The following is a 115,343-nucleotide window of genomic DNA, read 5'->3' on the forward strand; positions in this document are numbered from 1 at the left end:
CGTCCGCAAAGAGATATTGATTCCAGGCGCCGCCTTTGTTCGGGTCCATAATGCAATTGTACATTTCCTCCACGAAGCCCTGGAAGCTGATGAAGTTCCCAAACACTTCCCTTTCGCTGATATCCGCCTCCGGTGCCTTATCCAGGTACTTTTCGCAGGAGCCGGCAAACAGCATGACGGTGAAAAAAACGATGTAAAATTTTATTCGTTTCATGATCTTTTTTTTAGAAGGAGAGTTCAATACCCAGGTTGATCCTTTTCACGGTTGGATAGGCGCCTTCGGTAGCGCTGCCGCCGGAGTAGCTGCCCTGCCGGTCGTCAGGTAACTTGGACCAGAAGAACAGGTTGTTCGCGTTAAGGTAAAGCCGCAGGGAATTGACGCCCGCGCGCTTGATCCAGGAATACCGGTTGTTGAAATCATATGCCAGCTCCACCGTTCTCAGGCGGATATAAGAGGCGTCGTAGAGGTAATAGTCGCCGATGTTCTCGCCCTGTGTCCTCCACCGGGGCAGGAATACGCCCGAGTTGGGATTGTCTTTGGACCAGTAATTGCCGTCGCCGTACAGGATGTTGGTGTAGTTCTGGAAATTCGGGAAGTTGATCACCCTGCTGGCATTGTTCACGCCGTAAAGCGATACCATAAAACTGAGGTCGTTCCAGTTGACGCCAACGGTGAGCGTGGCGGTGTTCTGCGGTATTTCGGAATATCCTACCGGCACCACGTCGTCGCTGCTTTTAATGATGCCGTCCGCGTTCATGTCCACCAGGTCGTAATAACCGGGCAGCTTGTCCATGTCGTTGTTCTCCGTGGGCACGCTGGCATACACATCATCCCAGTTCTGGTAAATGCCGGACCCTACGAGGCTGCGCTGTTGGCCGATGGGATAGCCGGCGGCTTTCAGGTAGTCGTATTGCAGCGGGGGATCGTCTTTGAAGATAACCGTGTTCTTGTTGTGCGTCACGGCTACGTTCGACCATAAGGTCACGTTCTTGTTCAGTTCTTTATTCACGCGCACTTCCACTTCAAAACCGTTCGACTTCACCCGGCCGAGATTGGCGCTGGGCGGCGTCATGCCGAAGAAGGGAGGCACTGCGCGGGAGGTACCGCCAAGGAGGATGTCCGTCCTGTCCTGCGTGTAATAATCAAGGTTGATGGAGATCAGCTGTCGGAACATATCCAGTTCGAGGCCGTAATTGGTTTTCTGCGCGGTTTCCCAATGAATGTCAGGATTGCCGACTACCGCCTGCCTGTAAAAATTATAAGGGCTCTGACCGGCGGTGTTCTCCGTGAGACGCGCCCTTCCGCCGGTTGCGAATGCGGTATTATATAACCACCTGCCGCCGCTCACGTCGTCGTTGCCGATGGTACCCGTGTTAGCGCGCAGTTTTAATTTATCGATCCATTTTACCTTGAAGAATTTTTCATTGGAGATATACCAGCCTACCGCCACGGAAGGGAAGAAATGAAAGCGGTAACCGGGACCGAATTGCTCGGAGCCGTTGTAAGCGCCGTTGCCTTCCAGGAAATACCGGAGCTTGTAATTATACGTGGCGCGGAAAGCCCAGTCTTCGCGGTAATTCTTGAACATGCTGCCCCGTGCATATTCCTCGCGCTTGAAAAGGGCCATCGCCATTACGTCATGCGCATTCCCGAATTTGCGGGTGTAGTTCAGCTGCGCCTGGTAGGTGAGCCGGCGTTCAACGGGGATGTAACCTGCCCAGTTGGCGGAGATGATATCTTCCTGCCGGATGGTCCAGGGGCGCAGTACCCAGTCGTATTCCTCGTCGTTAACGGGGAGTAATACGGTATATTCCGAAGGGTCCTGGTCCGGGCCTTCGTAAAGCAGGGGGTATATCTGCTGGTAAGCCACGTTGGTGCCGGCTTCTGCCGGGCGGATGGCGTTGTTGATATCGTAAATGCCGCCTTCGGAACGCACGCTGTTGTCTGACGAGAGCAGCGCCCTGGCGGTAAGGCCTTTGGTGATGAAGTCCAGGTTCTGGTCGATGGTGAAGTCTGACAGGAGCTGCGTGGTGCGGGTTTCGCGGATGCCGATGTTGTGCACCACGGCAACGGGATTCACCGTATTGTTGCCGCCTTCCTGGTTGGCGCCCCAGCGGCCGTTGGCATACATGGGCAGGAAGAGGTCCGGTGCAAGGCCGTAAGTGGCGCGCCACATCCAGGCGTCTGCGCGGCCGGTGCTGCCTTCGTTGTTGAAGTTGGTGTTCTTCTGGCTGAAGAATCCGGAGAGGCCCAGGCGGAACACCGTTGTTTTAGTAAGGTTAATGTCTATGTTGCTGCGGAAGTTAAAACGGTCGAAGTTATAGTTAGGTTTATAGCCCTTGCCGTTGTCGTATTGCTTGAACATGTCTCCCTCGTGCAGGTAGGTAAGGGAGCCGAAGTATTGGATGGTCTTGCTGCCGCCGCTGGCGCTGAGAGTGGCTTTGTGAGAGAAGCCCACATCATCGTAGAGCGCGTCTTCCCAGTCTACGTTGGCGTAGATCTGTTCATATTCCGGCGTCTGCGGTCTTTTGTAGCGTTTTACGATGTCGAACGGCATGTAATCATTCCAGGATGATTCATTCAGCACGCCTTCCCGCTCGATGATCTCGTTCCGGGCCATGAGCGCCGCGTAGGAATCGAGGGTGGCCGGCTGTTTGGACAGCATCTTGGCAGTGCCGACGTAATTGAAGTTGAGCGTGGTCTTGCCGGCTTTGCCGCGTTTGGTGGTAATGAGGATCACGCCGTTGGCGCCTTCCACGCCAAACACGGCCGTGGCGGAAGCGTCTTTCAGTACGGAGATGCTGGCCACGTCGTTCACGTCGATATCATTCATGTTGCGTTTGATACCGTCTACCAGCACCAGCGGCTGCGCGCCGTTCCAGGTAGTTTGACCGCGGATGAAGAGATTGGTGGCGCTTTCGCCGGTGAGGATGCCTCCCGGTTCGCCGGATGTGGTGAGGCCTACCAGGCCAGGCACCTGCCCTATCAATGCTTCGCGGAGGTCGGGCACGTTGCCGGTGCGTTTCAGCTCTTTATTGGAAACCTGTGAAATGGCGCCTACCACGCTTTCCTTTTTCTGGGAGCCGTAGCCTACTGCCACTACTTCGCTGAGTTGTGTGCTGCTCTGAACGAGCACCACCTTCAGCGCAATTTGTTTACCAACGGCGATCTCTTTTGAAATAAAACCGATGAATGAAAAGACCAGTATGGCATTATCGTTTGGCACGGCGATGCTGAACCTGCCGTCCGGGCCGGATTGCACGCCTTTACTGGTGCCTTTGATCTGTATGCTCACCCCGGGGATGGGCGACCCGGTATCGTCTGTGACGACGCCGGTTATTTTCCGTTCCGCCTGGAATGGCGCTAAAGGAAGCATCGCGGCGCTGGGGGCCGGAAGGGTCGTCCACCCATCAGGGCTGAACGTTGCGCCAACGTCCGCCGGTATGACGGCGGCAGATGACTGCATGGCTAGGAATAGCAGGGCTGTGCCTGCAAGGCGAGTAGAATATAACATGGAATGGGAATTTTCTCAACTTATCTGGTGGTTGGTACCATGTGAAGCAGCCGGTATGGGGGCCGTATTGCTGCCGGTATGCTGCCGGTCTCAGGGAATCTTCTTTTGGTATCAGTGCTGGCGCTGCGGTGCAGCAGGATCGTGGAATTTTTCATAACTAAAGGTTAAACAGTATTACATAATACTCAACCAGGCGACGGGGCTACCGGAACCTGTGTTTGCAAACGTTTGCATTCAACATGCCGTCAACAGCGGCATATACATGATTGGACAACTGGGGAATTCTTTTTGCCAGGATACTACATCATACACAGAGAGTTATCGAACGTGGACCATGGTTTACTCTTTCAATTTACACGGCATTCCCTGGTGGTGGGGGAATCCAGTCAGATCTTGGTTTATCTAATCCCTTTTAAATAATGCAAACGATTGAAATTCGTTATAAATTTCCAAAATAATCTAGTTTATTGTGATAGTATTTTATTATATCATGGTATTATATTGATATTTTTTCTGCCTGGCATTATGAGCACATGGATGCCGGATGTTTCCCTTTACCGCTATTTTAGTTGGTACTTTAACGTTATTACCGCGGGATTTGCAAAGCGCAGGCAGGCTGCTGCCGGCGGCCTGTTTCAAACTGAACAATCGCCTGTCCGCTAACGAACACATTATGAATTTGCAGATCATATAAGAAAGGCATTATGATAATAATCGAAATATGGCAATAAAATTGCGCCGGCAGGACTGTTAATTCCGCAATTCTAATCAAGTTATCCTGTATGATCCGTAACTACCTGAAGATCGCATTCCGGAATGTTTGGAAGAACAAAACATATGCGCTGATCAATGTAGCCGGGCTTGCCATCGGTATGGCGGCCTGCTTTTTTATTTTCCAGTATACCTGGTTTGAAAAAAGCTACGACCAGTTCCACCAACGGCACGACCGCCTTTACCGCGTACCGATATCCTACACGGGAAGCTTTGGCGGCGGCAAAACGGTGGCTTCCAACCACCCTGCCGTAGGCCCGGCCATGAAGGCCGATTTCCCGGAAGTGGAAAACGCAGCGCGGTTAGTGCCTTCCCGCGTTTTTGTGAAAACCAGCACTTTGTCGTACGACAACGGGAAGGGCAACGTAAAGCGGTTCATAGAACCCAAAAGTTATTTCGCTGATCCTGCTTTCCTGGAAATGTTCTCTTTTCCCTTTAAAGCGGGCAACGCGGCTACTGCCCTGCAGGACCCCAACAGTATTGTGATCACGGCTTCCATCGCCCGGAAATATTTCGGCGATGAAGACGCCCTTTTCAAAATGTTGCAGGTAAATGGTTACCCGCTCAAAGTCACCGCGGTGCTGGAAGATCTGCCGGAAAATTCCCACCTGCAATTCAACATACTGATCCCGCTGAGCATCATCGAAAAAGATTTTGGTTTGAAGGAATGGGGCTGGCCGGAATTCTATAACTACGTGCTGCTTAAACCCGGCGCTGATCCGGCGAAAGTGTCCGCCCGTTTTCCCGCCTTCGTTCAGAAATACCTCAGCGCAAAAATGAAGGAGCTGAACTTCGTTTCACACTTCCACCTGCAGCCGGTAACGGATATTCATTTACGTTCCGATTTTTCCAATGAGCCGGAGGTGAACGGCAACGAAAAAACAGTCAATTTTATGGCCATCCTGGGCGCATTCCTGCTCATCATCGCCTGGATCAATTACATCAACCTGAGCACCGCCAAATCGATGGAACGGGCCAGGGAAGTAGGTCTCAGAAAGGTGATCGGCGCCACGCGCACGCAGCTCACCATGCAGTTTATCCTGGAAGCCTTTATCATCAACCTGTTTGCCCTCGTGCTCGCCGTTGCCATGATCCTCGCCGCCATACCCGTATTCGACTCATTTACCGGCAAACAGATCAGCGATACGTTCGCGAATGCCGGCATGTGGGGCCACTGGTCGCTATGGGCGGGATCCCTGGCGGTATTCGGGCTGGGTGCTTTACAGGTAGGCGCATTCCCGGCACTGGTCCTTTCTGCCTACAAACCCGTTACCGTGCTGAAAGGGAAGATACAGGCCGCCAAAGGCAGCATCCCGCTCCGTAAGGTGCTGGTGGCCTTCCAGTTCACGATGTCTATCATCCTCATTGCCGGTACGGTAACTGTATACAAGCAATTATCGTATATGCGGAACCGTGACCTGGGCTACAACCAGGAACAACTACTGGTCGTAAAAGCCCCCGCCATTACAGATTCCACCTTCCAGGCCAAAACGGCGCTGTTGAAAACGCAGCTGGTGCAAAACCCTTCCATCAAGGCCATGGCTCCGTCTTCCGAAGTGCCGGGCAAACGTATTTTTGCCGGTAATGCCATCCGCAAGGCCGGCACCGACCCGACGCAGAGCTTTATCACCAATCTTCAGGAAATAGACCATGACTTTCTTCCCGCATATGAAATCCCCCTGGCGGCCGGCCACAACCTGCCGGAAGAAAGGGCGGCGAACATATTCGAATCCAGGCAGGGCAAGGTGCTGGTGAATGAAACGCTGGCAAGGGCGCTCGGCTACCGGGACAATGCAAGCGCGCTGGGCAACAGGATCGTATTTGTTTCCTGGTTCGGGGATATTACCGGGGAAATCGTAGGGGTAGTGAAAGATTACCACCAACGTTCCCTGAAAGATAAATACAGCCCTATCCTCTATTATCACAACAGCAAGAGCCCCTGGGACTATTATTCCATCCGGCTGAAAACGGCGGACGCAGCGAAAGTAGTGCCTTTTATTGAAGACCGTTTTAAAACGCTGTTTCCCGGCAATGCGTTTGAAAGCTTTTTCCTGGACGATTATTTTAACCAGCAATACCAGTCGGACCAACGTTTCGGCAGGATATTCAGTTTCTTTACCGGCCTGGCTATTTTTATCGCCTGCCTCGGCCTGATCGGGTTGAGCACTTACAACATCAAGCTGCGTACAAAAGAGATCGGCATCCGCAAAGTACTCGGCGCCACCACGCAGGGCATCGTGTATCTTTTCTCGAAAGATTTCATCAAGCTCACCCTGATCGCGGCCCTGGTGGCCTGCCCGGTGGTCTATTTCTTCGCGGGGCAATGGCTGGGGAATTTCGCGTTCCACATCCCGCTCAGCTGGTACATTTTCGTGGTACCGCCGCTGGCGCTGATGTGCGTGGCCGTGCTGGCCACCGGCCTGCAAAGCCTGAAAGCCTCGCTGATGAACCCGGTTAAAAGTCTGCGTAACGAATGACGATTTACATTATCTTCGGCCCGGGAGAAACCTGAATATGAATTACGAAGAATTTGTAAAGAACCACGCCGGGGAAATGCTGGAGAAATTGCTGGCGGAAACGCTCAGCAAAGATGCTTTTGATATCCGGCACGACTACAACGATACCGAGCAATGGTCGGTGATCAGCATCCACACCCTTGAAGACGACAACGAGATCTCGCTGAGGGTTTACGGCAGCGATAAATATTTCCTCTACTTCGGGTATTACGACGAAGAAGATGATTTCCATGAGCTGCTGCAGCCATTGACAGCGGAAGAGAAAAACGCTGTCCCCAAAGGTTTGCAGAAAGCCATGGAAAAGGTGCTCGCCGATGAACGCGGATTGCGCCTGCCGGGCAATTTCCTTTCAAGATCATAACTTATGCGCCTGCCCGCCGTCCTGTTCCTTGTTTGCCTGTATGGCCCTTTATCGGCAGCAGTGCTGCATACGGGCCAGGGGCAGCGTTATGCCGATCTTACCGCCGCCGCGAAAGCCGCCGTTCCGGGAGACACCATCCTGCTGCACAACGGCGTGTATCCCGGCGATCAATCGCTACAGGGCCTGCAGGGCGCGCCGGGCAAATGGATCTTTATCATCGCGGAAAAAAGCGGCGCCGTGCTGTTTGAAGGAGGCGCCACCGCCTGGAAAGGCAGCGATATTGCATACCTGCATATCGAAGGAGTGGTGTTTTCACGGCAAACAGGCAATGGCCTCAATGTGGACGATGGCGCTTCCTACGCGTCTCCCGCGCATCATATCGTATTCCGGCACTGCGTTTTCCGCGATATGGCCGCCACCGGCAACAACGACCTGCTGAAACTGTCCGGCGCGGATAACCTCACCATCGAGCAATGCACTTTCCTGAACGGATCGCCCGGCGGCAGCGGCATCGACATGGTGGGCTGCCACAACAGCATCATCCGCCAGTGCCGTTTCGAGAACATGGGCGCCAACGCCCTGCAAATGAAAGGCGGCAGCAGCCACATCCGCGTGGAAGCCTGCGTATTTAAAAACGCCGGCAGCAGGGCCATCAATCTTGGCGGCAGCACGGGACAGGCGTTTTTCAGGCCGGCCAATGCCACCTGGGAAGCGGCAGACCTGGAAGTGTACAGCAATGTGTTCATCGGCTCGGAAGTGCCCGTTGCCTTCGTAGGTTGCATACGCTCGGAAGTGGCCAACAATACCATCTACAAACCCCAACGGTGGGCCATCCGCATCCTGCAGGAAAATAAAGACACTGCCCGTTTTGTAAAATGCGGCAACAATACCTTCCGCAACAATATCATCTGCGTGGATGACCAGATGCGCACCGCCTGCAGCACCGGGGCGGGCACAGCGCCTGAAAGTTTTATTTTCTCCAACAACCTGTGGTTCCATACCGGCAATAACGCCTGGCCCGGTCCGCAACTGCCGGCGCCTGAAAAGAACAGGGTGGCCGGCCAAGACCCCTTGTTCAAAAATGCGGATCAGGAAGATTTTAATATCAAAGCCGGCAGCCCCGCCGCTTTTGCAGGATTTCCCTTGCAACACCCGGAAAAAGACCATGCCGGCAAGCCGTTCCAGCCGAAAAGGGCTATCGGGGCTTTCGAAGCAGCATTATAAGCGTGATATCCATTTAAAGCACTTCCCATTGCCAGTCTTTGATCTCCGGCATGTCATCAAGATGCTCCCTGATATACCGGTGGTGCTCGTTCAATTTTTGCTCAAAAAGGCTGATAACGGCCTGCTCTCCTGCATACCTGCTCCTGCGGATGGCTTCCATGGCCAGTTGATAACGGCTGATATTATTCAACACTGCCATGTCAAAAGGCGTTGTTGTTGTACCTTCTTCCATAAAGCCTCTCACATGGAACCGTTCAGGCTCGGGGCGTCCATGCACCAGGTCGTGTATAATGCGTACGTAGCCGTGAAAAGCAAAGATCACATGGGTGGAGGCTGTAAAAAGCTCATCGAATTTTTTTTCGTCCATCCCGTGGGGATGTTGCGCCGGGGGCGGTAAAGCCATCAGGTCCACTACGTTGATCACCCGTACTTTCAATGCTGGCAGGTGCTTCCGCAGCAGCCAGGCAGCTGCTACAGTTTCCAGCGTGGGCACATCGCCGCAGCAGGCCAGCACAATGTCCGGCGCGTCATCTTCATTCCCCGCCCATTGCCACAGGGAAGCTCCCGCGGCGCAATGCGCTTTTGCCTCTTCCATATCCAGCCATTGCAGCTGGGGTTGTTTACCGGCCACAACCAGGTTGATATTATCCCTGCCAGCCAGGCAATGGTCCATGATACAAAGCAGGCAATTGGCATCCGGGGGAAAATAGATACGGATCACTTCGCTTTTTTTGTTGACGACCGTATCAATAAATCCCGGTCCCTGGTGACTGTACCCATTGTGGTCCTGCCGCCAGGTATGCGAGGTAAGCAGGTAATTAAAAGAAGCAAGCGGCCTGCGCCACTGCGTTTCCCTGCTGTTCTTCAGCCATTTTGCATATTGGTTGAACATAGAGTCGATAATGACGACAAAGGCCTCGTAGCAGGTAAACAGTCCATGCCTGCCGGTTAACAGGTATCCTTCCATCCAGCCCTGGCAGAGATGTTCGCTCAATACTTCCATGACCCTGCCTTCGTGGGACAAATGTTCGTCTTCCGCCTGTATATCCCCGGCATAAAAACGGCCGGTGGCTTCGAAGACGGGTTGCAGCTTATTGGATTCGGCTTCGTCGGGACAGAACATCCTGAAATTATTATCCTTGTTCAGCCTGAAAACATCTCTTATATATTTTCCAAGTTCCCTGGTATTTCCCGCGGTAACAACGCCGGGTGAAGATACTTTCACCGCATACTTTTCCGGCTCCGGAAGCGGAAGCGCTTTTAATAAAACGCCGCCATTGGCATTGGGGTTTGCTCCCATCCGCTGGTGCGGTGCGGGGATAAGCGCGGACAGCTCGGGCAGCAGTGTCCCGTTATCATCGAATAACATTTCAAGCTGGTAGCCGAGCAGCCAGCGTTCCAGCAGCCGCAGCTGTTCCTTGTCTTCCTTCACACGGGTCAACGGCACCTGGTGTGCATGAAAGGTCCCTTCTATCTTTTCGCCTTTCCACTCTTCCGGGCCCGTCCAGCCTTTGAGCGTTCTGAGCACGATCAGCGGCCAGCGCAGGTGAAGATACTCCTGCCCGTGCCGCGCGGCATGCTGTATCGCCATTATGGCGGCATAAGCTTTATCCAGCGCTTCCGCCATCTGTGAATGAACGTCCGCAGGGTTTTCGCCTTCAACAAAATAAACGGTATAACCATAACCTTCCAGGAATGCGGTGAGATCTTCTTTCTTCAGCCTGGCCATAACCGTAGCGCTCGAAATTTTATACCCGTTGAGATGAAGAACAGGCAATATCGCTCCATCTCTTGCCGGGTTCAAAAAACGGATGGATTTCCAGCTGCCTTCCAGCGGGGCCGTTTCCGCTTCACCATCTCCTATCACGCAAACGGCCAGCAGGCCGGGATTGTCAAACACCGCACCGGCAGCATGCATCAGGCAATAGCCCAGCTCCCCGCCTTCATGAATAGCGCCAGGCACAGCAGCATTTACATGCGTGGGGATGCCCCCGGGGGCGGCAAACCGGCGGCACAACAGGGCCATGCCTTTTTCATCCGCTGTAATGTCGGGGTATACCTTGCCGTAGGTCCCTTCCAGGTAAAGGTTCGCCAAAACAGCCGGCGCCCCGTGCCCCGGCCCTGCAATAAACAGGACGTTTGCCCCGGATTTTTTTATCAGCCGGTTCAGGTGTACATACACGAGGTTCAAACCCGGACAGGTGCCCCAATGCCCCATCAGGCGCGGCTTGATGTGCTCAGGCCGCAAAGGCTCCTTCAGCAGGGGATTGGCGCCGAGATAGATCTGGGCGGCGGAAAGATAATTGGCAGCCTGCCAGTAACGGTGGATCAACGCCAGCTCTTCATTTGTATAATCAGCCATACACTGGATGATGGTGTGTTATTTTCCCGCAAAATCCAGACCCGCCATAAGATGACGGCATGATTATTTCACCCTCTTTTTTAATACAACCGATCAAGATCATGAAATCACTGCTGATACTGACGGACTTCTCAGAAGCCGCCTTCCGTGCCGCGGAATATGCCTGCGGGATAGCGCCGTTGCTGCAAATAGAGCGGATCATTCTTTACCACGCTTATCAATCTTATGTAGGCGGAACAGAAATACCCGTTATGGAGGACAGCCATCAGCTGTACCTTGAAAACATGGAATCACTGGGCCTGCTGCACGACCGGGTAAAGACCCTGGCCGGTTCTGCCATAGAGGTAGACATGGTAGCTAAAGAAGCTTTTTTATCAGATGCCCTCAATGAATACTCCAGGCAGGAAAAGGTCGCTGCCATCGTAATGGGCGTTTCCGGCAAATCGGGTTTCGAAGAACTGCTGCTGGGCAGCACTACTTCGCAGATACTGGAAACAAGCGAGGCGCCGGTGCTGGTAGTGCCGCAGGACGCGCTGGTAGGCAGACCTGTAGAAACCATCATTTTTGCGACAGACCTTAAAGATGTCGACCGGCTTTCAGGCGATAAGCTGGATGAGTTTTTATCTGCTTTTAAAGCTAAACTGTATATCGTAAATGTGTTCCCCGAAACAGAGGAAAAATATTCGCCGGAAACTTTCGAGGCCATTACAGGCCTCCACCGGCTGCTGGAAAAATATGATCCCACCTTTGGATACATCAGCCGGGACGATATCGTAGAAGGTATATTGACCTATGCAGCGGAACGGCAGGCTTCTATGATCATGGCCGTTCCTAAAAAACATGGCGCCTTTTCTTCCCTGTTCCATAAAAGCATCTCCAAAAACCTGGCGTATAATTCCAATGTGCCGCTGTTGTTCTTCCCGGGCTTTCACTGATCAGCCGTCCGGCTTCCGGGAAATATTCTACAGATTGTAGACAATATGTCCCGGAAAGAATATATCATCATCCAAATAACATAATTCATACTTTTGTATCACAAAAGTAATAGAATATGACCATCGACCTGGAATGGCTGCGGACCTTCAAAGCTATTTACGAATGCGGCACTCTCACCAGCGCAGCGGAGAATTTGTTTATTTCCCAGCCCGGCGTAAGCCTGCACCTGAATTCGCTGGAAGGATTTACGGGATATAAATTGTTTGACAGGTCTGCCAAACGAATGGTACCTACAGAACGCGGGAAAGCGTTGTATAATTTCATACTGGAGCCATTGGACAAGCTGCAGACGGTAGAGCAGTTGTTCGGGAAAAGCTCGCAGGCCGAACAGCCTACCATCAGCCTCGGGATGTGTTTCGAGACCTTTCAATATACATTGGAGGAACATATTTCCAAACTCCCTTTTAACCTTATCATCAAATTCGGGGAATACCCGCAAATGCTGCACGACCTGGACAAAGGCGTGCTGGACCTGATCGTAACGCCGCACAGGGGAGAACAAAAGAACCTGGAATACCAGGCCTTCTCCAAAGAAAGGATTGTGATGGTCTGCGGCTCGAAGCTGGACAGCCGGCCATTTCAAAAAGCCATCAAAGAGAATAAGCTGAAAGAAGCCGCCGGTTGGCTGAAAAAGCAGACCTGGTACAGCACCGCGGCAGACATGGAGCATTTGAAGCGATTCTGGCAGACGAACTTCAAATACCACATAGATTTCAAGCCCAACTATATTGTGCCCAACATCAGCTCCATTGTGCGCTGCCTGCGGAACGAAAAGGGCGTCACTGTTATCCCGGACTTCCTGTGCCGGGAGGAAATGCGTTCGGGAGAGCTGAAGCTGTTGTGGGAAGGAAGCAATGTCATTGAAAACACGCTCTACTTCGGCACGAGAAAAAAAACGATCTACACGAATGAAGTGAACCAGATCAAAAAAATATTTACGCAGCGGATGGCCTGACCAAACAGTACACCGTAAAAAGCAGAAGGCTTCATGACCACATGAAGCCTTCTGTATGATGAACCTGCTACTTAAAAACCCAATGGCGGCTTATTGGCTTCAACAGGCCAGCCGGGATTCTGGTAAATGGGCGAAGTGTTCACGTCGTTGTTTTCCGAAGTGATCAGGAAGTGCTGCATCGCAATGGGACTGAAATAATGCGCCATGGCCCATCTGTAACCCGTAAACGCAAGAACCGTCGGCGTTTTCTGGTAAATGCGCAAATACGGGCTCAACGCGGGGTCCGATACAGTGCTTTTGTCGCCGATGCTATAGGTGAGCGATGATGCCTTATACCAGTTTTTGATGGGTCCCCATAATTTGAACCCTTCAACGTGATAAGGCGTGCCGATCATCTGGTCCAGCGCGCGCCAGCGGCGAAGATCCATATACCGCAGGCCCTCTCCCATCAGCTCGCAGCTCCGTTCGCGGCGGATGTTGTACAGCGTTTTATCCACCATCGCGCCGGCTGAATACACCGCCCAGTCGCCCGCCGCTTCTTTGGAGAGATCAGTTGCCGCTATCGTCTTCTGAAAATCAGGATCTACGCCGGCGCGCTTCCTGATGGCTTCCCAATAAGCTTTGGCGGTACCGTCTACCGTGCCTGTTTTTTCATAAGATGCTTCCATGTAATTAAAATAAGCTTCTGTTCCCCTCAATGAAATACTGCCTACATCGCCGCGGCCATTACCGAGCTGGGCGCCGTCGTATACGTTTCCTTTCCGGCTCATATAGCCGGTAACGTTATCATGGTTGCCTATCAGGTTCAGGATATCAGGATAAGTAACCACGGGCGTGGCGTGTGTACCGAGCGGCGAAGGTTTCAGGATATTGATCTGCCCGGGCTGCGCCAGGAACAGCCAGAGCCTGCCATCACGGTTCTCGCGGACCAGTTGTATAGAATCGTCTCCCGCATAACCGGAGCCGGGCGCATAGACGGGCAGGCCGTTCGCCATCAGGAAACGGTCTACATACCCGCGCGTAAAGCCCCATCCATGCGCGGCCTGTATGGTATTGGGAATGCCGTTGCTCACGCCCAGCCCGAGATCATAATCGCGCCACAACAGTACTTCGCTGAAGCCGGACAGGTCCGTGGAGCTGAACATCCTGCAATAGGGATTGGCTTCGCTTGCCACGGCAAAATCCTGGTTGGAGGTTTCCGCGCGCAGCGCCATGGTATTGGTTACCAGCGGCACCACGTCTGCCACTGCCTTAGCGGCTTCCATGGCCTGCGTTAAAAAAAAATCTATTTCACCTTCTATGCTGCCGGAAGGGAATTTGTAAGAGGCGTTATAATCCTTTGTTTTACCCGGCCAGTCTGGCCCGTTCGGCACATAGGCGGTGCCTTTAAAGTACTTCAGGAAAGTGCCTTCATACAGGGCCACCCTCGATTTCAGCAGCTGGGCGCAGCTTTTGGACAAACGGTTCTTCCCTCCTGTGGGAGCAGTGGCGCCCATCAGCAGGATGGCCGAATCCAGGTCGGATAAAATAAAACGGGCGACCTCGCTCTGCGGGGCGCGTTTGCTGGCAGCGGTCAACATCTGCTTATCGTCTTTCAGCGTGTTTTTGATGATGGGGAAGTCGCCCAGCGCCTGCAGCTTGTCGAAATACGCCCAGGCCCTGAGATAATACATTTCGCCTATATAGTGCCTGATGTTGGCATCGGCGCCTGTGATGGTACCGGCGGCAAGGCGCGGCAGCACCGTTTCCAGGAAATAATTGCACTGGAAGATGCCGGTAAAGGACCAGGCTCCGCCAGACTGCGCCACCCGCCATTGCCCCGGCGTGTATTTCGCGTCGTGCACCCTCCTGGCGGCCACATCGGTATGCGCGTCGCCTTCGAAATAGTTGAATATGGGCAGGCCTTCATATTGTTTGATAGCGTAGGCCGCCAGCTGTGATTCTTCCACGAGGTAGTTATCCGGCGTTACTTTCGATAAGGGTGGAATTTCGAGCAGGTCTTTGTTACAGGCGTTCAGCAGCGTTGCCAGTACTGCTGCCATGAGTATTTTATGCGCTTTCATCTTTTAGTGTTTGAAAGGATGTTCAAAAAGTTACATTCAGTCCGGCGGCGTATACTTTAAACAGCGGGTATACATTCCCACCATAACCGCCGTCTACCGTTTCCGGGTCGAACATGGAAGACATTTTTGTGATCGTGAATAAATTCTCCCCGGAAACATAGGCCCGCACTTTTTGAATGCCTGCCCTGCGGGTAAAAGCGGCGGGCAGCGTGTAACCTACCTGGAGGTTCTTTAACCGCAGGTAGGCCGCATTTTGCAGGTACCTGGTTTGCACTACCTGGTTTTTGGCGCTTATCAGCGGGCGCGGGTAGTAAGCGTCCAGGTTCTGGCCCAGCGGGTGATCGGGATCGTCGCGGAAATAATCGGCATGTTCTTTCAGGCCCACGGAGCCGTAAATGCTGGAAGAAACGCCCCAGAAATAATAACTGTTCTGGAAATAATCCCGCTTCAGCACACCCTGGAAAAATGCCCTGAAATCAACACCTTTCCAGTCTGCCCCCACTTCAGCCCCAAAGAGGTAACGCGGGGAGTTGTTGCCGATCAGCGCCAGGTCGCCATGATCGGTGATCGTATTGGCGCCGTTGGAGATCCTGCCGTCGCCGTTCAGATCGGCAAACATCAGGTCGCCGGCTTTCCAGTTGCTGCCCAGCGCATTCTGGCCGCCGTTGGGCAGCGACTTCAGGTGGTCTTCCATCTCCTGCTGCGTTTTGGCGATCCCGACCGTCTGGTATCCCCAGATCTCCCCCGTCATATGACCCGCGATGTAAGTGCCCAGGCTGCCAGTGGGATTGGGGTAACGGGTGATCTTTGTCCTGGAATCATACAGGGAGAGGCGTACGTTGTATCCAAGGCCGTTCCTGAGCTGGTCTTTCCAGTTCACTTCCAGCTCCCAGCCGTTTGTTTTGAGGTCGGTGTTGTTTGCACGCGGAACGTCGGTGCCTAAAATAACCGGCAATTCAGGCGCAGGTCCGATCATGTTCAGCGTCAGTCGCGTATAATATTCAAACGTAACGGCCAGCCTGTTTCCCAGGAAAGCCGCGTCGGCGCCCAGGTTCCAGGTGCGTATCCTTTCCCAGGAAAGATTGGAGCTGATGAGCGCCGGGGCGGATGCGGTATTGGGCCTGGCGCCGTTCACCAGCCATACGCCGTTGGAATTACCCGTCGGCATCGTTACATAAGTCGGGTACCAGTCCGTCGTATTCTGGTTGCCCAGTTCCCCAACGGAACCTCTTATCTTGAACTGCGTCACATATTTTTCCAGCGGCTGCCAGAAGGGTTCTTTATCAAGGTTCCAGCCGGCGGATACAGAGGGTGAATAAAACCAGCGCATATCCGGGCGGAAACGGGAAGAGCCGTCGTACCGCAGGTTCGCTTCCAGCAGGTATTTCCCTTTATAATCGTAGTTCAACCGCCCGAAATACCCCTGGGTAGCCCATTTCTGGTTGTTGCCTCCAACGCTGGGCGGAACGGGTTTGCCGGTGGCGTCGTTGCCAGAGGTGAGGTCCAGCACGGGCAGCGTGGGCACAATGAGGCCGTCGCGTTGCGCGGTGAACCATCTTGTTTTGGTAACTTCCGTTTGCATGCCGGCCAGCACTTTAAAGTTATGCGGACCCAGCTGGCGGGCGTATTCGGTATACACGTTCGTGTTCAGGTAATTGGTGCGGCCCGCTTCTTCATGCACATGCGAGCCGGATTTATAAACGTAGGGATTGCCCGCCACGTCGTGGTTATAAAGCTGCTGGATGTCCCAGTGGTAAAACTGGTTATTGACATTGTAATTCAGGTCGGCAAAAATTTTCCACCCGGCCAGCGGTTCTATCGTGAGCTTCAGCTGCTGCGAGTTGGCATCGTATTGTTTAGCGCCGCGCCCGCCTTCCTGGAGGCCCAGCGCGGGCGAGGGCGAGTCGTACAGGAACCCGTTGTTGTCGTACAGCGGCAGCATCGGCCAGCCCTGCGTGCCGATCAGCTGGTTCAGGGCGTTGGTCATGGTGCTCGGCCGTTCAAATTCTTCGCGGCTGAAACGCTGGATGAAAGAGAGCGACGCCCATTCGGAAAGTTTCGCGTTCACCCTGGCTGTTATATTGTAGCGTTTGAATTCGTCGCCGCCGAAACGCATAAACCCGGTTTGATCCAGGTAATTGCCGGACAGGAAATAGGTGATATTTTCTTTTCCGCCGCTGGCGCTCAGCGAATATTCCCGGGCAGGCGAGTGCGGTTTATAGATCGCGCGGTACCAATCGATATTATCGTTCCCTTCATAATAGCCGTCGGCCCAAAGATTGGGCTGGCCGGGCCTCGGGATGATAGTGGTCTTGATCTTCCCGTCTATGTAATCGCGGATGCGCTGCATGCGGGCGGGCGTAAAATAAACGCCCTGCCCGGAGTTGACGCTGGCGTCGTTGAAGTAGGTGGCGAAAGTGTAGGAATCGAGCATTTCCGGGAGCAGCACCGGTCGGCTGGAGCGGTAGCTGGCGCTCGCATTGATGATGGTCTTGCCCGCCTTGCCCTGTTTGGTCGTGATAAGGATCACGCCGAAGGGTGCGCGGGAACCATAGATGGAGGAAGCCGCCGCATCTTTCAATACAGAGATGTTATCGATATCCTGCGGGCTGATGGCATTGATATCGCCTTCCATCCCGTCTATCAGCACCAGCGGCGCCGCGCTGGATCCCTGCCCGATGGTGCCCACTCCACGGATATTGATCGATGGACGGTTCTCCATACTGCCCGCCAGCGCACCGCTTTGCGTGATATTCAACCCGGGCGACAAGCCTTGCAGCGCCTGCGCGACATTAGATACCGGCCTTGCTTCCAGTGCCTTAGAGCCGATGGTAGATACAGCGCCGGTCAGGTTGGCCTTCTTTTGGGTACCATAGCCTACCACGATGGCTGCTTCCAGGTTCTGCGCGGAAGAAGACATCATCACATCGATCACTGTTCTTTTGTTGATGCTGACCTCCTGCTCCTGCATGCCGATGAACTTAAAGAGCAGCACATTCGCGCCATCCGGCACTTTCAGCTGGTACACGCCTTCGGCATTGGTAACGGCGCCGAGGGCAGTGCCTTTTACCACAATGGTAACGCCCGGCAACGGCTGCCCTTTTTCATCGGTGACTTTACCCTTAACAGTTACGGGATCCGCGGCTGCGGCGCCGGCGGAAACGGCGAAGAGGAATAACAGCAACCCGGCAGCGCGCTTAAAGAAACGGCGTGTGGGAATGCTGCCATGCAAAAGAAAGACCATTGTTTTTCAGTTTAACGGTGAGGTATATGCGTGGATTGAAGAAACGGTGGAACATAGTTATGGTGATTCCCTTCAGGGATGGTGGAATGTAAAACCGGATAAATAATACAAATGAGAATACAGCTTATCCATACAGCACACGAAACAGTACATGTGCGCTCAGCCTGCGATTACTGCCTGCGTTCAATGGGTATAAATTTATAATGGGGAGTTGTTTAATAAAATGGATAAAAAAGCTATAAAAATGGACAATCTTATGGTGTGAAGGTTGCCGTTTTTTGAAGACGGATGATTTCCCGGTCAAAAATGGCCGCTTCAGGGGTTACCTGGTCCACTCCGCCCGGTTCGTTGTTTTAGATGGCTGTTGCATGGGGTACTTTTACATAGTGATTTGAAAAACTTTTAACTTTTTGATAATGAAAAGCACCGATTACAACCGCCGCCGTTTTTTAGGCGCCGCAGCAATCTCGCTGGGCGCTGTTGCCGAGCTTGCACTGACGGGATTTACAAACGCAGTATCTCGTCACACAGATCCTTCGAAACATGCCAGGGCTGCATATAACGGGTATACGACATTAGGGCCGGTAAAACAGGTCAATGCCGGTTTGCTGAATGTCGGCTATGCCGAAGCCGGGCCATCAGACGGGCCTGTAGTGATCCTGCTGCATGGCTGGCCTTACGACATCTACACTTATGCCGATGTGGCCCCTTTGCTTGCTGCGGCAGGGCACCGCGTGATCATACCTTTCGTACGCGGTTACGGCACCACGCAGTTCCTTTCTGATAGCACCTTCCGGAATGGCCAGCAGTCAGCGCTTGCGCTCGATATCATTCACCTGATGGATGCGCTCAAAATAGAAAAAGCAACGATCGGCGGATGCGATTGGGGAGCGCGCACGGCCAACATCATTGCGGCGCTCTGGCCCGAACGCCTGAAAGGCCTGGTATCTGTAAGCGGATACCTGGTCGCCAACAGGAATACCGGCAACGTTCCATTGATGCCCGAAGCGGAACTGCAATGGTGGTATCAATATTATTTTGCTACGGAACGCGGTAAGGCAGGTTATGAAAAATACCGTTCGGAGTTTGCCCGGCTTATCTGGCAGACCGCTTCGCCAAAATGGGATTTCGGTGATACGGTATTCAATCGCAGTGCGGCTTCCCTGAACAACCCGGATCATGTAAGTGTTGTGATACACAACTACCGCTGGCGGCTTGGCTTGGCCCCGGGCGAGGCGGAATACGACAAGTTTGAAGACCGGCTTGCCGGAGGCCCGGTGATCACTGTTCCAACAATTACCCTGGAAGGCGATGCGAATGGTGCGCCGCATCCTGATGCCAGCGCCTATGCAAAGAAATACACAGGCAAATACAAACACAAGGTTATCACCGGGGGCATCGGGCACAACCTGCCGCAGGAGGCGCCGAAGGATTTTGCAGCTGCCATACTTGAAGTGGATAGCTGGGCACGGTAAGGCATTTACTTTGTCATCCGTATCACCATCCCGCCTGTTGCCGGGATGGTAAATTTCATCGTATCCGAACGTTTTATATTCTTTTCCTGCAGCTCAAAACCTTCACCATCGCGGACTATAAGGGCTTGATATTTTCCCTTCCCGAGGAAAGCGGGGCGTAAAATGAACTCCTGCGGCTGCTCCGTTCCGTTGATGACGGCCACATACCACTCATTGCCTTTTCTTTTTGCCAGCGCCGCCAGCTGCCCAATCTCACTGCCTTCCAGCACGCGCGTTTCATCCCAGGTGACCGGCAGGGTTTGCAATAAAGGGATGACCGGCGCATACAGCGGGTCATTCACGATCGTAACGGGGTTTTCAGCCATGCATTGGAACGGGGAATTGAACAGGTACATCAAAGCCAGCTGGTGCGTATAAGTGGTGGGACCTTTGTTGGAAAAGAAGCCGGGAGTATAATCTCCATGCCCGCAAAGAAAACGGGTGAACGGAAGCGCGGCATTGTGCCAGGCCGGTATCGGCTCGTTCATGTTATTCAGCTCCAGTCCCCGTATGCCTTCTCTTGTCATTTCATTGGGGTAGGTGACGCTTTCACCTGTCGGGGCGTGGCATCCATGGAAATTCACCATCAGCCTGCGGGCGGCGGTGGCTTTGAGAAAACCGATCTCGAAATCCACCAGGGCTTTCGCTTCGCTGTTCATGAAATCCGTTTTAACGCCGGCAACGCCGCAAAGCGCCAGGCTGTCCAGGAAAGCATCGCGTTGGTTTGGTTCGCGCAGCCATTTGGAATCCCGCCACACCCAAACCTTTACCTGCCTTTCCGCGGCGTATTCGCAGATCTCTTTCAGCTGCTTCCATTTGTCCGGCCAAACGGTTTCCCAGCCTTCATCCAGCAGGGTATAGTTGAATTTCAGCGCAGCGGCGGCATCGATGAAACGTTTTTCCTCCTCCGGCTGCATGTAGTTCTCTTTTCTTGTGATCCAGCTCCAGACGGCCTTTCCCGGTTGGATGTAAGAAACATCGTTGTAAAGGGATCTATCAGGGCGCGGGTTCAATGCTGTTATCATACGATTGTTCACCAGGCTGTTCAGGTCGCCGGCGTACATCACTACACGCCAGGGTGTGAACTGGCCACCCTGCACTTCGAAGCCCTCATCCCCTTCTGTGAAATTGACCTGAACCGTTCGGTTGCCGGTTGCTTCCAGCCGCATGCCGCTGTAGTTGTATAATGCAGCCTCTGTGATAACGACATAACTTTTGTCCGGCAGCTGCATTACCAGCGGCTTACCCTGCACCGGGCCGGATGAGGAAATGACGGGCAGGCTGTCTATGGAAGTATGGGTCCACCATCCTGCGTATGACTTTAATTTCCAGGCGCTGTTGCGCTCAAAGAACCAAACGCGGGAGGATGCAGGGATGGCAAATGAAGTGAATTCTTTCCTGATCTTTTTTGTGCCTTCACCGGGCAGCCTGTACCGGAAGGCGCAGCCCTCGCTGAAGAGGCGGAACTCCATGCCGAACGTATACTGCGCGCCCTTCACGGTCACCTCACAGAGGCGGCTGTTGCCGGCAGCAGATTGCCGGGAAATGGAAATACTCCTGACGTCGCGCCCCAGCTCAATGTCCTGCAAAGCGATTCCCGCGGCAGACGGGCTGATGAGCATTTTGCTGCCGGCTGCTACAGACCAGGTTAACCGGCCTTTATCTACAGCCAGTTGCACGGATATTTTGCGGGAGGGGTCCTGTAAGCGGAGCGTATGCTGAGAAAAAACTTTCAGTACGGAGATCTGCAGCACCAGCAGGTGCGCAATAAGGTGGAATTTATAGCCCATGCTCAAATTTATCGCGCGGGCTTGCAGATGGTCCTTACCCGTGTCAATAAATATTTTGGGAACCTTCCCTTTTTACGGGAATGTTCCCAAAACACCATTACTTATTCAACAGGCAGCGACGCTTCTTTCCAGGCTTTGATACCGCCGTCGAGGTGCGCTACATTGTCATAGCCCATTTGTTTCAGCGTTTGCGCGGCCAGCGCGGAACGGCCGCCGGAAGCGCAATGCAGGATGATCCGCTTTTCTTTGTCGAACTCAGGTTTGTGATAAGGCAGGGAAGCGTCCGCATAAAATTCTAGCATTCCCCGCGGGGCATGCACAGCGCCGGGGATCATGCCGTTTTCCTTCAGCTCTTCACTTTCACGGATGTCGATCAGCGTGGCATTGCCTTTGGACAATTCGTCCTTTACCTGTTCAGGCGTAAGATTTTCGATCTGCTGTTTGGCTTCTTTCACCAGCTCAGCTGCTGATTTTGGAGTCATAAGAGGTGTGTTTTTGAGGTTTATTGATTGGAGTGTTATGTAATTTAGTGAAATACCCTCAAAATCACCCTTAAAAAAGTGCAGGTAAGCAGTCTTCTAAAAAAACGCACTAACGCCATTCTCCAAATATTGGGAACGGAATTCTTTCGGGGTATAACCTTTCTTCTTCCTGAAGATCCTGTTGAAATTGGAAATATTGTTGAAGCCGCAACCGTAGGCTATTTCCGTGATGGAATGCGTGGTATCGATCAGCATCCTGCATGCATGGCCTATCCGGATGTCTGTAAGGCTGTCAATAAAATTAGAACCGGTCTTTTGTTTGAAGAACCGGCTGAAGGCCACTTCAGACATGCTGGCTGCTTTCGACACATCCGAGAGCCTTATCGGGTTGCGGAAATTCTCCTTCATAAAATTGATCGCCTTTTCGATCCGCCGGCTGTGAAAGGTATAAGGCTGCAGGGTATTGCTGAAGGCCGTGGCGGAAAGCACGCGCATATTGCGGGAAAGCGACAGGTCGTTCAGGATAGACAAAAGCTCCAGCATCGAATCAAATCCCGTCAGCGATATCAGGCTTTCGATTCTTTTGTATAAATTCATAGCGGTATCCTGTGAAAACAAAATGCCCCGTGCCGACCTGTCCAGCAGGTTCTTGATCATCGAAAACTGGTTGCGCCGCATGAAGTTGTCATCAAACAGGTCTTTATGGAACTGAACCGTGATCTCCTGGATACGTTTGCCAGTACAATTGTGCGTGAACCATGCATGCTGAAGGTTGGGGCCCACCAGCACCAGTTCCCACTGCCCGATCTCTTCCATATGATCACCTATCACTCTTTGCGCGCCGGCCGCGTTGTAAATGAAATTCAGTTCATATTCCTCATGAAAATGAAGGGGAAAATCAAAATCCGATTTCACTCTTCTGAACACGGTGTAACAATCATAAGGCGTAAGCGGGACGATTTCCTTAGTTATTTGTTTCTTCATCGTGGAAAGTATTATAGGGAGAGGCTACATACAAGTTAAAAAAATTCCACTGCACGGTCTGTAACACAATATAAAAAATATTGGGTGTAGCTAAAAAAGTATTAGAAAGCCGGGACCCATAAAATTATTTTTGTCAATACCCATTCATCGCTAACCTTATGAAATTAAGCATCTTAGATGTTTCCATTGTTGTATGCTACTTGATAAGTATCATATTAATTGGCTGGTTTTTGCGAAAAAAAGCGCGCCAAAGTAAGGAAAACTACCTGTTAGGCGGCAAAACCATACCATGGTATATGCTGGGGTTAAGCAATGCTTCCGATATGTTCGATATCAGCGGCACTATGTGGCTGGTGGCCTTATGCATGGTATACGGCCTGAAAAGTATCTGGATACCCTGGCTCTGGCCTGTTTTCAACCAGGTTTTTAACGCTGTCTATCTCTCAAAATGGCTGCGCCGCTCCAATGCCACTACCGGCGCGGAATGGTTGGCATCAAGGTTTGGGAGCACCGGTCCCGGCACAAAAAGTTCGCATGCCATTATCGTGGTATTCGCCATTATCGGCTGCCTGGGATTTATGGCTTACGGTTTTATCGGGCTCGGGAAGTTCATTGAAATATTTGTTCCCTGGCAACTGGTGCAGCCTTATGTTCCTGTTACCGTGCCGCCGCAATTCGTTGGCCACGTTTACGGCATCATTTTCACGCTGTTCGCCGTATTCTACACCGTGATCGGCGGTATGCACAGCATCGTGCTGGGCGATGTGATCAAATATGTGGTGATGGTGATCGGCTGCATCGGCATCGGCATCATTGCCATGCAGCACCTGGAACATAATCCCCTGCCGGTTCCCGGGGGATGGAAGGACCCGTTCTTCGGCTGGAACCTGGAGCTTGACTGGCAGGCGATCTTACCTGCCGCCGATAAAAAAATAGCAGAAGACGGGTTCTCGGTTTTCGGCCTCTTTTTTATGATGATGTTATTCAAAGGCGTGTTGAATTCCATGGCCGGGTTTGCGCCGAACTACGATATGCAGAAAACACTTTCCGCCAAAAACCCGGTGGAAGCCGCTAAGATGGCGGGATTCGTGTCGGTGGTGTTATTTCCCGTAAGATACCTGATGGTGATGGGCATCGCCGTGTTGGGCCTCATATACTTCAAGAGCCTGCCTTTAAGCGACGGGGCCGGGAACGTGGATTTTGAGCGGGTGCTGCCCGGCGTTATCAACCATTTTGTGCCGGCAGGATTGCTGGGCATTGTGCTGACCGCGCTGCTGGGTGCTTTTATGGGAACGTTCTCAGGCACGCTGAATGCAGCGCAGGCCTACATCGTCAACGATATTTACCTGAAATACATCAATCCCGCGCCTGCCACCAAAAAACTGGCGCACGTCAATTACCTGGCCGGCTTGCTGGTAGTAGCCACCGGCATCCTGATCGGGTTCTTTGCCAGGGATGTGAACAGCATGCTGCAATGGATCGTATCCGGCCTGTGGGGCGGCTATACGGCCGCCAACATCCTGAAGTGGTACTGGTGGCGGTTCAATGCAAAGGGTTTTTATTATGGAATGGCAGCAGGCATATGCGGCGCGCTGATCATGTCCAGGTTATTCACCGGCGTTGAATACCTCTACTGGTTCCCGGTGCTTTTCCTGATCTCGCTCGCCGGCTGCCTGATCGGCACTTATTCGGCGCCGCCCACGGAGATGCCTGTACTGGTAAAATTTTACTGCAGCGTAAGGCCATGGGGATGGTGGGGACCGGTAAAAGAACAGGCCCGGAAAGAAGACCCATCCTTCAGGCCCAACGGGGAATTTAAAAGGGATATGTTCAACGTAGGCATCGGCACCATCGCGCAGACATGCCTTACCATCCTCCCGATGTACCTGGTGCTGGGCATGAATATGGAACTGCTCGCCACGCTGGTGTTATTGCTGGTGCTGGGTTTCATTCTCAAAAAAACCTGGTGGGACAAACTGGAAAATTAAACTGATACAAAAAACCGAACTCTCAAATGCAAGGCCACTTTACGGAAAGAAAAGAACTGCTGGAACGTCAATACAAGGCGCTGATCCAAAAAACCAACGAAGCGGTTGAAATCTCGAACGGCGTTATCCAGCGGTATAAGAACCCGGTGCTGACACCGGGACATACGCCTGTTTTCTGGCGGTACGACCTGGATATAAACGAAAACCCATTATTGCTGGAACGCTTCGGCATCAACAGCGTATTCAATGCCGGCGCCATCAGGCACCAGGATAAATATCTCGTTGCGGTAAGAGTAGAAGGCACGGACCGGAAATCGTTCTTTGCCATTGCTGAAAGCAGGAACGGCATCGATAATTTCACATTCTGGGATTACCCCATGGATATTCCGGATATAGATCCCGCGGAAACGAACGTCTACGACATGCGGCTCACCCGCCACGAAGACGGATGGATCTATGGCACATTCTGTTCCGAACGGAGGGATGAGACTGCCTGCGAAGCCGATCAAAGCTCGGCGATCGCTTCCTGCGGCATTGTGCGCACAAAAGACCTTCACACCTGGGAGAGGCTGCCCAACCTGGTAACAACTTCATCCCAGCAGCGGAACGTAGTGATCCATTCCGAGTTCGTGAACGGCAAATATGCGTTCTACACGCGGCCGCAGGATAGTTTTATTGAAGCCGGGGAAGGCGGCGGCATTGCCTTTGCCTGCTGCGACGATATCACGAACGCCCGCATCGATAAAGAAGAGCTGATCGACAAACGCGTTTACCACACTATCAGCGAAGCAAAGAACGGCCTGGGCCCTGCCCCGATCAAAACCGCTTATGGCTGGCTGCACCTGGCGCACGGTGTGCGTAATACCGCCGCAGGCCTGCGTTATGTGCTGTATTGTTTTATGACGGACCTGCACGAACCGCAAAAGATGATCTGCAAACCGGCGGGATATGTAATGGCCCCGGAAGGCGATGAAAGGACGGGCGATGTATCGAATGTGCTTTTCTCGAATGGCTGGATCAAAGATGACGACGGGAAAATATTCATCTACTACGGATCATCGGATACCCTACTGAGGGTAGCTACTACTACGGTGGAACGTTTGCTGGACTATTGCATGCACACGCCTGCGGATAAGTATCGTTCCGTTGCATCAGTGGAAAGGCTGAAACGCATCATCAAGAAAAACAAAGCAGTGATGCAGCCTGCGCCCCAGGACAAATGACCCGGGACAAAAATTACGCGATTTAGCTAAAAAAATACTGTCATATCACTATACATGGGGATATTTTTGGTTATCACCTAATTGCAACCAAATATTCCACCCATGAAAAAGATTAGCTACTCCGCGTTACTCCTAATCCTATTCCTGACGGTTTCCTGGAGCGTATATGCGCAAACGTACACCTGGAACCAGGTCAGGATAGGCGGATCCGGCGCCCTTCCTTCGTTTGTGGCGCACCCCAAGGTACCCGACCTCTATTTCATCACCACCGATGTAGGCACTCCTTACCGATGGAACAAGGACCTGCAAAAATGGGAGCATTTAATGCTGTTTGAAAAAATACCTGTGAACTACTGGAACTGGGAATTTAACCAGCGTTGCGGCAGCATTGGTGTAGACCCTAATGATGCCACCGGCAACATTCTTTATGCCACCGTGCAAAACGGCCCCGGGAGCGGGCCCGGCAAGGGCAACGGCCAGATGGGCACCATCCTGAAAAGTACCAACCGGGGCGATACCTGGACGGACCTGCAAGTTCCCATCAACGTACAACCCAACAGCACACAGGTATTTGGCGACCGCATACAGGTAGATCCCTCCAACAGCAACCATGTATGGGTCGTAACAGACTCACAGGGCGCTCTGAAATCGGAAAATGCCGGTACCAGCTGGACGCAGGTAAGCAATATCACCACGCCGGGTTATTGCTCTTTTATTCTTTTCGACCAAAGTTCCGGCACCGTTTCCATCAACGGGCAGAATGTTACCAAACGGATCTATATCGGCCGGAGCACAGGCGTATTTGCATCTGAAGACGGCGGGCTTACTTTCGCACTGATGAGCAATAGTCCTGCGCATCCCTACCGTGCTACTATCCACACGGATGGAACGATGTACGTATCTGCCGGGGCCGAGAATTTGCCAAAAGGCGTTTACAAGTATAAGAACGGCGGCTGGCAGAACATTTCTCCCGTAACTTTAGAGCCGGACCCCGATCCGAATAAACCCGACAGGTTCTTCTCCAAAGTTGCCGTGAGCCCTTTCAATTCAAATTACATCGTTGTAGGCACGCGTGGCACCTGGCAAAAGGACCCTTATTTTGTTTCAAAGCAGGGCGGCGCGCCAGGTTCATACTCGCCGGGACAGATCAGCCGTGATAATACGGAAGCGCCCCATTCGAAGAACGACGGCCTGCCGTTTAACGCTCCCGGGCATAATCCTATCGCATATACCTGGGATCCCTTTTACCCGAATAAAGTGTGGATCAACGATCTGCTGGACATACTTTCCACGGATGACGTCTTTGCGGCCCCCACCACCAACTGGAAGATCCGCGTGGTAGGTCTGGAAGAGATCATGGTTACAGGCCCACTGGTGGCTCCTCCCAGCGGCAAGAACCAACTGTTCTCTGCTACCGCGGATGTTGGCGGAGCCCACCACCGTTCGCTTACGGAGCCGTTGAACTACGGCGCTGTTAACAATACTGCACTGTTCACCGGCATCTTCTCTGCCTTTAACATGACGGGCGTAGCTTTCCAGTATACCGACCCGGAGTTTGTTGTGCGTGTCGGCTGCGACGGTCCGGCGACTACCGATCTCAGTGCGTCGCGTGCGGGTTATTCCACCAATGGCGGCGACAGCTACACCCTTTTCCCAAAATCACCCGGCGTACGCGGGCGTATAGCCGTGTCCGCTAACCGGAGGAATATTCTCTGGCTGACGCAGATGGACGGCAACAGTCCCGGCAACCTGTACTGGTCTGAAGACCTGGGTGCCAACTGGACAAAATCCACCGGCGTTTCCCCCGGCATCTTACCCGCCGGCCCGCAGTGGATGCTCTACCCCGGGCAAAACCACCTGGCAGCGGATAAAGTGAACGGCGACTATTTCTATATCTGGGACCGCGGCTCGTTCTATGTAAGTTCCGATGGCGGGAAGTCTTTCGTTAAAAGAGACGCCGAAGGCCTTCAGGCCAACGCGGGCAACAATCCGTCTACCGGCTCGGCTTATGCCACCACCTCCAACATCGAGGTAACGCCCGGGAAAACGGGCGATGTGTGGATCGCTTATCACAATGAAGCATATCCTCAATTCAGCGCCCTCTACCATACCACGGATACCGGCAGAACATTCGTCAAGGTGGGCGGGGAAAGCTTTAAGCCGAAATGGGTAGCCGCCGCGATGTCTGACACCACGGCCAATGCGCACCTGGTACTGTATGTGACCAGCCAGGCCATTCCTATCAATGGCATTCACTATGGCGCATTCCGCTCAGACGATACCGGCCGCACCTGGACAACCATTTTAGACAGGCTGCCGGGCGTGGCGCCGAATATAACGGCAGACAACAAAGGGAGGATGTTTATTTCCGCTCACGGCAATGGCATCTTTTTCGGCTCACCGGTAGCAGGGCCTGTGCAATCCGTCGAGATCATCAACCCTGCATCAGACACGCTGGTGAAAGGATATACCAACAAACTGAACGTTAAGCTGACACCCACCTATCCCACTAACCCCGCCGTTACCTGGAGCTCTTCCGATACCACGGTCGCCAAGGTGGACCAGTTCGGGAAAGTGAGCGGCATCAATGCGGGCAATGTTACTATTACCGTTACATCGGTCGATGGAGGGAAAACGGATACGCATCCTATTGTCGTCATTCCCCCGACCATTTCCACCGGCATAATGATAGACAGCGTCGTCTACGGCACGATGAATACACCCAGGCAACTCAGCTTCTCCGTTCTGCCCGCCAACACCACCAACAAAACCCTCACCTGGACCGTAGCAGACGGCACTGTTGCGAACGTGGACGCCAACGGCGTGATCACGGGCCTGAAGCTGGATACCACGACCCTCACTATTACCGCAGCAGACGGCGGATTCAGCAAAACCGTGCAGCTGATCGTCAACAACATCGTAACAGCTATCAATGCAGGCACTACGGGAAACCCTGCAACACCGTATCAGAGTATCAACATTGGCCAGTATGTACCCGAAGGGGTAGGCGGCACCGGCGGGCTCTGGCACGCGGGGTATACCGGCAGCTCCCGCATCACTGCAACGGTGGACCTGAGCCAGGTAACGGAGCCTGCGCCCCGCCAGGTATATGAATACATGCGCATTTCCAGGAATAACGTTACGCCGATGCGTTACTATCTGCGCAACCTGATCCCCAGCGCCAACTACTCCGTACGCCTGCATTTCATAGAGCCCAGCGATGCAGACAAGAACAACCGCATTTTTAGTGTGAAGGCCAGCAACGGCGACAGCCTGATCAACTTCAACGTTTACCAGGCGGCGGGCAATAAGCTGAACACCGTTGTAACACGCACCCTCCAGGCGAAATCGAACAGCGCCGGCGTTATCGAGATATGGTTCTATCCCAAAACCGGCGATCTCTACAGCGCTTCCATATCTGCCCTCGAGGCGCGTATCATTTCGCTGCAGGGGATCAACATCCAGTCGGACAGCAGCAACCTCTATGTAAGCTATACAGACACCCTGAAGCTTACCACCACGCCGCTGAACGCCACCAACCGCAACGTGTCGTACCTTTCCTCCAACCCGGCCATCGCCACCGTGGACCTGAACGGCGTGGTAACGGGGAGATCCGCCGGAACGGTTACCATCACCGCAACCTCCGCCGAGAGCGGCTTTACGGCTACCAAGACCTACAACGTGATATATGTGCCCGTTCAGTCCTTAACGCTGAGCGCTTCATCGGCCACTGTATTTGTAGGATTGACCCAGCAGCTGACCACCACCATCACGCCCGCGAACGCCAGCAATAAACTGGTGGTATGGACGTCTTCAGACACCCTGCTGGCCAAAGTAAGCGGCAACGGCACCATCACCGGCATCAAAGAAGGCGATGTGATCATAAAAGCTGCTTCCGCCGAAAACCCGGCCATTTTTGCACAGGCCAACGTGCATGTGACCAATGTACTGGCTACCGGGCTCACACTGAATCCATCTACCGCCATCATCGGGGCGGGAGACACGCTGTTGATGGGATACACCTTCTCGCCGGCAAACACTACCATCAAAAAAGTTACCTGGAGCAGCTCCGACGCTACGATCGCCACCGTAGACACCGCGGGGATCATCACTGCTATCAAGCAGGGCACAGCAACCATCACTGCCAACAGCCAGGACGGATCGGGCGTTTCAGCTACATTACCCGTAACGGTCGTGCCGTTTGACTCCTGTGGCGGTATACCCAATTACGGCTTCGAAAGCGACCTGATCAACTGGGTCACTTTTAAAAGTGACCAGCCGTTCGTCGGCGCTGTATATACAGTCGTGGGCAAAGGCCACTCCGGCGATAAAGCGGTAACCATGGGCTTTACCACTGTGAAGACCGGTATGAACATCCAGGGTTCCATACCCGTAAGAGGGGGCAGCATCATTGTATTCACCAAATGGGTGAAGGTGGAAAAAGACGCCAATGGCTATCCCTGGTGGTCAGGGTATGGCGTTGGGTTTATAGACAGCCTGGGCGCCCCTGCAGGCAACGCCAACTATCAAAAGGTGCTGTCTACCGTGGCCGCTTACCGCGACAACTGGGCACAGGTAAGAGATACCATCACCGTGCCGGACAATGCAACGGGGCTCACTTACTGGGTGGCTAAAGAAGGATTTGGCACTGTATGGCTGGATGATTATTGCATAGAAGTACTGAAAACGAACAAATCAGCGCTGTACGGCATCAACGCAGGCACCACGTTGAATCCTCCCGGCCCGTACGCCAACACCACCTTCGCGCAATATGTTCCCGAAGGGCCTACCGGTACCGATAAGCTCTGGCATGCAGGCTACACCTGGGTCATGAAAGTGAATGCGCCTGTGGACCTTTCTTACGTGGAAGATCCGGCTCCCCCGCAGGTGTATGAATATGTACGTGTATTCAAAAGCAATATCACCCAGATGCGTTATTACCTGCGCGGGCTCACTCCCGACAGTGTGTATGCCATCCGCATGCACTTCGTTGAGCACCAGGATACGGAAAAAAACAAGCGGATATTCACCATCAAGGCCACCAACGGCCTGGACAGTCTTACAGACTTCAACATCTACCAGGCCGCGGGCAACAAGCTGAATACCGCCGTTGTACGCATCATCAGGGCAAGGGCCAACAGCGCAGGTTTGATTACCGTAACCTTCTATCCGAAAACAGGAATGTATGATCCCTACAGCGGTTCTATCGCGGGAATAGAAGTGCGGAGCATTCCGCCGGCTGAATCGCAGCAAAACCTCGTTGGGGGACAAAGCAGGATTGCACAGCCCGGCATCGTCAAAGCAAACGATAGCGATGCATTAGACTTTGCAACAGAAGTATATCCCAATCCTTCCGCCACCGGCTTCAATGTAAGAATGCTTTCGCCTTCAAAAGCGCCTGCGATCCTTATCATTGTTGACAATGCCGGCACTGTCATCCATTCTGAAAAAATAAACAGTGGTGCAAGATACCAGGTTGGGCAAAACCTGAAAGCAGGGGTTTATTACATCAATATCAGGCAGGGCCATCAAAACAAAACGATGAAAGTTGTGAAACAATAACACCTTTTTTCAACGAAGAGAACGCCCGATGTAAAGGGCGTTCTCTTTACTTTTTCTTGTTACCGGACCGGAAACTATACCACAGCACATCAACCAAATTTCACCAGATACCGCACATACATTCTAACAACTAAACATCAAGTCATGAAGAATTCAAGAATTACCAGGTGGATGTTTTTCCTTTTTCTAACCAGCCTGCCATTACACCTTCTTGCACAAACAAAAACGGTGACCGGGAAGGTCACCACCACAGACGGCGAGCCGCTGGTGAACGCCAGCATCGGCATTAAAGGCCAGAACGGCGGCACGACCACCGATGCGTCGGGGAGTTATTCCATTACCACCGGCAATAACCAGGTGCTGGTATTTTCCTATACCGGTTTCGCTACGCGTGAAATAAACGTGGGAAACCAGTCTGTGATCAACGTGCAGCTTTCATCAGCATCTACCAATCTTAATGACGTGGTGATCATCGGCTATGGAACTGCCAGAAGAAAAGAGCTGGCCGGCTCGGTGGCCACCATCAACCCCAAGAGCGCCGGCGCCAATACTGCCACCAATGCGGCTTCCCTTGTTATCGGGAAAGCAGCCGGCGTGCAGGTATTACAGGGCAGCGGCTCTCCCGGGGCAGCTCCGCAGATCATCATCCGCGGTACAGGCTCATTCACACGGGTAGACCCATTATATGTGATCGACGGCATACAATCCACGAGAGATGTGTTTGCCACCATACCGCCCCAGGATATTGAAGACATCACCATTCTGAAAGACGCCGGCAGCACCGCCATTTATGGCTCTAACGGCGCCAACGGCGTAGTGATCATTACCACCAAAAAAGGACGCGCGGGGCAGCCCCATGTTACAGTCAACGCACAATACGGCATATCCAATGCCTGGAAAAATATGGATATGATGAACGCCTCCCAGTATTTCGACCTGTTGAAGGATTGGGCGGCCGTACAGAAAAATGGCGTACTGCCCGGGAAATTCACCGGCCCGGATGCGGACAAATACAAAGTAGACAACACCGTGTGGAACGACCTGATATTCCACAATGCGAACAGTTATGACGTGAATATCACGATCAGCGGCGGTTCCGAGAGATCGACCTATCATTTCTTCTCCGGCCTGGCAGACCAGGAAGCGATCACCGGCAGCGTGGAACTGAAAAGATGGACCAACCGCCTCTCGCTCACCCAAACGGCAGGGCGGTTTTCCTTCGGCGAAAGTTTCCTGGTAAAGAACGACTGGTCTTCAGGCTACACCGTTCCCATGCGCGATTACCTGTACATGCCCAATTACCAGGATATTTATGACCCCGGCATTTTCGGCGGCTATTCAGCCATGAGCAACGGCGCCGATTATACCGGCATCGGCAACCCCAGGGCAGCCTGGGAGACGCGCTCTGCGAAATCGAAGAACATCCTTTTTATCCCGCAGCTGTATGCTGAAATACGATTGATCCCCGGCTTGAAATTCCGCTCACAGTTCAATGCCCAGTTGGGCAACAGCCGGAGTGAATATTACCAGAAAGCGTATAAGTCGGCCAACAACATAGACATCAGCCGGGAAGGCTATGCGTCCGTGTCTGAAGGCGGGAAATATACGATAGAGAACTATTTCAGCTACAACAAGATCTTCAACACCGTGCACAGCCTGTCCGTTACCGCGGGCAACAGTTATATCAACGAAGGCCGCGGAACTTCTGAAACCGTTAAGGGTTCAGGTTACCTGCATGATTCTATTCCAAATGTGTATGTAGCACCCAATAAAACCATTGACGCTTCTACCTACCCCATCGGCTCTGCATTGCTTTCTTATTTCGGGAGGATCAGCTATGTGTACGACGAACGGTACATTATAACAGGAAGCCTGAGAAGGGACGGCGCTTCCAACCTCGACCCTGAAAGGAACTGGGCCACATTCCCCGCAGCGCAGCTCGGGTGGCGCTTTTCGGAAGAATCATTCCTGAAGATGTTGCCCGCACTGTCTAACGGTATGCTGAAAGCCAGCTGGGGCCGCACCGGCAACAACGCCGTGCCGCAAACCGCCTCGATCGTTACTGTATGGAACGGCGCGAACCCCACGGGAAGCCTGAGCTATCCTTTCGGCATCACTGAAGACCATGCCAACGGCGCTGCGGCCACCATCCGGAACTCTGTGCTGCCCGTGGTTTGGGAAACCACAGACCAGACAGACATCGGCCTCGAGCTCGGCTTCCTGGACAACAAGCTGACCATGAGTTTCGACTGGTACAAAAAGCACAGCAAAAACCTGCTCACACAGGTAATGTTCCCCAACAGCGGCTGGACGGAAAATAATGCGCAGGCCAAAATGTATTACAACGCAGGGGATGTGACCAATACAGGCTTTGAAGCCCTGATCAGCTACAGCGGCACGATCGCCAAAGGCTTTGAATTCAACATCAGCGCCAACGGCAGCTACAACAAGAACAGGGTTGAGAAGATCCGCCTCGGCGAAGGTTTGCCGGACCAGATCATCAAAGCCGGCGGATACTGGCCTACTGAGTATGCGGCTTTGGGCACCACTACCCTAACCCGAGTGGGAGACCCGATCGCATCATTCTACGGCTACCAGGTAGAAGGCGTAATTTCTACCACCGCGGAACTCACAGCCCTCAACGCCAAAGCGCCCGGCGGCGTGTATTACGACAAGAACACCAAACCCGGTGATTTTAAATTCAGGGATGTTAATGGCGACGGCTTCATATCCGAACAGGATAAAGTGATGCTCGGGTCTTCCATTCCCAAATTCATCTACGGTCTTAACATGGGAATGAACTATGCGGGCTTTGACATGAACATGGTATGGAGCGGCACCGGCGGCGTGAAACTGTTCCGGTCCTCCAAGATCTTCCTTTCTGCGTTACAATCTTCCATGCACAATGCTTCCACAGAGCTGCTGGACAGGTGGAAACAGGAAGGCGACGTGAGCGTGAACCCCAGGGCGGGCCAGAACGGCAACCTCAACCTGGTGCCGTCTGACTGGTATGTTGAAAACGGCGATTACCTGAGGCTCAGGAACTTCACCATTGGCTATACCCTTCCGTTAGGAAAATCGAACAGCATCATCAGTAAAACATTCAGCAACATCAGGGCGTATGTGGCCGCGCAAAACCTGCTCACCATCACCAAATACAAAGGCTATGATCCTGAAGTGTCCAACCCGGACGGCAACTCGGCGGACATTCTGAGCCGGGGGATCGATGCGGGCGTTGCCATGCCGCAGCCGCGCACGTTCTTATTCGGTGTTCAAATAGGGTTTAACTGATTTTTAAAAACAAGAGACGATGAAAAAGATCAATGCATTATTACTGGGTATCATAGGCATGTCTGCCCTTTCCTGCAACAAAGACCTGCTGGTTGTAGAAAATCAATCCCAGTATAACTATACGGAATACTTTACGACTCCTTCCTCCATACAACAGGCCACCAACGCGGTTTACGTTGTCCTGAACAATACAGGCATGTGGCCGCGCGAATACTATTACAATTTCGACTTCCTGGGGTTTGACGTAAAACAGGGCCCCAACCTGCTGGGCAGCTACCTGCAGCTGGCCAACTGGGCGCACAATTCAACCCATACCGAAATATCGCTGTTGTGGGCAGGGTTGTACCGCATGATAGCCCGCGCCAATCTCGTTGAAGACAGGGGGGCCATAGTGTTGGCGGCAGCAACCGATTCAGCCACCAAAGCGGTATTGACCAGGAACATCGCGGAAGCCAAATTCCTGCGGTCTTACGCACGTTATCACATCGCGATGCTCTGGGGCGACGCTCCGTTGAGGCAGGGCATGGCAAGCTACCAGGACGAATTTCCCGCCCGCGCCCCGGTTGCAGCGTTGTGGGCGGCGGCAGAAAGCGACCTCAAAGACGCCATCGCCGTATTGCCGGTAACGTATGCAGACAAAGACCTCGGGCGTGCCACCAAAGGAGCGGCTGTGGCTTTGCTCGGAAAAATTTACCTGTACCAGAAAAAATGGGCTGACGCACAAAGCACCCTGGACCTGCTTACAAAAGCGCCCTATACCTATGATCTCCTGCCGATGGCCGAATGGGATAATCTTTTTGATGACGTGGCCGCCCATGCAGCCAATAAAGAAACCATCTTCCAGGTAATGAACCGGACGTGGAACCCCAATGATTACGCAGCCGGCAATGGCTGGTCGCACGTTTTCGGCGGCGCGGAATCAGCAGGGAAAGTGAGCATGAGCATCCGCGCGGAAGAATATGATTTCCTGGGCTGGAACAACACCGCATTGACCACCGCCACGGCGAACGCCTTTAAATACAGCTGGTCGGGCATGGACACTTTGTATAAAGACCCGAGGGGAAAAGTTACGTTCTACGGCGACGCCGCAAGCGCCGGCGCGACACAATACGCAGAGAAAACCGCCACACCCGCCGCTTTTCCTTTCAACACCAAAGGCTACCAGCTGCGGAAATATGGTTTGAACTTTGCCTTCGCAGGCCCGGTGCCCTTTATGACCGGCGTAAACGGTCAGATCATCCGCTATGCAGACGTGCTGCTGATGCTGGCCGAGGCTTATATCCAGCAGGGAAATACCGGCACCGCCCCGCTCGACCTCATCAACAAAGTACGCGCAAGGGCCGGCGCCCCGCTATATGCCAGCCTTGGAGATAAAAATGCCGCCATGGCAAAAATAGAACTGGAAAGAAGATTGGAACTTACCGGCGAGCAATCCCGCTACTTCGACCTGATCAGGTGGGGCAAATACGTTCAAACGGTGAACAGCGAAAGAAAAGCGGAAGGGATGACAGAGACATTATTGCCCAGGCATGTACTGCTTCCCATCCCCTCTTCAGAGAAAGACTATAATCTGAATGTGAAAAATGGGGTGAAAGACGATTGGAATTAATGGAATGTTATTGTCTTAAAAAGATAAAGGCCGGCATCGTCCGGCCTTTATCTTTTTAAGACACCATTACGCCTTTTCCATGAGATCCACTTCCCCCTTCCGCAGGAGCGCCGTATGATACGGAAACTCAACGCTGACGGAAGTACCGCCGGCGCTTTCGATCCTGCATATGCCGTCAAGATCGCCGCTCAGGCCCCTGATCATACTCATTCCCAATGAACTGCGATCGCTATCATTAAAATCCGCAGGCAGCCCGACGCCATTGTCGGCAATAGTAACAGTGAGCTTATCAGGGTTGGTCTGTTCCAGCTTGATAGTAATGATCCCTGCCATATCTGAAGGGAAAGCATATTTTATGCAATTGGTTACCGCCTCATTCAAGATCAATCCCAGGGGAACCGCCAGGGAAGCATCGAGCAGGATATTGCCGATATGCACCCCGAACTGGATCCGCTGGCCGGTGGCAAAACTTTCTTTCAGATCGTTCACAAGGTCAAAAATATACCCGGGCATGCTGATCAGCCCTACATTTTCACCCAGGTACAATTTCTTATGGATAAGAGAAATGGAATGGATCCGGTGCTGCGTATCACGGATGGCATGAAGAGCCGATGAATCCTCCAGGTAATAACCCTGGATGTTCAGCAGGCTCATCACGATCTGGAGATTGTTCTTCACCCTGTGATGCAGCTCCTTCAGCAACCATTCCTTTTCCTCCACCAATTTTTGCAGGCTCCGGTTTTTCAGGTCGATTTCATTCTTTTGAACGGTCAGCTGGTTATTATTTATTTTCTTTAACCGGTAACTGTTATACAGCAACCCAATGATCACCAGCGTCGATACAAGACCTGCGATAGTCATATTCCTCAGTATTCCCGCTTTTTCCAAACGGGCCTCCTGTATCTGGGATTGTTTGCTCAGCAGGTTGATCCGGTCGTCCTTCTGTTCCGCCGCGTATTGCACGATCTTAAAATCCTGCTCTCTTTTTTCGGCGTTGAGGATGTTGATCTCCTGCTGCCGCAACCTTTCCTGCTTCTCTATCTGTATCTGAAGCCCGGCCTGCAGCAGCCTGCCTTCCTGTATCTCCCGCTGTTTCGTCAGCAGGTCTATGTGCTGCTGCCGTAAAATAAGATCCTGGTCTTTTTTCTCCGTCTCATACTTAACCATCAGGTTGGCCATGGCCTGGCGGCTGGCGCTGCTATTGATGGAATCATTCATCACCTTGAACTCCGACAAATGGCGGAATGCCGACCGGAAATCGCCCGACGCCGTATCGATCCTGATCTGTAAACTCATCGCGACCATCCTGTAGTTCGTAAAATTCCAATCCTTTTTTATTTGATCGAACTTTGACAAAAATTCCCTCGCCCGGTCATATTTCCCAACCACACAATAATATCGCGCCATATCGATATAATGCCCTCCCCTGGTCAGCTCCAGCTCCACGTTATCAACAATTTCACTCGACATATTACGGGAGTATCTATCCACCGCCAGGAAGTAAGGCTCTGCCTTATCAACCTGGTTCAACTCGAGGTAACAGTTCCCGATAAGAAGATTAATTGTTCTGTGCTGCAAATTATTAACCGGTGGAAAGTCCCTGGCGGACTTCAGGAAAACTGCCAGCGCCTCCCGGTACTTTTGTTGGGGAAAGAGGATTGATCCCAGCTGCCTCACATGATGATAGAACATTTCCGAGTCCTGGAGTTCCATCGAAAGCTTCATCCCCTTCGCCGACATGTTCTCACTTTCGCTATAGCGTTCCAGCTTTTTATAGACCTTAGACAGGGTTATGTAAATATGATTCTTCCACTGATTATTTGAGATCGTATTCGTACCGGCTTCACAAAGCTTTAATATTTCAAGATGATAATAAAGCTGTTTGCCGGGGTCGGCCTTGGCCTGGGCTATCTCGCTCAGCCCGAGGAATATAAGCTTGTACTCCCTTTTGCCCCTGGCCCTGGCATCGGCCAGCTGTTCCAGGTATTCCTTTTCGGCCAGGTCCAGCTTCCCCTGGTCTACGTGCGCTCTTGTAATATAGTTTCGCGCTTCCATTTCCTCGTCAAACTGGTTAAGCCTCCGGTAAACAGATCTTGCTTTTTCAAAAAAGGAAATTTTCATCGGGTAATTCCCGGTATCCTTATTGGAGATCTTCCTGGCGATATACATGTAAGTTTCCGCTTCCGCAAGTGCATCTCCCCGTTTCCGGGCATACGCGGTGAGCCAGTCGATGCCGGCCATTGCTTCAGTTGTCTTATTTTTCCAAAGCAGTATCCCTACCTTCAGCCGGAGCGCTGCGTTTATGTGTTCAGGTAATCTCAGCTCCTCGCTGAGCCGGAGTGCTTTTTCGGCTGCGATCAATGCACTGTCGAGATCATTCCTGATATTCCCATAAAACCGGCTCAACTTCAGGAACAGGTTCACCCGGCTGGTATCCGGCCTGCTTCTTTCAACAGCCGCCCATAAGGGCTCAGGGCCTGCAATGATTTGCCCCCGCGCTGCATTCCGCTGTATGCCAGGCAGCAAAACCAGCAGGACGACTATTCTGACATTCAACTTCATGATCATACATTTTTTTCTACATACCCAAAGAGTAACAATTTCTTTCGCATAAAGGAAGGCTCAGGGAAGGATCCGGATGCCGGTAATTTTCATCGTGAGGCAGCCCGGAGACCAGTACCATGGCAAGCGGCAGCGCATTGGCGGTCTCCCCGCAAATATATGTTTAAACATCAGTTTTTTATTTATTTTTGTAACAGGCACCAGTCTTTATTGTTCAGCGTCGGGAGATAGCATATATAGACATTAAATATTCCGTTACTTCATATTTCAAGGGTCCTCGGGCAACATGCGGGAAACATATCCGTATTATACCGGGCTGCTCCTTTATACGCTTTAAAAGCAACTGTATGCCGAAGCATTTTCTGCTGCGTTGTATTGTCATTCCTTTTGCCGGCGGTACTGACAGCAAGGCGCTACACAATAAGAACAGTTAAAGCAACAGGATGAAGAAATTACTAATCGTTGAAGACGAATTTATTGAAGCCAAAAATCTCGAACGCATCCTGGTGAAGGCGGGGTATGCGGTTTGCGGCACGGCCCGTTCCGTAGACGCTGCGCTGGCCATCGTTTCCGAAGAGCAGCCGGACTTCGTGCTGATCGATATTTTTCTCAAAGGCCCGCAAACAGGCATCGATCTCGCCATGGCGCTCCGGCGGAAACAGATTCCCTTTTTGTATGTTTCCGCAAATTCAGATCCCTCCACGCTCGATGCCGCCAAAAAAACGGCGCCTTACGGTTTTCTCCTGAAACCTTTCCGTGAAAGGGACGTACTGGTGATGCTGGAGATCGCGATATACCAATATGAGTACGGGTTGGAAGCCATGATGCGCAAGCAACCCGCTTCGGGGCATTCCGCCCGGCCGGATGGCAATGCATCCAATCCCCCCGCCGGCATCATTGGGAAAAACCCTTCGCTGCTGCAGGTGATGGAACATGTGCGGATCGTTTCGCCTTCCGCCACTTCAGTGCTGATACTCGGTGAAAGCGGCACCGGCAAGGAAAGGATCGCACAGGCGCTGCATGAGATGTCACCAAGAAAAGCCCATCCGTTCGTAAAAGTGAACTGTGCCGCATTGCCCATTACTTTGATCGAATCCATCCTTTTCGGCCATGAAAAAGGCGCCTTCACGGACGCCGTAAGCCGCGTCACCGGGAAATTCGAACAGGCTGAAAAAGGCACGCTTTTCCTTGATGAGATCGGCGAGCTTCCGGTAAGCGTACAGGTGAAGCTGCTGCGCGCCCTGCAGGAAAAAGAGATAGAACGCATCGGTGGCAAACAGGTCATGAAGGTAGACGTACGCATCGTGGCAGCTACCAACCGCGACCTGGAGAAAGAAGTAGCGGCAGGGAGATTCAGGCTTGACCTGTATTACCGACTGAACGTATTCCCGATACACATCCCACCGCTACGCCAGCGAAAAGACGATATCCTCCTGCTCGCCCGGCATTTTATTGAATTGTTCTGCAACCAGGAAGGGCGCGCGCCGTTCTCACTCCCACCCGGGTTGTGCGGCAAACTGCAGGATTACCACTGGCCGGGCAATATCCGCGAGCTGGAAAACGCCGTAAGGAGGATGGTTTTGCTCGGGCCCGACCTGCCGGATGCTTCCGTGTATTTCGGCGAACGGGCACATGCAATGCCGGGGCAGGCGCCTTTTGCAGAAAACCAGGATGTCAAAACCTGGCAGTCGTACGAACGCGAATACATCCTTTATACGCTCAGGAAATGTAAGGGGAAGATCAGCGGAAAAAGCGGGGCAGCGGAATTACTGGACCTTGCCCCGTCTACGCTGGAATCCAAAATGAAAAGACTGGGTATCAGGAAACACGACTACACCAATAAGGAATGAGCCCCGTCCCCCGCCAGCCTGCCATGCTGCAATTGCTGAAACAGCGCGTTGTTCCGCACCAACGATGGCGGAATGCCGAACCTTGCTTTGAATATCCTGGAAAAATGTGCGATGTTCTCAAACCCTAACGTATAGCAGATGTGGGTGATCGTCATTTGCGTTCCGGCAAGCAGCTCGCAGGCCTTTTCCAGCCGCCTGAGCCGTATCCACCTCGAAGGCGGCATGTTGTAAATGGCCTGGAAATCGCGTCTGAAGCTGGATAGGCTTCTGCCGGACAAGCGGGCCAGCTGGCTGAGCGAATGAGTATTCATCAGGTGCTCTTCCACGACGCTGTTGATGTCGCCACGGAAACGCTCGCGAAGATCGAGCGCCAGTTCCAGCACAGGCTGCTCCTGGCGGCAGCCCGCGAGGCAAAACAGCACTTCCAGTAATTTGATCTTAGCGAGATGCCCGGTAATGCCGGCCCCGTCTGTAAAGTATGCCTTTACCGAATGCAGGCAAGCCAGCAGGCGCTGCCCGGGCCGATGCACCATCAGCATTGCCGAAGGCGCATGGCAAACGGGTTGCAGGTGTGCGGACCTGATAAACTCCTGCACGATGGACTTTTTCAACACAAACAATAAAAAACCGGCCCCGGTGCCCCCCAGGGAAGCGGAAACAGAATGATACCGTACGAGTATTTGCTTCCGCAGGAAAACGGCCTGCAGAGCCCGTGCTTCGAAAGTGGATTCCCCGTATTGAAAAATAAACTCCCCTTCGCTGATAAATAAAAGCGTGTTGTCCTCCGGGCAAAGGCACCCTTCGTTTGCCAGCTGCCCGTCGAAATAATAAATGCCTGTAGCGCCCGGGGTACCTGTATCCCCTTTGTTCTCAGCCCGTGAAATGTTACATAGTTGCATGATCTCATGTTTTTTTAACAGCCAATATTGAAGCGGTGCGGAACGGATGGGAGCACCGGTTTCAGGAGCAGTTTTTCAAAGGGCATGCCATGCACATTGTTATATAAGAATCAGCTTTATACACATGTTACGAATAAACATTTCCCGTTAGTTCGTGAACGGGCATTTTTTTATTCCCGGTATTTCGGGGCGCACTTCATGATTTGGGGAAAAGCACGACCGCCGGGCGGCCGCGCTTCCGGGAAGAATATTCCGGTAAAAACATCGGATGGAAAGGCCGGGGCATCAGGCCCTGGTTCATGCTAATTACGAAGTGTTGCGTCGGATGGTTCCCGTTTAACCCGCAGCATTGTTCGTATTCGAGATAAGCGGACCTCAGTTTGACCGGGTACTGTTTATTCGGGCTGAATTCCGGGATCAGGTATCCTCTCCCATAGTTCGGCCAGTGTAATACTATCGAAAAAGGCCAGTACGTTTACGATCCTGCCGTCCTTCACTTTCATGAACCAGGCGTAGGTATTGTTGTAAACGGAACCGTCGGTACCGGTCGCTTTACCATCCCACAACGCGATCACCATATCCTTTTCGGCGTACAGCATTTTAAGTTCCGGCACGATCCTTTTTGACAACTTCCGGTTAAGCGGATCGATGGCTTCGCGCAGGAATTGCTCCCGGCTGGTGTAAGTTTTGGCGATGGGACTTTTCCCGGAGATTGTCCACACAACATCATCGGCCAGCAAGTCAAAAAAGCTGCCGGTGCCTTTGGACCATTGCTCAAATCCGTTACGGATGAGCGTTTTGTTCTTATCCATGGTATTCGTTTGAGATTTGGCCCGCAGGAAGCCGGCCGTCATAATCAGTAGAATGCATAACCCTTTCCGGGCATTTATACTGAATGGAGAAAAATTTTTCATGGGAAAACATTAAGCAGTGTGAAAAAAAGATTCCCGGCCAGCCACTTCCTGCTGATCACCACGCTATCCGCAGCTGCCGGGAATAATGAAGCATGCTTATATATTTCCGTGCTAAATGGTCACATCCCAGGCTTTCAGCTGATGTTCCTTCAGCATGTCTTCTACAAATTTGGGAACCACGTTCCTGAATTTTCCTTTGTCCGACGGAACGATCTGTATCATCGCGCTGATCATTTCTTCGGGATCCAGCCTGCCTTGCGGCGTTCCGAGCAGGGAATCGAAGGTGGCCTTCATTTCGGCGCGTTTGGTGAAGTTCTTACTGTCGTCCAGCCAGCGGAAGGGGTTGTCTGCCATCGTTTCGTTGTAGCCGGTCAGGTAGGCTCCGGGGTTGATCGTTTGTACCTGGATGTTGTACTTTTTCAGCTCAGCCGACATTGCTTCTGCCACCGCTTCCAGCGCGTGTTTGGTGGAAACGTAAATGCCGTAACCGTCAGGTGTGAACAGGCCGCCCATGGAGGAAGTGAATACGATCTTCCCTTTCTTTTCCGCCCTGATCCATTTTGCCGCGAACTGCTGTGCCAGGCTGAGCGGGGCAAATACGTTCGTTTCGAAGTTGCGGCGCACCAGGTCGACGGGGATCTCGAACACAGGCCCCGCTTCCCCGATACCTGCGTTGCTGAAAAGAATGTCAACGTCCCAGGTGAGCGCATAGGCTACGTCGTAGTGGTCGAGAATATCCAGGCGTTCTACCCTCAGGTTTTTCTCAAGCCCGAGTTCTTCCACCTTTTTACGCAAGGCAGTAACCTGGGGTGATATCTGAACACCGGCGATCACTTCGTGGCCAAGCTTTGCCAGCCCGATGGCCGTCCCTTCTCCAAAACCGGATCCAGCGCCGGTAATGAGGATCTTTTTTTTGTCTGTCATAAATGGATGTTTTGAGATGATAAAAAATGTACGGTTTGTTGCGGCTACAGTTCGCTCCCTGCCGCCGCGATGGCTGCGTCCTGCCTGATGGCACCGCCAGACACACCGATATACCCGATGATCATATCGTCCTGCAGAATGGGCAAGCCGCCCGCAAAGCCCAACAGGCCGCCGTTGGTGTTTTCAAGGCCGTAAGCGCCGGCTGTGGGCTTCAGGAAATCGCCAACAGCTTCGGAACTCATCCTGAATAACATGGCGGTTTTGGCCTTTTGCAACGCGATATCGATGGAACCAACGAGCGCATTATCCATCCGGATAAAGGATTTGAGAAAGCCCGCGGTATCGAGCACGACAATGTTCACCGGCACTTTCAGCTGGTCTGCTTGCATTATTGCCATTTGGAGCGCCTGCTGCGCCTGTTGCAGAGAGATTTCCATTGTAATAGATTTTAAGGATGTTGTTGATAAAGCAAAGTTGCGGCTCCTGCCCCTTTTTCATTTTACCGTCGCGTTCTATTCATTTGATCTTGCCGTTCAAAGCCGGGAATTGCCAGGTACCCATGATAAATACTATATGTGTGGCGCCGTTATAGTAGTCACGCTCGTGGATATACGTAATGTCGATGCTGAACCTTTCAGAGACATCTCCGGCCACCCCTCCCGCTATCCTCTTCCTGCTCCATCGGCCGCGGTTGAAGAAATAAAAAGCCTCGCCGAAGACGTAAGGTTTGATGGAATGGTAACGCAGGGGGAGGAAGAGGCGAAGCCGGTTGCGGTAATAATGAATATCCCCGGAATGGCCCCTGAAGCGGTTCCAGAGAACATTCCGGTCGTCGATCAGGAGTTTTCCGGCCGGAAAAGAAAAGATAATGCCGTGAAGGAATGTATGCTCCTGCAGCAAAGACGGGTTGTCGCGGCCAAGGTACAGGTAAGCGGGGTTAAAACTGATGTGGTTTCCTGTTTTGATATACGCCTGCAGGTATACGGCATGCATGTTAAGTTGTGGATTGTAGCCGTATTGCCCAATAAGCTTCAGCCCCGGCGACGGTTGCCATTCCGCTCCGGGGAATAACCATGGCGAGAAAGGCGCCCTGGGGCCCTGCGCGAAAACTGAAGTAATGCAAAAGAACGCGGCCAGTAAACATCGGATGTGCACGGTGATTTTCGTGCAAATCTGGAGGAGTGGGGGAAGAAATATTTGACCGGGAAAGCCAGACTGTTTTGCTGTCAGCTTCAAAAAACTTCCGCGCCGGCGGAACGCACATCACATCCGGGCTTACCTGATCTTTCACCTCCGCGCAGCATAAAACACCCTGCAGGCAACCAGGCCTTAAAGGAATGCTAAAAGAACCGGCGTACGCTACAAAAGCATACGCCAGCCGTTTGAGTTATGTGGTAAAAATTATCTTATCAGCTCCGCCAGCTTTTCCTGCAAGGCAAAACCTCTCAGGTCCTTTGCAACGATCCTGCCATCGGGCCCCACCAGGATATTCCATGGAATACCGCGCACATTGTAATATTGCGCGATCTCGTTCTCCCGGCCTTTCAGATCAGACACCTGCGCCCAGGGCAGCCGGTCTTCAATGATGGCTTTCTTCCATTTCTTTTCATCCGTGTCGAGGGAGACGCCGATCACGGTAAAACCTTTGGGTCCGTAAGTATCATATGCTTTCAGCAAATTGGGATTCTCGGCGCGGCAAGGCCCGCACCAGCTGGCCCAGAAATCAACCAGCACATATTTTCCCCTGAAGTCTGAAAGAGAAATTTTCCTTCCGCTGGTATCGGATTGAGATAAATTTGCAATCTCTTCCCCTTCGGCGCTTCTTTTCATCATTGGCAGCATCCCGGCGATCCTTCTTCCGGATGGCGTTCCGCGTATTATTTCCGGGAGGGAGCTAAACAGTGGGTAGACAATGTTGTACTTAGGGCCGGAGATATCTTCCGCCATATCTTTCACCAGCTGCAATGAAAACAGGCTGTTGGGACGCTCCGCGACGTACTTCTTAACATTTTCCGTGTATTTGTTCCTTGACAGTTCAAGCAGTTGCTCTCCTATCTTAGGCCTCTTTCCCATTGGGGCATCGGTGAGTTGTTGCAGCAATTCCTTATGCCTGGGGCTGAGTTCCCGCATAGCAGCATCAAAACGTTCAGCCTCGTACTGCAGGTCGGAGCCTTCCAGCTTAAAACGCTGTAATGAATCGACATTCGCTGTTAATTGCAGGTAGCCGATATCAGAAAAGAAACTGAGCTGCCTGCGACCGGGCAGGATAGTAGCATTCACGCGCTGCGGCTCCTGCATCTCTGCCAGCCAGTTAAATTTGTTGTTGTGAAGAGATACGGTATCGGTTTGATACGCACCGTCTTTGTAATAACGAAAAATGATTGTGCCTTCCCCGGTTCCTTTTATATCCCCGTACAGGCGCATATTATAACCCTTGTCGAAGATCGCAATCAGCGTATTCATCAGTTCCCTGTTGCGTTTGTTCTTCGCGATGATCCTGCCATCCGGCCCAATGAGTACATTCTGGGGAATTCCTTTGATGCCGTACAGTACCGCAGATTCGTTATTTCTCCCTTTCAGGTCAGACACCTGCTGCCAGGGCATATTATCCTCCCTGATCGCCTGTATCCATTGTGCGCGATGCAGGGAATCGTCGAGCGATACGCCCAGTACGGTAAAGCCCCTGTCTTTATACGCATTGTAAGCTCTCAATACGTTGGGGTTTTCAGCGCGGCAGATTCCGCACCAGCTGGCCCAGAAGTCAACCAGCACATACCGGCCACGGAAGGAAGACAGCCTGATGGAATTCCCTTCCACATCTGATTGTGAAAAGTCCGGGGCAGGTGATCCCACCATTATTTTCCTGACATTGTCAATCTGTTTCGCCAAAGCTTTCCCCTGGTCCGAATTTTTAAATCCCGGGCTGAGCGCCTCGAATAATGGCGTGACCGTTTCCGGATCCAGCGCTATGCGGTAGCTGTACACCATGTCCCAGGAAGCATGCGCATCGGGGTACCGCCTGATGATGCCGGCTACTTCTTCGTTGAACTTTTTCCTGGTCGCGGCTTGCTCCGCATCGATCAGCTTCACGGAGTCTTTCATGCCGCGGTTGTAATATGCCCTTGCATTCAGCGAGGAAAATGTGCCCGCGTATTTTTCTCCATGTTGATAAAACTCATCCAGGATAATGGTATTGGGGCTGCCTGTTACAGCCGCCGAATCCAGGGAACCGCTGGCATTGATCTCTACTTTCCCGGGTTGCAGGTAAAAACGCCTGGCAATATATTTACCGCCGGGCTTCATATATACCCTGGCCTGCACAGGCCTGCTGAGCTTGCCCCTGAATATAAACCGCCCGTCCTTCTGCAACAGGATGGAATCATTTGCCACTTCCTTATCATTCAACTCATATTGAAGATATAACCTGGCCGGGTATTCCGGGGAGTTTACCTTTCCCGTCAGTGTGAAAGGCTTTTCGCGACCGTGCTGCGCCTTTGCTGCGGCGTTTCCTGTCATGAGGAGTACAGCAGGCAGCCATTGCCTGAATAATAATTGAAAACGCATAATATGTCTGGTTTCTGTTTAGCGCTAAAAATATCCCTTGTTCTGGCCCAGGTTTGAATTGGAATTGATGGCAGTTTGCGGAACGGGATAGAGTACATCCGTTGACTGCCATTGACTTCCTTTAAGCGCGGACAATACTTCATCGGCCCGCGATATGGAAGGATTAGCGGTTCCCGGTAATCTTTTCAGATCCAACCAGCGTTGCCCCCATTCACAGAAAAACTCGATGCGGCGCTCATGTTCAATGGCGGCCATCAGCGTAGCCTTATCGGAGGCATCGGTGTTTGGCAATCCGGCCCTTAGCCTGACGCTGTTGATATCTGCAGCGGCCTGTGTATAATTAGCCTGTTGTGTCCGGGCTTCGGCGCGGATCAGGAATTGTTCTGCCAGGCGCAATACCTGGTTATATTCAACGGGACCAACTCCCGCCATGTACTTGTATTTGGCGGGATAAGGATAGTCTATCCCACCGTAACTTTTGTAACCGACCCAGTTGGTTTTCCGTTTGTCTCCCGGTTCAAAATCGGCAAAAAGGCCTTCTTCCAGTACGAACTTTGGGGTAACATTCGTGGCGGAAGGAACAAAATTGTTGGCAATCCATGAACTGGAAATGCCATTCACAAACTGGAGAATGCCTTCTTCGTTATTGGCCAGGAACACCCGGTTAAGGGAATCGTTCATCCTGAACAAACCCGGGTTATTAATAACTGCAGTAGCCATACTTTCAGCCAGCTGCCATTTCTTCCTGTACAGGTACACCCTGGCCAGCAATGCCCTGGCAGCCCAGGTGGTGGCGCGTATCCGCCGCCCCCCGTAAAGGTCCAATGCAGCAGGAAGCACTTCCAGCGCATCTGTAAGATCCTTTTCTATCTGATCATACACCACATCCTCGCCATCGCGGGGCTGACGGGTAGTGGTATGTACGTCGGTAGACATGACCAACGGCACAGCGCCATATTCATTCACCAGGTAGAAATAACATAATGCGCGGAGGAATTTCGCTTCCCCGGTAGTTCTTTGCCTGTATGCTTCGGACAGCGGGGATTGCGCCATGCCCTCCACAACAGAATTGGCGATGTAGATATTTTTATAGATCGTGCCCCATAACGCTTCTACATAATAGATCAACGGTGTTAAAGAATTATTGGTAAAATCATCATAATAATTCATGGAATATGCATAAGCCTCATCCGCGGACATGCCGTTGAACATCGTAATGGAAGTGCCCATATCACTGCCGGGATTAGGATTCGCCACACTGGCGTATAGCCCTACCAGGGCCGCTTCTGCCGTAGCGGAATCAAGGAACACGCTGTTGGAAGCCAGCTGGTCGCCGGGCGGGCCGATCTCTATCAGTTTCTTGCAGCTGCTCATAACCGCTCCGGCCAATAATACGATACAGGTATATAAAAAAAGTGGTCGTTTCATTTCCTTATTGTTTAAAGTGAACAATGAATACCTGCTGTGATCTGCCTTAACGGCGGCAATACCGCCCCGCCGGTCTCAGGATCAAATCCCAGGTAACTGGTAATGGTAAACAGGTTCTGCGCCCTGATAAATGCCCCGGCAGACCTCAGTTTGATGGATTCTGTCCAGGAGGAGGGCAATTCGTAAGACAGGCTCACATTCTTAAGCCTGATAAAGCTGGCGTCTGAATAGTTGCCGTCAGACAACAGGTAATAATTTTTATAGGCATAGGCAGCAGTGCTGCCGGAAAGAACAGACGGTTTGAAGCCATCGGAAATGATCCGGTCATCCTGGTTGGACAATCCTCCCGGCTGCATGCCCACTGATGAGCGGACGGAGGATTTGAGCTGTTTCACGAACTGCAACAGCACGTCCAGCTGGAACCTGCCCAGCCTCAGCGAGTTGCTGAACCCTCCATAAAAATCCGGGGTGCTGGGGGATATGATCTGGTAATCCCCGTTGGCCGTCTCCAGCAATCCCTGCGTGAACTTCCCGTCATGATTAAGGTCCGCAATGGTAGCGATGCCGTCTTTCAGGCCGGTATAACGGTAGCCGCTAAGATTCTTGATAGGCCGTCCTTCCATAAATACATAGGCATATATCGTTTGCTTTAAACCCGGGAAGGAAATGAGCTTGTTGCGCGGTATCGTAATGTTGAAGGAACTATTCCAGGAAAAACGTTTACGGCTGATATTCTTTGTTTTCAGATCCAGTTCCCATCCCGAGCTTTGCAGCAATGCCGGCATATTGCCGGTGAAGGAACTAAACCCCGACTGGGAAGACAACGGAGCCGTCACCAGCTGGTTGTCTGTACGGCTGGAGAACCAGGAAGCAGAGAGAAAGACCTGGTCATCCAGGAACCCCGTTTCCAGGCCGATATCCAGTTTGCGGTTGGACTCCCAGCCATAATCAGGGTTAGCGCTCCGCAAGGGGTAAATTCCTGCGCTGCCATACTGGTAAAAGAGCGTACCATAGGTTGCCAGGTATCCGTAATCCTGGATCTGGTCGTTGCCTGTCGTTCCATAACTGGCCCTGAGCTTGCCGTAGCTCAGCCAGGGGAGCGCTGTTTCGATCCACTGTTCGTTGCTGAATATCCAGCCTGCGCCAACGGAGCCGAAATTACCGAACTGCCGGTTGGGCCCGAAACGGGAAGACCCGTCCCTGCGGCCGGTGAGGTTGAAAAGATAACGGTCTTTCATTACGTAGTTGATCCTTCCGAACCCGGAAACATATTTGTATTCCCTAAAGCTGCTGCTTTTGTAGGTGATGTTGGAAGCCGCTGTCCAGGAGCTCATCAGCCTGTCGTTGGAAAAGCCGGAGGCCCTTACGAAATAAGGTTCCGCAAAACTGGATTGCTGCCAGGTACCACCAACCAGCATGCTCAACCGGCCATCACCCAGCGTCCTGTTGTAGGTCAGTTGCGGCTCTATGATATAACTTTCAATATAATTGGATCTATAGGTAGCAACGGATTCCCCTGAACCGCTGCTGGGATCGAGCGATGTTTTCGGCATGCGCGTTTCGTTCGTCTGCGCTATTTTGTTGTATCCCAGGCTGATCTTTGCATCCAGGCCGGGCAAAATAGTGTATCGCAAATTGGCATTCGCCAGCAGGTTGTCTGACTTAAAACTGGCAGATTGCAGCAGGTAAGATTCAGGATTGACGAATCCACCCGTCCAGTTAAGGCTGCCGTTCTGGTTATAAACAGGATAGTTGGGCGGAAGGATGTACACGTAGCGGGTCAGGTCGCTGGACGCCTGGTTGTTGGATTCCTTCGTGTACATGGCTGAAACTCCCAGCGAGAATTTACCATTATGGGAGGTATTGTCTATGCTCAGGTGAGACGAATAACGTTTGTAGCCCCAGTCGCCGGGGAATACGGTGGATTCACGCCTGAAGGTGTTCGAGAAGCGGTAACGCAAATATTCGCTTCCACCTGAAAATGCGCCTGTAACCTCGGTTTGGCGGGCGGTGCCGCCGATATAGTCTTCCTGGAAATCTCTTGATTTCGTCGTATCCCAAACTGTAAGATCCGGCGCGTTGGAAAAACCGGGCGTCACATTATCATTGGCGAAGGCGGCCCTGCGCATGGCCAGGTATTCGGAAAGATCCAGCATCGGCATCTGGCGGGTTACTTTCCCGCCGCCGGTATAAACAGACAGGTCGAAATGCGGTTTTGAGGCGCTGCCTTTTTTGGTGGTGACCAGGATAACGCCGTTGGCGCCTCTTGATCCATAGATGGCGGTCGCATCGGCATCTTTCAATATCGAGATGCTGGCAATATCCGCGGGGTTGATGGAGTTCATCGGGTCAATGTTCCCGGAAGCTCCTGCGCTGGCAAAGGGCGTTTCCACGAAGGGCACGCCGTCGATGACGAACAGCGGCATATTCTTTTCGTCGGTGCCATTGGAAATTGATTGTTGCTGGCGGATGGAAATACTCATCTGGCTTCCCACGCTGCCATTGGAACGTGTGATGAAGAGCCCCGGCACGTTTCCCTGTAATGCTTCCAGTACATTGGTGACGGGTTGTCTTTCGATGTCTTCCGCTTTTACGCTTGCAACGCTGCCCGTGTTAAAACGCTGCGTGGTGGTACCGTACGCTACAACAACGCTTTCATCGAGTTTGTTCGTGCTCCTGGACAGGTATAAAATAATACTGCCCGCATCCGGCTTCAGTATCCTTACATCATTTATGATTACCGGTTTATTCGCTTCAAGGGATACCAGCTTTTGAACAGGGATCTCCACCGCATTATAACCCACCGATGATATGATCAGCACCGCATTCTCAGGCAGCTCCGCGAGCTGGAAGCGCCCGGATGCATCCGAGGTGGTGCCTTTCGAAGTATTTTTTACGCGGATGGTAACCCCGATAACAGGCTCGCTGCTGGCGGCGTCCAGCAGTTGCCCTGAAAGTGAAAGCGCCGCGGGAGCTTCAGTAATACTGGGCGTTACGCCTGGAGGGGGGACCGCTTTGCGCGACATCACGATCGTTTTATCCTGTATGATATATTTCAGCGACCGGTCTTTCGAGAGTTTATCCAGGAAATCTGCCAGCGGCATATCGTTAACTGACAGGGAAAAGCTCTTATCCTCAGAGAACAGTTCTTTGTTGGCCAGCACAACATACCCCGTCTGGTTTTCGATCGCAGTGAAAACTTTCTTCAGGGTAAGTTTCTTGCCGGAGATGGTAAGATGCTGCGCTACCCCGGTTGCATGGACGGATAAAAAAGCCGCCGTAAGTAAGAGAACTGTTAATCGCATGACCTTCCACGTTTTGGTTCGGAGTCCTTTGTTTTCTTCAAAGAACTCACAGAGTCCGCCAAAGCAGATTTGGTTGAAAAGCCGGCCTCTACAGACAGGCGGGCTACAGCTCCGCTTTGCACGGAACAAATAGTTTTTTTGCATAAATTGCAACGATTTGGTTGTTAAAAATTGGTCTGGAAACCGTTTTGAATCAACTGAATTTTAGCCGTCACGGTTGCCGCCGTGGCGGTTTTTTACCTCATGTCTATCCTGTTTAATTTTGTTTGATGCCCTGTTGGCCGCGGTATTTTTATGGTTGATCTGCTGAGAGTATGGTCAGCGTCCGTCCTTCCAGTTTACAATGCACGCCCAATTCTTCCAGCACGACAAGGAGACCCTGGAGACTTACTCCCCGGGTCATTTTCCCCGCCAGCTCGATATCGGGTACGTCCTTTTCATAAATAACCCGGATATCGTACCAGCGTTCCAGTTGCCGGACAACCTCGTCCAGCTTCGCTCCATTGAAGTTGAACAGGCCGTCTTTCCAGGCAATGGCTTTCTCTGTGTTGGCGTCCGCTATTACCTTTATTTCGCCGGCCCCCGTACTTTGCGCCTGCTGGCCCGGTCTTAAAACCACGCCCTGGTGCCCGCGTTGTAAAACGCGGACAGCTCCCTGCAACAGCGTGGTGTTGATGGTTGATTCATTATCGTAAGCATTCACATTAAAATTAGTTCCCAATACTTCCACTTCGGCCTTATTGTTCACGTTTACCCGGAAAGGCCGGCTGGCATCGCTGGCTACTTCAAAGTAGGCTTCACCTGTTATGTCCACCTCGCGTACTGTCCCGGAAAAAGCTGTAGGGTAATGAATGGAACTGGCCGAGTTCAGCCATACACTTGTACCATCCGGCAATTCCAGCTGGAACTGCCGCCCGTTGGAGGTGCTCATGGTATTATATGTAGACGTTTTCCCGTTATTTTCATAAACGAGCTTGTTGCCGGATACTTTCGCCACGGTGCCGCCCTGTAAAGTGATCGTGCCGGCATGGGCGCTGTCCAGCGACACCTGCGAGCCGTCGGACAGGGTAAGGACCGCACCGTTCGTGCCGGGCTTGATATCTGTTGAATTGGCCGCCAACGGCGGTTGTGCGGTTTCGGGCCGGTAGGTGCTCCAGAGATAGGTTCCGCCAGCCAGCAATAAAGCTACGGCAGCAGCCCAGCCCCATTTGCGGATGATCACCGGCCTAACAGGCGTTTCGGTGGCAGCTGTGTTTATCTCATGATGGATAGCAGCCAGCAATGCAGGACTGGCGGGCGTTTGCGGAGCGCCCAGGCGGGCAACTATTTCCCCGTATTCCTCCATGAGGGCTTCCATTTCTTCGGCGGAGCGTGTTTTCAGCCACTCCCGGAAAGCTGCATGCTCCCCGGCATTCACCTCGTTACGGGCGTATTTGGTTAATATAGTCTGCTTGTCGATCATATCCGTCAATATATAAGACGAACGCCGGGAAAAGAAGGGGACGGGTAAGTAAAAAAAATTATCACCCCCGGAAAACCAGGATAGCGAGGCAAATCGCTCCCGGGAGGTCGCCGTGTTTCGATATATATTCCTTCAGGAATGCTTTGGCCTTCTGTAATTGTTTTTTCACCACATCGCGGGAAACCTGTAGTTGCGCGGCGATCTCGTCGATGGAAAAGCCGTCCAGCACGTTCATGGAAAAGATGATACGCCGCCGCAGGGGCATTTTATCCATGCCTTCCCGTGCAATGGCGAGATATTCCTTTAACTGTAATTGTTCCTTCGTATCGTTCGTTGAATCTGCCTGCAGTATGGCATAGCTTTTTTTATGGCGGTCCCGGATATCGCGCAGCTTCAGGATATCCAGCAGGCGGTTCTTAGCCATCCTTTGCAGGTAAAATTCCAGCGCCGCAATGCCGGAAAGCTCTTCCCGTTTCAGCCACAGCTTTACAAATACGTCCTGGATAACGGCGTCCACCATATCCGCATCAGCAAAGGGATGAAGGAACAATCTTAACCTTGGTTCAAAATGGTAGTAGAGTGAGTCAAAAGCAGCCTTGTCGCCGGCTTCCAAACGGAAAAGCAGCTCTTTTTCGTTGTATGGACTGTTAGTTGACAATGAAGTTTACAGGACTAAATTCAATAAAAGCGAATTTTTCTGAGCAGATAACGAAAATAAGTTATTCCCGGCGCAGAAGCGCAAGTTATTAAATTTCAACTGTCCTGCCAGCCCTCCCTTCTTTTCGTTTCTTAAAATGGAACAATCATTGTACGCTGTTTGAAGATGCATAAAGCATTTTACATTTGTAGTACATAACCGTCATTCATCAGTAAGCTGGCACATAAACACCCTTTTTACAAATACAACTACCTCTTTCTGATCATTTACATCCCGGCCTGTACGGCCAGCTTTTGGCCATTTAAATATCAGCCTGTTACCGCATTACAGCTCCTTTAAACCGGCAGGCTACCTTCGGATGCCGAATAATTTTCCCCGAAAAATTAGGAAAATAGGAAAAATATAATTCTATTTGTCCTATATGTAGGACATATTTACAATTAGACTGATACAGCACCGATCAACCACTATTAAAATAAACTCCACAGTATATGAAAATAAGCATTGCTATTTTGCTTACAGGGTTTCTCATCCTATACCCCTTCGGAGAAAACCTGTTTCTGCATGCTCAAGAGAAAAAACTGATCGTTTCCGGCAGCATCACTTCAGCAAATGCGGAAAAACTTCCCTACGCAAGCATTCTTGAAAAAGGCAGGAGTAACGCCGTCAGATCTGATACCAGCGGCAACTTCCGGATCACCGTTTCCTCTCCTGCTGCCATACTGGTCATTTCCTATGTTGGATACAAAACCAGGGAAGTCAATGTTAACGGACGCACTAAGATCGATGTTGCCCTGGAGCAGGAATCCTCGTCGATGAACGAGGTAGTGATCGTAGGCTATGGAGCTGTCGCGAAAAAAGATCTTACTGGTTCTGTTGCGTCGGTAAACCTGTCTGATTTGAGCAAGGCGCCGGTTGCCTCATTCCAGCAGGCCCTGGCAGGGCGCGTTGCGGGTGTGCAGGTGTCCTCTATCGACGGGCAGCCCGGGGAAGGCCTGAATATCGTGATCCGGGGCAATAACTCTTTAACAGGCAGCAACGCTCCGCTCTATGTTATAGATGGCTTTCCCATGGAGGACTTCAACAGCAATTCGCTGAACATAGCAGAAATTGAATCTATCGATATCCTGAAAGACGCATCGGCGACAGCCATCTATGGAGCCAGGGGCGCCAATGGCGTGGTGATGATCACGACCAAAAAAGGTAAAACGGGAGACGCCCGCGTAACTTACACCGGCAGCGCCGGCTATTCCAATGCGGATAGGGCCAACCTCGATGTATTAGCCCCTTATGACTTTATTAAACTGCAACAGGAGATCGACCCGCAGAGAGCGGCAGCGTTATATTTCAAAGACAGTGATCCCGCAACCCCGGACCTTACGATCGAGGATTTCAGGGATGTAAAAGGCATCGATTGGTTTGACAGGATCGTGGGCACAGGCTCTTTCCAAAACCACAGCCTGGGCGTAAGCGGCGGCACCGTCAAAACGAAATACGCTTTATCCCTGTCCTACCTGGACCAGGATGGCGTGGTGATGCGCAGCGGTTTTGACCGTTTACAGGGACGGTTCAACATAGACCAGCTGGTGGGTAGTAAATTTAAGGTCGGCCTCAATGTAAACTTTGCGGATTCAAAAGTTCGCGGCATAAAGCCGAGGGAGCAGACCTCGAAAGCTGTGGGTTCGGGCAATTCCAATGTGCAGAACTTATTCTATAACCTCTGGACATACCGGCCAATTTCCGGCCGCGATACAGACCTGGAGGATGAAGGCGTAGACCCCGCGGCGGAAACATTCCTGTTCAACCCGCTGAAATCCGCACAAAATGAATACGATGTTGATAAAACAAGGAACATCACTATAAATGGTTACCTGGAATACGACCTGTCGAAAAGCCTCAAGCTGCGGTTTACAGGCAGCGCAGACCTGTCTGCAACAAGATCTGAGCTGTTCAACAATTCGAATACAAGAAGCGGCAGCCCGCTGACCGGCGTTGGCAGAACGAACGGCGTTAACGGGGGCTTGTGGCAGGAAGATATTGTCAACCTGTCGAATGAGAACAGCCTGACCTATACCGGGAAGTTCAACAAAAATCACCAGTTAACCGCCGTTGGTGTGGTGTCCGTTCAAAGCAGGAAAGAAAACAGGTTCGGCTACAGGGCCAATCTCATACCGAACGAAGCATTGCACATAAACGGCCTGGATGAAGGTGTTATATTTGATAAAGAGTCCTCCAGTACCAGCTGGGGGCTGGTCTCCTTCACCAGCAGGGTCAATTACAGCCTGTTTCAAAAATACCTGTTCACTGCAACGTTCAGGGCAGACGGATCGTCGAAGTTCCCGGCAGACAGCAAATGGGGTTATTTTCCTTCCGGGGCCTTTGCATGGAGGCTGAGCGACGAGCCGTTCATGAAAAGCATTTCATTTATCTCAAATGCCAAATTAAGGACCAGTTTTGGCGTAACCGGCAACAACAGGGTGTCTGACTTTGGTTACCTGCCGAATATTATACTGGGTACCTACTATCCCTTCGGGTCAGCCTCCTCGTTGCCTGCCTACTACCAGGGCCGTTTGGGAAATGAAAATTTAAAATGGGAAAGCACGAGGCAGTTTGATGCAGGGATAGAACTGGGCTTTTTAAGAAGCAGGCTGGAACTGGAAATGGATTATTACCACAAGCATACCTACGACCTGTTGCTGAATTCCCAGATCGCCTCAAGCACCGGTTATGGCTCGGCAACCGTCAACATCGGTGAAACCCGGAACAGGGGATTTGAATTCACTTTGAATTCCAGGAACATTACGACGAGGAACTTTAACTGGAATTCCAATTTCAATATCTCTTTCAATCAAAACAGGTTAGTTGCACTGAGTGCAGGCGAAGACCTGAGGATGACCCCTATCCCCGAATTCTCCACCAATTTCCCAAGCCCCGCCTGGATCAGCCGGGTAGGCAACCAGATGGTACATTACTACGGATTTGTGTACGACGGGGTATACCAGTATGATGATTTTAACAAGATACCCGGGGGTTATGAATTAAAAAATGAACTGCCCGCAACGGCCGGCCTTTTAGGTACAAACGCAAGGCAGCCCGGGGATGCCAAATATAAAGACCTGAACAACGACGGCATCGTGGATGACGCAGACCAAACCCTCATCGGGAATCCTTATCCCAAACACACAGGCGGCTTCAATAATAATTTTACGTACAGGAATTTCGACCTGAACGTGTTCTTTCAATGGTCATACGGAAATGAAGTATTGAATGCGAATAACATTTTTATGGAAGGGCTGAACGGGGCCATCCTGGGCAGGAACGTTAAAGCAACCTATGTCAACCGCTGGACTCCCGACAACCAGCACACAACTATCCCCAGGAGCGGGTCTAGTGGTATTTCCGGGGTGCTGTCCTCCCGCTATATCGAAGATGCTTCCTTCCTCCGGCTAAAAACCATATCACTGGGATATAATTTCAGGAAAAACTTTATCAAAGGCCTGGAATCCGCCAGGGTATATATTTCCGCGCAAAATCTTTATACCTGGACCAGTTATTCCGGACCGGATCCGGAGGTTTCTACAAAAGGGTTCGGCTTGTCCCCCGGCCTTGATTTTTCTGCCTATCCCATCGCTCAAACAATTGTTTTTGGTTTAAATATCTCACTGTAAGGGTGAACAAAAGCATACTGATATGAAAAAAAGATTCCTCATCCTGACAATATTTACTGCCGCATCGGTTATACCGCTCCAATCCTGCAAAAAGCTTCTGGAAACGAAACCGGCAGATTTTATAAGCCCCGGCGAGTTCTTCTCCAGCAAGGAAAACCTGAAAGCTGCGCTGACAGGAGTATACAGCATACTTAAAAACAACGCGCTGTATGGAGACAACTACCAGCATTTGATAACGGCCACAACCGACGAACTGGTCTATGCCACTTCCGGCAATGTACCGAAGATACCCTGGTATAATGCCACCTCGGCCGATGCGCAGGTGGCAAGCCTGTGGGCCACACTTTACACCGGGATCGACCGGGCGAATGTGGTGCTGGCTAATTTGAACACACCAGCAAAGATCACGGAAGAAGAAAAAAGGCATATCGAAGGAGAAACAAAATTTTTAAGGGCCTATTATTATTTCCTGCTTACGCAATGGTACGGGGATGTACCCTTAAGGATCAAGCCTACCCAATCCCCGGGAGAAACCAATATGTCCTTTACCGCTTCAAAAGCTGTGTATGATTGGGTGATCGATGAAATGACCGCCGCTGAAGAACTGCTCAATGATCAAAAAGCGACAGCATTCGATTATACGGAAAGAGTGACGCAGACGGCCGTTCAGGCAGTACTGGCGAGGGTTTGCCTGTACGCAGCCGGAGCGCCGGTAAACGATAGCAGGCGGTACGCAGATGCTGCAAAATGGGCCAGGGAAGTCATCAATTCAGGGTTACATCAATTGAATCCCGATTACACACAGGTGTTCAAGCTGCAATGTAAAGACCTGTACGATGCCACCTATAAAGAAAGTATATGGGAAGTCGGCTTCCAGGTGAACGCTGTTACGCCTGAACAAAGCTCTCCCGGCCAGGTACGCGTTGGCATACCAACCACCAGCGATGTTGCCGGTAAAAATGACGGCAGGCTCTTTGTTTACCCGCGCTTATACCGCACCTATGAATCTTTTGCCTTTACCACCGCAACTAATGCGGCCTCGGATGCTTCGCCCGATCAGCGGAGGGATTGGTGTGTTGCGTCTTTCAAATATTCCGGGGGAGACGCCACCTCACCGCCTGCACAGAATGCCGTGGCATATAACCTGTATTACACGCGTTACCCCGGGAAATGGAGACGGAGCGAGGAAAATGAACCGCGCGTCGCGACACAAAGCCCGACCAACTACCCTGTCGTCCGTTATGCAGACGTGCTGCTGATGCTGGCCGAAGCAGAAAATGAACTGAACGGCCACCCAACGCCTGAAGCCATCGGCCTGGTGAACCAGGTGCGGGGCAGGGCCTACGGAAAGCTTAATGGAGGCAGGATAATAACCGGGATAGCCATAACAAACCAGGGAACGGGGTATACCACGGCGCCCGAAGTGACGATCACAGGCGCCGGCGGCACGGGAGCGACAGCGCTTGCTGTAATTTCGGGAGGGAGAGTGACCGGCATCAAAGTGACGAACCCCGGTAAAGGATACCCGGCCAATACAGCCGTAACAATTGATGGCGCCGGCGGGGCATCCGCAAGCGTGATCTTAAACGGCGACGGCGAGCTGAGTGCCGCGCAAACCGCGGGAAAAGAAGCTTTTTTAAAGGCCATCCAGGATGAACGCCTGATGGAACTGAATGGCGAATTTTTACGGAAGCAGGATCTGAAACGCTGGGGAATCCTGCAGTCGACCATTAAACAAATGGGCGTTGAGGTCATAGCCGGCAGCAGCGACCTGAAGCCGGATGGCACGCCGGTTGTGCCCGCAGCCAAAACGCCGTTTGCGCCTTCGAATGTAACGGTGACCCACTATACCAACCCCGCAAACAATATCTCGGTCAAAGATTACATGTTAGCTATTCCGCAAAAGGAATTATTATATAATGATCAGGCCAAACAGAACCCGGGTTATTGATGGAATATTCATCTATGAAATTTAATGATGAGGTTATGAAAAAAACAATATTGATATTATCCGCTTCCGGCTTATTGCTTGCAGCCTGTTCGGAGAAAGAGATACAGGCACCAAATGATTTCGCGGTATCCGTCGAAAAAGTGACATACAAACTCAGTGACAGCGTTCAGTTCAAACTGTCGGGAAATCCCGACAACATTACCTTCTATTCCGGCGAGCCGGGAAGTGAGTACGATAAACGCGACCTTTTTTCCTCCGACGAAGGTACGCTGACCCTGCAATTCAATAGCCAGACCCGGGCGGGTGCTACATTACCAAGAAATATCGCTGTGTTGATCTCCACTGATTTCAACGGGGAATACACTGAACAGGCGGTAAAGGCCGCCAAATGGACAGACATCACCGGCAGGGCGGTGCTTCCGGCCAATACCGCATCCAATGCCGATGTTGTGTCAGGAGAAATAAACCTGGATGACCTGAAAGTGAAGGGCAGACCGATGTACCTGGCTTTCAGGTACGTTTCGGAAAATGCAGCCGGTACTGCTCAACGGTACTGGAATATGGGCCGCATGTTGTTGATCAACAAAGTTCCCGGGAACCTGGATTTTGAAATTGCCCCGTCCATCGAAAAGGGATTATTCCAGGTGGTTGAGTTCCAGGGGGCAGACAATAAATGGACCATCAACACAGGAACAGCTGCCTCTCACAGGCTGATCCATACCGCAAATGCCATCAACACCGAGGCTGACGACGATTGGGTGATCAGCCGGGGATTCCAGGTGTTCCAGAGCTTCGGGCATAAAAAGAACGCGGTGAATGTGAAGTCCATTTCCGGCGGCACACCTGGAACTTTCGCCTGGCGCTACTCAGCCCCCGGCACGCATAAAGCGACCTTTATAGCGCTGAATGCCGACAGGGACGTACAAAAAGAAGTAATTAAGGAAGTATGGGTTACTATAGAACAATGACCGTTAACATGAAATTTATTCTTACAGTTATATTAACCGCCGCAGCTTTGGATCTGCAGGCCCAGGAAGCAGCCCCCAAACCATTTGTGTTCGGGCACAATGAAGACGTGCCCCTGGCCGCATCGGTAATAGGCGCGTCTGATTTTCTCTTTATGGATTGGGATGGTGATGGCGATAACGACATGATGACCACCAGCGGCGGTTCTGTCAAACTGATAGAAAACATCGGCAGCAAAAAGAAACCGAGGTTTAACAATGTATTTATACACAACCAGTTTGTGCTGAAAGATGCCCGTGTTGGCAGATTTTTTTCCCTGGTCAGGCATTCGGGCGTAAAAGCCCAGCAGGGCCTGCCGTCTTTTATTGCTTTTGAGCGCCACAACCAGGTCAGTAACACAGGTAAAAAACAACTTGCGCTTCATATGTTCATTCCCCAGCGGCAGCAAGGCAAAACAACGTGGAAAGTGATGCAGGCGTTTAACCCGGATGGAAAGCCTATCCAGGACTTCCTGGACTGCTGGGTTAGCCCCGCAATAGATGTGGCCGACCTGGACGGCGACGGCAAAGAAGATCTCATTGTTGGCAGCTCACACCCACAGGTAGCCCAGCCTTCGCTGAATTTTGCCGCCGGTTATAACAACCCGCAGGAATCGTGGAATCCTTATGCCAGCCGTTTCTATATTATGTATAACCGATCGTCTGCCGACAGCCTGATCTTTGACAGGCCGCTTCTTATTGAGGCCGGTGGTTCGCCGGTTTCAGCATTTGGTTTTCCCTACCCCATTGCGTTTGATGTGAATAACGATGGATTGACGGACCTGGTAGCAGGTCAGCACAAACCCGGCCTGCTATATTTCCGGAATGTGGGAACAAAAACACAGCCCCGGTTCACTGCTGCCGGGCTGCTTACTGACGGGCATAAAGAACCTATATCCAGCATCCTGGCGATCCACCCTCGCTTTGCGGATTTAGATGGAGATGGCCGGCAGGAGCTGCTTGCAAGCACCTATTTCGGCTGCGTGGATAATATACTCCGGTTTAAACCAAAGAATGGCGGCTGGGCAGAACAAGGGCCATTAATGATGGCCAGCGATAAAAATACCCCGGTGATGCCGCAAGGCATTGGAACGATAGAACCTATCGACTGGGATGGCGATGGCGACACAGACCTGGTTGTCGGCTCTGAACCGGCTGCGCCGAAAGTGATCATCAATAAGGGCAGCAATGCAAAACCTGTTTGGAAGGTGCCCGCACCTTTGAAATTTACAGACGGAAACAAGCTGGAATATTATAGCATCGACTACGGGCTTGGTTCAGTATGGGGGCCCATGGAATGGTATATGGAACGCGTGCTTCCCAGGCTTGCAGATTGGGACGGAGACGGCACCCGGGATATGTTGACGGGTTCTATGGGACTAAGACAGCTGTTCCTGAAAGGGCGCGTGATCAAAGGAGAGCTTCGATTCGAAAAGCCGGCAGTGTTTAAAGTGGAAGGAAAACCACTGGCAGCCGGCCAACGGGTGCAGCCCGCAGTCCTGGACCTCAATGCAGACACGCATCCCGACCTGGTTGCACTGGATGACCAGAATATACTTAAATGCTGGCCGGGCAAAGGAACAGATGAACTGGGGCAGCCGCAGGCATTTCTTGGACACGATGGAAAACCCCTTCAGATCAAAACCCGCATTCTCGATATCGGCCATGGACGCTGTTCATTTACAATGACCGACTGGGACCTCGACGGTAATCCCGACCTTCTTGTATACCATGCCTTTGACCGTAAACGCGGCGGGATCTTTTATTACAGGGCATCAGGCAAACCGATGCAGTTTGAAAAGCCCGTGAAATTGTCAAACCTGCTCTCTTTTCATAATGGCGGCATCGCTTTGTCTGATTGGGATGGTGACGGATACCTGGATATATTCACCGGGGGCGATGGCGGCCATCTCGGCAGATCCGCCGTACCGAGAGGCAAGCTCTTCCTGCTTTCCGGGAAGGAACTGCCTGTACCGCCTGCGGTTCGCAAACAGCACACCGGCAAGACATTAAGGATACTGATGATCGGCAACAGCTTTTCACAGAATGCCTCCCGTTACCTGCCCCAGATAGCCGAAGAAGTAAATATAGACCTTGTTCTGGGCAGGGCAGAAATGGGCGGCTGCTCTTTGAAACGGCATTGGGACTCGGTCCTGGTCAATAACGCAGATACCGGCAGGGGCAAAGCTTATAAAGGTAAATCTCTAAGGCAACTGCTATCATCACAAAAATGGGATATAGTTACCATGCAGCAATACTCCCTGCTGTCTGGCGATGAAGCAACATACCAGCCTTATGCAAAGAACATTTACGACCTGGTTAAGAGCTACCAGCCCAATGCCCGGGTATATGTCCATCAAACATGGGCATACCGGGCAGACGCAGTGAATTGGGGGAAGATAGACGGGGAAAAGAGAGCTGGAAATAACAAAGAGATGTGGGAAAGATCAAGAGCTGCCTATCACCTCATGGCAAAGAGCCTTGGCAATTTGCCCATCATCCCGTCCGGCGATGCGTTTTACCAGGTTGCGACGGACAAAAAATGGGGGTTTAAAAAAGATACCGCATTTGATTACGCCCATCCAATGTATCCCGCCCTGCCATCAGAAGAAAACTCCATCAATGCAGGCTATAGCTGGGGACCACACAAAAAATTAAAGTTTGACCCCAATCACGCAAATGAAGCAGGATGCTACCTGGCAGGGCTGGTGTGGTATACCCGTTTGTTTGAAGGCGATCCGACCCAACTAAAATTTAAACCCCAGCCGGTACCCGATGAATTTGCAGCGTTCCTGAAAGAAACGGCCTTGAAAACGGTAAGGACAAATAAAAAATAAATTAAACCCTAACCGATATGACAAAAAACAATTTCCACAGAACGAAAACAGATCTGTGCAATCAGATCGCACTGGTGCTTTCATTTATTGTACTAACCGCGGCAGCCTGCAAAAAAAGCAGTGTACCGCAAGACGCCGCGCCTGCGCCGAAGGAATCTCTGTCATTAGCTGCAGGCGATTTCACAACATTTGCCTTTAATGAACCGATAAAATTATTTGACGGCGGCAGCGGCGTTTATCACTCCTATCGCATCCCATCGATCATCCGGACAAAAAAAGGGACGTTGATCGCTTTTTGCGAAGGCCGGGTAAACAACAACCGGGATTATGGGAACATCAACCTGATCTGCAGAAGGTCCGAAACCAATGGCACTGGCTGGGGGCCGGAGATACTGGTAAAAAGCAGCGACGGCACCTGGGGCAATCCTACCGCGGTTGTTAACCAAAGCGACGGAAAGATATGGCTCTTCATGTCGTATAATGCCGCGGGTTTGAGTCAGACCGGTGAGAACGGAACGACCAAGATCACCCAGCCTGGTCAGCGAAAAACCTTTGTTTGTTACAGCACTTACGACCAGGATGGGACTGACTGGTCTAATCCTGTGGACATCACCAGCATCGTTAAACCCGCCAATATGGTATGGGATGCGGTTGGCCCGGGGATCGGGATACAAAAAAGGTTTGGCAGCACTTCCGGCCGGCTGATCATCCCGGCCATCAACCGTAATATTTATAGCGATGATAATGGAAACACATGGGAATATAACCCAATACCGGGCGGCACATCCGAAGGCACGATCGTAGAGCGGCTGAGCGGCGTACTGATGCGGAACGACCGCGGCGTGGGTTCTACCGAACTCTACCGTTATAAATCCGTTGGCGGCATCGGCACTGGCTGGGATGATTTTGAAAAAGTTACCGCTTTACCGGACCCGCATTGCGAAGGGTCCATCTTAAGGTATACCGATTCCCCCAGCAGGATCCTTTTCATGAATTCCGCAAGCCAAACCACGAGAACGGCGATGAGAATAAGGGTATCCTATGATGAAGGCATTACCTGGCCCGATAGCAAAGCCATTCCGCAGAATGGTACGGGAAATGCAAAGCTGGGAGGCTATAGCAGCCTGGTAAAAACGGCAGACAACCTGATCGGCGCGCTGATCGAATTCAATGAAAATACATCAGACAGCGACAACAGCCACCGCAGTATCTATTTCCATAAATTCAACCTCGCCTGGATCGCGGAATGATCAGCCGCTAATGCTTAAAAGGAACAGGCGTGAAGATGTTCACGCCTGTTCCGTGTTACCCCATACCGTGCCTTATTACGGCTGCTTCGAGCCGCCGGTATCAGTGGCTGCCGGCATTCAGTGCAGATCCCTGGTGACCTTGCTGCCGGATCCTCCCCGGAGGATACTAAGGTCAGCACCCAGATGCGCCTGCTGTACATAATCGATGTAAAATTTTACATAGCCCCTGTCTGCCATTGGTTCGGGCGCTCTCCAAAGGGCGCGCCGCCTGGCCTCTTCTTCGGCAGATATATCCAGGTGCAGCCTGCGGTTTCCGACGTCCAGTTCAATCATATCCCCGTCTTTTACCAATGCGAGCAGCCCACCCACCGATGATTCCGGCGACACATGCAGGATCACCGTTCCTCCTGCTGTGCCGCTCATCCTGCCATCTGATATCCGGATCATATCTCTCACCCCTTTTTTCAAAAGCTTCCCCGGCAGGTCTACGTTCCCCACCTCCGGCATACCGGGGTAGCCGACAGGGCCGGCCCCTTTCAGCACAATTATACAGTGCTCATCGATATCCAATTGCTCATCATCAATGCGGGCATGATAGTCTTCGATCGTTTCGAACACAACAGCCCGCCCACGGTGTTTCATCAGGGGCTCCGTTGCCGCCGATGGCTTTATAATTGCTCCGTCGACACATAAATTCCCTCTCAGCACGGCGATTCCCGCATTTTCTTTAAATGGCTTGTCAGCCGTACTGATAACTTCCTGGTTGTAACAAAGGGACTGGCTATTGTTCTCACCGATTTTTTTTCCATTAACGGTAATTGCATCGTTGTGAAGAAACCGCTTCAATTCCCGGATCACTACAGGCAGTCCGCCCGCATAGTAAAAATCCTCCATTAAATAATCGCCGGATGGTTTAAGATTGACCAACATCGGTATGTTGCTGCCGATCCGGTCAAAATCGTCCAGCGTGAGGTTGACGCCAATGCGCCCGGCGATCGCCAGCAGGTGAATAACGAAATTAGTAGAGCCGCCGATAGCCGAGTTCACAACGATGGCATTTTCAAAGGCTTCCCTGGTAAGGATAGCTGATAACCTGAGATCTTCTCTGACCATCTCTACGATCCGCCTGCCGGAAAGCTGTGCAAGTACTTTCTTACGGGAGTCAACGGCGGGTATAGCTGCGGCGCCGGGAAGCGTCAACCCCAGCGCTTCCGCCATGCAGGCCATCGTTGAGGCAGTGCCCATCGTCATGCAATGCCCCTGGCTGCGGGCCGCGCCTATCTCAGCCTCCAGTATATCAGCTTCGGTATAATTTTCAGATAGTATTTTCTCTTTTACCATCCAGTTAAAGGAGCCGCTTCCGATGCATTCCCCCCTGAACCGCCCGTTAAGCATCGGGCCGCCGGGAACTACCAGGGTGGGAAGGTCTACGCTGCATGCTCCCATGATTGTTGAAGGCGTGGTTTTGTCGCAGCCGGTCAACAGCACAACACCGTCCAGTGGATTGGCGCGTATGCTTTCTTCCGTGTCCATGCTGGCCAGGTTCCGGAAAAGCATGGTAGTCGGGCGCATGATCGTTTCACCCAGCGATGTTACGGGGAATTCAAGGGGAAAACCTCCCGCTTCGATCACCCCGCGCTTTACGACCTCCGCGAAATCGCGCAGGTGCCCGTTACAGGGCGTCAGCTCGCTCCAGGTGTTGCAAATACCGATCACAGGCTTTCCCCTGAAGTAATCATCCGGGTAGCCCTGGTTACGCAACCATGACCGGTGAACAAACCCCATTTTATCATTCTTCCCAAACCAGTCAAAACTTCTCGTTTTTCCATTCATCACCATAAGATAATAATTTCTGATCAGTTGCCGTACCAGGGATTCTGTGGAAATGCGGGGCCTTCGGTCACCAGGTCTATCTGCTGCTGGGGAATGGGCCTCAGCATATGCCCCGGCGCGACGCCGGCGGCTGCCTCCGTATTGTACTTCTTAATCCTGTCTACAAGCGTCTTCGTACGGGAGAGATCGTACCACCTGCAGGATTCGCCATACAGTTCCCTGGTACGCTCGTCGAGAATAAAGTCCAGCGTCACCTGCGCGGGCGTAATTGTTTGTGCGGCCACTGCGGCGGCATATTCACCGGGTGTTTGCCCGGGTTTCAGCGCGGCCCTTATTCTCAGTACATTCAACATATCGGCGGCCTGTTGTAACGTTCCGCCTCCTTTCAGCGCGGCTTCTGCGGCGATCAGGTATACTTCCGAAAACCGGAACAGGATATACGGCCTGTCGGAATAATCGTTCATATCGGCTCTTGTGGAATCGTCCCATTTGCGCAAAGAGGGAAAAAGCAGGCTGGTATAAGGTACGGTGGCGCCGGAAAGGTGTTCCGGCTCAAAGATAATTCCTTTGAAAGCGGCCCTTTCGGCTGGCGTCACCACCCTGTCCGCCATCCAGATAGCCGTATCCACGCCATTGATGAGCGTGCCTCTCGGCGTGGCCGCGCCCGCGGTGCCCTTTACGGAACCGGGAACGCTGTTGGAGAGCCAGATCGTCTGGAAGGTGCCGTCATAGCGGGAATCGGTAGCCCTGTTGGCAAAAGCCACATCCAGCAGGTACCGCATATTCGGCCTTATCCTTTGCCAGGGGCGGCCATTCTGAACATCCCTCACACAAACATAAGCGCCTCCGGCGGCGGGATAATTGGCATTTACGGTGGGATAATTCGGCCGGAAAAAGAAGTTGGATTTGTTTTCCTTCAGGTTGGAAGCGCCTGTGCCGGTTTGGGAATTCTCCCCGAATTTCAGGTCTTTTGTGTGGTCCACAACCATGATGGTCTCGCGTCCATATTCATTTCCTTCCAGGAAGCCCTGGGCAAAAATGGGCCAAAGGTCCAGGCCGTAAGTGCCTTTATTGTCGATAATGCTTTTGGCCGTATTAAAGGCGTTGGTGAAGTCGCCTGCGGTGGCCGCGGAAGACCATCCACGCCACAAATAGGTCTTCGCCAGCAGGTAAAGGGCCGTTGCTTTATATGCAGGTTTGCCTAAGCCGGCTGCAGGCTGGTTGGGCAATACGGCGGCAGCATCCTGCAGGTCCTTTATGATCGCATCGTATACTTCCACGATTGGCGACCGGGCATCTGCGGCCTCCACGGCAGTGTTGAATGTAAGATGCAAAGGGACGTCGCCATAAGTTGTTACCAGGTAGAAATAACAAAACGCCCGGAGAAATTTGGCCTGGGCCAGCAGTTGCGCCTTTTTACCTTCATCCATTTGGGCGCCGGGCCCAAATTGAAGAATGCCGTTTGCCGTGTTGATGTTGATATACATGGAATTCCAAAAGCCGGCGTAGTCATTGGTATTGCTTTTCATCAGGGACGAATAGGTGAAGTTATGCTGCACGTCCGCCGCACCGCCCCTGATCATCTCGTCTGTACCGCCATTAAAAAGCTGTGTAAATATCTGTGTGCCCCAGTGACCGCGGAAGGACGAGTATATGCCGGCAATTCCTCCCTCTAAGCCCTCAGCCGTTTTGAAATATTCAGGATCGATGGTCGCGCGGGGCTGCTCTTCCAGCACTTTCATGCAACCCGCTCCGGCTGCCAGTAATACAACTGTCAGCAGCTGTACTATCTTTATATGTAGTTTCATATCGGGTAAAGTTTGAGGATTAAAATTTAACGTTAACGCCAATCATATACTGGCGGGTAGGAGGCACGCCCATTCCCACGGTGATGGCCCTTGCCACAACAGGGGTTCCTCCTGCCGTAGATCCAACGGCATTGCCGTTGCCATTTCCTTCCGGATCGATACCAAGCCCGTCACGCACAAGAGGCGCCCAGAGAATGAACGGGTTCTGGGCGGACAGGTATACACGCAGCGAGCTGAGGCCCATCCTGTTTGTGAGCCCGGACGGGAAGTTATATCCCAGGTTAATGGATCTTATTTTGATAAAAGAACCGTCGCGGTATGACAAGGTGGATGTATACTGCAAGGCATCCCGGCTTGCGTCAGGCTGCGGGAATTCATTGGTGGGATTGTCCGGCGTCCAGTAATCCACTTTATATTGATTCACACGGCTGTTCATAAAGAAAGGATGACCGGCCGCGCCGCCGTCGGCGGTCAGGTAGGTTACCACCACCGTTTGCCCGATACGCCCGAACGTCACGATATTCAGATCAAAATTCTTATAGGCGAAACGGTTATTGAATCCAAATACAAAGTCCGGCTGGAAATTGCCGATCACCTGGCGGTCTTCAGCGCCTATGGTCCCGTTGCCATCAACATCCTCTATTTTGATATCTCCCGGTTCGGCCCCATACCTGTTGGCTTCTCCCTTTTCACCATGCTGCCATATTCCGGTCTTCTTCACGTCATAAATTACCGTCAGCGGCTGCCCTACGTACCAGCCATTGCCAATATCCTGCTTCAACCCGGGCTGAAGGGCGACGATCTTTTCCCTGGCCATGGAAAAATTCAGGTCGGTGTTCCAGGCAAATCCGCCAGGGCTTTTTATATTCAGGCTGCTGAGCGTTACTTCGATGCCATGACCGGCAGTTTTGCCCTGGTTGACGAGTACGGAGTTAGCTCCCCTGCTTCGCGGAAGCTCCTTGCTAAGCAGGATATCCCTGGTATTGACATTATAATATTCAATGGCCCCGCTCAAACGGTTACCAAAGAATCCAAAGTCCAGCCCGATGTTGTACCCCCTGGTAGATTCCCAGGTAAGCCCGGGATTCGGCAGCGTGTTGATCAGGTAGCCGGACATATAATTCACGTTGGGAGAAGTGCCGGGACCATAGTTATAGAAATTGGAAGAAAGGCTCCCGATAGTTGTATAGGGCGCAATGGTCTGGTTGGAGCTCACTCCCCAGCCGACCCTTAGTTTCAGGTTGTCTATCCAGTTGATATTACGCATGAATTTTTCTTCGCCCAGGTTCCATCCCGCAGACAGCGCCGGGTAGGTAAACCACTGGTTGCCGGGAGCCAGCACGGAAGCGCCGTCTGTCCTGATCGTGGCCGTCAGCATATACCGGTCGTCATAAGCATAAAACACCCGCCCCATATAAGATAACAGCCCGCGCTCGCTGTAGCCTGATGGATTGGCCGTCAGTGAATTCGCCAATTGGAAATTGTAATCCTGGATGTAGTCCGCCGGTACGCCCTGCCCGTTGAACTGCTGGCTCTGGTTAAAATTCTTCACCACTTCATGCAAAGCGGTCGCCTGTACTTTGTGTTTTTCCGCGAACGTCTTTTCATAAGTAAGCGAGTTGTTTATAGTATAGCTCCATGTTTCATCGTTGGACTGGTTGAGGGTGGCGCCGGCCGTGGTAAGATTGGTGTTAAAGACGGTTCCCGGGCCTGTATAGTTATTGTTCATCGTTTGAATCCAGTCAAGCGCCAGGCTGGTCCTTAGTTTCAGCCCTTCGGTGATCTCAAGCTCGCCATACACATTCGTTAGTGTTCTGAACCGGCGTGTACGCGCTTTGATCTTGTCATCGTTGCCGATGGAAGTAAGCGGGCTGATCTGGTTGGCGTCATTGGATTGCTGGCTGGCGGGCTGGAAGTTGATGCTGCCGTCATCATTATAGGGGCGATACAGCGGGCTTAGCCTGGTGGCCGATCCGAAGGCGTTGGTATTGACCCGGTTGGCCCAGCTCATTATATTCGTGGTGGTGAGCCCTACTTTTATACGTTTGCTTACTTTGTGATCGAGGGCGATATGAATTGAAGCGCGGTCAAAACGCTGGTCCGGTATGATGCCCGTTTCACGGAAAACGCCGAATCCAAAGCTGTACAAAGTTGCTTCGTTACCGCCGGAAACACTGAGGTTATGGTCGGTCCGCATCGCTGTTTTCAGTAAAAGCTTTTGCCAGTCTGTACTGACGCCATTGGCCAGGTTTTCCTTTTCAACCGGCGTAAGCGCATTGGGATGGGGGTTGGCAGGATTCGGCTGGCCCTGTTTTGCAGCGTCCTTGAATGCGGCATATTCCTGCCCGTTAAAAAGGTCGTAGGTATCCATTGCCTGCGACATTCCAATGTACCCGTCATAGCTCGTAACGGGCTTACCCTGCCTGCCTCTTTTTGTAGTGATAATGATCACGCCGCCCGCGCCGCGGGAGCCATATATGGCGGTGGCCGATGCATCTTTCAGCACATCGATACTGGCGATATCATTGGGATTGATGTCGTTGATGCTGCCGCCTGAAAGCGGTATGCCGTCTACCACCAGCAAAGGGCCGTTCTGCGCGTTATTGGCAGCTGAACCCGATGCAAGGGAACGGTTGCCCCTGATCCTGATCTCCCCGCCGGTGCCTATGCTGGAGCCATTGTTTACAATATCAATTCCGGCGGCCCTCCCCTGTAATTGATTATATACGTTTGGCGCTCCTATTTCCCTCAGCGTTTCTCCTTTAACAGAAACCGTGGCCCCGGTCACGTCCTTCTTTTTTGCAGTGCCGTATCCTATCACTACTACCTGCTCCAGGTCGCTGACTGAACTCTGCAAGGTCGCATTAACAGTGGTTTGCCGGTTTATGGACATTTCCCGGGATAAAAACCCCACGGAAGAAATTACCAGCGTGCCCGTGGCAGGAGCAGTAAGCCGGAAGAACCCTTCATTGTTCGTGAGCACGCCCGTTGTGGTGCCTTTTACCCGGACGCTGACGCCGGGGATCCCCTGTCCGTCATCGCCGGTAATACGGCCGCTGACAGTGATGCTTTGAGCCCGGGCAAATGAGACCGTAAACAGGATAAACAGAAAAGTAAGCATCATTCTCCCCAATGGGGATGTAAAGAAGGTCGACGCTTTTGGCAAATTATGCGTACCTGAAAATTTCATAATCGTGGTTTATATCAGTTTATGGAATACAAGGACCTGCATGCACGTTTTTACATGCACTGATTTCATAAGAGGGCATCCATACTATCGCGCTGCTCCCCGGGGAAAAGCCGGGCGGATCAGGTTCACTGTTGTAGTTTCTTCATAACGTTAACGTGGTTTACAATGCAACAGCCAGGTTGCTCCAATGGCATATAATGTCAGCATGACACTTATTTAACGGGCGACAAAACACCCGCTGGACAGCGCTCCTGTCAAGCGGTCATCAGATTAGATATTGGTATCTGTCATGCCGGAAACCTCATATGCATGTTTAACCCTGCATGGCTGAGTTTATTTAACATTGTAAAGAAATGGAATTCCGTCCGATAAAAAGTACAAATATCAACGGTGTTCGTTTTTGTAAAAATGCCTCAGATATTCGAAAGGAGATCGAATGCGCCGCCGAGTGTGGACGTCAGCTGTTCAAATAAAGGAAAGTATTTCCGGTATAGATCGTGGTTAGCAGTGTCGGGAACAAAAGGGTCTGGAAGATGCACAGACAGCGCAGCCTCTTCAAGGTCCTTATAAATGCCCAGCTTCGTGGCGCTCAGTAAAAATGCGCCTGTACTCACTGCACTTGCATTGGGGGAAACGCTCATCGGTTTGTTAAACACGTCTGCCAGCATTTGAGTGACCAGGGGAATCGTTCCGAAGCTGCCATTTACGGATACCATTTTTATCGTACGATGTTCCATCAGCATCCGGGCGATACTGTACATTTCATATAAAATGCCTTCCGCAGTAGCCCGGATAAAGTGTTTGCGCTCGTGGTTGATATTTACGCCAAAATAGACCCCGCGGGCATTCGCATTCCAGATGGGCGCGCGTTCGCCAAGCAGGTATGGAAGAAAGATCAGGCCTTCGGCGCCGGCGGTTACCCTTTCGGCCTGCTGGAACAGGTTTCTTACAGACGATTCCGTATCATACCCGTTCTCCAATTCACCGAACTGGCTGGCAAACCACTCGAAAGCAATGCCGCCATTATTGGAAGGGCCGCCTGATACATAATATTTATCGTCCAGGATGTAATTGAACAGCCGCCCTGAGTCGTCTTTCAACACCTCGGTCCCGATCACACGCATGGCGCTGCTGTCTTCGATGGTGATCGTAGCCATATTCCCGTTCATCACCCCGGCTCCGAGCGTTGCGAAGCATCCATCGCTGGAGCCTGCGATAATTTTAGTATCTGCTCCAAGGCCAAGCGATATCTGGTACTGGCTCTTTAGCTTACATTCCGAATAGAAAATAGGTACCAGCCCGGGAAGCTGCCCCTGGGAGATTCCCGCATAGTCCAGCGCCACCGGCTCCCATTGCCGGGAATGAATATTCAGCAGACCGGTTGCGGAAGCAAGGCTCAGATCGGTGACAAGCTCGCCGGTCAGCTGATGAATAATATAACTTTTGATGGAAAGGAATTTGGCTGCTTTTTTGAATATCTCCGGCTCATTATTCCTGAACCAGGCGATCTTTACCAGCGGCGACATCGGATGGATGGGCGTGCCTGTCGTTTCGTAAACTGCACCGGCAACCTCTGAGCCGCGCAGCTGCCGGGCCTCTTCTTTGCTCCGGTTATCCGCCCAGGTAATGACATTACTGAGGGGAACTCCCTTTTTATCTGTAACAAGCAGGCTATGCATGGAAGCGCTGAAGCAAACCGACACCACCCGGTATTTATAAGGATGCACCTTTTCGCTCAGAAAATTCTTCAGCACGTATAACATCGTGATGAATATCTGCTCCGGATCCTGTTCGCTATAATCCGGGTAGGGGTGGAAAGTGGGATATGCTCCCTTGCTGGACCCGATTATTCTCCCTGAAACGTCAAATGCGTATACTCTCACTGCGTTAGTGCCCAACTCTATGCTGATGATGCATTCCATAATATTTTTTTTTACTCGTCCGATGTATTCTTTTTGCGAAACTCCCTCGGTGTATATCCTGTGAGTTTCCTGAAAGTGGTCGAAAAATGTTGCGAAGAATAGAAACCTGTATCCAATGCAATATCCGTAATGCTCAGACCGGGGTTTCTCAGCAGCTTTATCGCCTCCGATATCCTGATATTGATCAGGTATGCAAGTGGCGAGAAACCGGAGTAACTTTTTACCCTCTCGTTAAAAAGGGTTGTACCCATTCCCACGCTGGCCGCCATTTCTTCTACCGTCCATTGATGTGAAAGATCTTTCCTTAATAGCTGCTCCAGCTGCAAAAATTTCTTCGGAAAATCCCTTCCCTGGCTGTTTTGCCGTGTCAGTTGCCGGGTCAGCAGAATCAGCAGCTCATCCAGGAGATGATTTACCCGCGTATAATAACCGATTTCCTGGTGGAGGAACTCCAGCCGCAGGCTTTGAAATATACGCCCGGTTTCTGTTATAACAGGCAGGTGCCCAACCTTGTTTATTGACAGGATGGTTCCCATTGCCTGCACTTCGCCGTCCGACAGGGAGCTCCAGTTCCCGGGCGCTATCCTGCCGTGGTCCTTTTGTTCAACCTCTATTTGTATCCATGCGAATGTACCGATATCCAGGAAACCGTTTGCCCCGCCGATCTCTTCGCCGGGAAGCACATACACCGCATCTGTGGGAAATATCACCGTATTCCGGCCGCCCACATTCCATTCGAATTTTCCGTCAATGACATAATACACACACATATGCCTTGCCGCGGATTTCGGGAAGGAATTCAACTGGATGGATGTATTTTTCCTTAAACCAATTTCCACGATATGAGGAAACAAACTTAATTCCCCGGAACCCCGTTCAAATAAAAATTGGTCCATGCCGTTTCATTAAGCTATTATAGTTTCCTTACCGCATTCCTGTTTTTAACTGTGATCACCTTTAAAAAGCAGGCTCAGGCCCGAACCGCCTGCTATGGACTTGAAAATAATACTCTGTTTTCATACCTGCAATATTCCGGCATCAAAGAAATCCCCGGCAGGGGAACCTGCAGCAATTGTGAGTGAAAAATGCTGCAAATAGCTTATTTTTAATAAAACGGTCTCCATGAATTTCCGCATATATTTTATATGGGTATTGGTCCTGGCTATCATCTTCCAGTTTACAACCTACCGCGGTTCCGCTCAAGATAAAGCCGGGGGTATCGCGTTTTTAAGCAGCAGTTGGAAGGATGTATTGGAAGAAGCCAGGAGAACGGGAAAACCTGTCATGGTGGATATTTATACTACCTGGTGCCCGCCCTGCAAAAAAATGGATAAAGAAGTTTTTCCCTTGCCCGAAATAGGTGGGAAATACAACCAATCCTTTATCTGCTACAAAGCGGACGCCGAAAAAGGAGAAGGCATCGGCCTCAAAAAAAAGTACGAAGTAAGCGCATACCCGACTTATCTTTTCATCAACGAAGACGGGGTTTTGCTTCATAAAGCCGTCGGTTACCACCCGCCGGCGGATTTCCTGAAAGTAGCGGACAAGGCGGAGAAAATGGCGAAAGAAACTGAAACGGTACAGTCCCTTCAGCAGCAATACGAAAAAGGCAACCGGGACCCGGGCTTTATGAGATCTTATATTAATAAACTAGGTTCATTGGCTTTGGGCAAAACGCAACGGATCCTGCTTGATGAATATATTGCTATGCTGCCGGAGAAAAAACTGGAGGACGTCAAAGAAATAGGATTTATCCTGAAAAACCTGACGACGGCGGATTCAAAAGCTTTTTCAGTAATTGCAGACCATCAGCCACAAGCCATTGAAGCACTGGAGCAGGACAGATCACTGCATACCGATATCCCTACCGGAAATATGCAGGATAAACTCGGTACCATCCTGTGTAATGCGACTATCCAGTCGATGACTGAAGCCATTTCGCAGCGGGATACGTCGTTGCTGAATATTATCCGGGAAAACTCACGTAAGATCAGGAACCCGGGCCTCATGTACCCCTATACCTTTTTTGCCTTCCAGCTGCAATTCTATAAAACTGCCCGCGACACTGCCGGCCTTTTACAAACTTCCGGGGAATTCCTGAACAACAGTTTGTATTTAGACAGCAGTGTAATTGCACAGAAAAACCAGCAGTCGTTTGATAATTTTATGTCAGGTTACCTTTCGGGGAAACAGGACAGCACTACCGAAAAAGATTTTGAGCAGCAGAAACTCTATTTTAGCCGCCGTTTTACGAAGGAAGCGGCTAAAACGCTGGACCTGGCTGCAAGATTTTATTACGAGCGCATCTCCTCGCCACAGGGCCTTCAGCAAGGGATTGACTGGAGCCGCAAATCCATCCTGTTAATCAACGATGAACCATCCTTCCACCAGACGTTAGCAAACCTCCTTTCTAAAACCGGTCAGCAAAAGAATGCCATAACCAGCCAGGAAACAGCACTCCGTATTGCCCGCGCACAGCAGAGAAATGAAAAAGAAATCGCGCTTTACCAACAGAACCTCGAAACGCTGCGGTCCGGGAAAAGTGTGGCGGTAGAGAATTAAACTGCAACAGCAATGAAAAACCCTTTACTCCACGGTACAGAATAACCAGGCTATACCTTAAAATCACACAATTATAAAATATTCCCGGCTGTTGTTCGTCATCTACATAAAAGTACTCGTTTTATGGCAAGACGGCTTTTACTGATGTTATTGCTCTTCGTGGTGAGCGATATTTACTTCTACCAGGCGGTCGCTACCCTTACCGGGAACCCGCTGATCCATTCAGCTTACTGGTTGATTGACGTTTCGTTGCTTGCGGGTATCCTGTTCATTGTATTTGTTCGCATAACGGGCAGTAATGCACAACGTTTTATTGCAATACTGATGTCAGCCATGTTGCTGATGTTCATTCCCAAAGTATTTTCTTCACTGGTTTTGCTGGCGGAAGATATAGTACGCCTTTTTGAGGGGTTCCCTCCGAGAAGTTTTTATGTAAGTGAAGCAGCGGCTGTACTCGCCGGGATATTTTTCCTGATCATCCTGTTCGGCTTAACCCGCGGCAGGCACTTTTATAAAGTAAAAAGAGAAACGTTATACTTCCCGGACCTGCCCGAAGCATTTGACGGCTTCACGATCACTCAGTTATCCGATGTGCATTCCGGCAGCCTCAGCGATGTGAAAGGCGTACAAAAAGGTCTTGATATGGCAGATGCGCAAAACAGCGACCTGTTGCTATTTACGGGTGATCTTGTGAACAACATGGCCTCGGAAATGATGCCCTGGATACCTTTATTCGAAAAGCTCAAAGCGCCATATGGGAAATACTCGGTTTTAGGGAACCATGATTATGGAGACTATATCAGGTGGGAAAGTGAAATAGCCAAGGCGGCCAATCTTAACCAACTGAAAGAAATCCATGCGGAGATCGGATTCAGGCTATTATTGAACGAATCAGTAACGATCAGCAAACAAGGGCAGAGCATTGCGCTTATTGGTGTGGAGAACTGGGGCAAAGGCGGCTTTCACAAATACGGCGATCTGAAAAGGGCAACTATGGGTGTACCGGATGACGCGTTCAAAATATTGATGTCGCATGACCCTTCCCATTGGGATGAGGTGACAGTAGACCACGATCAGCATGTTCATCTCACTCTGGCCGGCCATACACATGGAATGCAGTTTGGCATTGAACTTTTCGGGTTTAAATGGAGCCCTGTAAAATACGTCTACAAACAATGGGCAGGATTATATCAACAGAGCGGAAAGTACCTTTATGTGAACAGAGGCTTCGGCTATCACGGGTTAAAGGGAAGAGTGGGCATATGGCCCGAGATCACTGTGCTTACGCTAAAACGGGGAGATGCCGGATAATGAACGAATGTTTGATCCGGTAGCGTGTTATTCTCACGCTTTGGGGCCCCGCTATTCTGAATATGCCCATTTTGAAAAAACAAACGAAATTGTATAACATTGTCATTCAATACGCCCAGGACCATGACATCCGGCTAACGGAAACGCCGGAATCTGGCAATGACATGAAAGAAAATTATTAAACGGACCCGACACCATGCTGAACTTAGAACAATTGCAGTCGCTTTACGACCAGGGAAATTATCGTGGATGCCTTGAAGAAACAAACCTCTTGCTGCTTTTTAACCCACAGGATATAGACGCTTTATTATTAAAAGGCCGGTGCCTGTACCAGGAAGCCCTGAGCGGGGCCGGGCCTGGTGACACAGATGGTTTTACCGCCGCCGGCAACTGTTTCGGCGAAGTACTTAAACTATCTCCGTCAAATGAAGAAGCGCTGACCTTTGCGGCGTACATCAATATTTTCGTTACACGATCCGATGTGCCGGCCGCCATCGGCTATTGCACCCGGCTCGCGGCATCCCCGGACCCGGAAGTGCAGGCGCGTGCTATCGGTTACCGGCAGCAGGCTTATTGCATGACCGGGGAATTTGCGCTCGCCCTGGAAGACCTGGCGTCGTTAGCAGAACTGAACAGGGAAATATACAGGAACAACCTGCCCGCGTTGGACGAGGGGCTGGGCGACATCTATTTCAGGATAGGAAAGGTTTGCCTGGAAGGATACGGCGATCATGCCAAAGCACTGGAAGCATTCAGGCGGGTGCTCCAACATCGCCATGCAGATTTCAGGGTCTATCTCCGTATTTCAGACGTTGCCCTTGACAACGGGGATTATGATACCGGCGGGGAAGCCGCAGTGCTGGCATTCTTTGCGGATACCCAGGATGAGGAAGAACGGCTGGCCCTCTATCACAGGCTGAACGGGCTCAACCAGCAGGGCGTCATCCACCGGCCGGTGATCCAGGCCCTGTTTATCGGGCAGCGGATATTCGCTGAAGCAGAGGATATAGACACAACAGAAAAACTGAACTTCGCGCAGCAATATATTAAGATCTACCCTGACTGGCACATTGCTTATCATTATGCAGGGTCCGCCTTATACGACGCCCGCAGCTACGAAGCCGCGCTTCCCTATCTGTCAAAAAGCGTGGAACTGGGAGGCACCGCCTTCGGCCTGCAGCGTTTCATCGAATCCGCCTATTACGTGAACGGGGAATTACCCGCAATAAAAAAATGGCCTGATAGTCTTCCTTCTGATTATTACAACGCCGGTGTAGTTTTCGCTGAATTTGAAAAGCTGATGACCGGAACGTTTGATTCGCCGGAACTGTTAAAGATCAGGATCGGGTTCTACCGGAAATCCTATGAAGGTTTTTATGATTATTTCTATAACAACAAAGGAAAAGCCGGGTTCAACGAGGGCCACATCTTTGCCATGTGCTGCAACAATTACGGCATAGCGCTGCGGGAAGAACAGGAATACGGGCAGGCCGTTGAAGTGCACACACTGGGTTATTCCATTTCTCCTTTCTGGGAACAATCGAGCAACCTGGGAGCAGCCCTTTTGCAGCTGGAAAAATATGAAGAAGCCATTACCGCGTTTAACCAGGCCCTGGAAGACGGCCGCAACTATCTGGATTTTGCCAGCTATATCGAATTAAAAGGGGACATACTGACGGCTACCTTCGCCCTGGGCCGGGCTGATGAAGCGAAAACCTTGCTGGAGCGCACCGAAGAAGAATATAATAATTTTATCAGGGACCATGGCAGCGAACTTTCCGAAGAAGAGTTATTTATACTGAGCGAACGGTACATCACTGTCCAGAATGTACGCCAGGATCTGCTGAGCAACGTAAGTATTGAAGATGCCATCAAAGCCTGGCAGGAACAGCTGGAGAAACACCCGGATGATAATTCCGCATGGTTCATGCTGATGCAAAACTATTACCAGTTAAAGGATTACCGCCAGTGCATTGCCTGCGCCAATAATTACCTGTCTGTTAAAGGTGAGGCCATTAAACCGGAATCCAGCCTGAAGGTGTACTACATGCGCGGCGTTTCTTACATGAATATGGAAAAATACCCGGAAGCCAAAGAAGACCTTATTAATTTACTGGACAGGCTCGATCCGTCAGATGAAAACATGCAGCCGAGCATATGCGATGCCAACATGTTCCTCGCAAAATGTTGTTACATGCAGCAACAGTGGGAAGAATGCAAAACATACGCCCTGCAGGCCATTGACTGCTATAACAACAATGGCTGGAAGTGGGACGAAGCCTGCTTTGCCACCGTACTCCAGTACGCTGACGCCTGCATGGCCACCGGCGACCGGCAGGCTGCAATCGGAACGGTGGACACTGTGCTGGAAATGTCCCCGGGAAATGAGGAGGCGTTGAGGAGGAAACAGGAATGGAAACCTGGTGGCTTATTTTCTTCGGTGTTGAAGCGGTTATCGAAATGAGTTTCTTTTATTTGCCGGCGCGTCACATCTTCATATAACATATCAGCAATAATATAAAGCAGTTTCCCTTTTCAAGCGTGTAGATCTTTCAACGGATAAGGCATTGAAGCCCTTCTCGCATAGTTTTTGTGCAGGTATACCAGCAAGATCAGCAACATGCAGCTTTCCGGGATCATAAAAGAAAGGATCAGCGAGAATGGACCGATCAGCTTCCACGATTTCATGGAAATGGCTTTATATTACCCGCAACTTGGATATTACACCTCTGAGCGTAATAAAATTGGCGAAAAGGGCGATTATTATACCAGCACCAGCCTGAGTGCTGTTTTTGGCGCCATGATCGGGCGGCAGCTTGAGGAGATGTGGAACTCGACAGGCCGGGAAGCATTTACCATTGTTGAATATGGAGCGGGAACCGGCGCTCTCTGCCACGATCTGCTCGACTACCTTAAAAACAACCGGCCATTCTACAACCGGCTGCGGTACTGCATTGTGGAAAAAAGTCCCGCTATGCGCGGAAAGGAAAAAGAGCACCTGTCTGAAAAAGTAAGCTGGCATGATTCCATCACTGATATTGGCAACTTTACGGGTTGCGTCTTGTCTAATGAGTTGCTGGACAACTTTGCGGTACATGAAGTAGTAATGGAAGACGAGCTGATGGAAGTGTTTGTAGGTTATCAGAACGGTTTTTTCGAATCGCTGCGCCCCGCACCGGAAGAGCTGAAGGATTATTTCAGGCAGTTAAATGTAACTTTACCCAAGGGCTTCCGCACAGAGGTCAATTTGCAGGCAATAGACTGGATCAGGGAAATTGCACAGGCATTAAAAAAGGGATTCGTACTGACGATCGATTACGGCTATCCTTCCTCCGAACTATACCGCGAATACAGGCGTAGCGGCACGCTGATGTGTTATCATGCGCACCAGGCAAATGCCGATCCTTACCACTACATCGGCGAGCAGGATATCACAGCGCATGTGAACTTCTCCGCGCTGGAGCACTGGGGCCTGAAAAACGGGCTGGAATGCTGCGGGTTTACTGAACAGGGCTATTTCCTCCGCGCCCTCGGACTGATGGACTACCTGAGAACACCCGGACAAAATGTTGAAACCAATACATCCGGTCTTCACCAAAAGGCCATGGCGATCCATAGTTTATTGAATGGCATCGGGACAAAGCTGAAAGTTTTTATCCAGCGGAAAGGCCCGATAACAAAGGAACTAACGGGCCTTGCGCTGGCCAGGATGCCTGTTTGAAACGGTAAAACTTCATCTTATGCTTACGAACGCATCTTTCTCTATCATCTTCACCACTGCTTACCTGTTGATATACTGCATTTTTCTCCAGGTACAACACTTGCAGGGACTGGCAGTCGGCATGTTCCTGTTTTCTCCCTTTGTGCTTTCCTGGATGGTATATGTTATTTTAAGATACGGCCGCTATACAGGCCGCGAGCTGTCTGAAGACGAAGAGTTCGGGTATGAAGACAGGTGATATTTGTTGTCAATGATCCGGCGGTGATATGAGAGATGGTGGCTTTGCTCATTTCCTCCACTTCAAATCTCCATCTAAGGACAATTTGCGGCCTTTCTCAGTTTCAAACTCCGCCGACCTGTCCTTATAATGCAAACTGCATTTGCCGCCAACTTTCGGCAAAACATCCACACTGACCAGCGCCCCGCTTTCCCATTTCATTGAAATCTCGAAACCTCCCCTTGTACAAATGCCGGTAACCGTGCCGGAACGCCATGCGTCAGGCAATGCGGGCAACAGGTAGACGCCTTCATCATCTGACTGCACCAGCATTTCAACCACGCCTGCGGCACCGCCAAAGTTCCCGTCAATCTGAAAAGGTGGGTGAGCATCCAGTAAATTCGGGTAGGTTCCTCCGCCGCCGCTATAATTAGTCCGTTTAGCGCCGTCCGGTTCCACATATGTCAATAACTCCCTGTACATCTTGTATGTCCGGTTTCCGTCTTTCAGCCGGGCCCAAAGATTGATACGCCATCCTTTAGACCAGCCTGTGGTCTGGTCTCCTTTTATTTCCAGGGTTCTCCTGGCTGCCTGGGCCAACTCCGGCGTTTTTCCGGGTGTGATCTGATGGCCAGGATATAATCCGTACAAATGAGACTGATGACGATGCTGCGGCTCCTCGTCATCCCAATCATAATACCACTCCTGCAAATTCCCTTTTTTACCAATTCTATAGGGGAGTAACTGCTTCAATGACGTTTTCATACTATCCCGGAAGCCGGCATCGACATTCAGCAGCGCTGATGCTTTTATTGTCTGGTCGAGGCATTCCCTGATCATCGCTATATCCGCTGAGCCTCCGTAAAACGTAGCGCCCCTGAATCCATCTGCATTCACGTAATGCGCCTCCGGGGAAGTTGACGGAGAGGTAATCAGGTAGCCGTCTTTATCCCGTACCATCCATGCAAGGCAAAATTCAGCCGCTCCTTTCATCAAAGGGTAAGCTTTCTCCTCCAGGAACTTCCTGTCTCCCGAAAACAAATAATGCTCCCACAAATGGGTTACCGCCCATGCACCTCCCATATTCCAGCAAGGCGACCGGGGTGAGAGCTTCCCGTAATCCCCTACGGGATTGCTCGTTGCCCAAATATCAGAATTATGACCTGCAGCCCACCCTTTGTCTACGCCATAATATGCTTTTGCTGTATGTTTACCCGTCACGGCAAGGCGTTCCAAAAAAGTGAGGAAAGGCTTGTGCATCTCCGGAAGATTGGCACATTCCGCCAGCCAATAGTTTTCTTCCGCGTTGATGTTCATGGTGTAATTGCAACTCCACGGCGGGCGGATATATGGATTCCAAATTCCCTGCAGGTTCGCGGGTACCCCTTCGGTCCTGGAACAGGAAATAAGCAGGTAGCGGCCATATTGAAAATAAAGCGCCTCCAGGCTGTTGTCGGTGGCTCCCTCCGCATATCTTTTCAACCGCTCATCCGTGGGCAGATTGGGTGTGGCGCTTCCATTTAATTCCAGCTTCACGCGGTGGAAAAACCGCTGAAAATCCTCCAGGTGCCGGTCTTTAATTACTTCGTATGTTTTTTGGCAGGCGGTGTTTAGCTGGTCATCCGCAAGCTTTTTACTATCCAGGCCATTCTTTACAGGATCTTTCTCAAATCCGTTGAAACTGGTGGCCATAGATATATACAAAACGGCCTCTTTAGCCTTGCTTACGCTGATGGATGTATCCGAAACGGACACCCGGCCTCCTTTATTTTTGACCCTTATACCGGTTGAGAAGCGGGTTCCTTTGGCCTCATCAAATCTTATTGGCTCCGTAACCCTCCCCATATAATTGGGATATGCATGATACGGGGCATATCCATGGGCCTGGAGTATATCTCCTTTTGCCGAAGTGGCATATTTTAACAAACTGGTGAATCTTACGCGAAAGTTCAAAGCTCCCGGCTTACTGGCAGATAACTTAATGATCATTATCTTATCAGGGTTGGAAACAAAGTACTCACGGGTATAAGTCACCCCATCCAGCTTGTATCGCACTTTCGCAATGGCTTTGCTGATATCCAATTCCCTGTAATAATCAGCAGCGTTCCCTTCCTGTTCCTGCTCAATGTACAGGGTGCCCAGGGGAGCAAAGGATTCGGAAAATTTCCCCTCAATTTTCCTGTTTATCTGCTCTGCTGTTTTATAATCTTCCCTGGCCAGGGCCTCTCTTACCTGCTGAACCAGGTGTGATACATCCGGGCTGGCAGTTGTATCAACCGGTCCCCCGCTCCACAAGGTGGCATCATTTAAAAAAATACGGTCTGAACGGAAACCGCCAAAAACGGTAGCGCCGGTCTTTCCATTTCCCAAAACCAGCGCCTCTTCAAAATGTTCCGCCGGCCGGTTGTACCATAAAATATTATCCGACTGCGCAAAACAATACCTCCAGGTGGATATCACAAAAAATAATGACACGGATAGAAACCGCCTTGTTCTCATCTTTTCCCGATTTAAATGTTTTAACTTCCACATGCTGGTTATCACCAGCCTTTGGTTTGCTCCAGTTCTTTATTTCTCCTTATTTCAGCTGTTTCCACAGGAAGAAGGTTCATCTTTTCCTGGTAAGGATTTTTTGTCAGCAGTTGCACAGGACTATATGTAGTAGCACCTGTTGAAAGGTTCTTAATAATATCCATGCCGCGTATCGGCCTGTTCTCTATAATATTAGCAATTTTCCATCTCCTGATATCAAAAAACCTGTGGGCTTCAAATGCAAGTTCTATTCTTCTTTCATTATAAAGTCTTTGCCTGAGCGCCTCTCCTGTTACCGCATCAGGTATGGGCGGCATTCCCGCCCTCGCCCTTACTTTGGAGATATATTCGCGGCATGTTGCCTCGTCCCCCAATTCAAATTTTGCTTCAGCATAGTTCAAATAAATTTCAGCCAGGCGGAAAAAAGGCCAGGGTATGGTATAAGTGACCTGGAAACTGATGGGTTGATCTTCGGGCATGAATTTTTTGAGCTGATAGCTGGTACGGGGGTTGTCGCTGCTTTGTTTCCAGGAATCATATCCGTAGGCGTCTGTATTGGCTGAAACCCACATTTCAAACCTATCTCCGTGAAAAACGGTAGAATCGTGAATGATGGTCGCCTCAAAACGGGGATCACGATTGCGGTAGGGGCGGCTGGCGTCATAGCCTGAACCGGGGTTAACGCTTTGGGTATTTCCCGTCCATTTGAACGCAGGCTCTCCATTGATCATATCATAATCGTCAACGAGGTTTTGCGAAGGGCCGTTACTTGCCCACCATCCTCCATAAGCGCCGTAGCGCCTGCCGAGATTATGTGCGGGGGCCTGGTGGCCGTTAACCGTGGTAAAGTTCCTGGTAAATATGTACTCGTTTTGCGACGCCCCGCTGGGTTGGTTAAACAGCCGCTGGTAATCCGGGTAAAGGGTATATCCTCTGTCATCATTTTCGGTGAACACCGCCGCAGCCGCAGCCGCTTTCTGCCATTTTTGCTGATCGTTGGCAGGATTAAATAACGGTGAGGCTGCATACAGGAACAACCTCGAAACCAGGGCGTAAGAGGCGTCTTTTGTAGCCCGTCCGTAGTTTTCATTGTTGGAGGCATACTTTGCCGGCAGGTCAGGTATAGCTTCGGTAATATCCTTTTCAATAAATGCAACACATTCATCGAAGGTGTTTCTTTTAAAACTTACCGAACCCACATCACTCAACCCATAAGCTTTTGTAACAATAGGTACGCCTCCATATCTTTCAATAAGATTAAAATATATAAAGGCCCTCAGAAATTTGGCCTCTGCTATAAGCCGCGGTTTATCATTGAATGGCAAAGCATCCGGTGCCGCCATCTTCTCCAGGAATACATTTATTTTCCTGACATATTGATAAGCCTGGTTCCAATAGTAAATATATCCACCCCAAAAATCTCCGCTGGCCGCCTGCCCAATGTTATCGGGATTATAGGTATTTAATTTAAAAAGGTCGGCGCCACAGCAGGGAGCGCTGTTGTAAGCCTCATCTGTATATTTTGAATACATATGAATATAAAATCCATGTGGAAGGGAATTATACAATTCGTTGTGATAAGCCTTGATCAGGTTTTCATCAATCCAAACCGCAGTTTCAGCTGTCCTGTCCTGCGGATCAATATCCAAAATGTCCCTCCTGCACGAAGAAGCGATGACCGTTAACAGTAATAATATTCCTGATATTTTTTTCATATAACTGTCTTTAAAATTTAACACTGGCCCCGAAACTGATGATACGTTGCTGGGGATAGTTGAGATAACCTCCATTGAATTCAGGATCGGCCCATTTAACATCTTTCGACCAGGTGGCCAGGTTGAATGCGCTGATGGAAATACGAAGGCTTTTAATAAATCTTGTCCGGGACAGCATACTCCCGGGAATACTATAACCCAGCTCAGCAGTTTTCAGCCTTACAAAAGTTGCGTCAAAGAGATAAAAGGTGGTGTTTCCCCGTTGGTATGCGTCTGCTCTCGGCCTGCTTCCGCCGGGGTTACTTACCGTCCACCGGTCAGTAGCCCTCCATACGGAAGAATTGGCAAAATCCTGCCCGCCAAGCGCAGTCACTGTCCCATCATAATTATATGCCCCCGTCTGTCCCTGGAAGAATATATTCAGGTCAAAACCCTTGTATTGAAAGTTTGTGTTCAAGCCAAACACATACCTTGGGATAGCATTATAATCCAGCCTATACCGGTCATTATCATTTATTACGCCATCGCCGTTAAGATCTGCAATCCTGATATCGCCGACCTGGGTATTAGGGTCATGCGGGTATTTGTCCAATTCTTCCTGTGTATGAAAGATCCCATCTGCTTTGTAATACAGATCGGTAAGCACCGGCTTGCCTGTGATCTTTTGATATTCCTCCGCAGGCGGTACCTCGTCCAGGTCAATAACTTTGCTGCGCTGGTAAGCTACGTTGCCGCTAAGATTGTAAGAGAGCTGGCCGATGTTATTTTTATGACTCAGTATTAACTCGAAACCGTAGCTGTTGACTTTCCCGAAATTGATATCCGGAAGTCCCGGAAATCCGAATGTGGCCGGGATGGATAAAGACCGCTGTGCGAGAATGTCCCGTCTTTTTTGCATCCACCAGGTGAAGTCAAAACCAAACTTTCCTTTCCAGAGCTGGCCTTCCAAACCGATGTCCGTTTTTTTAGCCCGTTCCCACGTAACGTCGGGGTTGGCCAATACGCCGGAAGTCAGCCCCGGTGCGGTTGTGGTACCAAATACATAACTCGTGTTGGAAAAAGTCTGTAAAAACTGGAATGCCCGGATCCTGTCATTACCCAGTTCACCGTAGGAGGCGCGGATTTTCAACTGGTTCACAAAAGGGAAGGCGTCTTGCATAAATTTCTCTTCTGATAAACGCCAGCCACCGGATATCCCGGGAAAGAATCCATAGCGCCTGCCCCGGGGAAATATTTGGGAACCGTCGTACCGGAAGACAAACTCCAGCAGGTATTTTGATCTGAAATCATAGTTCAAACGCCCAAAGTAGTTATTATAAGCGCCCTTCCCGGCAGAGCCGGCATTATCCTTGTCAACGGCCGATGCAGATCCCTGGTTGATCTGGGGGATCGTAGCGCTCAGGTAATTTTTCCTGTAAGCCTCTACAAAATTGTACGAGGTCTGCTGCTGTTCCCCACCTGCCATCACTCCTATATGGTGGCCACCCGGAAAGGTCTTGTCATAGGTAACCCTGAGGTTATAAAGCATGGTCGTCCATTTTTCGGAACGATCCCGTAAAGAAGCAGTTAATGGGGGCACCTGGTTTTTGTCATAATTACCTGTATTGGGGTTGTACTCATAAAAGAAATAGGGCGTTTCCCAGATCTTTGTGTAGGAGTTCCTCAGATCATAATTGAAGGAAGCGTCCAGCCTGAGACCCGGGATAAAAGGCACTTTGTAACTTGCCGTGAAGGTAGTATAAAGCGGGTTATCATCGGTTTTATCGTAGCCGCGCTGATCCATGAGCAGGGGACTTTGACCAAGCCTTCCCGGACCGAGCAGGCCATTGGGATAACGGGCAACGAGGGTGGGGTTAGCCTGCAGGATATTCACAAAATTGTCGTTGGTTATAACAGGCGAATAAGTCCTCTTATTCAGGATGGCGTATACATTTGCCCCTATGGTAAAGTTCTCGGCCAGGTCTACATCCATTTTTATACGGGCATTGTATTGCCTGTAAAAAGTAGGATCCGCCCTGAAACTTCCATTTTGTTCCAGTGCGCCAAAAGAGATGAGATAACGCACATTGTTTGTGCCTCCGTTTACCAAAAGATTCAGGTTATGCTGATATGAATGTGGCTTCAGCACCTCTTTCACCCAATCTGTATTGGGATACAATATGGGATCGGATCCGTTACGGTATTTTTGAATAGCCTCAGCAGAGTACTGGGGTATATAGTTGGGGTTGCGTCCGGAACGGTAAAAAACGCCTTCGTTATAAACCTCCGCAAAGGTTGCAGCATCCAGCACGTCAGGGATCTTTGTAGGCTGAGCGAGGGCATATTTATAAGTGAATGTAAAGTCTGCTTTCCCTTTGGAACCGCTCCTGGTGGTAACAAGAATAACGCCATTGGCAGCGCGGGCCCCATAAATGGCAGCGGAAGCATCTTTGAGCACCGAAATGCTTTCTATGTCCTCCGGATTCAGACGGCTAAGCTGATCGCGGGGAACGCCATCGATCACTATTAATGGTGCATTCGCACTGAGCAACGCATTAAAGACGTCGGTATTCCCTGACTGCGGAACGGTTCCTGTACCACGTATCACAATATTAGGATCGTCTCTCCCGGGCTGCCCGTTGCGTTGATTGGCGATCAGGCCGGGAAGCCGGCCCTGCAAAGAAGCGCTTACATTGGGAGAGGGGCTTTTGACGATCTCACCGCCTGATACCTGCGAAACCGAACCCGTTAAGGTCGCTTTCTTCTGGGAACCATAGCCAACCACAACAGTTTCTCCCAGTGATTGAATATCCGGCTTCAGCGCAACGTTGATGCCAGCCTGCTCTCCTACGCGCACTTCCTGGGAGATATACCCCACAAAAGTAAATACCAGTACCGCATCCTTACCAGCGACATTAATTTTAAACAACCCCTTGGGATCAGTTATCGTACCATTAGTGGTGCCTTTTTCAAGTATGCTGACGCCGGGCAATGGCTCATCTGATTCACCGGTCACCTTCCCGGTAACGGATAACCGCAGGAGTACGTTGAGATCAGGATCAGCCGCCGGTTTAGGCTTCAACACGATCTCCTCCAGCTCTTCCAGTACCACCACGGCAATACTGGAGTCAAACAACCGGCGAAGAACATCTCCTAAAGGCGCGCCGTCCAGTTTAAGCGAGATCTTCCTGAATGACCGGATCAGCCTGGGATTATAAGTGAATACAACTGAGGTCTGTTTCCCGATCTCGGATAAAACTGTTTTGACCTCCTTTTCGTTCACATCCAGCGTAACCTTCCTGTCCAGTATTCCCTGGCCCTCTGTGATCAGGGGAGCCGCGGAAACCAGGGAGGTTAACAGGACCGTCATCAGTAATTGTGTGATTGTGGCTTTCATAATGGCATAGCATACCTCTTGAATGAATCTGGTATTATTCATACATTTGATCAGTTTTTTGTTTGTAAAACAGCAAAAACGATTTGGTCTCCCCGGTCCACCGGGGAGTCAAGACAACAGGGCCGGTGATGTGAGCGCATCACCGGTTTTCATTTTGTGGAAATGTTTTAGGTGGAATTATTCATAACGCGGTTATTTTTTAGTTGCCTGGCAATGACGCTCCATCAATCGCATCCCTTACCCCTGACGATGATCCTGTTTTCCTCGAGCGTATATGTAGCCCCGATGGCGCTGCAGATAATATCCAGCCGCCTGTAAAGGTCATTGCCCGAGATGGATGTCGTCAGTGTGCAGGAAGAAAAAATGGTTTCGTCGAATACGATATCAACTCCGTAGATTTTCTCAAGTGCGTGGAATATATCATTCAGCGGCGCCTCTTCAAAGTGCATCCGGTCAATCTCTGCCGGTGGCAACAAAGGCTGGGGGGCTTCAACCAGCTGCCTGTAGAGTTTCTCCTCCTTCCTGTCATATACCACCTGCTGATTCGCCGTCAAAATAACCGCCTTTTCATTATGAGATACATGGCTCCTGAAAACGGATACGCGGCCGGTTCTTACCGCTACCGTCACTTTATTGTCTCCCTGGAAAGCCCTTACTTTAAAGCTGGTGCCAAGGACCTTCGTCGTCATGTCATTGGCATGCACCAGGAAGGGGCTTTTTTCATCCGGTACTACTTCAAAGAATCCCTCTCCCTCGAGGTATATCTCCCTGGCCGGCAAATTAAAATGTTCCGGGAACCTGATACTGCTATGCGGCGACAGCGTAACCCTGCTTCCATCGGGCAATGTGAATTGGTCCATACTGTCACCGGTACTTCTTATTATTTTCCCGGCTTCCACAACCTGGTCTTTCCCCACAGCCAGCGTTCTTTGCGCGGATTCCCTGGTGTACAGGTAAAAAAGAGCAACGATAGCAATGCACACCGATGCGGCCACAACTATCGCATAACGCGGTAAATGCCTTTCCCCGCGGGATCCGGACCGGTTTACATGTACGGAAATGTTTTCCCAATACCTGCGCTCTTTTTCTTCGTCCGGCATGTCCGTTGTTTCGCCTGGCTGTTTCCCCATAGCCTCATACCAGTCGTCAATCATCTTTTCCTCTTCCGGAGAAGCCTGTCCCAACCGATATTTCCTCAATATCTCATAGAAATCCTTTTGTTCCATGTAATCAACCAGGTTGACCCTTTTTATCAAAAATGATACAGCCTTTATAAGTGAGACAGTTCAGCGGGAGATTTGTCTAAAATGCCGGCCATTTTTTTTATTAAATCACTGTTAAACCCTGGCTTGACTTTTATGGGCAGATAATTTATATTTGTCTACCTAACACTTAATTACCGGCAGATTGCATTTCGCAGGTTATACAGACAGTGAACTTTTGCTTGCCATCCGGCAAAGCAATGAGCATGCTTTTACCGAATTATTCAAACGATACTGGAAGATGGCCCATGCCATGACCTACGCCAGGGTACGCTCAGAGGAGGCAACGCAGGAAATTGTACAGGACCTCTTTATTTCTCTTTGGGACAAGCGTTCAACACTTTCAATCAACCATTTCACCTCTTACCTGTATACAGCCATAAAAAACAGGGTGTTGAATTATATTGAATCGCAAATGGTCCGTAAGAAACACTGGGACTATTACAAAAGGTTTGTCCCGGAACAGGATGACCTTACGGGAAATGATGTAGCGCTGAACGAATTAATGGAAGCCATTGAAAATGCCATGCAGCGTTTGCCGGAAAAATCCAAAAGTGTATTCAGGTTAAGCAGGCTTGAAGGTTACTCCATCCCCGAAATCTCGCAGCGCCTTAATCTTTCCCAAAAGGCCACACAATATCACCTTACCAAATCCATTAAGAAGCTTCGTCTTCACCTGAAAGAATATATTCTTTCAGGATGGGCGATATAACAATATCATATCACGCCTTAAAACCCGGTAACTTCCATGAAGGCCTTTTTAGGGCGCAGGTTTGCGTCGAACAGGAGAGGATGGTCCTTTCTTCCCCGTACCGGGAAATTATCCAGCCAGCTATGCCTGTCTGATATATTCCAGAAAGTTATTCCTGATATAACATGCTTATACTTCCTGAATATTGCAAAGCACATTTTATATTGTTCCGCCTGCAGGTGTTCCCTTGTTTCAGAAAATGCCGTATCAGCATCCTGAGCCCCGCGTGCCCTGGCCTCATGTTCCCTGGGATAAACTGAAATATCCAGTTCAGTAAGCTGCAATGGAATATTTAGCGAAGCAAAATCACGCAACGTTTCTTCCAACTGCAAAGCTGAAGGCTCATTGATAGCCCAATGCGCCTGTAGCCCCACGGCATGAACAGGCACTCCCCTTGCTTTCAGCCCGCTGATCATGCGTATGATCTTTGCTCTTTTAACAGGACTGATCTCGTTGTAATCATTATAAAAGAGCACGGCATCCGGATCAGCTTCATGGGCCCAGTGAAATGCCTTTTCAATGAACTCCGGCCCACAGATACGCAGCCAGGCTGAATTGCGGTAAAATTCATCGTTCCTGTCGCTGATCACTTCATTGACCACATCCCAGGCGTACACTTTTCCTTTATACCTTGTTACCACAGAGGTAATATGCTCTTTCAAACGTTGCATCAGGACTTCCCTTGATACGGTATCCCCTTTTTCATCCCTGAACATCCATGATGGCGCCTGGTTGTGCCAGCAAAGCGTATGGCCGCGAACTTTCATGTTGTTCCGCGATGCAAAGGCCACAATGGAGTCCGCCCCGCTGAAATTGTACACATGCTCCTGCGGGTGGATCACGCCCATTTTCATGGCGTTTTCGGGCGTCAGGCTGTTGAAATGTTGTGTGATCAATGAAGCCTCATCACTTTTTAATGCGCGGGGTGATACCGCCACGCCTACCGGGAAGTATTCCCGGTAATAATCTTTTAATCCCCTGTCACCAGTGCCCTGCGGCGCTTTCAGGCGCGGGGCGACGGAAGCAGGCGGCCCGCCAAGGGTATCGGGGCTCAGGGTATAATAAGAAAATCTTGTAGTATCAACGGGTTTAAATAAAAACTGGGAAAACATATATAAACCGTTCTTCCACACCTTGAAATCATGCACACCTGGCTCTATGTAATAGATATGCGGAACGCCCTTTTCGCGGAGATAATCATGGGTACGCCTGCTGAAACCGATCAGGCGATCGTTGTCACCGCAGGATATCCAAAGCAATTTCAACTGCTTTTTGGCAATAGCGGGGTCGGGTACCAGCAGCTCCGGCGTTTTGGTGTTGGGTGCGGAGGAAAACCCTCCTACCCAGGCAAATTTATCCAGGTTGCCCAGTCCAAAATTGAGCGACTGCCCCCCGCCCATAGAAAGGCCTGCAATGGCGCGGTGCTCCCGGTCCGTTATCACGGGGTATGACTTTTCAATATAAGGGATCAGGTCCTTCAGCAGGTCCTGTTCAAAAGTTGCAAATGCCTGCACTTTTTCCGGGTGCATTATATCGCCTGTTGCCCGGTCATTTTTCATGGCCCTGCCGTTGGGCATCACTACGATCATGGGGTTAACCTTCCCTTCGGCATACAGGTTGTCCAGTATCACCTGCGGGTTGCCGCCATTCAGCCATTCCTTTTCATCGCCGCCGATGCCGTGCAGGAGGTATAGCACCGGGTATTTTGTTTTTCTTCCGAAACCGGGAGGCGTATACACCACGGCCTTTCGTTTTGTACCTACTGTGCCGGACCAATATTCGATGGTATCAATTTTACCGCGTGGGATGTCCGCATGCAGGGAGTCGAAGCCGCGCGGGGCATGTTTGACCGCCGGTTGGGAGCTGGCAGTAAAACAATACATGAACGGGAAAGCAATCAGGTAAATAAGGCGTTTCATTGTTGAATTGATTTTTTGTTGTTATGCTATATAAGGGGCAGCCGGCGTGGAATCCGGCAATTAATGTCATTTTAACAATTATTTTACTGACAACAAAAAAACATTTAACAGTTTCGTTCCTGTTAAATGGTCAATTGGTGTTGTGCCCGGTAAGGTTGAGCTTTAAGATAATATAAAGAAATGGAATTCTGCCGGTAAAAAGTAAAAACCCGGGCGTCCGTTGTAGTACAAGCGTGTTAAATCCCCAGGGTGTTTTTTATATTTATGTATGTTTTTTGAATTTGTACCAACCCCCGGGTTCGATTTCATGACGAGCTTTGCAAAAAAGTTCAACATCCCCCTGGAGGATGACCGGTTGATCATTCCGCCTGCCATGGGCACTGGCAATATCAGGAGGATAGCCTTGTCGGCAGAAATGAAGCTCATAGTCCACCGGTACAAGCTCAATGAGGATCTGATCCTGAACAGGGTAGGAACCAATACACCCGATAATCTTGTAAGCGTGATATTTCACGGTAATGAAGCCGCAGCCAGCGTGGATACCGGGCAAAAACCCGATCTTCTTTCCCGGAGCAGCGCGTTTGCCATACAGATCGCGTCAACAGATCTTAATTCGAAGATCAGTTTCCCGGCCAACACAGATATATACTTCATTGTAGTAGGGATCAGGAAAGATGCCTTAAAAGACCTGTTGGCCATTAAAAATCCCAACAGTGTTCTGCAAACCATATTAAATGCAGAAACCGGGTTCCTGTTTTATGAAAGCATGAGCGTTGAGATACATAAGCTCCTGAAGCAGGTGACCGATGCCCGTGAAGACAACGAACTGGGTAGTTTTTATTACAGGATCAAGGTGCAGGAACTGCTTTACCTCGTATTCGAGAAACTGCAAAAGCGGGAAGCTCAACGCCATAGCCCTGTTCATAAAGACGATGTAGAAAAGCTATTCATGATCCGGACAGCAATCCTTGCAGATCTTTCTTTGCCCCCCAGTTTGCCGAAGCTCGCGAAGATGGCCGGGTTGGGGCAGACAAAGATGAAAGACCTGTTCAAACAAATATTCGGCGACACGATCTATAACTACTATCAGCAGGCCAGGATGGAAGAAGCCGCCTTTCTCCTCAAACATGGCGGTTTATCTGTTTCGGAAATAGGCTACCAGCTTGGCTTTGCTAATCTCAGCCACTTTGGGCGCCTCTTCGAGAAGTATCACGGTACCAAGCCGAAAAAATACGCCAGCGGCGGATAAGACTATTTTTCAACCCTAAACGGTTATTTTACCCTTTCGCGATCGCGCAATTTTGTGTTGTCATCAAACGATAACAACATGAATACGTTACTAACACCTTACACGAAAGGCTCTTTACAATTGAAAAACCACCTGGTCATGGCGCCCATGACCAGGAGCCGGGCTACCAGGAACCTGCCGAACGAATTGATGGCGGCTTATTACGCGCAAAGAACCGGAGCCGGCCTTATCATCACCGAGGGTACCGCGCCATCCCCCAATGCATTGGGCTATTCGAGGATACCCGGCATCTTTTCCAAAGAACAGACAAGCGCCTGGAAAACCGTTACTGATGCCGTTCATGCAGGAGGCAGTAAGATCTTCGTACAGCTCATGCATACCGGGCGTATCGGTCATCCCGGCAACCTTCCTCCCGGCGCCCGCCTGGTCGGTGCTTCGGCCATCAAAGCGGCCGGTGAGATATGGACGGATACAGCGGGCAACCAACCATACCCTGCGCCTGACGCGTTAACGGATGAAGAAGTGGAAATGGTAATAGACGAGCATGTGAATGCCGCCCGCAATGCCATAGAAGCGGGTTTCGACGGAGTAGAACTGCATGGCGCCAACGGGTACCTGGTAGAACAATTCCTGAACCCGCATGTCAATAACCGCCGGGACCGCTGGGGCGGAAGCACCGCCAACAGGGCCCTGTTTGCCATCAGGACGATGCAGGAAATGGCCGCCGCAATCGGAGCGGATAAGGTAGGGGTACGGTTTTCGCCCTTTTCTACGCTGGGCGACCTGCTCCCCTATGATGAACAGGAAGTACATGAAACATACGCGCTGCTGGCTGCGGAAATGGAAAAGATCGGGATTGCCTACCTGCACATCGGTGTATCTGCCGCTATTCCTCAAAAAACTTTAAACGCCATACGGACAGGATTTAAAGGCACCATCATCCTTTGCAACGGTCTTACGCCTGAAACGGCTGCCATAGCCCTAGATGCCGGCTTTGCCGACCTCGTTGCCTTTGGCCGTGCCTTCCTTGCCAATCCGGACCTGCACCATCGTATTGCGGCAGACTCCGCTTTAAATCAACCCGATTACAATACGCTCTATACCCCGGGTCCGGCCGGTTATACGGACTACCCGGTATTATAAAAAAGACAGCGCTACTACCATTCAAATTTTAAATTACCAAAGATGAAAATCACAACAGCAGGCTCACTCGGAAATGTGAGCAAACCATTAATCAGGATGCTGATCAAGGCAGGGCATGAAGTAACCGTTATTACCAGCAATCCTGGCAGGCGGGGTGCTATTGAAGCATTAGGAGCCGCGCCTGCCGTAGGTTCGGTAAGTGATGCCGGTTTCCTGACCCAGGCCTTTGAAGGCGCCAATGCCGTTTATGCCATGACCCCTCCGGCGATGGGCGCTCAGCATATTGTTGAAAATATAGCCGGGGCCGGGCAGGCATATGCTCATGCGATCAGGGCAGCCGGTGTGCAGCGTGTAGTGATGTTGAGCAGCGTCGGTGCACATGCGCCTGAAGGCACCGGTCCTGTTAAAGGAGCACACCGGGTGGAGAACACATTCCGGCAATTGTCCGGCGTAGACGTTACTTTGCTGAGAGCGGGTTTCTTTTACTATAATTTCTTCAGGGATATTCCTATGATCAGGAACATGAATATCATGGGTAATAATTATAGCGGAGATGATAAACTGCCGTTGGCTCATCCCGAAGATATCGCATCCGCCCTTGCCGTGGAATTGCAGAGCAAAGGCAATGGAGTTGAGGTAAAATACATCGTTAGTGAAATCACCACAGGAAACGAAATTGCAGCTGTACTGGGCCAGGCAATCGGCAAGCCGGAGCTTCCCTGGATGAATTTCCCCGACGATCAGTTAAAACAGGGTATGCTGTCTGCCGGCCTGCCGCCGGAATTAGCGGACCTTTTAACGGAACTGGGGCAAGGTATCAGGGCAGGCATTGTCACCGAAGATTTCTTTGCGGCCGGGGCCAGAGTAACCGGCCGGGTTAAGCTGGAACAATTCGCTGAAGAGTTCAAGGCCAGGTATCTTATCGAACAATAACGCAGATAAATAAAGCATTCCGGATGGAATGCTTTATTTATCCCCGGTTGTGTAAATTGATTGCCCGGTAACCGGTTGATGCATAGCCCTGGTTCTGAAAATTTATTCAAGCGTTGCCTGTACGATCTTTTCGATATCAAACTTCCGCATCTGCATAAACGCCTGCGCTGCTTTACCGGCCTTGTTGGGGTCGGTCATTAATTTCCCGAGAATAGTAGGTATTACCTGCCAGGAAACCCCGAATTTATCTTTTAACCAGCCACACCTGCTTTCCATGCCGCTTTCCGTTAATTTTTCCCAGTAATAATCTATTTCTTCCTGCGTGTTGCAATGGATCGCCAGGGAAACGCCTTCGTTAAAAGCAAATTTATGAGCATGTGCACTTTCCATCAGCATGAACTTCTGACCGCCGAGGGTTATCATTGCATGCTTTACTTTTCCCGCTATATCGGGTTGTTCGTTTTCTGAGTAGCGGAGTATTCCATCTGTTCCTGAGTTTTTAAATATGGAGGTATAGTGCCGGACGGCCTCTTCCGCACGGCCATATTGATCTCCAACGAACATAAAAAAGGGCGTGATCTTTTGCCCCACCGCTGCTATCGCTCCCAGGGTAACCTGCCATGAAATGCCAAACCGGTCGCTCACCCAGCCGTATTTTTCACTCCAGGGATATTTATCCAAAGGCATCAGTATAAAGCCGCCGTCGGATAATCCTTCCCAGACATTTTTCAATTCTTCTTCTGTTTCGCAGATGTAATACAATGATATGGACGGATTGGGCCTGTACATCGGCCCGCCATCCAATAAAGTAATGTGCTGCCCGGCTATCTCTATTTCGGTGACGACAGGTGACTGCGCTACGACTTTCGTACCCGGAAATAATTTGCTATACAAGGATGCGGCTTCTTTTGCCTGGTTATCGAACCACAAGCATGGTGTGATCAGCTCTTTCATACATTATATTTTTTATGTAAAGATGCATCAGCCACAAAACATGGCCTTGTACAAAACCGACATTATTTTTTCTTCAGTCCAAATTGTAAGTAATCATTGGGAGTGGTTGCTGTAAATTCCTTAAAAGAACGAATATAATGGCTCTGATCAAAATATCCGTTGGCATAGGCCACATCGGTCAATTTATCGAACTGCCGCGACTTTAACTGGTAAAAAGCCAGCTGGAACTGGCAAATCCGCCGGTATTCGCTGGCTGTTATACCCACATACTTTTTAAATATCCGCTGAAATGTTCTTTCCGTGAGATTGAGTTCGTGCAGCATATGGGCCAACACATCAGCTTCCGGGTTCTCCAGTATTTTGTCGGTAGCATACCGGATGATAGCGCACTCCCGTTGATTGGCTGCAACCTGTGAAAGAATAAATTGCTGCAGCAACTCCATTTTTTCGGCTGTTGACCGGGCATAGGCCAATTGAATGGTCAATGCCATTGCCTTTTGTGCATTCCAGCGATTCAGCCCGACTGCTTCATTCTTAAGTTGCCGGGCGGATAACTTAAAAACAGGCCCCATGGCAAATGGCTTGAAGAAAAAAGCGATGAGAGTAGCATTCCGCCATTCGGCCCATCTTTCCGTTGGAACGGTCGTTCCGTACAGCGACAAGCGGTTTTCGTTGTTTTGGGATGTACACAATAAGGCCGGCATGCCGTTGGTAAATATGGGCAGATCTTCAGGCCCGGGAGGATCAGCGCTGTCAAGAATTAAAATAGCTTGAATAAAGTCTTTCAATACTGGGTCTAGCTTATTGTGCCATTGTTGCATATTGAAAAAATTTATTAGCGGGGAGGTGGTTATTTGCCGATACAAAACTTCGAAAAAATAAAATCCAACCTATCCTCGTTCGTCACCTCACCCGCAATATCAGCCAGGTAGTGCAAACACCTCCGTATATCCAGCGCCAGCAGATCCCCCGGCAAACCGGCGTCCATCCCTCCTTTCACATCTTTCAAAGAACTCAGCACTTCCTGTAATGCTGAATAGTGGCGCACGTTGGTGATGATCGTGTTTTCCGTGTTCACGGCGCCGCCCATCACCTGGTATACGAGTTGGTCTTTGAGCGCGCCGATCTGTGCATGGTCACGGGCGGAGATGAAAATGATGCCGGGTATCATCGCGAATTTTGCCCGGGCTTCTTCGGCGCCAAGCACATCTGTTTTGTTTCCGACTAACAGGTAAGAAATTCCCTCATTGTCGAAGGCATGTACCTGGGCGAGTACATCATCTACGGAGAGTTCGGCTACGTCGAACAGGTAGATCACGATGCCGGCTTCGCGCATTTTTTCCAGGGACTTCTGCACGCCGATGCTTTCGATGGTGTCTGTGCTTTCGCGGATGCCGGCGGTATCTATCAGGCGGAAGAGGATGCCGCCGATGTTGAGCACTTCCTCGATGGTGTCCCGCGTGGTGCCGGCGATATCGCTGACGATGGCCCTGTTTTCGTTGAGGAGCGTATTGAGCAGCGTGGATTTACCGGCGTTGGGGCGGCCGATGATCGCGGTGTTCACGCCGTTTTTGATGACGTTGCCGACTTTGAAGGAGGTGACCAGCTTTTCCACTTCTGTAAGCGCCTCGTTCACCAGGGCGTACAGGGCGGTGCGGTCTGCAAACTCCACGTCTTCCTGGCTGAAGTCGAGCTCCAGCTCTATGAGGGCGGAGAATTTGATAAGCTGTTCGCGCAGCGCCTGCAGCTCGCGGGAAAAGCCACCGCGCATTTGCTGCAGAGCGGTTTGGTGGCTGGCGGCGGTGTTGCTGGCAATGAGGTCGGCAACGGATTCGGCCTGTGTGAGGTCCAGCTTGCCGTTGAGGAAAGCGCGCTGGGTAAACTCGCCGGGCCGGGCCAGGCGGGCGCCGGAGGCGATGCAGGCTTCCACGATCTGCTGCTGGATGTAGGGCGAACCATGACAGGATATTTCCACGACCTCTTCGCCGGTATAGGAACGTGGCGCGCGGTAAAGGCTTACCACCACTTCGTCTATCACCCGGCCCTGGAAGTGCAGCCCCCCGAAATGCAGGGTATGGCTGGGCTGGGCCGTAAGGTCCCGGGAGGGAAACAGTTTGTCCGTAATGGTGATGGCTGCTGCGCCGCTGAGCCTTATCACAGCTATGGCGCCTACCCCGGGGGCTGTAGCGATGGCAACAATGGTATCGTCATGACCACCTAACTTTCCTATCATACGCCGAAATTAATTAAAAAAAAATTCCCCCGGCTGAACGCCGGGGGAACTTATATTTCATACTAGCTTGAGACTAAATACTACTCCTGGAGGGTAAAGCGGATCGGCAGGTTGAACTGCACAGATACCTGGCGTCCGTTCTGTTTACCTGGTTTCCATTTCGGCATTTTCTTCACCACGCGGATGGCTTCTTCTTCAAGACCGCCGCCTTTGGGTGCGCCTACTGTCTTCACGTCCTTGATGTTACCTTCAGAGTCAACAACGAAGGATACGAATACTGTACCGGAGATACCGTTTTCAGTTGCCAGGTGCGGATAACGGATGTTATTGCTCAGGAACTTGTTGAGCGCATCGTCGCCACCGGGGAAGGTAGGAGGTTGCTCCACGAATGTGAAGATCTCTTCCTTCGGAGGAGGGGGCGGAGCGTCTACAACGCCGGTACCTTTGGAATCGTTGATCAGACCCGGATCGATACCGTTGGGATCGCCTTCTACCGTTTTGGTAGATACGGCTTTATCCTTGATCTCGTCGAGTTTTACCAGCTCTTCTTCGGCTTTTACTTCTTCATCTTTTTTGATCACCGGCGGCGTGAACTGCACGGAAGGCTTCACGGGCGGGGGTGGTGCGGGCGGCGGAGGCGGAGGGGGCGGAGTTTTCGGATCATCCGGCAACTTCACGTCCTCCAGTTTGATATCCTCGATTACAGGCTTGGTGTTCTTGTCTGCTTCACTACCTTTCAGATTCAGATAAATCAGGTAGCTACCGACGATCAACAAGGCCAATGCAGCTGTACCCAGAATGGAGTTCCGCACGCGCTGGTCGTACTTCTTGCGAAGTTCATAAGCGCCGTAGTTCTTGTTCCTGTCTTCAAACAGGATGTCAAGAAAGTCGGACTTAAGGATTTTAGCTGAATCCATTGTTACATGTTTATTGATGGATGCAAAAAATTAGTTTTTTCCATAAACCTACTGGATGCCGTTGCTGGCTTCAGTAGACTTGATCCATTGCTTGTCCTGGTCGCTGATATCCACCGTAGCATAACGCTGGATACGATTGATAGCCATTTCATCCAATAAATCCACAAAGTTCTGGTAGGTGGCGCCGTCATCTGCTTTGATGATCACCACTACGTCTTCGGGTTCGCCTTTAAAGTTACGCAGCCTGGCCACTTCATCGCGCTTCTTGATGATCACGTCGCGGATGCCGCCGGTGTTGGCAAACGTAGTTGCTTTAAAGAAGTCCGGGTTGCTGGAGGCATTGGGGTCTTGCGCCAATCCCTCGTAGTAGTAAACCTGGTTCTTCTTGCCAAGGAGGATCGTGAGAGCGGTGCTTTCTTTCACCTTGTTCTGCTCTTCCTGCTTCTCAGTATCCTTGGGCATGATCAGATCCATCGTTTTGGGCTTGGACATGGTGGTGGTCAACATGAAGAAGGTGATCAGGAGAAACCCGAGATCCACCATCGGAGTCATGTCCACACGGGTAGAAAGTTTTTTCGACTTGGTTCCACCGTGTTTACCGCCACCGCCCTTACTACTGGTATCCATTTCAGCCATGGTAGCAAATTTTTTTTGGTCTGTTAATGTTGTTTACTGCTCAGGGCATCATTTTTACTGATGCTGCTCTTCATATATTGCAGCAGCAGAGCCCGCCGGCTTGGCTTCCAGGTTGGTCACCAGGTTCAGCTTCTGGATCTTCTTCTCTTTGAAGGTATCCAGCACCCGTTTGATCACGGGGTAAGGCGTTTCATTGTCTGCCTTGATGCAATATTTCAGCTTGTTATTGTTCCCCTGGGCGGAACGGGCATATTCGATCCAGATGGCGAGCTCATTGTTGGTTGAGTCCATCGGGATGCCTGTTTCAGCTTTGGAGTTCTTACGCTCATCTGCGCTCATGGAAAGAACCCGGCCCAGATTTTTGAAGTCCGTACCAACGCTGGAACCCACCTGGAAATTCCTGATCTGTGCAGGGGTAAGGTTCAGCTTGAAGTTGGTATTCAGATCCTCGATGAGTTGTTTTCTTTTCGGCTGACCGTCCATGCTGAAGAACACTCTCCCGTCCTTGTCTACCGTCAGCAAAATCACGTCGGAATCCGGCAGTAATTGCGTGTTGATAGAGGAGGGAGTAACCACCGCCACCGGCTCGTCCGGTTTGAACTTGGTTGCCAGCATGAAGAAGGTCAGCAGCAGGAACGCTACGTCACACATCGCAGTCATGTCGATGAGGGTGCTTTTCCTGGGCATTTTTACCTTTGGCATCTTACTCCTTTTATTTGGTTCACTTAATTAGATTCAATTCCCCGCAGATTCCACACTATAATTTACGAAATTATTTGTGGTTGGCTGCGAAAGATTGTGTCAAAGTAAAGCCAGATTCGTCAATAGCGTAAGTGATGCTATCGATATTGGTAGTGAAGTAGTTATACATGATGATCGCTACAGCGGATGTACCGATACCTAAAGCCGTGTTAATCAAGGCCTCAGAGATACCAAGCGCCAGGGCGGCAGAGTCAGGTGCACCGCTGGAAGACATCGCGGAGAACGCCTTGATCATCCCGAGTACCGTACCGAACAGACCAAGCAGGGTAGCTACGGAAGCGATGGTAGACAGGAACACCAGGTTCTTTTCCATCATCGGCAGTTCCAGCGCAGTGGTTTCTTCGATCTCGTTCTTAATGGTCAGGATCTTCTGATCTGTATCCAGCTCAGTATTGGTGATCATTTCCTTGTACTTTTTCAGACCGGCTTTCAGTACGTTACCTACGGAACCTTTCTGTTTGTCGCACTCAGCCAGGGCTGCGTCAACATTTTTGTTGGCCAGGTGATACTGCACTTTACGTACCAGCTCAGAACCGCTGAACTTGCCTTTGGCTTTTGCCAGGTACAGGAAGCGCTCAATAACGAAAGTGAGGCAGATCAACAGGGTTGAGATCAGGATAGGCACGATAGCACCGCCTTTGTGTACAGTACCAAACCATTTGCCGATACCTGCTTCAACCGGGTGATTCTCAGGATTGCCGCCTTGGAAATTCGCGGGATTTCCTAATACGAAAGCATAAAAAACGTACCCGATGACAATACAAATGGGCACAGCCAGGATCGCAAATAAGTTGGAAGACTTCTTGGCCTGATGAGAGGATGTTTTGGCAGCAGCTGCAGTCACAGTTGTTTTAGTCTCAGCCATGTTGATTGAATTTTAGTGTTAAAAATTAAACTGTTTGTTTGTTAGTAATTAAGATTTAGATCGCATTTTTTCTCAAACTCACAAAAATAACCGGCTTATAATCAGTGATTCGCAAAGTTATAAGCCTTCCTCAAAAAAACAAGTGTCACCCAAGAAATTTAACCATACCCCTCAAAGCCCCGTAAACAGAGCATTTCCACCTTTCACATTTATTGAGCAAACACTTAAATAAGTAAAACAAATAATATAACTCGTACCGTCCTCATCCAACCCAGCCCCCACTGCAAGGGAATCGATTGATTTTTTTCAAAGTTGGACGCACAATTTAAGAAAATTTTCAAATGATCCAACAAAAATTTAATTCATTGCTTAACGGCGGGCTACCTTCACTAGCGTGGAGTTTCAGTCGTTGGCATGGTAATTAGTGTTCTCACATCCGTAACGGCAATTTACGGCTTTTTCTTTCCGTTCCTACCTGCTTTTGCACATTTATGGATTTTTATCTGTTAATTTAACACTTATCCCTTTCTTTGCCCATACTTATTTATTCATATTAATTCCTTACAAATCAATAAAACCAACAACAACCAATGTATTTACCGAGCAAATTAACTGCAGCAGTCGCAGGTCTCATGTGCGCTGCCTGCATGTTCACTCCCTATGCTGCCGGGGCACAGAGAAAGAAAAAAGACGACCAATCTAAACCAGCCGCCACAGCACCCAAAGATTCAACCAAACCTCAGGGACCGCCCGCAGGCGGGCCGCCCAAACCGGCGCCCAAAAAATTCGCGGAATTTATCACTCCCAAAGCCAAGGCAGATTCAGGCATGTTCAACATCTACAAGCAGGACGATAAGTTCTTCGTGGAGATCCCTGACAACCTCCTCGGCCGCGACATCCTCGTGGTAAACCGTATGTCCAAAGCAGCTGCCGGCATGCGCGTAGGTATGTTCGGATTCGGCGGCGACCAGATCAACGAAAACGTGATCCGCTTCGAAAAAGGGCCCAACAACCGCATCTTCCTGAAGAACATCTCCTTCGCAGAGCGTTCCAAAGACTCCACCCAGCCCATGTACGTTTCCGTGCTGAACTCCAACATCCAGCCCATTGTCGCTTCTTTCGACGTTAAAGCGCTTTCGAAAGACAACAACGGCTCCGTGCTGGACTTCACCGATTATATCAACGGCGATAACGACATCCTGTTCTTCGACGGCAGCCTGAAAGGCATGCTCAAGCTGGGCGCTCCCCAGCCGGATAAATCATACATCCAGGATGTACGCTCCTACCCCGGCAACGTGGAAATAAAGACCGTTAAGACCTACACCAAAAGCGGCTCTTCTCCCATGCCCGGCATGCCTCCCACCGGCGGCGGCTTTGCCACCATCGAGCTGAACAGCTCCATGGTACTGCTGCCTGAAAAGCCCATGCAGCCCCGCTATTTCGATCCCCGCGTAGGTTATTTCGCGACCAGTCTTACCGACTTCGATGCGGACCCGCAGGGTGTTAAAAGGCTCACCATGATCACCCGCTGGCGCCTGGAGCCCAAAGCTGAAGACGTGGAGAAATGGAAAAAGGGCGAACTGGTGGAACCTAAAAAACCCATCATATTCTATATCGATCCCGCTACCCCGGCCAAATGGCGTAAATACCTCATCCAGGGTGTGAACGACTGGCAGGGAGCTTTCGAGCAGGCCGGCTTTAAAAATGCCATTCTAGCGAAAATGGCGCCTACCAAAGACGAAGACTCCACCTGGAGCCTGGAAGACGCCCGCTATTCCGCTATCGTATACAAACCTTCCGATGTGCCCAACGCCTCCGGCCCGCACGTACACGATCCCCGCTCCGGCGAGATCCTGGAAAGCCACATCAACTGGTACCACAACGTAATGCGCCTCCTGCGCAACTGGTACTTCATCCAGGCGGCGCCCAACGACGAACGCGCCCGAAAAATGGTCTACGACGATGAGCTGATGGGCGAACTGATCCGCTTCGTATCTTCCCACGAAGTAGGCCACACCCTCGGCCTGCGCCACAACTTCGGCTCCAGCTCCGCTTACCCGGTTGAAAAGCTGCGCGACAAGAACTGGGTGAAAGAGAACGGCCATGCCGCTTCCATCATGGACTACGCCCGTTTTAACTACGTAGCCCAGCCCGGCGACGGCATTTCCGGCGCAGACCTGTACCCCCGCATCAACCATTACGACAAATGGGCCATTGAATGGGGCTACAAAGCCATCCCCGGCACCGACGAAGATTCTGAGAAAAGCACCCTCAACAAATGGGTGATCAGCAAAATGCAGGATAAAAAATACTGGTTCGGCACTGAAACCAACCCCGACGATCCGCGCAGCCAGAATGAAGACCTTGGCGACAACGCGATGAAAGCCAGCGGTTACGGCATTAAGAACCTGCAGCGCATCGTGCCCAACCTCATGGCCTGGACGCGCACCGAGAATGAAGGTTACGCCACCCTGAGCGAGCTGTACGGCGAAGTGCTCGGCCAATATACCCGCTACATGGGCCACGTGGCCAAAAACGTAGGCGGTATCTACGAAACGCCCAAAACTGTTGAACAGAACGGCGCCATCTACGAAAACGTACCGAAGGCCACCCAGAAGGAAGCAGTAGCTTTTCTCCAGGCACAGCTGTTTACCACGCCTACCTGGCTGATCAATAAAGACATCCTGGCGAGGGTAAAAGCCGATGCCCCCGGCCTGATCCTGGCCCGCCAGGAAGCAGTGCTGGGCCGTTTGCTGAGCGCAGCCACCATCAACAAGCTGCTGAACGCGGAAGCCATGGAATCTGATACCTACAAAGCTTCCGAATTCCTGGGCGACCTGAAAAAAGGCATTTTCTCAGAACTGCCCGGCAAACAGATCGACATCTACAGGAGGAACCTCCAGAAAGCGTATGTGAACAGCCTTGCCGGCCTGCTGAGCAAACCGGATATGTCCGGCGTGCCTGCCCAGTTCGCTTCCATGGTTCCCAACCCGACCCGTACGGATGTTTCGAGCCTCGCCCGCGCGCAGCTCACCGCTCTCCGCTCCGAAGTGCGCAGCGCAGCTGCAGCCGCCCCGGACGCCATGAGCCGTTACCACCTGCAGGATCTGGCAGAACGCATTGCCACTGCACTGGATCCTAAATAATCAATGCAATAGCTGCATAAAACAAGACCGCCCCGGCTGCAAATGCCGGGGCGGTCTTGTTTTAAAAGCAAATCACAACCCTATACCAATAAAAGTACAGCGTACTTAAAGATATCAGCCGTTCATTTATTGTATTTGCGCAGCGCTACCACCACTTCCCGCGGGCGGGATAATTGCGGTTGCCGGGGATGTTATTTACGATAAAAGCCACCAGCAGCAGCATAAAAACGCCGGTAGCCACGGGGCTCAGCACATACAGGTACCCCAGCGCCCTGATCTTCTGGCTGCCGGCAACCGCCAGCAAAGCCGTGGCGCCGCCGGGCGGGTGTACCGTTTTGGTGAGCTGCATAACAACGATGGAACAGGCCACGGCCAGCGCGCCGGCCAGCCATTCCCATTCAGGAGCGGAGATCAGCATGCACATGGTAACCCCGGTGATGGCGCTCAGCACATGCCCGCCGATCACATTGCGGGGCTGGGCCAGCGGGCTTTGGGTGTGCCCGTAAATAAGCACGGCGGATGCGCCGAAAGAGCCCAGCACGAAGAGATTGTCCCGCGCGGGCAGGTAAAAATGATTGAGCGCGCCGATCAGGCCCACGCCCAGGAAAGCCCCGAGGAACGACCAGGCCATATCCCTTTTATCTACCAATGTTTCGCGGTATATTACATACCGCGCTATCCTGTAAGTCCGTTTAATGCGATGCTTCATGGGGTGCAAAAATACACACATCAATAAATTTTCTTAATATCGCCCTAAATCTACATGCCTCAACGTGAAAGAACGTCATAACACCAATAAGATAACGATCTACGACATCGCACAGGCATTAGGGCTCAGTGCATCCACCGTCAGCCGCGCACTGCAGAATAATCCGCTGATCAACGAGGAAACCCGCTTAAAGGTGCAGGACACTGCCGCCGAAATGGGATACGTGCCTAACTGGATCGCCTCCAGCCTCCGGAAAAAACGTTCCAACATCCTGGGCCTTATCGTACCCAGAACCAGCATGTACTTCCAGAGCACCGCCATCAGCGGCATCCAGCACGAAGCCCACAAATACGGTTTCAGCATCGTGATCGGCCAGTCAGACGAAACGGTGGCCATGGAAAAAGAACTGGTGCACACCTTCTTTTCACTCAGGGTAGACGGGCTGCTGGCCGTAGCGTCCATGTTCACCACCAACTTCGATCATTTTTCTCCATTCATACGCAACAATATCCCGCTCGTGTTCTACGACCGCGTGCCGATCGATTTCCCGGGTTATTCCATCACGGGAGACGATTTCAAAGGCGGATTCCTGGCCACGGAACACCTGATCAAACAGGGCTGCAAACGCATTGCCCATTTCTCCGGCCAGCTTACCTGTAACCTGTACCAGCAGCGCCTCGCAGGCTACAAAGCAGCCTTAGCCAAACACAAGATCCCTTACGACGATTCCCTGATCTACGTGCACAACCTCACCCTCGACGCCGGCGCCGAAGCCGCGCGGCAGATTTTCGCGTTAGACAACCTGCCAGACGGGCTGTTTGCCGCCAACGACAGTTCCGCCGTCGCTTTTATACAGGAAGCGCGCCGCAAGGGCATCCAGGTGCCGGAACAGGTGAAAGTGGTGGGGTATTCCAACGACCTGTCCAGCCGCATCATCAGCCCTTCGCTCACTACCATCGAACAATCCGGCTACCGCATGGGCGAAAAGGCGGTGGAAACGCTGGTGCAGCTGATCAACAAAGAAGATAAAATCAAGATCACCCGGAATTATGTATTTGAAGTAGAGCTTATTCCACGGGAATCGTCTCAGCGATAGTTCTTATTTAAAACCTACAACAACTTTATGAAAAAAATCATCCGCATTCTTTTACCGGTAATGGCCGTATTGAGCCTCGCCTCCTGCAGCCGCGACATCTACGTGCCCAACCAGGTAAACGCTCCCCTGCTGAAAGAAAAAAACGAATTCAAAGCCAATCTCTCCCTGTCCAACTGGCAGGTCGCCTACGCCATTACTGATAACATCGGCGTGATGGTAAACGGCCAGTACGTAAACCGCGCCCTCTTCTTCGACGAAGACAATGACAGCGACAACGACGACCTGTTCGTGGACAAGAACACCCGCGGCGGCGTGATCGAAGGCGCCGTAGGTTTCTTCAAACCCATAGACACCAAAAAGCGCGCAGTATTTGACGTATACGCAGGCTATGGCAACGGCGCCTTCAAAACCCTCGACGGCAATTTCAACTCCGCTCCTTCAGGCACATCCACAGCGGGTTATACACTGCGCACCCAGTTCAATAAATTTTTTGTGCAGCCCGCCTTCGGCCTGAGCCATAAAGTAGTGGAAGCCTCTTTCGCCACACGCTTTTCACTGGTGAAATTCTACGGTCAATCCATGGGCGCAAATGTTTTTGAAAATGACGAGAACCGCCGCCTCAATTTCATGAGCCTCGGCGATAAAGTAGTGCCTTTCTTTGAACCGGCCTTCACCGTGAAAGTGGGCTACCGCTATGTGAAATGGTTCGGCCAGCTGATGTTCTCCGTGCCGATGAACGATGAAACCTACAGCGGTTACGAGGTGAACGAATACTTCCAGCCAGTGTCCTTCACCATGGGCGTTGCCCTCAACTTCGGGCAGTGGGTGAAAGATGCGGGGAGATGATTTTTTATATCGAAAAAATTTGAAGGGCGCTTTGAAGGGCGCCCTTTTTTATGGAATGTTAATGAGTGAAAAACAATCAGCCTCAAAAAACTTTTGCTTTACAAAAACCGATATCTTTATCGCGATACATAAACAATAAAAAATGATTACCGAAGCAAATATCAAAATTACCAGGAATGGCGGGAAGTTAGCTATTTCGGTCCTAATGCCGGTATGGAACAGGCTTACGGTTCATGGCAATTTGCTTGTTGAGCTTCCTTTACTTGGCATCAATACAATTGCCAAAGACGAAAATGATGCAGATAAAGCCATTGAAGAAGCAATAGCATCTTTTTGCATTGCAGCAGATAAATTTGGGCAAGGAATTGAAAAAGAATTGCAGGTGCTTGGATGGGTAACTGTTGGTAATCTAAGCTTACGCAATGGAAACAATTTGGAATATCATCATTGAATCAATAGTCCTGTTTCTTTTTGAATATCCCGGCGCAATGATACGCTGGGTGCTGCTTCGCGGCAAAAAACCTTTCCGGAATATCCTGTACGACGATTCATTCCCCAATTGGCTGCTGACAGTTATTGCCATCGCACTAACGGTGTTTTTGGTAAAAGCGTTTTAAGGCAGCAAAAAAAGCCGCTCCTTGCAGAACGGCCTTCGCTATAAAAATAATATTCCACAAAGTTTATTGTATCCTCACCGCCACAGCATGCGCCCAGCCCCGTTTCTGCGCTGCCGCAGGTAAACGTATCTCCACAGCGCCGTCTTCCTGTTTCCAGCTCAGCTTCCCTTTATAGCCCAGCAATTCCATCTTAGCGCCCTTTTTTGGCGAAATGCCGGTGAATTTTATTACGGAAGGTAATTGCTCCCCGTTTTCCAGCAAGCAGATCGCATATACGGCGCTGCCGTCTTTTTTCTGGGTGAAGCATACTTTCCCGTCTTTGTAAGGAGCGATGTAACGGGTGCCGTAGATGGCTTCGCCGTTGGTGTTCATCCAGGTGCCGATGCTGTCCAGCTTGCGGTAGGCTTCGTCGTGCCAGGTGCCGTCAGGGCCGGGGCCGATATTCAGCAGGTAGTTGCCGCCTTTGGCGACGATGTCTACCAGGTTATGGATGAGCGTGTTCACGGATTTGTAGCGGTCGTCGGGCACGTAGCTCCAGGAGCCGCCCATGGTCATGCAGGTTTCCCAGGGGTAATCCAGCGGTTTGTCGGGGATGGATTGTTCAGGCGTACGGTAGTTCTCGAACGGGCCGTGCACGCTGCGGTCCACCACGATCAGGCCGGGCTGGTGTTTGCGGGCCATGGCCGTGATGCCGGGCATGTTGATGTCCTGGTCCTGCGGGGGCGTTTTGCTCCAGCTCAGCGATTCTTTGGTCTGCATGCTCAGCGGGCGCACCCAGCCGCCGTCCAGCCAGAGGATGTCCACTTTCCCATAGCCGGTCATCAGTTCCTCGATCTGCTTGTAAGTGAAGGTCTGGAACGATTTCCAGCGCCCGGGATATTTCGCGATCTCGTAGCTCGGGTTGCGGTCTTTCGGCGGGAAATAAGGCCACCAGTAAGAATCCACATTCCAGTCGGGCTTGGAAAAATAGGCGCCGATGTGGATGCCTTCTTTGCGGAAAGCGTTGAAAGTTTCTTTGGTCACATCCGCCCGCGGGTCCTTGCTGAAAGGCACGTTGGGCGCGGTGATCTTGTATTGCGATTGTTTGGTGTCGAACATATTGAAACCATCGTGGTGCTTGGTGGTGAACACCATGTATTTCATACCGGCCTTTTTTGCGGCAGCGGCCCATTTGGCGGGATCAAACTGCTGCGGGTTGAAGGTATTGGCCAGGGCTTCGTATTTCTGCACGTATTCATAATAAGGAATACCGGCGGGCTTGCGCTGCGTCCAGCCTTCGTCTTCAGGGCAAAGACTCCACGATTCCACGATACCCCACTGGGAATAGGTGCCCCAGTGCATCATCAACCCGAACTTCCAGTCCTGCCACTCATCCAGCTTCTGCAGTACCAGCGGGTCTGTTTCCTTTACGTATGGCTCGTTCTGCGCCTCTGCGCCCAGCGCGGCCAGCAGGCAGGCTGCCAAAATGATCTTTTTCATGGTGTTGTTTCACTGTTTATTTCTCACACGCGTTTGCAATATGCAGCACGCGTAATTGTTTGCTTACTTCGGCGGCGGACATTTTTGTGTCCAGCTGCAGCGTCCTTGTAGCGCCCGGGAGCAGATCAAAATAGTTGTCCGAGAAATGCGAAACGCCTTTATCGTCTTCGAGCAGCAGGCAGACGTTCTTCGCGAGCTTATCAGTACTCACTTTTACGGAGATCTTTCCTTCGTTCACTGTAACATGCGTGGTTACCACCGGATCGGGCAATTGCAGGTTCCGGGTTTCAGCAAAGTAAAACACATTCTCAGACACAGGCTGGTTGTTCTTTAACAGTTTGGTGTACAATATTACCCTGCCTGCGTCAGCGCCATTGAGCAGCGCTTCTTTCCCGGTGCTGTGCACTGCTTCGCTGGTATTGGCCTTTGTTTTCACGGCCAGCTTTTTTTCAGACAATACTTTGCCTTCCATATCCATCAGCTGCAGCACCAGCAGGAGATTTTCATCTTCCAGGCGGTCGTTCACCACGTAGGTCTTTATTTCACCTTTCTCCAGTGCATTGCTTACCAGCAGCGGCTCGTAGGCCTTTTTCACGAAATACTGCATGGCTTTCCAGCGGCCGAAATAATCGATGCCGCTCCAGGATGCGCCGGGCCAGCAGTCGTTGAACTGCCAGTAGAGGGTGCCCATGCAGAAAGGCATAGCCCTGCGATGCGCTTCCATGCCTGTTTTCATGCCTTCTGCCTGCAGCACCTGGCTCAGAGCGGGGAAGTTGCGGGGTTGTTTGTAATAATGGTCCATGTACGTTTTGATGGCCGCATTGCCCCGGGTGGCGCTCTTTTGATGGGCCTGCATCACGAATGAATTGATGTCCCACTGGCTGCTGTCTGCATAGGTGCGCACGGTGTTCAGCTCGGGGAAGGACTGGAAACCGTATTCGCTCATGAAACGCGGGATGTGCGTGGCAAAGGCTTCGAACCATTCCATGCCGTGCCATACGCCCCAGTAGTGGTTGTCGCCGTGACGGAAGTCTTCCGCTTTGCCCCAGTTGCTGATGGGGGAAGAAGGAAAATAAAAACGCCCCGGATCATGCTGCTGCACTTCTTTCCGGAGTATGTCCAGGAAAAGCGTGTCGTATCCTTTGAGCATTTTCTGCCACTGTTCATCGGAATATGCGTAACCATCTTTCCAGCCCCAGTTCTTAATGGCCACGGCGATTTCGTTGTTGCCGCACCAGAGTGCCAGGGAAGGGTGATTGCGCAACCGCGCGATGTTGTAAGCGGTTTCTTCTTTTACCTGTTCCAAAAAGTTTTTATCTGAAGGATAGAGCGTGCAGGCGAACATAAAGTCCTGCCATACGAGGATGCCTTTTTCGTCTGCAAGGTCGTAGAACTGGTCGTTCTCATAAATGCCGCCGCCCCATACGCGGATCATATTGAAGTGGGAAGACTGCATGTCCGCAAACATTTTCTCATACTGCTGCGGGCTCACGCGGGGCAGGAAATTATCGGAGGGAATGTAGTTGGCGCCTTTCATGAACACGGGACGGCCATTCACTTTCAGGTAAAAACTGGTGCCCATGTTGTCTGCCTCATTGATCACTTCTATAGTTCTCAGTCCTATCCTGCGCTGCATTTTCTGCAAGGTATCCTGTCCTTTGACTATGGCCACTGTCAGGGGATATAGCCGTTGCGCGCCCAGCCCGTTCGGCCACCAGCGTTGCGGTTTGGGAATAGTGAACGGGATGTCCATCTCCTGGTTGCCGTCAGCCCACTGCCGGGCAAAAGATACTGTTTTGAAAGAGCCGTCGCCGCTTTGTACGACCACCCGGTAAGCGCCTTCTTTCACGGCATTGAGCTTTACATGGGCTACCAGTTCGGCAGTTGCATCGGTGAGCTTTTTTTGCTGTATCCATACATCCTGCAGCTGCATTTCATTCCAGCTCACGAGATACACAGGCCGCCAGATGCCGCTGGTCACGTACCGCGGGCCCCAGTCCCAGCCATAGTGGTAGGGCGCTTTGCGGGCATGCACGCTCAGCGGGATATCGTCTGCATCATTGCCCGCGGGGTATACCAGCCTGTCGTTCATGAATTTGGGCATATCATGCGCAATAGGACTGTGAAAGTAGATGCGCAGCTGGTTGGCGCCGGCTTTCACATATTTTTTGATGTTCACCTGTTTACCCACGAACATGTTCTTCGCTTCGAGGATCAGCTGGCCGTTCAGGTAAACGTCCGCATAGGTATCCAGGCCGGTAAAGTCCAGCGCGATGCCATCCTGCTCCAGTACTTTGGCCGGCACGGCAAAGGTGGTGCGGTATTCCCAGTCTTTTTTATCGATCCATTGCAACCCTTTTTCATTGGCCCCGGCAAAAGGGTCAGGGATGAGCCGGTGCACCAGCAGGTCTGTGTGCACGGTACCCGGCACGGTGGCTTTCCGCCAGATGTTCTCGTCTGTTCTCCTGAATTGCCATTCACTGTTCAATGCAAAACGCGTCTGTGCAAATACCGGCAGGGAAAGGGCCAGGCACAGCGCCAATAATATTTTCCTCATATCTGTAACGTGCAGTTAAAGCGGGGTAAAAATAACGGTTATTGACAAAATGGAAACATTGCGGATATTTGGGGCATGAAAAGCATCTGGCGCCAAATACTGCAATATCTCTACATCAAAAAGCGCGACAAATCAGAACCGCTGAACACCAATACGAAGCTGATGCACGGCATGAACCGGATCTCCATCATCGTGTTCCTCATCGCGATCATCGTAATGCTGATCAAAGTGATCAGGCATTATTTGTAGTGCTGCTTACTTCACCATGGCCACGATCGCTTCCGCCGCTTTGCGGGAGGCGGTGCCGTCGCCCAGCAGCGTCCACAGCATGGCGTAGTCGGCTTTCATCTGCTCATGGCGGGCCGTATCTTTTAAAATAAGGGTCAGTTCTTTGAGGAGATTTTCTTCTGTGAGCTCGTCCTGGATCAGTTCCTTCACTACAGGTTTATCCATAATGAGGTTCACCAGCGAAATGTATTTTACTTTGATCAGCCGTTTGGCGAAGAAGTAAGACACGGGGCTGCCTTTGTAGCACACTACTTCAGGCACGCCGAACAAGGCGGTTTCGAGGGTGGCTGTGCCGGAAGTGACCAGCGCAGCCGTGGCCTGCAACAGCAGCGCGTAGGTTTGTCCTTTCACGACGGACACGTTGGGATATGCGCCGGTAAATCCTTTGATGAAACTATCGTCCAGGCTGGGGGCCTGGGCCATAATGAACTGGTATTCGGGGAAATACCTCGCCATGGAAAGCATCACGGGCAGCTTCTTTTCCACTTCCTGCTTGCGGCTGCCGGGCAGCAGGGCAATGATGGGCTTGGTGGAGAACGGCGGCAGGGCGGGCGCTTCCTTGGCGGCTTTCACCGCTTCGATGAGCGGGTGGCCAACGTATTCAACTTCAAAATTCCATTTCTTATAAAAATCCTTTTCGAAAGGAAGGATCACGAGCATTTTGTCCACCGTCTCCCTGATCTTCTTCACGCGGCCTTCTTTCCAGGCCCATACCTGCGGACTGATGTAGTACACGACTTTCAGGCCCTGCTGCTTGGCCCATTCGGCAATGCGCAGGTTAAAGCCCGGGTAATCTATCAGTACCAGCACGTCGGGCTTCCAGGCTTCAATGTCTTTTTTGCAGAAGTCGAGATTTTTGAAGATGGTGCGCAGGTTCATCACTACTTCCACGAAACCCATGAACGCAAGTTCTTTGTAATGTTTCACAACAGTAGCACCGGCCTGCTCCATGAGGTCGCCGCCCCAGCAGCGGATCTCAGCCTGCGGATCCTGCTGCCTGAGCTGTTTGACCAGGTTACTGCCATGCAAGTCGCCGGAGGCTTCCCCGGCAATTAAATAGTACTTCATCCCAAAACGAATTTCACGGAACTGATCAGATAATTTTGAGCAGCAAGATAACGATTGCGTACAACAATGTGATCAGGAAAATGCCGCGGGCGGTGAGGTCGAGCCGTTTGCGGGTGTAGAGGTAAAAAACGATGCCGTTGGCGAGCAGGCAGATGCTGATCACCTTGGGTACCTGCTGGCGGGCGTTTTTGAGGTAGATCAGGAAGTCCGCCAGGTTCACGTCTTTCGGCATATACACGGCCAGCAGCCAATACAGCAGGAAGGCGGCCAGCGGGGTAAGAAGGCCGAGCAGTATGCCGAGTGATAATTTGTCTTGATTCAACATGGTCATAGGATTATTGGAATTGCCATTCGGTTTCCAGTCTTCCCTTCAGGCGGTAATCCGTCAGGTCGAACTGTACAGGCACAAGGGATGTATAGCCGTTTTCGAGGGCCCACACGTCTGTATCGTTCCCGAAATCCTTGTTCGAGAACTCACCGGTGAGCCAGTAATATTTTTTGCCGTGCGGGTCTCTCCGCTCGTCGAATTCTTCTTTCCATTTGGCATTGGCCTGCCGCGCAATACGTACGCCTTTGTAATCACCGGCCGGCACGTCGGGGATGTTTACATTGAACAGCGAATGCGGCGGCAACGGCGTTTCCAGCATCTTTTTAGCGATCTCATGCGCTACCTGCCGGGGAATGCTGAAATCCGCATCGTAAGCATAGTTGAGAAAGGAGAAGCCCACGGAAGGGATGCCTTCAATGGCCGCTTCCATGGCGGCAGACATGGTGCCGGAATAAATAATGTTGATAGAATGGTTGGCCCCATGGTTGATACCGCTTACGCAGATGTCAGGCGTACGGTCCAGTATCTTGTCCCGCGCGAGCTTCACACAGTCTACCGGTGTGCCGGAGCAGGTCCATGCTTCTATGCCTTCAAAGATGTCCACCTGGTTTAGCCGTAAGGGAAAACCCAGCGTGATGGCGTGCCCTTTACCGGATTGCGGGCTGTCAGGCG

At 51.1% G+C, this 115,343-nt stretch carries 73 protein-coding genes (2 of these 73 only partly in view); 31 read left to right on the forward strand and 42 right to left on the reverse strand.

Going from position 1 to position 115,343, the window contains the following annotated elements:
• Both R3I13_RS01640 and R3I13_RS01645 read right to left on the reverse strand, forming a co-directional pair.
• Window positions 1-214, reverse strand: the 5' end (the start) of a protein-coding gene (locus R3I13_RS01640) for a RagB/SusD family nutrient uptake outer membrane protein (protein WP_346316169.1). Its footprint begins 1,580 nt before the window's first position; 214 of the gene's 1,794 nt are visible here — the first part of the coding sequence; it begins with the start codon at window positions 212-214; the stop codon falls past the left edge of the window.
• Window positions 215-224: 10 nt separating this feature from the next.
• Entirely contained in the window at window positions 225-3,515 is a 3,291-nt protein-coding gene (locus tag R3I13_RS01645) for a TonB-dependent receptor (protein ID WP_346316170.1), read from the reverse strand.
• Between the two features lie 782 nt (window positions 3,516-4,297).
• Here R3I13_RS01645 and R3I13_RS01650 point away from each other — a divergent pair.
• Genes R3I13_RS01650 through R3I13_RS01660 form a run of 3 tightly spaced genes read left to right on the forward strand, consistent with a single transcriptional unit; the run spans window position 4,298 to window position 8,387 of the window.
• Entirely contained in the window at window positions 4,298-6,763 is a 2,466-nt protein-coding gene (locus R3I13_RS01650; RefSeq protein WP_346316171.1) for an ABC transporter permease, read from the forward strand.
• 37 nt (window positions 6,764-6,800) lie between these two features.
• Window positions 6,801-7,163 carry a hypothetical protein gene (locus R3I13_RS01655; protein WP_346316172.1) on the forward strand — a complete coding sequence of 121 codons (363 nt, stop codon included), beginning with the start codon at window positions 6,801-6,803 and terminating at the stop codon, window positions 7,161-7,163.
• A gap of 3 nt (window positions 7,164-7,166) precedes the next feature.
• Window positions 7,167-8,387, forward strand: coding sequence for a right-handed parallel beta-helix repeat-containing protein (locus R3I13_RS01660; RefSeq protein ID WP_346316173.1), 1,221 nt, complete (start codon window positions 7,167-7,169; stop codon window positions 8,385-8,387).
• A gap of 13 nt (window positions 8,388-8,400) precedes the next feature.
• Here R3I13_RS01660 and R3I13_RS01665 read toward each other — a convergent pair whose 3' ends face one another.
• The gene (locus tag R3I13_RS01665; protein WP_346316174.1) at window positions 8,401-10,749 is read right to left on the reverse strand and encodes a phosphoketolase family protein; all 2,349 of its coding nucleotides are present in this window, start codon (window positions 10,747-10,749) and stop codon (window positions 8,401-8,403) included.
• Between the two features lie 101 nt (window positions 10,750-10,850).
• On the opposite strand from R3I13_RS01665, the gene R3I13_RS01670 reads away from it, so the two are divergent.
• Together R3I13_RS01670 and R3I13_RS01675 are read left to right on the forward strand one after the other, a co-directional pair.
• Window positions 10,851-11,684, forward strand: coding sequence for a universal stress protein (locus R3I13_RS01670; RefSeq protein ID WP_346316175.1), 834 nt, complete (start codon window positions 10,851-10,853; stop codon window positions 11,682-11,684).
• A 116-nt stretch (window positions 11,685-11,800) separates the two neighbouring features.
• On the forward strand, window positions 11,801-12,700 hold the full coding sequence (locus R3I13_RS01675; RefSeq protein ID WP_346316176.1) for a LysR family transcriptional regulator: 900 nt from the start codon (window positions 11,801-11,803) through the stop codon (window positions 12,698-12,700).
• Between the two features lie 71 nt (window positions 12,701-12,771).
• Here the strand turns inward: R3I13_RS01675 and R3I13_RS01680 are convergent, their stop codons facing one another.
• Complete coding sequence (locus R3I13_RS01680; protein ID WP_346316177.1) at window positions 12,772-14,763, reverse strand: RagB/SusD family nutrient uptake outer membrane protein; 1,992 nt, start codon at window positions 14,761-14,763, stop codon at window positions 12,772-12,774.
• Between the two features lie 22 nt (window positions 14,764-14,785).
• A complete protein-coding gene (locus tag R3I13_RS01685) occupies window positions 14,786-18,007 on the reverse strand; it encodes a TonB-dependent receptor (RefSeq protein WP_346316178.1) in 3,222 nt (1,073 codons plus the stop codon).
• Window positions 18,008-18,423: 416 nt separating this feature from the next.
• Here R3I13_RS01685 and R3I13_RS01690 point away from each other — a divergent pair, with 416 nt between their 5' ends.
• Window positions 18,424-19,482: an alpha/beta hydrolase gene (locus R3I13_RS01690; protein ID WP_346316179.1), complete on the forward strand. Its 1,059-nt coding sequence runs from the start codon at window positions 18,424-18,426 to the stop codon at window positions 19,480-19,482.
• Between the two features lie 5 nt (window positions 19,483-19,487).
• On the opposite strand, the gene R3I13_RS01695 is transcribed toward R3I13_RS01690, so the two are convergent.
• The 3 genes from R3I13_RS01695 to R3I13_RS01705 all read right to left on the reverse strand — a co-directional run bounded on the left by R3I13_RS01695 (window position 19,488) and on the right by R3I13_RS01705 (window position 22,777).
• Window positions 19,488-21,311, reverse strand: a complete 1,824-nt coding sequence (locus R3I13_RS01695; protein WP_346316180.1) for a glycoside hydrolase family 97 catalytic domain-containing protein — start codon at window positions 21,309-21,311, stop codon at window positions 19,488-19,490.
• 101 nt (window positions 21,312-21,412) lie between these two features.
• Window positions 21,413-21,793 carry a rhodanese-like domain-containing protein gene (locus R3I13_RS01700; RefSeq protein WP_346316181.1) on the reverse strand — a complete coding sequence of 127 codons (381 nt, stop codon included), beginning with the start codon at window positions 21,791-21,793 and terminating at the stop codon, window positions 21,413-21,415.
• A 96-nt stretch (window positions 21,794-21,889) separates the two neighbouring features.
• Entirely contained in the window at window positions 21,890-22,777 is an 888-nt protein-coding gene (locus R3I13_RS01705) for an AraC family transcriptional regulator (protein ID WP_346316182.1), read from the reverse strand.
• 230 nt (window positions 22,778-23,007) lie between these two features.
• Here R3I13_RS01705 and R3I13_RS01710 point away from each other — a divergent pair, with 230 nt between their 5' ends.
• The 5 genes from R3I13_RS01710 (at window position 23,008) to R3I13_RS01730 (ending at window position 36,450) form a co-directional block, all read left to right on the forward strand.
• Window positions 23,008-24,765, forward strand: a complete 1,758-nt coding sequence (locus tag R3I13_RS01710) for a sodium:solute symporter family protein (protein WP_346316183.1) — start codon at window positions 23,008-23,010, stop codon at window positions 24,763-24,765.
• A gap of 26 nt (window positions 24,766-24,791) precedes the next feature.
• Window positions 24,792-25,988 carry a glycosidase gene (locus tag R3I13_RS01715; protein WP_346316184.1) on the forward strand — a complete coding sequence of 399 codons (1,197 nt, stop codon included), beginning with the start codon at window positions 24,792-24,794 and terminating at the stop codon, window positions 25,986-25,988.
• 102 nt (window positions 25,989-26,090) lie between these two features.
• Complete coding sequence (locus R3I13_RS01720; protein ID WP_346316185.1) at window positions 26,091-31,550, forward strand: Ig-like domain-containing protein; 5,460 nt, start codon at window positions 26,091-26,093, stop codon at window positions 31,548-31,550.
• A gap of 144 nt (window positions 31,551-31,694) precedes the next feature.
• Window positions 31,695-34,841 (forward strand): SusC/RagA family TonB-linked outer membrane protein, encoded by a 3,147-nt coding sequence (locus R3I13_RS01725; protein ID WP_346316186.1) that lies wholly within the window; start codon window positions 31,695-31,697, stop codon window positions 34,839-34,841.
• Between the two features lie 19 nt (window positions 34,842-34,860).
• Entirely contained in the window at window positions 34,861-36,450 is a 1,590-nt protein-coding gene (locus R3I13_RS01730; protein WP_346316187.1) for a RagB/SusD family nutrient uptake outer membrane protein, read from the forward strand.
• 66 nt (window positions 36,451-36,516) lie between these two features.
• Here the strand turns inward: R3I13_RS01730 and R3I13_RS01735 are convergent, their stop codons facing one another.
• Complete coding sequence (locus R3I13_RS01735; RefSeq protein WP_346316188.1) at window positions 36,517-39,012, reverse strand: histidine kinase dimerization/phosphoacceptor domain -containing protein; 2,496 nt, start codon at window positions 39,010-39,012, stop codon at window positions 36,517-36,519.
• 443 nt (window positions 39,013-39,455) lie between these two features.
• Here R3I13_RS01735 and R3I13_RS01740 point away from each other — a divergent pair, with 443 nt between their 5' ends.
• The gene (locus R3I13_RS01740; RefSeq protein ID WP_346316189.1) at window positions 39,456-40,862 is read left to right on the forward strand and encodes a sigma-54 dependent transcriptional regulator; all 1,407 of its coding nucleotides are present in this window, start codon (window positions 39,456-39,458) and stop codon (window positions 40,860-40,862) included.
• Here R3I13_RS01740 and R3I13_RS01745 read toward each other — a convergent pair.
• The 10 genes from R3I13_RS01745 to R3I13_RS01790 form a co-directional block, all read right to left on the reverse strand.
• A complete protein-coding gene (locus tag R3I13_RS01745) occupies window positions 40,844-41,761 on the reverse strand; it encodes an AraC family transcriptional regulator (protein ID WP_346316190.1) in 918 nt (305 codons plus the stop codon). The genes R3I13_RS01740 and R3I13_RS01745 overlap by 19 nt on opposite strands.
• A 395-nt stretch (window positions 41,762-42,156) precedes the next feature.
• On the reverse strand, window positions 42,157-42,573 hold the full coding sequence (locus R3I13_RS01750; RefSeq protein WP_346316191.1) for a nuclear transport factor 2 family protein: 417 nt from the start codon (window positions 42,571-42,573) through the stop codon (window positions 42,157-42,159).
• Between the two features lie 213 nt (window positions 42,574-42,786).
• Window positions 42,787-43,599 (reverse strand): SDR family oxidoreductase, encoded by an 813-nt coding sequence (locus R3I13_RS01755; RefSeq protein ID WP_346316192.1) that lies wholly within the window; start codon window positions 43,597-43,599, stop codon window positions 42,787-42,789.
• A gap of 44 nt (window positions 43,600-43,643) precedes the next feature.
• Window positions 43,644-44,036: a heme-binding protein gene (locus R3I13_RS01760; RefSeq protein ID WP_346316193.1), complete on the reverse strand. Its 393-nt coding sequence runs from the start codon at window positions 44,034-44,036 to the stop codon at window positions 43,644-43,646.
• Between the two features lie 79 nt (window positions 44,037-44,115).
• Window positions 44,116-44,592 (reverse strand): DUF2490 domain-containing protein, encoded by a 477-nt coding sequence (locus tag R3I13_RS01765; RefSeq protein WP_346316194.1) that lies wholly within the window; start codon window positions 44,590-44,592, stop codon window positions 44,116-44,118.
• 408 nt (window positions 44,593-45,000) lie between these two features.
• The gene (locus R3I13_RS01770; protein ID WP_346316195.1) at window positions 45,001-47,163 is read right to left on the reverse strand and encodes a redoxin domain-containing protein; all 2,163 of its coding nucleotides are present in this window, start codon (window positions 47,161-47,163) and stop codon (window positions 45,001-45,003) included.
• Window positions 47,164-47,187: 24 nt separating this feature from the next.
• Window positions 47,188-48,591, reverse strand: a complete 1,404-nt coding sequence (locus tag R3I13_RS01775) for a RagB/SusD family nutrient uptake outer membrane protein (protein WP_346316196.1) — start codon at window positions 48,589-48,591, stop codon at window positions 47,188-47,190.
• An 11-nt stretch (window positions 48,592-48,602) separates the two neighbouring features.
• Window positions 48,603-51,896, reverse strand: coding sequence for a SusC/RagA family TonB-linked outer membrane protein (locus tag R3I13_RS01780; protein ID WP_346316197.1), 3,294 nt, complete (start codon window positions 51,894-51,896; stop codon window positions 48,603-48,605).
• Between the two features lie 292 nt (window positions 51,897-52,188).
• Entirely contained in the window at window positions 52,189-53,358 is a 1,170-nt protein-coding gene (locus tag R3I13_RS01785; protein WP_346316198.1) for a FecR domain-containing protein, read from the reverse strand.
• Window positions 53,359-53,419: 61 nt separating this feature from the next.
• A complete protein-coding gene (locus R3I13_RS01790) occupies window positions 53,420-54,016 on the reverse strand; it encodes a sigma-70 family RNA polymerase sigma factor (RefSeq protein ID WP_346316199.1) in 597 nt (198 codons plus the stop codon).
• A 491-nt stretch (window positions 54,017-54,507) separates the two neighbouring features.
• Here R3I13_RS01790 and R3I13_RS01795 point away from each other — a divergent pair, with 491 nt between their 5' ends.
• The 5 genes from R3I13_RS01795 to R3I13_RS01815 are packed head-to-tail and all read left to right on the forward strand — an operon-like array spanning window position 54,508 to window position 64,726.
• Window positions 54,508-57,684 carry a TonB-dependent receptor gene (locus R3I13_RS01795; RefSeq protein WP_346316200.1) on the forward strand — a complete coding sequence of 1,059 codons (3,177 nt, stop codon included), beginning with the start codon at window positions 54,508-54,510 and terminating at the stop codon, window positions 57,682-57,684.
• Between the two features lie 22 nt (window positions 57,685-57,706).
• Window positions 57,707-59,635: a RagB/SusD family nutrient uptake outer membrane protein gene (locus R3I13_RS01800; protein WP_346316201.1), complete on the forward strand. Its 1,929-nt coding sequence runs from the start codon at window positions 57,707-57,709 to the stop codon at window positions 59,633-59,635.
• Window positions 59,636-59,670: 35 nt separating this feature from the next.
• Window positions 59,671-60,603 carry a DUF5017 domain-containing protein gene (locus R3I13_RS01805; protein WP_346316202.1) on the forward strand — a complete coding sequence of 311 codons (933 nt, stop codon included), beginning with the start codon at window positions 59,671-59,673 and terminating at the stop codon, window positions 60,601-60,603.
• A 47-nt stretch (window positions 60,604-60,650) separates the two neighbouring features.
• On the forward strand, window positions 60,651-63,476 hold the full coding sequence (locus R3I13_RS01810; RefSeq protein WP_346316203.1) for a DUF4886 domain-containing protein: 2,826 nt from the start codon (window positions 60,651-60,653) through the stop codon (window positions 63,474-63,476).
• Window positions 63,477-63,493: 17 nt separating this feature from the next.
• Window positions 63,494-64,726, forward strand: a complete 1,233-nt coding sequence (locus R3I13_RS01815) for a sialidase family protein (RefSeq protein WP_346316204.1) — start codon at window positions 63,494-63,496, stop codon at window positions 64,724-64,726.
• A gap of 117 nt (window positions 64,727-64,843) precedes the next feature.
• Here R3I13_RS01815 and R3I13_RS01820 read toward each other — a convergent pair whose 3' ends face one another.
• The 5 genes from R3I13_RS01820 to R3I13_RS01840 all read right to left on the reverse strand — a co-directional run bounded on the left by R3I13_RS01820 (window position 64,844) and on the right by R3I13_RS01840 (window position 74,249).
• On the reverse strand, window positions 64,844-66,565 hold the full coding sequence (locus R3I13_RS01820; protein ID WP_346316205.1) for an IlvD/Edd family dehydratase: 1,722 nt from the start codon (window positions 66,563-66,565) through the stop codon (window positions 64,844-64,846).
• 17 nt (window positions 66,566-66,582) lie between these two features.
• Window positions 66,583-68,367 (reverse strand): RagB/SusD family nutrient uptake outer membrane protein, encoded by a 1,785-nt coding sequence (locus R3I13_RS01825; protein WP_346316206.1) that lies wholly within the window; start codon window positions 68,365-68,367, stop codon window positions 66,583-66,585.
• Between the two features lie 19 nt (window positions 68,368-68,386).
• A complete protein-coding gene (locus R3I13_RS01830) occupies window positions 68,387-71,491 on the reverse strand; it encodes a TonB-dependent receptor (protein WP_346316207.1) in 3,105 nt (1,034 codons plus the stop codon).
• Between the two features lie 479 nt (window positions 71,492-71,970).
• A complete protein-coding gene (locus R3I13_RS01835; RefSeq protein ID WP_346316208.1) occupies window positions 71,971-73,479 on the reverse strand; it encodes a gluconokinase in 1,509 nt (502 codons plus the stop codon).
• Between the two features lie 11 nt (window positions 73,480-73,490).
• Entirely contained in the window at window positions 73,491-74,249 is a 759-nt protein-coding gene (locus tag R3I13_RS01840; RefSeq protein ID WP_346316209.1) for an AraC family transcriptional regulator, read from the reverse strand.
• Between the two features lie 352 nt (window positions 74,250-74,601).
• On the opposite strand from R3I13_RS01840, the gene R3I13_RS01845 reads away from it, so the two are divergent.
• The 5 genes from R3I13_RS01845 (at window position 74,602) to R3I13_RS01865 (ending at window position 81,311) form a co-directional block, all read left to right on the forward strand.
• On the forward strand, window positions 74,602-76,041 hold the full coding sequence (locus tag R3I13_RS01845; protein ID WP_346316210.1) for a thioredoxin fold domain-containing protein: 1,440 nt from the start codon (window positions 74,602-74,604) through the stop codon (window positions 76,039-76,041).
• A 123-nt stretch (window positions 76,042-76,164) separates the two neighbouring features.
• Entirely contained in the window at window positions 76,165-77,352 is a 1,188-nt protein-coding gene (locus R3I13_RS01850; protein WP_346316211.1) for a metallophosphoesterase, read from the forward strand.
• A 196-nt stretch (window positions 77,353-77,548) separates the two neighbouring features.
• Window positions 77,549-79,816, forward strand: a complete 2,268-nt coding sequence (locus tag R3I13_RS01855) for a hypothetical protein (RefSeq protein ID WP_346316212.1) — start codon at window positions 77,549-77,551, stop codon at window positions 79,814-79,816.
• A gap of 126 nt (window positions 79,817-79,942) precedes the next feature.
• Window positions 79,943-81,073 (forward strand): SAM-dependent methyltransferase, encoded by a 1,131-nt coding sequence (locus tag R3I13_RS01860; protein WP_346316213.1) that lies wholly within the window; start codon window positions 79,943-79,945, stop codon window positions 81,071-81,073.
• Window positions 81,074-81,092: 19 nt separating this feature from the next.
• The gene (locus tag R3I13_RS01865; protein WP_346316214.1) at window positions 81,093-81,311 is read left to right on the forward strand and encodes a hypothetical protein; all 219 of its coding nucleotides are present in this window, start codon (window positions 81,093-81,095) and stop codon (window positions 81,309-81,311) included.
• Between the two features lie 48 nt (window positions 81,312-81,359).
• Here the strand turns inward: R3I13_RS01865 and R3I13_RS01870 are convergent, their stop codons facing one another.
• The 4 genes from R3I13_RS01870 to R3I13_RS01885 all read right to left on the reverse strand — a co-directional run bounded on the left by R3I13_RS01870 (window position 81,360) and on the right by R3I13_RS01885 (window position 90,139).
• A complete protein-coding gene (locus R3I13_RS01870) occupies window positions 81,360-83,822 on the reverse strand; it encodes a glycoside hydrolase family 95 protein (protein ID WP_346316215.1) in 2,463 nt (820 codons plus the stop codon).
• Window positions 83,823-83,830: 8 nt separating this feature from the next.
• A complete protein-coding gene (locus tag R3I13_RS01875) occupies window positions 83,831-85,537 on the reverse strand; it encodes a RagB/SusD family nutrient uptake outer membrane protein (protein ID WP_346316216.1) in 1,707 nt (568 codons plus the stop codon).
• 10 nt (window positions 85,538-85,547) lie between these two features.
• On the reverse strand, window positions 85,548-88,886 hold the full coding sequence (locus R3I13_RS01880; protein ID WP_346316217.1) for a TonB-dependent receptor: 3,339 nt from the start codon (window positions 88,884-88,886) through the stop codon (window positions 85,548-85,550).
• A gap of 251 nt (window positions 88,887-89,137) precedes the next feature.
• Window positions 89,138-90,139: a FecR domain-containing protein gene (locus tag R3I13_RS01885; protein ID WP_346316218.1), complete on the reverse strand. Its 1,002-nt coding sequence runs from the start codon at window positions 90,137-90,139 to the stop codon at window positions 89,138-89,140.
• 181 nt (window positions 90,140-90,320) lie between these two features.
• On the opposite strand from R3I13_RS01885, the gene R3I13_RS01890 reads away from it, so the two are divergent.
• Entirely contained in the window at window positions 90,321-90,887 is a 567-nt protein-coding gene (locus R3I13_RS01890; RefSeq protein ID WP_346316219.1) for an RNA polymerase sigma-70 factor, read from the forward strand.
• A 17-nt stretch (window positions 90,888-90,904) separates the two neighbouring features.
• Here the strand turns inward: R3I13_RS01890 and R3I13_RS01895 are convergent, their stop codons facing one another.
• On the reverse strand, window positions 90,905-92,845 hold the full coding sequence (locus R3I13_RS01895) for an endo-1,4-beta-xylanase (RefSeq protein ID WP_346316220.1): 1,941 nt from the start codon (window positions 92,843-92,845) through the stop codon (window positions 90,905-90,907).
• Between the two features lie 307 nt (window positions 92,846-93,152).
• Here R3I13_RS01895 and R3I13_RS01900 point away from each other — a divergent pair, with 307 nt between their 5' ends.
• From R3I13_RS01900 to R3I13_RS01910, 3 genes are all read left to right on the forward strand, one after another.
• Entirely contained in the window at window positions 93,153-94,094 is a 942-nt protein-coding gene (locus R3I13_RS01900) for an AraC family transcriptional regulator (protein ID WP_346316221.1), read from the forward strand.
• Between the two features lie 78 nt (window positions 94,095-94,172).
• Window positions 94,173-95,237 carry an alkene reductase gene (locus tag R3I13_RS01905; RefSeq protein ID WP_346316222.1) on the forward strand — a complete coding sequence of 355 codons (1,065 nt, stop codon included), beginning with the start codon at window positions 94,173-94,175 and terminating at the stop codon, window positions 95,235-95,237.
• A gap of 42 nt (window positions 95,238-95,279) precedes the next feature.
• A complete protein-coding gene (locus R3I13_RS01910; protein ID WP_346316223.1) occupies window positions 95,280-96,170 on the forward strand; it encodes an NmrA family NAD(P)-binding protein in 891 nt (296 codons plus the stop codon).
• Window positions 96,171-96,272: 102 nt separating this feature from the next.
• Here R3I13_RS01910 and R3I13_RS01915 read toward each other — a convergent pair whose 3' ends face one another.
• From R3I13_RS01915 to R3I13_RS01945, 7 genes are all read right to left on the reverse strand, one after another.
• Window positions 96,273-97,124, reverse strand: a complete 852-nt coding sequence (locus tag R3I13_RS01915) for a VOC family protein (protein ID WP_346316224.1) — start codon at window positions 97,122-97,124, stop codon at window positions 96,273-96,275.
• A 62-nt stretch (window positions 97,125-97,186) separates the two neighbouring features.
• A complete protein-coding gene (locus R3I13_RS01920; protein WP_346316225.1) occupies window positions 97,187-97,945 on the reverse strand; it encodes a helix-turn-helix domain-containing protein in 759 nt (252 codons plus the stop codon).
• Window positions 97,946-97,974: 29 nt separating this feature from the next.
• Window positions 97,975-99,357 carry a tRNA uridine-5-carboxymethylaminomethyl(34) synthesis GTPase MnmE gene (mnmE, locus tag R3I13_RS01925; RefSeq protein WP_346316226.1) on the reverse strand — a complete coding sequence of 461 codons (1,383 nt, stop codon included), beginning with the start codon at window positions 99,355-99,357 and terminating at the stop codon, window positions 97,975-97,977.
• Between the two features lie 80 nt (window positions 99,358-99,437).
• Window positions 99,438-100,274, reverse strand: coding sequence for a TonB family protein (locus tag R3I13_RS01930; RefSeq protein ID WP_346316227.1), 837 nt, complete (start codon window positions 100,272-100,274; stop codon window positions 99,438-99,440).
• Between the two features lie 48 nt (window positions 100,275-100,322).
• Window positions 100,323-100,910: a biopolymer transporter ExbD gene (locus R3I13_RS01935; RefSeq protein WP_346316228.1), complete on the reverse strand. Its 588-nt coding sequence runs from the start codon at window positions 100,908-100,910 to the stop codon at window positions 100,323-100,325.
• 54 nt (window positions 100,911-100,964) lie between these two features.
• Window positions 100,965-101,612, reverse strand: coding sequence for a biopolymer transporter ExbD (locus tag R3I13_RS01940; RefSeq protein WP_346316229.1), 648 nt, complete (start codon window positions 101,610-101,612; stop codon window positions 100,965-100,967).
• A 70-nt stretch (window positions 101,613-101,682) separates the two neighbouring features.
• Window positions 101,683-102,537, reverse strand: coding sequence for a MotA/TolQ/ExbB proton channel family protein (locus R3I13_RS01945; protein WP_346316230.1), 855 nt, complete (start codon window positions 102,535-102,537; stop codon window positions 101,683-101,685).
• A gap of 590 nt (window positions 102,538-103,127) precedes the next feature.
• Here R3I13_RS01945 and R3I13_RS01950 point away from each other — a divergent pair.
• Window positions 103,128-105,683 (forward strand): zinc-dependent metalloprotease, encoded by a 2,556-nt coding sequence (locus R3I13_RS01950; protein ID WP_346316231.1) that lies wholly within the window; start codon window positions 103,128-103,130, stop codon window positions 105,681-105,683.
• A 145-nt stretch (window positions 105,684-105,828) separates the two neighbouring features.
• Here the strand turns inward: R3I13_RS01950 and R3I13_RS01955 are convergent, their stop codons facing one another.
• On the reverse strand, window positions 105,829-106,392 hold the full coding sequence (locus R3I13_RS01955; protein WP_346316232.1) for an HPP family protein: 564 nt from the start codon (window positions 106,390-106,392) through the stop codon (window positions 105,829-105,831).
• Between the two features lie 64 nt (window positions 106,393-106,456).
• Between R3I13_RS01955 and R3I13_RS01960 the strand changes: the two genes are divergently transcribed.
• The 3 genes from R3I13_RS01960 (at window position 106,457) to R3I13_RS01970 (ending at window position 108,785) form a co-directional block, all read left to right on the forward strand.
• A complete protein-coding gene (locus tag R3I13_RS01960) occupies window positions 106,457-107,488 on the forward strand; it encodes a LacI family DNA-binding transcriptional regulator (RefSeq protein WP_346316233.1) in 1,032 nt (343 codons plus the stop codon).
• 27 nt (window positions 107,489-107,515) lie between these two features.
• The gene (locus R3I13_RS01965; protein ID WP_346316234.1) at window positions 107,516-108,334 is read left to right on the forward strand and encodes a hypothetical protein; all 819 of its coding nucleotides are present in this window, start codon (window positions 107,516-107,518) and stop codon (window positions 108,332-108,334) included.
• Window positions 108,335-108,476: 142 nt separating this feature from the next.
• Entirely contained in the window at window positions 108,477-108,785 is a 309-nt protein-coding gene (locus tag R3I13_RS01970) for a hypothetical protein (RefSeq protein ID WP_346316235.1), read from the forward strand.
• Window positions 108,786-109,014: 229 nt separating this feature from the next.
• On the opposite strand, the gene R3I13_RS01975 is transcribed toward R3I13_RS01970, so the two are convergent.
• Together R3I13_RS01975 and R3I13_RS01980 are read right to left on the reverse strand one after the other, a co-directional pair.
• Window positions 109,015-110,430 (reverse strand): alpha-L-fucosidase, encoded by a 1,416-nt coding sequence (locus R3I13_RS01975; protein WP_346316236.1) that lies wholly within the window; start codon window positions 110,428-110,430, stop codon window positions 109,015-109,017.
• Window positions 110,431-110,446: 16 nt separating this feature from the next.
• A complete protein-coding gene (locus tag R3I13_RS01980; protein WP_346316237.1) occupies window positions 110,447-112,987 on the reverse strand; it encodes a glycoside hydrolase family 2 protein in 2,541 nt (846 codons plus the stop codon).
• A gap of 75 nt (window positions 112,988-113,062) precedes the next feature.
• On the opposite strand from R3I13_RS01980, the gene R3I13_RS01985 reads away from it, so the two are divergent.
• Window positions 113,063-113,236, forward strand: coding sequence for a DUF6728 family protein (locus R3I13_RS01985; protein ID WP_346316238.1), 174 nt, complete (start codon window positions 113,063-113,065; stop codon window positions 113,234-113,236).
• A gap of 6 nt (window positions 113,237-113,242) precedes the next feature.
• Here the strand turns inward: R3I13_RS01985 and lpxB are convergent, their stop codons facing one another.
• The 3 genes in view from lpxB to surE are tightly spaced (at most 25 nt apart) and all read right to left on the reverse strand, a layout consistent with a single transcriptional unit that may run on beyond the window.
• On the reverse strand, window positions 113,243-114,343 hold the full coding sequence (gene lpxB / locus R3I13_RS01990) for a lipid-A-disaccharide synthase (RefSeq protein ID WP_346316239.1): 1,101 nt from the start codon (window positions 114,341-114,343) through the stop codon (window positions 113,243-113,245).
• Between the two features lie 25 nt (window positions 114,344-114,368).
• Window positions 114,369-114,668: a hypothetical protein gene (locus tag R3I13_RS01995; RefSeq protein ID WP_346316240.1), complete on the reverse strand. Its 300-nt coding sequence runs from the start codon at window positions 114,666-114,668 to the stop codon at window positions 114,369-114,371.
• 10 nt (window positions 114,669-114,678) lie between these two features.
• A protein-coding gene (gene surE, locus R3I13_RS02000) for a 5'/3'-nucleotidase SurE (protein WP_346316241.1) crosses the window boundary here: on the reverse strand, window positions 114,679-115,343 show its 3' portion. 109 nt of this gene lie beyond the right edge of the window; 665 of the gene's 774 nt are visible here — the last part of the coding sequence; the start codon falls outside the window, past its right edge — the gene reads right to left on this strand; the stop codon is at window positions 114,679-114,681.

The organism is Chitinophaga sp. YIM B06452 (assembly GCF_039655965.1).
GTDB lineage: Bacteria > Bacteroidota > Bacteroidia > Chitinophagales > Chitinophagaceae > Chitinophaga.

Excerpts from the sequence above, each read along its gene's own strand:
- R3I13_RS01825 (WP_346316206.1), bottom strand. The coding sequence starts at position 68,367 with ATGAAACTACATATAAAGATAGTACAGCTGCTGACAGTTGTATTACTG.
- R3I13_RS01675 (WP_346316176.1), top strand. The coding sequence starts at position 11,801 with ATGACCATCGACCTGGAATGGCTGCGGACCTTCAAAGCTATTTACGAA.
- R3I13_RS01695 (WP_346316180.1), bottom strand. The coding sequence starts at position 21,311 with ATGGGCTATAAATTCCACCTTATTGCGCACCTGCTGGTGCTGCAGATC.
- R3I13_RS01730 (WP_346316187.1), top strand. The coding sequence starts at position 34,861 with ATGAAAAAGATCAATGCATTATTACTGGGTATCATAGGCATGTCTGCC.
- R3I13_RS01900 (WP_346316221.1), top strand. The coding sequence starts at position 93,153 with ATGACGAGCTTTGCAAAAAAGTTCAACATCCCCCTGGAGGATGACCGG.
- R3I13_RS01875 (WP_346316216.1), bottom strand. The coding sequence starts at position 85,537 with ATGAAAAAAATATCAGGAATATTATTACTGTTAACGGTCATCGCTTCT.
- R3I13_RS01715 (WP_346316184.1), top strand. The coding sequence starts at position 24,792 with ATGCAAGGCCACTTTACGGAAAGAAAAGAACTGCTGGAACGTCAATAC.
- R3I13_RS01815 (WP_346316204.1), top strand. The coding sequence starts at position 63,494 with ATGACAAAAAACAATTTCCACAGAACGAAAACAGATCTGTGCAATCAG.
- R3I13_RS01660 (WP_346316173.1), top strand. The coding sequence starts at position 7,167 with ATGCGCCTGCCCGCCGTCCTGTTCCTTGTTTGCCTGTATGGCCCTTTA.
- R3I13_RS01915 (WP_346316224.1), bottom strand. The coding sequence starts at position 97,124 with ATGAAAGAGCTGATCACACCATGCTTGTGGTTCGATAACCAGGCAAAA.
- R3I13_RS01780 (WP_346316197.1), bottom strand. The coding sequence starts at position 51,896 with ATGCGATTAACAGTTCTCTTACTTACGGCGGCTTTTTTATCCGTCCAT.
- R3I13_RS01830 (WP_346316207.1), bottom strand. The coding sequence starts at position 71,491 with ATGATGCTTACTTTTCTGTTTATCCTGTTTACGGTCTCATTTGCCCGG.
- R3I13_RS01665 (WP_346316174.1), bottom strand. The coding sequence starts at position 10,749 with ATGGCTGATTATACAAATGAAGAGCTGGCGTTGATCCACCGTTACTGG.
- R3I13_RS01970 (WP_346316235.1), top strand. The coding sequence starts at position 108,477 with ATGATTACCGAAGCAAATATCAAAATTACCAGGAATGGCGGGAAGTTA.
- R3I13_RS01750 (WP_346316191.1), bottom strand. The coding sequence starts at position 42,573 with ATGGATAAGAACAAAACGCTCATCCGTAACGGATTTGAGCAATGGTCC.
- R3I13_RS01955 (WP_346316232.1), bottom strand. The coding sequence starts at position 106,392 with ATGAAGCATCGCATTAAACGGACTTACAGGATAGCGCGGTATGTAATA.
- R3I13_RS01850 (WP_346316211.1), top strand. The coding sequence starts at position 76,165 with ATGGCAAGACGGCTTTTACTGATGTTATTGCTCTTCGTGGTGAGCGAT.
- R3I13_RS01910 (WP_346316223.1), top strand. The coding sequence starts at position 95,280 with ATGAAAATCACAACAGCAGGCTCACTCGGAAATGTGAGCAAACCATTA.
- R3I13_RS01995 (WP_346316240.1), bottom strand. The coding sequence starts at position 114,668 with ATGTTGAATCAAGACAAATTATCACTCGGCATACTGCTCGGCCTTCTT.
- R3I13_RS01770 (WP_346316195.1), bottom strand. The coding sequence starts at position 47,163 with ATGCGTTTTCAATTATTATTCAGGCAATGGCTGCCTGCTGTACTCCTC.
- R3I13_RS01785 (WP_346316198.1), bottom strand. The coding sequence starts at position 53,358 with ATGATCGACAAGCAGACTATATTAACCAAATACGCCCGTAACGAGGTG.
- R3I13_RS01670 (WP_346316175.1), top strand. The coding sequence starts at position 10,851 with ATGAAATCACTGCTGATACTGACGGACTTCTCAGAAGCCGCCTTCCGT.
- R3I13_RS01820 (WP_346316205.1), bottom strand. The coding sequence starts at position 66,565 with ATGGTGATGAATGGAAAAACGAGAAGTTTTGACTGGTTTGGGAAGAAT.
- R3I13_RS01740 (WP_346316189.1), top strand. The coding sequence starts at position 39,456 with ATGAAGAAATTACTAATCGTTGAAGACGAATTTATTGAAGCCAAAAAT.
- R3I13_RS01895 (WP_346316220.1), bottom strand. The coding sequence starts at position 92,845 with ATGAAACGCCTTATTTACCTGATTGCTTTCCCGTTCATGTATTGTTTT.
- R3I13_RS01980 (WP_346316237.1), bottom strand. The coding sequence starts at position 112,987 with ATGAGGAAAATATTATTGGCGCTGTGCCTGGCCCTTTCCCTGCCGGTA.
- R3I13_RS01800 (WP_346316201.1), top strand. The coding sequence starts at position 57,707 with ATGAAAAAAAGATTCCTCATCCTGACAATATTTACTGCCGCATCGGTT.
- R3I13_RS01930 (WP_346316227.1), bottom strand. The coding sequence starts at position 100,274 with ATGGATTCAGCTAAAATCCTTAAGTCCGACTTTCTTGACATCCTGTTT.
- R3I13_RS01655 (WP_346316172.1), top strand. The coding sequence starts at position 6,801 with ATGAATTACGAAGAATTTGTAAAGAACCACGCCGGGGAAATGCTGGAG.
- R3I13_RS01645 (WP_346316170.1), bottom strand. The coding sequence starts at position 3,515 with ATGTTATATTCTACTCGCCTTGCAGGCACAGCCCTGCTATTCCTAGCC.
- R3I13_RS01650 (WP_346316171.1), top strand. The coding sequence starts at position 4,298 with ATGATCCGTAACTACCTGAAGATCGCATTCCGGAATGTTTGGAAGAAC.
- R3I13_RS01690 (WP_346316179.1), top strand. The coding sequence starts at position 18,424 with ATGAAAAGCACCGATTACAACCGCCGCCGTTTTTTAGGCGCCGCAGCA.
- R3I13_RS01765 (WP_346316194.1), bottom strand. The coding sequence starts at position 44,592 with ATGCATGCCGTATACCTGCAGGCGTATATCAAAACAGGAAACCACATC.
- R3I13_RS01840 (WP_346316209.1), bottom strand. The coding sequence starts at position 74,249 with ATGTGTGTGTATTATGTCATTGACGGAAAATTCGAATGGAATGTGGGC.
- R3I13_RS01935 (WP_346316228.1), bottom strand. The coding sequence starts at position 100,910 with ATGGCTGAAATGGATACCAGTAGTAAGGGCGGTGGCGGTAAACACGGT.
- R3I13_RS01760 (WP_346316193.1), bottom strand. The coding sequence starts at position 44,036 with ATGGAAATCTCTCTGCAACAGGCGCAGCAGGCGCTCCAAATGGCAATA.
- lpxB (WP_346316239.1), bottom strand. The coding sequence starts at position 114,343 with ATGAAGTACTATTTAATTGCCGGGGAAGCCTCCGGCGACTTGCATGGC.
- R3I13_RS01940 (WP_346316229.1), bottom strand. The coding sequence starts at position 101,612 with ATGCCAAAGGTAAAAATGCCCAGGAAAAGCACCCTCATCGACATGACT.
- R3I13_RS01905 (WP_346316222.1), top strand. The coding sequence starts at position 94,173 with ATGAATACGTTACTAACACCTTACACGAAAGGCTCTTTACAATTGAAA.
- R3I13_RS01965 (WP_346316234.1), top strand. The coding sequence starts at position 107,516 with ATGAAAAAAATCATCCGCATTCTTTTACCGGTAATGGCCGTATTGAGC.
- mnmE (WP_346316226.1), bottom strand. The coding sequence starts at position 99,357 with ATGATAGGAAAGTTAGGTGGTCATGACGATACCATTGTTGCCATCGCT.
- R3I13_RS01950 (WP_346316231.1), top strand. The coding sequence starts at position 103,128 with ATGTATTTACCGAGCAAATTAACTGCAGCAGTCGCAGGTCTCATGTGC.
- R3I13_RS01845 (WP_346316210.1), top strand. The coding sequence starts at position 74,602 with ATGAATTTCCGCATATATTTTATATGGGTATTGGTCCTGGCTATCATC.
- R3I13_RS01680 (WP_346316177.1), bottom strand. The coding sequence starts at position 14,763 with ATGAAAGCGCATAAAATACTCATGGCAGCAGTACTGGCAACGCTGCTG.
- R3I13_RS01705 (WP_346316182.1), bottom strand. The coding sequence starts at position 22,777 with ATGAAGAAACAAATAACTAAGGAAATCGTCCCGCTTACGCCTTATGAT.
- R3I13_RS01945 (WP_346316230.1), bottom strand. The coding sequence starts at position 102,537 with ATGGCTGAGACTAAAACAACTGTGACTGCAGCTGCTGCCAAAACATCC.
- R3I13_RS01795 (WP_346316200.1), top strand. The coding sequence starts at position 54,508 with ATGAAAATAAGCATTGCTATTTTGCTTACAGGGTTTCTCATCCTATAC.
- R3I13_RS01975 (WP_346316236.1), bottom strand. The coding sequence starts at position 110,430 with ATGAAAAAGATCATTTTGGCAGCCTGCCTGCTGGCCGCGCTGGGCGCA.
- R3I13_RS01700 (WP_346316181.1), bottom strand. The coding sequence starts at position 21,793 with ATGACTCCAAAATCAGCAGCTGAGCTGGTGAAAGAAGCCAAACAGCAG.
- R3I13_RS01735 (WP_346316188.1), bottom strand. The coding sequence starts at position 39,012 with ATGAAGTTGAATGTCAGAATAGTCGTCCTGCTGGTTTTGCTGCCTGGC.
- R3I13_RS01865 (WP_346316214.1), top strand. The coding sequence starts at position 81,093 with ATGCTTACGAACGCATCTTTCTCTATCATCTTCACCACTGCTTACCTG.
- R3I13_RS01880 (WP_346316217.1), bottom strand. The coding sequence starts at position 88,886 with ATGACGGTCCTGTTAACCTCCCTGGTTTCCGCGGCTCCCCTGATCACA.
- R3I13_RS01685 (WP_346316178.1), bottom strand. The coding sequence starts at position 18,007 with ATGGTCTTTCTTTTGCATGGCAGCATTCCCACACGCCGTTTCTTTAAG.
- R3I13_RS01745 (WP_346316190.1), bottom strand. The coding sequence starts at position 41,761 with ATGCAACTATGTAACATTTCACGGGCTGAGAACAAAGGGGATACAGGT.
- R3I13_RS01805 (WP_346316202.1), top strand. The coding sequence starts at position 59,671 with ATGAAAAAAACAATATTGATATTATCCGCTTCCGGCTTATTGCTTGCA.
- R3I13_RS01985 (WP_346316238.1), top strand. The coding sequence starts at position 113,063 with ATGAAAAGCATCTGGCGCCAAATACTGCAATATCTCTACATCAAAAAG.
- R3I13_RS01720 (WP_346316185.1), top strand. The coding sequence starts at position 26,091 with ATGAAAAAGATTAGCTACTCCGCGTTACTCCTAATCCTATTCCTGACG.
- R3I13_RS01775 (WP_346316196.1), bottom strand. The coding sequence starts at position 48,591 with ATGAAACGACCACTTTTTTTATATACCTGTATCGTATTATTGGCCGGA.
- R3I13_RS01835 (WP_346316208.1), bottom strand. The coding sequence starts at position 73,479 with ATGGAATGCATCATCAGCATAGAGTTGGGCACTAACGCAGTGAGAGTA.
- R3I13_RS01885 (WP_346316218.1), bottom strand. The coding sequence starts at position 90,139 with ATGGAACAAAAGGATTTCTATGAGATATTGAGGAAATATCGGTTGGGA.
- R3I13_RS01920 (WP_346316225.1), bottom strand. The coding sequence starts at position 97,945 with ATGCAACAATGGCACAATAAGCTAGACCCAGTATTGAAAGACTTTATT.
- R3I13_RS01870 (WP_346316215.1), bottom strand. The coding sequence starts at position 83,822 with ATGTGGAAGTTAAAACATTTAAATCGGGAAAAGATGAGAACAAGGCGG.
- R3I13_RS01855 (WP_346316212.1), top strand. The coding sequence starts at position 77,549 with ATGCTGAACTTAGAACAATTGCAGTCGCTTTACGACCAGGGAAATTAT.
- R3I13_RS01755 (WP_346316192.1), bottom strand. The coding sequence starts at position 43,599 with ATGACAGACAAAAAAAAGATCCTCATTACCGGCGCTGGATCCGGTTTT.
- R3I13_RS01725 (WP_346316186.1), top strand. The coding sequence starts at position 31,695 with ATGAAGAATTCAAGAATTACCAGGTGGATGTTTTTCCTTTTTCTAACC.